The organism is Ercella succinigenes (genome assembly GCF_900002895.1).
Genome location: NZ_CDHP01000023.1, coordinates 1 through 91,679 on the forward strand (window position 1 = coordinate 1; position 91,679 = coordinate 91,679).

The window sequence follows — 91,679 nt, forward strand, 5'->3', positions numbered from 1 at the left end:
ATTACGGCTGTTTTTGCTTTGCCGGAAGCCTATCGCAAACGACTGAGAACCAGTAACAGCATAGAACGACTCAACGAAGAGCTACGTCGTAGGGAACGCGTTATACGGATATTCCCCAATGATGACAGTCTTATCCGACTGATGGGAGCAGTTCTGATGGAGCACCATGAAAAATGGTTGACCGGCAAAAAGTATTTCATAATGGATCGCTACTTTGATGAGAGAGAAACAGCAAGAAAAGAAGCGTTAGCAGAACGAGCAGCATACCTGCATGTTGTCACCTGATTCATGCAGATACCGGAAGACAATTTACACCAACTTTTTGGACTTGACTAAAGACAGGAGGTTAATTATGAGCAGAGCTTTAATTATAGGTGCAGGTGGAGTTGCCGGAGTTGTTGCCCACAAATGCTGTCAGAATCCTGAAGTATTTAGTTCGATTTGTATTGCCAGCCGTACATTAGCCAGATGTGAAGCTCTCAAAAGCAAACTGGAGGGTGGAGCAACAGAGGTTGAAATTGCTCAAGTAGATGCTGATATTACGCAGCAGGTTGTTGATCTCATAAACAGCTACAAACCAGATATTGTTATTAATGTTGCCCTGCCTTATCAGGATCTTACGATAATGGATGCCTGCCTGGAAACTAAGGTTCATTATCTTGATACAGCTAACTATGAACCGCCTGAAATTCCCAAATTTGAATATAAGTGGCAGTGGGCATACCGTGAACGTTTTAAAAAAGCTGGAATCATGGCTTTGCTGGGAAGCGGCTTTGATCCTGGTGTAACAAGTGTTTTCAGCGCCTATGCGCAGAAGCATTACTTTGATGAAATTCACTCAATAGATATAATTGATGCAAATGCAGGAGATCATGGCTATCCATTTGCCACAAATTTTAATCCGGAAATAAATATCAGGGAGATAACTGCTCCCGGAAGTTACTGGGAAAATGGTAAATGGGTCGAAACGGAGCCGCTTGAAATCAAAAGAGTCTATGATTTCCCTGAAATAGGACCTAAAGACATATATCTTCTTCATCATGAGGAAATAGAATCATTGGCGATTAATATAAAGGGGATTAAAAAAATTCGTTTTTGGATGACTTTTTCAGAAAAATATTTAACACATCTACGTGTTCTTGAAAATGTAGGAATGACGTCAATAGAACCTATAGATTTTAATGGTCAGAAAATTGCCCCCCTGCATTTTCTGAAGGCTGTTTTGCCAGATCCGGCTTCTCTTGGACCCAGAACCAAGGGGAAAACCAATATAGGGTGTGTTTTCCAGGGAGCCAAAGAAGGAAAATCTGTAAAATACTATGTTTACAATATTTGTGATCATCAGGAATGTTATCAGGAAGTAGGATCACAGGCTATCTCTTATACAACCGGTGTGCCTGCTATGATAGGAGCAATGATGATGCTGACCGGAAAATGGATGAAACCAGGTGTTTTTAATATTGAAGAGTTTGATCCTGATCCTTTTATGGAGCAGCTTAATATACAAGGATTACCCTGGCAGGAGAGCTTTGATCCTGATTTAATTGATTGAAAGGATTTTATATGCCATTAGATTATACAAAAATTGCAACACCTGCATATGTTGTTGATCAGGATCTTTTAATTAAGAACCTTGAAATTCTTGATTATGTACAGCAACAGACCGGCTGTAAGATACTTCTGGCACTTAAAGGGTTTTCCATGTTTTCGGTTATGCCTCTTATAGGTCAGTATTTACATGGAATAACAGCAAGTTCTCTATATGAAGCCAGGCTGGGTTATGAAGAAATGCAAAAACAGGTGCATATATATTCACCTGCCTATAATGATCGAGATTTCCCGGAGATTGTTAAATATAGTGACCATATTGTGTTTAACACTTTTAGTCAGTGGCGTAAATACCAGTCTCAGGTTAAATCTCTTTCTGATAGGCATATTTCTTGTGGTATACGCATAAATCCTGAATATTCTGAAATAAAAACACCTCTCTATGACCCCTGTTATGCTAACTCTAGACTTGGTAGTACAATAGAAAATTTTAAGGATCAGGATTTGACTGGTATTGAAGGCCTTCATTTTCATGCCATGTGTGAACAAAATTCAGACACCCTTGAACGTATAATCAATGAGGTAGACAAAAAATTCGGTAAATATATCAGCGGAATGAAGTGGATAAATTATGGTGGTGGGCATCATATTACGAGGCCTGATTATGATTTGGAAAAACTAATTTCTTCTATAAAATTCATGCAGAATAAATACGGGGTTGAGATTTATCTTGAACCAGGAGAAGCTATTGCGCTTAATACAGGATTTCTTGTTGCCCAGGTTCTTGATACTCTTAATAATGGTATGGATCTGGCAATTCTGGATACTTCTGCTGCCTGTCATATGCCGGATGTTCTGGAAATGCCTTATAGACCTGAGATAATAGGTGCAGAAAAACCAGGAGTTCATCCCTATACGTATCGTTTAGGCGGCCCTACTTGTCTGGCAGGAGATATTATTGGTGATTACTCTTTTCCTGAACCATTAAAAGCAGGAGATAAATTAGTTTTCTGTGATATGGCTCACTATACGATGGTAAAAAATAATACTTTTAATGGAATAGCTTTGCCTTCAATTATGCTTTACAGTGAAAAAGAAGGTTTAAGGGCTATTAGAGACTTTGCTTATGAAGACTTTAGAAACAGATTGTCATAATTAATTATAATGTTGTTGGTCTTGGCAAAAAAAATTCTATAGCGAATAAGCGGTTTAATTAACCTGAATTCTATAGGTAAAAACATCATTCAGTTAATTCTGGTGATGTTTTATTTTGCTGTTTTTTTAATTTCTCTGTCTATTGTGGCAAAAATAGATGTTTTATAATGAATTTCAAATTTTTTGTATAATTATTACTCTGAAAGAGAGTAAATGCATTAAAATAATAAAATAAGGTAGGTAAGTAATTGGTTTAATTGTCTTTTTTTGAACAGAAAAGAGTTTTTTGTGTTGTCTTTATCCATGGGATATTGATATATTGTAGGAAAACAGAAAAGAAGGTTTTGTTTATGAAAAAGTCTATTGAGGGTAAAGTAGTTATTATTACAGGAGCTGGTGGCGGTATCGGCAGACAAGCTGCTTTAAGTCTTGCTGAGGCTGGTGCCAGAATAGCACTTTGCGGTGGTAATAATTTAAATAAACTTAATGAAACAGTAGAGCTTATAAAATCTGAAAACACAGAATTATTGGTAATTCCAGGAGATTTAACAAATAAAGTTTTTCTTGATAGCTGTATAAAAGAAACGTATGAACATTTTGGTGCTATAGATATTCTGATAAATAATGCCGGTATGGCATTGAACAGTCCTTTTGAACAAACTACAATTGAACAGTTTGATCAAATATACGATATAAATGTGAGAACCCCATTTATACTGTGCCAGCTTGTTTTACCATATTTAAGAAAATCTGATCATGCGACAATTATAAATATTGCCTCAACACTTGGACATAAAGGCTATGCAGGACAAGCTGCTTATGCAGCTTCAAAACATGCTCTTAGAGGCTTTAGTAAATCCTTAGCAAATGAAGTGTATACTGAGGGAATTCGTGTGCATACAGTTTGTCCTGGCGGAGTATTTACAGATATGTTAAAAGTAGCTAGACCCGATCTTTCGCAAGAAGGAATGATAACACCAGAAGACATTGCAGAAATTATTATGTTCTTGCTTGAGCACAGATCACATGCTGTTATTGACGAAATAAATATTCGCCGGGAGGGTAAGCCACCTTATGAAATATAAATTATACTGCCTGCTATTTATTTTGCCAGAATAGAATTATTTGAGTGAAAATAACTTTATTCTATAACTTCATAGCCATGCTCGCTAAAGGTTTGGCGAATCAGGGAGAGATCAATATGCTTCATTGCGGCACCTTTGGGAATAGTCATGAAACGTCCTGCTGTCTGCAGCATGCCGGGTTTTGTAATATCTGTGAAACCTAGTTCGGCTAGAATATCCGCTATAGATGGATTTTCACGGCAAAGCTCATAAACACTTTTAGTTAAATCTATTTTCTGATTGTTCATAATAGAAGCTCCTTTATCTAGAAGATGGCTTTAGCAAGCCGGAGGAAATAATGCAAATCAACAGATTGTTTGAAATAGTATATATTTTGCTTGATAAACAAACAGTAACATCCAGAGAGCTTGCAGCACATTTTGAAGTCTCTCCAAGAACTATTTATCGAGATATTGAAACACTATCATCTGCTGGAATACCTGTTTATATGCGTAAAGGTAAGGGTGGTGGTATTTCCTTGCTTCCAGATTTTGTTTTGAATAAAGCTGTAATTACAGATGAGGAAAAAGAAGATATTCTTTCTTCTCTTAAAGCAGTAAATGCCGTCAATCTTAGCAAAACCAATAATGCACTTAATAAACTTAGTTGCTTATTTGGTGAATCAAATACAGATTGGATAGAAGTAGATTTTTCTTCCTGGATTAACGCACAGAATGAAACAGATATATTTAATATTATAAAAATTGCAATATTAAGAAAAAAAAGACTTTGCTTTACCTATGCAAGTGTAAAAGGGCAACAAACAAGAAGAGAGGTTGAACCTCTAAAACTTTGCTTCAAAAGTGGTGCATGGTATTTATACGGCTATTGTCAATCACGATCTGATTTTCGTTTTTTTAAATTAAGACGAATCAGAGATATTATTGCATCAGAGCAAAGTTTTCAAAGGAAATCACCCCCAAAAGTGTTTTACAAAGAAAATTTATTCCAGGACGAATATGTTAGATTAAAAGTAAAACTAAGCTCAGAGCTTGCTTACAGAGTATACGATGAGTTTGATAAATATGAACGGCAAAGCGACGGTAGTTTTATTGCAGAAATTAATTTCCCAAAAGGAGAATGGATACTGTATTATATTGCAACTTTTGGCAGTCAGTGTGAGGTTTTAGAACCAGTAGATGTGAGAAACAGTATTAAAGCAGAATTACAAAAAATGCTGGAGAAATATATATAATAAGACGGGCTGTTGTCATATTAAGGAGAATATAATATCTCTATCAATGACTTCAAGAAAAAATATAAGGAGTCATGAAAAAATGGAGGTATTTAAGATGAATTACGAAGTAGTAGAATTGGAACAAAAGATTGTTGTGGGAGTTAGTGCAGTGACAAGCAACACAGATCCTGATGCCGGTAAGATTATTGGCGGACTTTGGGAAAAATTATACCAGGGAGGTATAAATGTCTCAATAAAAAACAAAGTAAATGATTATGCAATTGGATTATATTCAGACTATTCAGATGACAAGTTTTGTGTTACTGCAGGCAACGAAGTTTCAAAGCAGGAAAACGATGAATTGGATTTTAAAATTATTCCTGCAGGAAAATACGCAAAATTCTCTATACATGGACACATGGTTACTGCTGTATCGGAGGCATGGGAAGAAATTTGGAAGATGGATCTTGATAGAAGCTTTACCGGAGATTTTGAAGAATATTTAACAAGTGACTGGGAAAATGCTGATATTGACATTTATATAGCATTAAAGAAATAATTATTTATTAAAAGGAAGTGATAAGGTTTGAATTGGGAGCCATGGTCAGGTTGTTATCCTATTAGTGAAGGGTGTAAATATTGTTATTTTTATGGTCCATACTCAAAAAGGTACGGACAAAACAATATAGAAAAAACAAACGATTTTGATAAACCTGTAAAAAAAACTGCTAAAGGTTTGTATAAAGTGGCAAGCGGGAAGATTGTTGCAACTTGTTTTTCTTCGGACTTTTTTTTGCCAGAGGCTGATGAATGGCGGGGAGAAGTCTGGGCAATGATTAAAGAAAGACAGGATTTAGATTTTTTGATACTGACTAAACGTATTGACCGCTTTATCAAAGTCTGCCCCTCTGATTGGGGAGATGGCTATAATAATGTCAATATCGGCTGCACCGTTGAAAATCAACAAACCGCTGATTTTCGCCTGCCCATGTTTTTATCTCAACCAATAAAACGTAGATTTATTGCTTGTTCGCCTCTTTTAGAACCCATTGATCTTTCAAAATATCTTTCCCGGATTGAGCATGTTACTGTTTGCGGAGAAAGTGGACGTGATGCTCGAGCTTGCAATTATGACTGGGTACTTGATATCCGCAAACAGTGTATAGAACAAGGGGTTACTTTTTGGTTCAAAGGAACGGGCTCGCTTTTTGTACACAATGGCAAAACACAAAGAATTAATCCTTATAAACAAGGTAGCATTGCAAAAGAATGTGACATTAATATTCTTGATGGCAAAAAGTTGTTTTAAATATAATATACTTTGTGAATTATTCCTTTTTCAAATTGAAAAAATTGTAAAAACTGCCATTAAGCTGTAAAAGTTCTTTTAAGTTTCCAGATTCAATTATTTTACCATCTTCCATGTAAATTATTTGATCGTACAAACTTAGGATATCGTAGTTCATATTATGAGTTATTGTTATAAGTGTAAGGTCATCGAGTTTAAGCAGGCTGCTTTCAATATCGTAAGCAGTCTGCATATCAATTGCTGCTGTTCCCTCGTCGAGAATCAATAAAGGCTTATTTTGAATAAGTGCGCGGGCAACAGCAATTCTTTGCCTTTGACCTCCTGAAATATTACAACCGTTTTCACCGACTAAAGAAGCAAGGCCGTCAGGCATATTATTAATAAATTTATTTATGCCACTCAATGTTAAAACTCTTGTTAAGTTATTTTCATCATATTCATTGTAAAGGCAGATATTATTTTTTATATTATCATCAAACATGTAAATATTCTGGTGAATAACTGCTATCATTTCATTGATTTTATTTATATCGAGCAGACGCATATTATCGTCATCAAATAATATGTTGCCTTCAAAACCGGCATAACAACCGGTCAGAAGTTTAATTAAAGTAGTCTTGCCGCAGCCACTATGTCCAATTACAGCATATTTATGATTCTTTTTTATTGTCAAACTGATATCATCAATAATTTTCTGATTATTGTTATAACTGAAACTGACATTCTCAGTTTTTATTTGTCGGTTGAATTCTGGTGGTTTTGTACCTGTAAAAGAAGTATCACTGTAATCTGACATATTTTCGATTCTTTTTAGAACTGGTTTTACACCTTGAATTAAAGGCAGGCATTGCATAATTATCATCAGCGGGTTTACAAAAGAACTACTTAACTGTATAAGAGCTAGTAATATTCCTGCAGTAATATTTCCAGTTATAATAAGATAGGCGCCTATGAAAAAACCTGAAAACAAAGTGATATATGCTAATATTTCTGAACTGCTTTCACTTGCTGCGACCATTTTATCAGCATTGAATCTTGCTTTGATTGTTTCCTGATTTTCTTCTTTAAACTGTGAGTGTACATGACTGTTCATTTGATATGATTTAATAACATCATATCCTGCAAAAATATCTTTTATTTTAGAGGTAAGAGCAGATAATTTTTTAGAAACTATATCTTGTCTTTTTTGCAAAGCTTTACCAAAAAGTCCCGGTATAGTTAACATAAGAAAAAGACAGCCTATTAGGAAAAAACCAATAATCGGACTTATGATAAATAATACAACTAATGCAGTTATAAATATAATAATGTTTTGTAAAAGAATAAGCAGAGGATTTATGTAGTTTTCTTCAACCAGTTTAATATCATTTGTAAAGGTCGATATGTACTCTGCTGTGTTTACCTTGAAAAAATCTTCTCTGTTTCTGTTTAGTATGCCTCTAAAAAGTTTTTTTCTAAGTATCAGGATAATTTTGCAGATCAGATATTTGCTGCATAAAGAATAAATGTAATTAAGAATTCCAAGTGTAAGCAAGTACAATACAGATTGTATAACTATATCTCTAAAAGCAGACATGTTCCCGCTAAGAGCAATGTCAGTTACCCGTTGCAGAATTATGGCTATGTACACATAAGCAGCAGAAGATATTACGCTTATGATTACAGTTATTGAAAGTAATAATTTATTTTGTCTCAAAATTGATTTCATTTCTATAATCCTCACTTGTGTATTCTTTTTTATTAGTTGGGCTGATAGATACAAATAAAAATATAAAATAAAAGTAGACGTGTGTCAACTTTGTTAGATGGCTATCTAATTTAATTGCAAATTTCATAGCCTTTACTCTACAAAGGAATTTTTTTTAGAGCAAAGCTTTTTCTAATAATGCAATAAAATCTTTTATAGAATCCTGATTGAGACTATAGTAAACACGACCGTCATGTTTTTCTACATTTACAAAACCACATGAAAGAAGTGCTCCCATGTGATGAGAAACTGTCGCCGCAGTAAGCTCCATCTCAGTTGCAATTTCCAAATTATACTTTGGAGATGTTTTTAAGAGTTTCAATATCATTAGCTTACTTTTATCACTAAGTATTTTCAGACTCTGGAGTAAATCATCTTGAGTTTGTCCTGGTTTTTTAGTTTTACTTAATACAAAAGAACTTAAAAGACCGTAATAGCCTGCTTTTTCAAAAATAATTTGTGATAAAGGTAATGCTAATGTAGGGTATATGTCAGTTTCGCATTCGGTCAATGAAGCTACCATATCTCCGAATTGACCATTTCCCTGATTAGCTACAATATCATAGTAACTATTTAACAATTTTTTTATCTTACTGTTAATACTGCTTTCTGCCTGTCTGAAAGCAGTTATATTACTATTTATTAATTCAACTAAACTTTTTAAATAATATTTTGGATTATTTATGATCATCATTATTTTCCATTTATCACTAGCTTTCAAATCAGATAAATCTAAAAATGTAATGATGTCATCCAGACTGTTATTTGTTTTTTCCGGCAAACAAATATCCAAAAATTCTTTTAAATAATCTAAAATTTCCTGATTTATTTCATCTTTACTATATCTATCAATTTCATTAAGCTTTTCTTTATTTGAGATTAGTAAAGAAATTATAACAGGAGTAAAGTCGGATTCAGTGTCCTTAAAGAAAAAATCATCTATTTTATTTGTTACTCGATTTTTTTGAAAGACATGCAAATATTTATCAAATATTTTAAGATGTTTTGCATAGAACATCTTGCCATCTAAACCAAGGCTATCAAGCGCATCAATAAGGCTGGTGCTTGTTGCTTCAATATCATAGCTTTGAGCAAGTAAACCTATAGTTTCTACTAAAGGATCAAGTTCTTTAAATATTCTACCTTGCATCATATTTCATTCCTAACATTTAGCATAGTATTCAATTAGATCAAGCTCTAATTAAATAGAGTTTAATCCTATATGTTGTTGTTATCAAGTAATATACAACAGCTTAATCGGATTAAAAGTAGATTTTATTACATAGAGATGCTGAAACTTGAAGCTTTCTTCATCTGCTTTGTGTATTTTGGCATCATTTTACCCGCTTATATTTTACCTAAAAGTCTTTTACCTCTAATTTACAAACACATAATCTTGTTATGAATACAAAGAAAAACAATTGCCTTATAGTGTAGCTGTAATAACAAACAAAAGGAGAAAAAAAATGAGAAAAATTACAATTTTACTAGTAATACTGGCTTTGGTTTTCAGCATGGCTGCCTGCAATGGTTCAGGTGGTGATTCTAATGAAACAACAACAGCGGCAACTACTGCTGCTGCAGAAACTACCACTGCGGACAGCACCGATGACAATGGTTCTGAAACAGATGCTAATGATGATCAAACAGCAGAATTATCAGGCGTACTTGAAATAGCCGGCTCAACATCTGTTGCACCTCTTGCACAGGATCTGGCTGATGCTTTTATGGCTATCCACCAGGATGTAACAATTAACATACAGTCAATTGGCTCTAGTGCTGGTGTTCGTGCTCCGGTAGATGGTGCAGCTGAAATAGGTATGTCTTCCAGAAATCTTAAAGATGAAGAAAAAGAATGGGGATTGACAGAGTACATTGTTGCTATAGACGGTATAGCAGTAGTTGTTCACCCAGATAACACAGCAGTTGAAGCTTTGACTCTTGATCAGCTAAAACAGATTTATGTAGGCGAAATCACCAACTGGAGTGAAGTTGGCGGAGATGATGCAGAAATTGTTGTAGTAAGTCGTGAAGAAGGTTCTGGAACACGTGGTGCCTTTGAAGAAATTGTCGGATATGAAGGTGAACTGAGAGTAGACGCTGTTATTGGTGATGGTAACGGTAATGTTAAATCAAATCTTATCACTAATAAAAATGCGATTGCATACCTTTCTCTTGGATATGTTGATGATGAGACAAAACTTTTGAAAATAGATGGTTTCGAAGGAACAGTTGAGAATATTGTTGCAGGAGATTATCCGGTATCCAGACCTTTCATTATGATAGCACTTGAAGATGTAAACGAACTTGGATCAGCTTATTTAGATTTTGTTCTTAGTGAAGCAGGACAGGAAATTGTATCTGAAAAATATATCGCAGTAAGCTAAAAGTAAAATGTATAAAAAATTATAAAAGATTGTCAAAAGTTTCATGCACGGAAGTTTTCTGTGCATGAAACTGACACGTTTAAGAAAAAATGAAAATACTATGTATTAATAAGAGGTCAAAATGATTAGACACATAAGAGAAAAACTCAAATCAGATGCATCTGACAATAAACTAAAACTAAATGGTGCGAATAAAAAAATGGATAAGCTCGTTGAGTATATATTCTTACTTTGTGCATCAGTTGCAGTTTTGTCGATTATTGTTATCAGTGTTTATATTTTCCAAAGCGGATTTCCGGCATTTGGACAAATAGGTCTGTCATCTTTTTTGCTGGGAACGGAATGGAGACCAACAGCTAAGGATTTATATGGAATACTGCCTATGATAATAGGTTCTGTATATGCAACAGTAGGTGCGATTATTATAGGAGTTCCGATTGGTCTTTTAACAGCTGTTTTTCTTTCAGAAATAGCACCAAAGGGAGTAAGTCGTATAGTAAGGCCTGCTGTTGAACTGCTTGCAGGCATACCGTCTGTTGTCTACGGTTTTTTCGGATTAATGGTTTTTGTCCCACTGATTAGAGAGCATATTGCTCAACCTGGTAACAGCCTAATGGCTGTTTGTCTTGTGCTGGGCATAATGATTCTGCCTACTGTAGTCAGTATTTCAGAAGCTTCCATACGAGCTGTACCTGAGTCATACAAGGAAGGATCGCTTGCACTGGGTGCATCTGAAATTCAGACTGTTTTCCGTGTGACCTTGCCAGCAGCAAAGTCAGGTATTATTACAGCAATTATTCTAGGAATAGGACGTGCAGTAGGTGAAACAATGGCTGTAATCCTGGTTGCGGGTAACGCTCCTATGATACCAAAATCATTATTCCAACCAATTCGTACGCTAACCGGTAATGTTGCTTTGGAAATGTCTTATGCTTTCGGTCTGCATAGGGAAGCTCTTTTTGCAACCGGCATAATTCTTTTTATATTTATTATGATATTAAATGTAATTGTAAATATTATTGCCAACAGATCCAGAGAAGTTTAGCTTGGAGAGTTTAAAATGAGTGAATTAGTAAATGACGCAATAGGGAAAAAAGTTTCCAGGGCAAAAACTATGAATAATAGGATTTATATGAGAAAAATCAAAGATATGATTGCAAGAGTCTTGATCTGGTCTGCTGCTTTGATAACTATAGGCATTCTTGCCTGGATAGTTGCATTTGTTTTTTCGCAGGGAATACCACATATTTCATGGGAGTTTTTGACTTCTACACCTAGAAACAACGGTATTGACGGAGGTATTTTGCCAATGGTCGTCAATACGGTATATGTAATAGTTCTGGCTATAGGTATTTCTACACCCATAGGTGTGGGTGCTGCGATATATATGGTAGAATATGCCAAACCTGGGAAAATTATAAGAATAATCAGGTTTTCAACAGAGACGCTTGCCGGAATTCCATCAATAATATATGGATTATTTGGATATGTGTTTTTTGTAATTATACTTAATATGGGCTGGTCTTTAGTATCTGGTGCTTTGACCTTGAGTATTATGGTTTTGCCAACTATTGTCAGGACAACAGAAGAAGCTATCAAAGCCGTTCCTGTTGCTTATCGTGAAGGTTCTCTTGCATTAGGTGCCTCAAAGCTAAGGACTATCATAAAGGTTGTTTTGCCAAGCTCTATCCACGGTATTCTTGCAGCTGTTATTCTTAGTATAGGTAGATCGGTCGGTGAAACGGCGGCTTTGTACTTTACTGCAGGTTCGGCTATGACGCAGCAGGTTCCAACTACAATTACACATTCAGGCAGAACTTTATCCGTCCATCTTTTCCTTCTTGCCAAAGAAGCAATTTCTTTTGAAAAAGCATATGCCACTGCAACTGTTTTGCTTATAACGGTTGCCGTAATCAATTATATTGCGAATAGAATAGGCAAACACTTAATGAGAAAATCATTATCTGATTAAGTTTTTTTTATGCAATGATTATAATAAATAATGACGTATAAGATTTTTATATTTATTAGAAAATAATTATTATAGGAGAATCTAATGAATAAAGAAGATAAAATTATAACAAAAAACCTTGATTTGTTTTACAAAGATTTTCAGGCTCTCAAATCCATAAATATTAGTATTCCTGAAAAACAGATAACTGCTTTTATTGGCCCGTCCGGTTGTGGTAAATCTACCTTTATTAAAACTCTTAATCGTATGAACGATTTAATAGAAGGCTGCAAAATAACAGGAGAGATTCTGCTTGATGGGGAAAATATTTATGAGGATTGTGATACGATAGATCTTCGCAAGAAAGTGGGTATGGTTTTCCAAAAACCCAATCCCTTTCCAATGTCCATATACGATAATATAGCATATGGTCCAAGAACACATGGAATAAAAAAGAAAAATCAGCTGGATGAAATTGTAGAAAAAAGTCTTACTAACGCAGCTATTTGGAATGAGGTAAAAGATCGTTTAAAGAAAAACGCTCTCAGTCTTTCCGGAGGACAACAGCAGAGATTGTGCATAGCCAGAGCGCTTGCGGTTGAACCTGAAGTTCTTCTTATGGATGAACCAACATCTGCACTGGATCCTATGTCAACGCTGAAAATAGAAGATCTTGCAGTAGAATTGAAAGATAAATATTCAATTGTGATTGTTACACATAATATGCAGCAGGCAAGCCGTATATCCAATAAAACCGCTTTCTTTTTATTGGGTGAAATTATTGAATATAATGATACACCGAGCATTTTCAGTAATCCGAAGGATAAACGCACAGAGGATTATATATCAGGACGTTTTGGCTGATACATAATGTTTTTAGAGATGATTTTTATGATCTCCTCTATTTACAGACAGTTGATAACCAATTTTATCCATGCGTCGGCTCATGCACATACGACACTCTGCAGCTTCATCACCAGTGCAAATTTTGTTGTCATAGAGTAGATATTTTTTTCGCACGGAAGTAGGAGAGAGGTTTGGCATTACAACATTGGCTCCGGCTAGTATGCCTTTTTCACGCCCCTTGGGATGAACGGTTCCCAAGGCTGTTGTTGCTGGCAGCAATACATCCGGCAACATAAGCCTAATGATGCCAATAAGAAAAATAGTTAATTCTACAGTCCCCTGATTTTCATTCGCAAAAGGAGTTTGATGGTGAGGAATGAATGGACCTATTCCAACCATATGAGGCTGTAGTTCATTTATGAAAAGTAAATCATCAGCAAGATGTTCTGTTGATTGATAGGGTGAACCTACCATGAACCCGCAACCAACCTGATATCCCAGTTCTTTCAGGTCAAAGAGGCAACGTCTGCGATTAGATAATTTTAGGTTGTCCGGATGCAGTTTAGCATAGTGAACTTCATTAGCGGTTTCATGACGAAGCAGATAACGGTCAGCTCCTGCCAGCCGAAATGCCTTATAACTCTCACGGCTTTTTTCTCCGATGGAAAGAGTTAATGCGCAATCAGGGTATTTGGTTTTAATATTCCGTATAATCTCTACAATACGTTCGTCTGTATAATATGGATCATCTCCACCTTGTAGAACAAAAGTACGAAAGCCTAATTCATAACCGGAATCACAACAATCGAGAATTTGCTCCATTGTCAGCCTGTAACGATCTGCTTTTGTATTGCTTCGCCGAATGCCACAATAAAAACAGTCGTTAATACAGTAATTAGTAAATTCGATAAGACCTCGCATATATATGTCATGATCGTATACAGCATGTGCAACCGCACGTGCTTTTTCAAATAAATACTCAGCGGTTTCCTCCGATCTTCCCTCAATCAACTTAATATATTCATTTTTAGTCAATGATCTGTTTTCGGCCAGTTTATCAATGAGCTTTGCAATATTTTTATCCATTATTGCCTCCTACTTTAGAATAGGCTGCCTTTACATTAACACCGGGCAGCTTACCGATTTTGCCAGACAAAGCACTTATCACATCTTGTGGTGCATCAATAGCTACACTGATAATGGATATACTCTTTTCTCTGTAAGGAACTCCCATACGACTGATAATATATGCCGCATATTCATGCAACAAAGCATTTAACTTTGCAACTGATTCTGTCTCTTCAACGATAATACCAATTACAGCCACTCTGGTTTCCATACTTTAATTACTCCTTACAGGCTCATTAAAAACTTTCAGCATTTTGCTTGAATTCAAAAAAAATGCGCCTGAAAGGCGCATGAATTCAACTACTTATAGTCAATTGCCTTTAACTCAGATTATATCTTCGCATCAGTATTTTTAAAACTTCATTGAAAGAAAATTCTTGCAACTAAGTACAATTAGATAATAGCATATAAAACAGTCAAGTCAAGATTATGCTGCAGACTGATAAAATTTTGATGATAGAGTTACTTGCAAAAAATTATAATGGCATCACGCAAAAATTCTGCACAGCCTTCGGCAATTGTATCATAATATTTTTTAAAACGAGGATCATCCACATAAGTCTGCACCAATCCACGATGTGCTTCTTTTGAGTAGTTATTCCAAAAATATCCTAGCCACTCTTTATGTAAAGCACAGACTTCTTGTGCAAGTTCGCTGGAAGGATCGCCTTGTTCAAATGCCAGCTTTAAGGAATCATTTATTTGACAAGATAATTTCTGTATTTTCTCATATTGTTCGGTTGTCAATCCCATCATTTTAGCATTGCTGTCATCTACGATAGCGCTACCAAATTTTTCGCGGATTTCTTTGCCGTACTGCTTTTCATTATCCTCGATCATCTTTTTTTTGAAACCTTCAAATTTTTGTTTGTCATTCATTACTAAATCTCCTTTTGATGCAGCAATAGTTTGTTCAACATTGGCAATCAATTTTTCTATCTGCTCTTTCTTTGCTTTTAGAGCAGATAGATGACCTTGCAGTGCCACTATGCCATCATAGTCTTTTGACCATACAATCTTTTTAATTTTATCAAGCTGCACACCAAGTTCGCGGTAAAATAAAATCTGCTGCAGCAGGTTGACTTCTTTTTCCCCATAAACACGATAGCCGTTACTGCTTATACGTTCTGGAGACAATAGATTGATTTCGTCATAGTATCGCAAAGTACGGGTACTTACCCCCGCCAGTTTTGCGAGCTTGTTGATACTATATTCCATGGCTGCTCCTCTTAAATTAATATAGTTGGTTTGATAGTCTGTTTAATTCACTTCAAAAAATTTAAGTCACTCATTGGCCACTAAATGATCTCGAATACAATATAAACTATGACGCAGCGTAAAGGTAAAGACTTTTATTTAAATTATTTTGTAACTTCTTTATTTGCTTTAATCACAGCAAATAAACCTTCCCCAAAACCTTCTCTTGTTTCATGAAAGATGTTATCCTTTTGAATCGCTATACTTAATTAACAAAATAGGTATGAGCCTCTTTGACCAATGCATTTTTTCCGGTATTTACGAACTTAACTACATTACAGAAATAGAGAATAGCTCCATCTTCAAATAAAAGCTTCCCTTCGCACATAGCTCCGTTGCCGTGACTCAATGCGTTTTCAACAAATAGTTTTGCCACGGTAGGTCTCTTGGCTAGTTTTTGAGTTAAATCGTGGAATGAAATTACATCTTCCTCACCAACAGTTTTCCAAATAAAATCCTCACGTACATGTGTTTTTACCGAGTTAACATCTTTCTTTGCAAGTGCAATCGTCAATTCAATAACCCGTTCCATTTTTGGCGCGTTTCCACAGTGCGACATGACTTCAGTTTTCATTAAAGACCTCCTGAATTTTTTTCGTTACAATACATTCAAGTTTTCCTGCTTTATGGTCAATTATTCTGCAAAAATAATCTTACTCAATAGAAAAACTATTGTTGTTGGATATTCCTTCAACATCTTCTTTTATCTGTATAGCTATTTGCGTGAACTTTTCAGGTTCTTCAAAATGTGGGAAGTGTGCCGATTCTTCAAACCATATAAAGTCTTTTTGGGGAGCGGTGATATATTCATAATACTGCTCAATTAATATAGAGGGGGTATTGTAATCATATCTGCCTGCGCAAAAGTAAATAGGTACTTTTACTTCAGGAAGGTCTCTAACAAAATCCAAATCTACATTATGTCCCCACATGGCATCTGCAGTAAACTTACTTCCCAAGGCAAATTTTAGACCATCAATACCTGTATACTCTGGAGAAAAAATACTTGAGAGAATAATGTCATTTAAAGTATTCACTTTCCTTTCTACTCCTCCATATTTTTCTAGCCATTTTCTTTGTGTAATTGTATCGTTAACTATGTTTTTGTATGGAGGACGGCCAATTTTATTTAAATCTTCCAGAGCTTTTTTATCATTGTTTTCTTGAGCCTTCTCTAAAACAAAATCGTATGAAACGACTTCATTCTTGATCCCATTGACGACTTGTCCAATGCTTATAAATGCTGCAATTTTTTCCGGGTATTGATCGATCACATATAAGCCTAATTCAGTACCCCAGGAGTGTCCAGCCAAATAGATTTGTTCCTTGCCATATTTCTCACATAGGTAATTAATCAGTTCTTTACTATCTTCTATAAATTGTTCCCTGTTCATAGACTCTTCCGGAATATTAAACGAATACGACTTACCAGATCCTCTTTGATCCCAGTTGACAACAGTGAAGTGATTTTCCAACTCTCCTTGATATTTTCGCGCAAATGAAATCTGCGCATAACCAGGACCACCATGCAAAAAGAGGAGGATTGGATTATTGATGTCTTTACCTCTGATCATTACATACTGATTTATTCCACCAAGTTCAACTTTCTGTATTAAGGACACACTATTATTTCCTTTAATCTTCGGTGTTCTGGAGGGTATAAATAATACAAGTAGTAAGCATATTATTAAAACCACTAAAATTATTTTCAAGATTTTTTTAATTAGTTTCATTAACAATCTCCGTATGAGTCTCTTGGATTTTATTTTTATTTGATACAGTCCATTTTACAGTAAAAACTAAACTGTATGTCTTTTCTTTTTTAATATTTTTGAGAAGCAGATGAATAATGATTCTTGTGGCTATTATCTTTCATATAAGGTAGCCAGATTATGTATTCTACGCTTCATTTCTGTGCGGACATGTAACGGTTCTAAACACTCGCATTTATCCCCAAAACTGAGGAGGATATTATAGTAGTATTCGTTCTCTATGAAAGGAAAGCTAACAATATAATGATCATCACCGCTTGGCAAAAAATATTCATAAGAGCAATAATCAAGTATTCTTTCCATGATAGATTTATGAATGCGAATTTTGATTCTTGTTTGCATGGTTGCCAAAATATCAGTAAAATCCAACTGTGGTTTTTGATAATCCCGTGGCATAAAAAAATCTTTTTGTATTTGTAGGTTTAATGTGCGTGATAATTTAAACAAGCGAAAATCATTTCTTTTATAACAATATCCTTGCCAATACCAATGACTATTTTTCAATACAAGCTGATACGGCTCGGCTGTTCGTGCAGTTGTATTACCGTAGCGATCCGTATATTCAAATGAAAGTAGCTTGCTTTCCTGTAAAGCAGTTTTGATAATTTCTAAATATTTGTGTGTGTGGAGGTTTCCCATCCACGGACTTAAATCTACATATATTTGATTTGCTTTTACTTCAATGTCTTTTGCTCTATCGGCAGGGATAAAACTTTTGACTTTTGCAAGAGCGTTTACCAGTTCATCACCCCGTATCATGTTGGAAAGGCTGGAAAGTCCCATCAAGATCGCAGAAAGGTCGGCAGTCGAAAAAACCTTTCTATCGATCTTGTATTTCTGCATGATTTCAAAGCCACCGCCTACTCCCGATGTTGAGCGAACAGGAATACCTGCCAGGTTGATAGTGTCTATGTCGCGGTAGATTGTTCGGGGTGAAACCTCAAACATATCTGCTAATTCTTGTGCTCCTATACGCTTTTTATCAAGGAGAATCATAATAATGCTAACAAGTCTATCAACTTTCATCTGATGACCACCTTCTCCCAATTACATGTTACTGTTATAGATTGTTGACATACTGTTGTCAACAATAAAAACGTATAATAAAGAAACAAATAAATCAACCTATCAGGAGGAAATACTATGCAGAAAAAAGCTTTAGTAATAATCGATATTCAAAATGATATAACAAAAAATTACAAGGAGATTATTGGCAATATCAATGAAGCTATTGATTGGGCAGTAAATAGCAATATTCATGTTATTTATATAAGGCATGAAAATTTATCTGCCGGCACGAGGACTTTTAAACCCAATACGCGTGGATCTGAGTTAGTTCCAGACTTGAAAATAGTATCAAAAAACATTTTTACAAAATACAAAGGGAACGCATTAAGTTGTGAAGAATTTAGAGCTTTTATTAGTAAAAATGAAATATGTGATTTCTACATAGCGGGAGCAGATGCTATTGCTTGTGTTAAATCAACCTGTTACAACTTACGCAAAACAAATTATAGTGTTAATGTCCTATCTGATTGTGTTACTAGTTATGATAAAAGAAAAATTGAAGAAATGATATTTTATTACGAAAGTAAGGGGAGTAGAATAACTTGTTTGAATGACCTCTTAGTTTAAGTTCTTTCCATAAATGAAACTACAAGAATTTTGACACAGGAGCTTTTCCAACCATGAATTACCCCCCCCCTTTTTCCAGTTATATCCTTAATCGCCAGGTATAGAGATTTTAGTAGGGCCGTATCCGAAGGGTAAGCGGCCTTGGCTTTTGTGACTTTTCTTAAACTACGATGGAAGCTCTCGATCCGATTAGTTGCATAGATCATAGATTTCATCAACTCTCTTAATCAAAAAAGTGCGTCGGTGCCGACCCAGATAACTTCAGCTTCTAGAATTTGTCATAGAGGCACTAGGCAATAAATTTTTTTGCTCTTTGGGAAATGATACTTCATTCAATGCCCTCAGTTTGCCATTCAGATTTTTTATCCAGTATTGATGTGCAATAAGACCGTCGAATATTACCTTACTGATAGCGATTGGATGGGTTATAATAAATTAGACAGAAAACAATCGGTCGGATAAAAAGAAAAGAAAAGGGAAAAAACATGGCAGGAAAACAAAAGAATTATACAGAAGAATTCAAGAAACAAATAGTGGCACTAAAGCAAAATGGAAAATCAACAACAGACATAGCAAAAGAATACCAAATAGCAAAATCAACAATTATAAAATGGGCAAATGATTATTCTAAAACAGGTTCATTTAAGGCAAAGGATAACCGTACAGAAGAAGAAAATGAGCTTTTGAGACTGCGCAAAGAAAACAAGCAACTGCAAATGGAAAATGATATTTTAAAGCAAGCAGCGCTGATAATGGGACGAAAATAGATATTATTTTGGCAAATAAGAATAAGTACAGTATCAGCGCAATGTCCAGAGTATTAAATATACCAAGGAGTCTGGTTTATTATAGAAAAAAGACAAAAGTATGCAATACCGAGCTGGAAAACGAAATAATAACCATATTCAGAGCAAGTAAAAATAATTATGGAACCAGAAAAATCAAAATAGAGCTTAAAAAAAAGAAAATCATAGCATCCAGAAGAAAAATCAAACAGATAATGAATAAATATCGATTGATTTCAAATTATACAGTAAAACAATACAAAACCAGTAAAAGTAGATGTAATGAAGAAAAGACAGAAAATATTGTCAACCGTGAATTTCAAGATAGAGAAGATTTAGAAATAGTAGTAAGCGATTTAACATATGTCAATGTCAAAGGCAAATGGCATTATATATGCCTGTTAATAAACCTGTTTAATAGAGAAATCATAGGATATTCAGCAGGAGAAAAAAGGATGCAAACCTGGTTTATGAAGCTTTCTTGAACTCTAATTAATTTGAGCAAAAAAGGGTGTCCGTATGATAATGCTATTGCAGAAGCAAGCTACAAAATTATCAAGACAGAATTTGCTCTTAATAGAATTTTCTCAAGTTTAGCAGAACTAAAGAATGAATTAAGAGATTATGTTAAGTGGTTTAACAATAAGCGCATACACTCAGCCTTAAATTACATGTCTCCTGTTGAATACCGCTTAAGCAAAGTGACCGAATAATATTTGTCTTATTTTGGGTTGACATTCCAAAGATTCGCGAGCAGCATTACGAAGTACACACAGAAAATCGCGATATCGATAGATGGATGGACACAATCAGTGAGTATATGGATATCAAAGAGCTTGATCGTGCCACGCTGGTTGAATTGATTGATAACATCATTATCGGTGAAGGCAAGAAGATTAACGGCAAACGACATCAGGAAATCACCATCAATTATCGCTTCATCGGAAACCTGCTCGAAGACGCCAAAGAGGACATCATCTAGTTTCCTAAACGATGCCCTCCAAGGCAAAACCTCTTAAGTTTTAAGTTCGCACAACAAAGCAAAAGTATGCGAACGCTGTGGCGGAGAAGGAGGGATTTGAACCCTCGCACCGGTTTAGCCGGTCTACTGCATTTCGAGTGCAGACCCTTCAGCCACTTGGGTACTTCTCCGTGTTATATCTCCAAACATCAGGTCTCAGATATCCCTCGGAAAAAGGAGAGAACTTGGGGTATTAAGTTGTCAAGGCGACTCAGCAAAGCGAGTCATATCAATGGTTTGAAGTTTTAGGCTTCCAGATATCGAACTCGGTTTCGAGTGCGGCTCGTTATGACCACTTCGATACGCTTCCAAATATATATATTGCAGGATTTGGCAAGCAACCAGATAAATCTGAATGCTAAGGCAGATTATATCTGAGACTAAGAGTTAAAGTCAATAATAAGTGTCAGACACTCTATAAAGAAAATCAAGCTAAAAAGCCTTATTGCCAGCGGGTATGAGCAAATATTGTGAAAGGCGTGTCTGACACAAGTGTCAGACACGCATATAAGGACAATCCCTGACTATGACTGCTTTGCAGTCAGAATCAGGGATTTTATCGTAATCTATGTGTGGCACCTGGTGCCACACATTCCTTTTCTTAGTAAAGACTGTAACCTTGTTATACCAGGCGCTACAAGCGTTTTAACTTGATCTTCAGGGTGCCCCATCTCTTCAGAGTGTCTGCCTTCTCACAGGCGGCTCGTATTATTCAGATATGAGTGACAACTACCGCCACATTGCAGCAGCCACCAACTTAGCTGAAAAATTTGCGTTTGATATTATCAAACGCACTACGGTTATTTTGCAGGCAAAAATCCATATAGGCGATTGTGTTTTTTATTTCAAAATGATTATAGTACAGAATTACATTCTGGTTGTTATCATTTTGTCTGATAGCCTGCTCGCAGGTGATATGGGGGACAGATGTACTTGCTGGATCATGAGTTTCATCATCTGCTGCCAGATCGAAGGGGTGTGCACTTGCCGAGGATCTGCCGTAATACATTGCTGAATCCAGATCATTTTTGTTATCTGCTATGACAAAGCCGTCGAAGAATAGCAGAATAGTTTCCTGGTTGAATATTTGTAATCTCTCTATGCTGTCTATATAGCGAAGATAGAACTTTGCTTTGTCGGGAGACTGGCGGCAGTGGCTTCCGATTGTAGCACGGACAACCCAGCGAGAGTAAACTCTTTTTTCTTGTTCTCTTATCTGATTCCAGATAACATGTCCCTGCTCAGGTGTTCCGAATGATTGATAAATAATACGGCAGTATTCGTGGAAAACTACCGGAGACAATTCATTACATGCTGAAAGAAGGCTTTGTACTAGTTCGCCTTGGGTTAGGGCACTGGCAAATTGCAGGGAACTTCTGAACAGTGACTTGTCTTTACTTGTGTAATGCTGCCTGTTCAGGAAACTCTGACTTACAAGATTTGCCGCCAGTGCCGAATTCGGCAGAATTCCGTATTCAGCAAAAAAAGATTTTAACTCGTATCTTCTTTCTGCAAGCACTATACTGAGTCTTTTTATAAATTGCCTGTGTGCGGGCGACGCCAGATTACTTATTAGGGGCAATGTTCCTGTAGACTGTTTTTCAGCGGTATTTTCAACTGGAGTGATAAGGTTGGTTACAGTGAATTCTTTTGGTGTTTCTCTTTTGATTTCCAGAATGCTGCATAACAATGAGAGTGCTTTTTGCAGTGCTGCATTGTCAGGGTTGCTTTGGAAAAATAGCCAGGCATAATTATACATTGAGCTGCAGGCTCTTTCTCTTATGATGAGAAATAATCTATCTTGTAGCCTTTTGCTATTTGTATTTGATTCTTCGCAGGTAAAAGAAGGGAAAATATATTTTAACTCACTGCCACGTAGAGAATGTGCCATTTCAATAACTTCTGCAGAAGTTTCCGGCTCTGAAAGACGAGCTAAAAAAAGTTTGCATTTTTCATCGTCTATATCTGCATTGTATTCAACAGGCAAGGGAAGTAAACCTCTTACCGTTATCAATGCTTTTTCCATTCTGGCATTTGCTTTTACCGCTTTCATTTCCTACCTCATTACTATTGAATAGATTTTATCATTTATAGTAAAACTTTAATTATTAAAATCAGGACTTTGTCTTAATGCGCCAGGCAATGCATCTACGGCATCTTTGATTTCAACTGCTGTGTAGCTAAGTCTTTCAACAAATTCGGCTAGTCCCTGATCAAAGCTTTGCAGAGTCTGTTTAACATACTGATCCGATGATGATGTGAAATTATCAATTTGTTTATGCAGTCCTTCGCTGATTGCTGTCAGATCAGCCTGTTGTCCCTGCAGTTGTTTTAGAATTTCCATAGTTGTCAGTTTTTGCTGTTCTGTTAGATTGTCTGCAAGAGTAAGTGTTTTGGCTGATTCCTGAAGGCTGTTTTGCAGATTTTCACTATGTTGATCCAGCTTGTTTTTTAGCTGTTCCAGTGTTTCAGAAAGAGAGGTTTCATGACCACTTTGGAGTTCTGCAAGCTTGCCGCTGGTTTGTGTAAGCAGCCTGAGCTGTTCGCTGAATACGGCAAAATCATCACTTAAATCTTCTCTTGACTGCGCAACTAAATGCATGGCATCACGTGAATCGTTAAGAACTGTTGTGCTTTGTTCTCTTACAGTTTCGAGAGCTTTCATAGCATAATCAATATAATTTTTGACATCGGTCATCAGGGAAGTCATACGAGTTAACTCCTGGTTGACCGGACCAAGATATATCTGCATATTTTCAACCAGAGACTGAGAAAATTGAGTAGCCAGTTGATGCATTCCCTGCTCTTGCCGTTTAGTAAGCTCTTGTGCAAGATCTGATAAAGTCGCTGCGGATTTTTGAATTGGAGGTGCGACAGACTCCAGGAGAACCTGCTCAACACTGCGCCTTATTCCTTCTGCCATATCACTTTCTGCAAGTCGGCTTACAGTACTGTTAAATTCATTGAGCGTATTTTTCATTTCGAAGTCATGATGCATCATCTGATCAACCATCAGGGCGATTCCGGTCTGATCATTAAAAACGGGTACATGTCTGCCTATGCTCTGACATAAATCCTTAAGCTCTTCACGCAGTATTTTGGCAAAAGTAGTAGACTGTGCTATTAGAAAAATTCCAGATGCCAAACCTGTTATTGGAGGAATCCAGATAAGTCCGAAAGCGAACTGGGCATTATTCACAGGTATTTGTTGCTGCAATAAAGCTGCAATAACGGCACAGAGAAGACCACAGCTAAAAACAGCCGCCGCTGGTCTTGAACTGAGACTGTTTTTACCTGCTCCGGGATAAATTTTTTCGAATCGGAGCTGATTGGACAGATCAGGCAGCCATTTACCTTGATACAGTTCTTCGCTTTCCTTTGTCAACTTATACCAGGCATCTGTTAATCTTGAATCTTCACAATCTTCAAAAACATTATTGAAAAGAATGATATTCTTGATGTTAAAGCCTTCAATATTGTCTATATCAAAAGACAGGGAGTTGAGTGCTGATATCGATTTTTTTACCAGCTTTCTATTAATAAAAATATAAGTAATGCTTGTTATTAGAATGATTGCAGGAATTATTAGCGAAACCAGCCAGTGTAGCAGATGCAAATCAAAAAAATAAAGATTTAATAAAAAAAACATAGATTACCCTCCTATAATTCCGGCATGGTTCAAAGGCTGCAGATTTTCCGGAATAAACAATCCATCTTCGCGAATTAGTTTGCCATCAAAATAAATGGCGCCGCCGCCGTATTCAGGTCTTTGAATCTGAACAAGATCCCAATGAATGGTAGACGTATTGCCGTTAGGAGCTTCGTCATAACTTGATCCCGGTGTAAAATGGAAGGAGCCGTTTATTTTTTCATCAAAAAGAGTATTGCAAAATGGTTCTTTAATCAAAGGATGAAAGCCTAATGAAAATTCTCCTATATAACGTGCGCCTTCGTCACTATCCAGAATCTGATTAAGCTTGTCTGTATCATTACCTGCTTCTGCTTCAATAATTTTGCCCTGCTTGAACTTAAACCGTATGTTTTCAAACCTTGTTCCCCAGTAAATAGAAGGTGTATTAAATTTTATCTCACCTTCTACAGATTCCTTTACAGGAGCAGTAAAACATTCTCCATCAGGCAGATTCGCTTCACCGCAGCAGGGGATAACAGGTATGTTGGTAATATCAAAATGCAAATTAGTTTCAGATCCTGTAATATGAACATGTTTTGTTTTTTCCATCAGCTGCTTTAGTGGTTCTATGTGTTTTCTCATAGCAATATAATCAATAGAAGCAGCTTCTATTACAAAATCATAATAATTGTCAACTGACATTCCCGCGCGTTGAGCCTGAGCAGCGGTAGGATATTCAAAGAGTACCCATTTTCTGTGATTTACGACCAGATCACGAAAAGGCTTAATCATTTTGGACTGCATCTGCATAACTGCGGGAGCTATCCCAGATAATTCCTGATCATTCTGATAAGCTCTTATTATTATTTCTCCCTTTAGATTTTCAAATTCCTTAATTCCCAGATCTGCCCTTGATTTCAAAAAAGCTTCTGTGATTCCTTGATCTTCGGGATCGTACATCTCCATAATATGTCTGTTGATTTCTTGATCAGTAAGCTTGACTGTTGCCAGTGCTCCGCGTTTCCTTGCTTCACGAAGTATTGCCTTGACAAGTGCTACCGAATTAATATCAGCACTGATACAGAAGGATTCTCCTTTTTTGATTTGCAGTGAATGATCCAGCATCAGACAAGCAAGTGTATCCAGCCTTTGATCTCTCATATTCGCCTCCGATAAATAAGAATGTTCTTTTAATTTGAACCTAAAAATACAACTCTTCATATTTTTAGCTTTTTAATCAATAATGCCCGTATATATTTTCTTCAAATATATACAGGCATTATATCACAGAGAATTATAGTTAAGAGAATCTGTTTGCTTACATTATATTGCCGCTTCCAGGGTTTCTTTATCCTGAACAGGCATAACAGTAAGATTCCTGTCGATTTTTTTGACCATACCTGTAAGAACTTTACCATAGCCCATTTCCAGAAATTTGTCATAACCACTATTATTCATATTTGCAATCTCCTGCGTCCATTTTACGGGACTGCAAAGATGCTTGCTTAAGTACTCAGACCAGTCTATATCCTGATCTATGAGTTTGCCGTCAATATTACTGAATACTTTTCCTTTTGCCTTGGCAAAAGTTATCCCGGCAGTATGTTTTTTTAGTTCCTGCGCTGCTGAATTCATAAAAACGGTATGAAAAGCACCACTGACATTTAGTGGCAGGCATCTTTTGGCTCCGGCCGATTTTAAAGCAGAAGCTGCATTTTCGGCCGCTTCCTTTAATCCTGATATTACAAGCTGCCCTGGGCAATTATAGTTCACCGGGAAGACTTGATTTTTAAATTCAGGCTTTTGCAGCAATTCCTCTATTTTTTCAAAATCAAGACCAAGTATTGCATACATTGCTCCTGGATTTTCGGAAGAAGCTTTTTGCATCAATTCTGATCTTATACTTACCAGTTCCAGTAAATCTTTTAGTCCGATAACACCAGCAGCTGCCAGCGCGCTGTATTCTCCCAGAGAAAATCCGGCAAATGCTGATTTCTCTACAGTTAAATCAGTGTTTTCAACATTTAGATTTTCCTGCCAGGCCGACCAAGAAGCCAAACTCATCACTACTATTGCCAGCTGGGCAAAACGTGTTTGCTTGAGCTGTTCTTCGTTTAGGTTCAAAATATCTAAACCGGTAAAATCATGTGCCTGTTCATATATTTTTGCTGCCGCAGAGAAATTATTGTAAATATCAAACCCCATTTTTTCTTTTTGTGAGCCCTGACCGGAAAAAAGATATGCGTTCATAACAAGAACCCTCCTTCTTGACATTAAGATGGTAAAGATTTATCATTAGTATATATTTTGACTATCAAAATATTTGAGTTTCTAAAGATTATAAATAGATTAACTGAATCTGAAAAAAAAATCAATCTCGCTTAATTTTATGTTATGCAGATTTCATTTGGAGGAATAAATGCTTAAAATAAAGACTATTGGTACCGGCACCTATTTACCGGAACTGGTCGTCACAAATAATATGTTATCAGAAATTGTGGATACAAATGACGAATGGATTACATCAAGAACAGGTATTTCGGAGCGGCACTTATCATCAGGTGAACCAACATGGTATATGGCTGCACAAGCTGCTAAAGAGGCGATTGAAGCAGCCGGTATACTAGCGAATGACCTTGATATGATAGTTACTACAACGACGACTCCTGATTATTTTTTTCCTTCGGTTTCTTCAATTGTCCAGGAGGAAATAGGTGCTTCGAGAGCTTTTTGTTTTGATCTTAATGCAGCATGTACTGGGTTTGTCTATGCAATTGATCTTGCTGCCAGGTATCTTAATTCTGATGATATAAATACCGTGATGGTGGTAAGTTCTGAAAATGTAAGTAAAGTTACGGATTATAGTGATCGTGGAACTTGCGTGCTTTTTGGAGATGGCGCAAGTGCAGTTGTTTTAACACGTGGCGATGAAAAAGATAATAGTGCAATGCTGGCTAGCTGCCTTGGCACAAAGGGAGAAGGCGGGAAATATCTTGTCAGTCATGCTTTGCAAATAAAACATCCTTTTATTGCTCAAGATAAGGTATGGCCGGATCGTTTTGGCGATGTTAAAGATCATTATTTAAGTATGGATGGGCATGAGGTATACAGATTTGCCGTATCTGCAATGACGGATTCAATTAATGCAGCTGTGAAAAAAGCAGGGCTGAGTCTTTCGGATCTTAAATATATTATTCCGCATCAGGCGAATTCCAGGATAGTGGATGCATCTGCAAGAAGATTAAAAGCAAAACCTGAACAAATGATTTCTCGTGTTTCTGCTTATGGCAATACCTCATCGGCTAGTATACCGATATGTTTTGACGAACTGGTTAAAGCCAATATAATAAACAGAGGCGATTTATTTGCGATTTGTGGCTTTGGTGCCGGACTTACTTACGGTGCGGCTGTTTTAAGATATTAATATAATTTTTTGTGAGGTATTATATGAAGAATAATAAAATCTGTAATTTGTTTAGTATTGAATATCCTATTATTCAAGGCGGTATGGCTTGGGTAGCGGAAGCGAATCTGGCCGCTGCTGTTTCAAATGGCGGAGGACTTGGCTTGATTGCCGGTGGGTCTATGCCCCCTGACCTTCTACGTGAAGAAATTGAAAAAATTAGAAAACTAACAGATAAGCCTTTTGGTGTAAATATAATGCTGATGAGCCCTTTTGCTGCTGATCTGGCACAGGTTGTTATTGATGAGAAGGTTCCGGTGGTAACAACCGGGGCAGGATCACCTGGTAAATTTATCGATAATTGGAAACAAGCGGGAATTACGGTAGTTCCGGTTGTTGCATCTGTGGCATATGCCAAAAGAATGCAAAATCTGGGAGCAGATGCTGTTGTGGCTGAAGGTACGGAAGCCGGAGGGCATATAGGTGATCTGACTACCATGGTTCTGGTACCACAAATTGTTGATGCAATCGAAATACCTGTAATTGCAGCAGGAGGAATAGCAGATGGACGCGGTATAGCGGCAGCCATGATGCTTGGAGCAGATGCTGTGCAGGTAGGAACCAGATTTCTTGTATCAGATGAGTGTATGATTCATGAGCATTATAAGCAAATGGTTCTTAAGGCAAGAGATATAGATACACAGGTAACCGGAAGAAGCGGTGGACATCCTGTGAGAGCTTTAAAAAACAAATTATCAAGAACATTGATTGAAATGGAGAAAAAAGGCGCATCCTTTGAAGAACTGGAAGAAATTACAGTCGGTTCTTTGAGAAAAGCTGTTCAGGAAGGCTGCAAAGATGAAGGTTCATTTATGGCAGGCCAATCAGCAGGACTTGTTCGTCAAAGCCAGCCGGCGGCTGAAATAATCAGAGAGATGTTTAGTCAGGCAGAGGAATTGCTTGCCGGATCAGGGAGGTTTTGAGATGACACAGACAGCGATAGTAACAGGTGGATCACGTGGAATTGGCGCTGCAATAGCTTTGGCAATGGCAGACGCAGGATACAATGTTGCTTTATCCTATCTAGGGTCTGAGCAAAAGGCTCTGGAAATTGCAGACAAATGTAAATCAAAGGGTGTTAAGGCTATTGCGGTAAAAGCAGATGTTTCAGTAGAAGAAGATTGCCTCAATCTTGTAAAGCAGGCACAGGAAGCCCTGGGATCAATAAATGTTTTAGTTAACAATGCAGGCATTACCAAAGATGGTCTTGCAATGAGAATGAAAACTGAGCAATTCACGCAGGTTATTGACGCAAATTTGACAGGTACATTTATTATGTCAAGAGCAGTTCTTTCGGATATGGTAAAATCAAGAGCCGGCAGAATTATTAATATAACTTCGGTAGCAGGTTTATATGGCAATGCAGGGCAATTGAATTATTCAGCATCGAAAGCAGGCGTTATTGGTTTGACCAAAACTTTGTCTAAAGAAGTTGGCAGCCGTAATATAACGGTCAATGCAATAGCCCCGGGCTTTATTGACACTGATATGACTTCTGTTTTACCTGAAAAGATAAAAGAAAAGGCTTTGGAGAATATCTCCTTAAAGAGATTGGGAACTCCTGAGGATATTGCTTCTGCTGTGGTATTTCTTTCTTCTCCCCAAGCTTCTTATATAACCGGTCAGATTATAGAGATTTCGGGAGGTCTCACTTTATAAATATAATATTTACCCTTTAAATGAGTGAACTGCCTTATATATCAGAAATTTTCTATGCGTTTTTATAGGAGGAAAAATTCCATGACAGATATAAATTCAAAAGAAATCTCATATCGAGGAATGCCCGGCCGCAGGGTGGTTATCACGGGTATGGGGATGATGACTTCGCTTGGTCTTGATTGCAATCAGAACTGGGACGCAGTCAAAGCAGGTAAATGCGGTATTAGCGATATTGAAAACATAGACCTTACAGAGCAGGAAGTCAGCGTGGCGGCTCAGGTTAAAAATTTCGATCCTTTAAATTTTATGGATCGCAAAGAAGCAAGAAGAATGGACAGATATTGTCAGTTTGCTGTTGCCGCTGCTGTTGAAGCAATGGAGCAAAGTGGACTAAAAATGGATATGTATGGTGCGGAACGCATAGGCACTATTATCGGAAGCGGTGTTGGTGGTCTTGAAACTTTATCTGTTGAGTTTGCCAAATTGCATGAGAAGGGACCTAAAAGAATTTCTCCCTTGTTTATTCCGATGATGATATCTAATATGGCTTCCGGCAAAGTTTCTATGATATATGGTACCAAAGGTTCTAATTATTGTGTGACAACTGCTTGCGCATCAGGTACACATGCTATAGGTGAAGCTTTTAGAGCGATAAAATATGGTCATATGGATGCTTGCATAGCAGGTGGTGCCGAAGCCCCGATCACACCAATTGCTTTGGGTGGATTTAATAATATGACAGCTCTGACAAAAGCAACTGACCCTGCTGCTGCATCTTTGCCTTTCGATAAGCGCAGAGGCGGCTTTGTCATAGCTGAAGGTGCAGGGATTGTTGTTCTTGAAGAACTGGATGCTGCTATTGCCCGTAAAGCTAATATAATCTGTGAAATTTCAGGTTATGGTTCTACTGCCGATGCCTATCATATAACCAGTCCTGATCCTGAAGGTAAAGGTGCTGCAATGGCAATGATGCTTGCTATTCAAGAAGCAGGACTTGGTGCAGCCCAGCTGGATTATATTAATGCACATGGAACAGGGACTCCTTTGAATGATAAATATGAAACTTCAGCAATTAAAATAGCTTTGGGTGAGCATGCTCAAAAGGTACTTATAAGCTCTACAAAATCAATGACTGGTCATTTGCTTGGCGCTGCTGGTGCTGTTGAACTCATATATTCGGCATTGGCATTAAGAGATGGTGTGGTTCCGCCTACAATTGGTCTGGAAGAACCTGATCCAGAATGTGATCTCGACTATGTGCCTTTGAAGTCCAGAGCTGCAGATATAAAAACAGCGATTAGCAATTCTCTTGGCTTTGGCGGACATAACGGAACACTATGTATTAAGAAATGGGAGGATTCCTGATGAATTTGCAAGATGTTAAAGAATTAATGGAAACTATGGCTAGAACAGGAGTATCTGTTTTAGATTGGGATAATTGTGGCAGTAAAATTCATCTGGAGCGCAAGGCTGAGATGATTGCAGAGTCGGCTGAAAATATTATGCCGATTGATTATTTGAAAGAAAGTCAAAATAATAAAGCCAGCGAAATCATCAAAAGTCCGACATCAAAAGATACTGCAGGCAAAACTCTGCCTGATTCTTCCGGTGATAATCAGCAGGAAGCAGAGGATGAGGAAGTGGCTGGTGAAATTATTAAATCTCCGGTCGTAGGCGTTTATTACAGTGCCCCCTCTCCTGATAGTGATCCCTTCATTCAGGTTGGAAGTAAGGTAGAGTCAGGAAATACACTGTGCATAATTGAAGCAATGAAGTTGATGAATGAAGTAACGAGCTCCGTTGATGGTGAAGTAGCCGATATTTATGTTGAAAACGGACAACGTGTAGAGTTTGGTCAGCCTCTTTTCAGAATAATCTGATAGTGGTTGTAAATCTGGAGGGAAATATGTCAGAAAAAAAATACCTGCTTGATCGAGAAGAAATAAAAAAAATAATACCACATAGAGATCCTTTTCTTCTGGTTGATGCAGTTGAGTCAATTGATGAAAATAGCATAGTTGCTTATTCTTTTATTACTGGAGAGGAAGATTTTTTTCGCGGTCATTTTCCCCAAAAACCAGTTATGCCTGGAGTTTTGATAATTGAAGCCTTGGCACAGGCAGGTGCGATATGTGTTTTGCAAAGAGAAGAATTCAGAGGCAAAATAGCTTATTTTGCCGGTATAGATAAAGCCAGATTCAAAAAAATCATAAAACCTGGAAATACGTTGAGACTAGAGGCAAAATTAACAAAAATGCGTAGTAATATTGGTTTTGCGACGGTAAAAGCTTTTATGGAAGATGAACTGGCAGTAAGTGCAGATATAATGTTTGCAATAGAAAAATAATTATAAGCGGAGGAACCATGTTCGATAAAATACTGATTGCTAACCGCGGCGAAATTGCTGTAACAATAATAAGAGCATGTAGAGACATGGGTATTAGAACAGTGGCTGTATGTTCTGAGGCTGATAAAACGGCTTTGCACACACAATTGGCTGACGAATGTCTTTGCATAGGTCCGGCAGCTGCAAAAGATAGCTATCTTAATGCCCAGGCAATACTTACTGCCTGTACGATTACAGGTGCCCAGGCAATACATCCGGGATTTGGGTTTTTATCTGAAAATGCTGCCTTTGCAAGGATGTGCAGTAAATGTCAGATCAAATTTATAGGTCCGTCGGATAAAATAATTGAAAAAATGGGTGATAAAGCCCAGGCTCGAAAAACTGCCGTTGAGGCAGGTGTGCCTGTTGTTCCCGGAACACCTGACATAGTGTCTTCATTGCCGGATGCCATGCGTGCAGCTGATGAGATTGGCTATCCCGTTATGATCAAAGCATCTTCAGGCGGTGGTGGCAGAGGTATGAGAATTGCCATGACAGCGGCCGATCTGCCAGGTTCTTTTCAGACTGCAAAAGCTGAAGCCCAGGCTTGTTTTGGGGATGATCGTGTTTACATGGAGAAATTTGTAAGAGATCCTCATCATATTGAGATTCAGTTATTAGCCGATGAACATGGCAATGTGATCCATCTGGGAGAACGTGATTGTTCAATTCAGCGCCGCAATCAGAAAATCCTTGAAGAAGCACAGTCTCCTTTTACCAATGATGAGCTGCGGGAAAAAATGGGTAAAGCTGCCGTTAAACTGGCAAAACATGCGAATTATACAGGTGTGGGAACGATTGAATTTCTGGTTGATGCTGATCATAATTTTTACTTTATGGAAATGAATACCAGAATTCAGGTAGAACATCCGGTTAGTGAGGCAATCACAGGTGTCAATCTTATACAGGAACAAATAAGATCAGCTGCCGGTGAAAAACTCAAACTAAAGCAAAAAGAAATCAAGTTTCAGGGACATTCTATTGAGTGCCGCATAAACGCAGAAGACCCTATGCATAATTTCCGTCCTTGTCCAGGAACAATAAAGAGCCTGCATTTGCCCGGAGGGCCTGGTGTCAGAGTAGACGGATCATTATATCAGGGGTATACAGTGCCTCCATATTATGATTCTTTACTGGCAAAATTAATTGTGCATGCACCGACTCGTACAGAAGCGATAGCAAGAATGCGCAGGGCTCTGATGGAATTTCTGATCAGTGGTATTGAAACTAATATTGATTTTCATCTGGCGATTCTGAGAGATCCTGATTTTATAGCAGGAAAATATAATATTGGATATCTTGGACTTAAAACAGATGCTTTTTTAGGTCAGATGAACCCTTACAAACAGGAGGGATAAAAAATGGTTGTTGAAGTATTAAAACAAATGAGAGACAGATTGGATCAGGACAGCCGGCAAAATGACCTCATCATGCAAAAACAGCAGGAAAAAGATCAAGCAAATGGACAAAAAGATGCCAGTGCGGTGTATACGTATCAGAATCCTGTTCCAGATGATCTATGGCTCCGTTGTCCTGAGTGCAACGGTGTGATGTTTCGTGATGATTTTAAGCGTGCTGCAAGTGTTTGTACCATCTGTGGATATCACTACAGACTTGATAGTAAAGAAAGAATAGATTTAATTTGCGATAAAGACAGTTTTGAACCGTTTGATGAAAATATGACCAGTTTGAATCCGATTGAATTTGCCGGTTACCCGGAAAAATTGGCAGGTCTTAAAGAAAAAACATCTCTAAATGATGCCGTTATAACAGGAAAAGGCAAAATAAATGGCAATAGCTGTTTGCTTGCTGTCATGGACGGAAGGTTCATGATGGGATCAATGGGTTCAGTTGTTGGTGAAAAGATTGCAAGATTGTTTGAGCGTGGTATTGAATTAAAATTGCCTGTAATCTGTTTTACCGTATCAGGTGGAGCACGTATGCAGGAAGGTATTGTTTCGCTGATGCAGATGGCAAAAACATCAGCTGCCGTAGGCAAATTCAATCAGGCGGGATTGTTGTATATTTCTGTACTGACTGATCCGACAACAGGTGGTGTTACAGCCAGTTTTGCAAGCTTAGGTGATATTATTATCTCTGAACCTGGCACTCTTATAGGTTTTGCCGGCAGAAGGGTTATTGAGGGTACTATTGCCGAGGATTTGCCTGAAGGGTTTCAGCGTGCTGAATTTTTGCTGGAGCATGGCTTTCTCGATTTGATTGTTAAAAGAAGTCAGATGAAAGAAAAACTTGCTGAACTTCTTAGTCTTCATAATCCTCGTAAGCTCAAAGTGCATAAAAAGAGTGCTGCTTCTGATAAGTATAAGCAAGATCTGATACCTAATCAGCTTAAAGCTTCTGAACGCTTAAATCTCATCAGGCATAAAAACAGACCTGTTATTACAGATTATTTGCCTCTGATATTTGAAGATGTTATTGAATTGCATGGTGACAGGCTTTTCAAGGATGATCCGGCGATGTGGGCTGGTATAGGGCGGCTTAATGGTCAACCTGTAACAATTGTGGGACACCGTAAAGGTCATACTATTGAAGAAAATTCACATGCTCATTTTGGTATGCCACATCCGGAGGGGTATCGCAAGGCTTTGCGCTTGATGAAGCAAGCTGAAAAATTTGGCCGGCCGGTAATATGTCTGGTAGATACTTCAGGTGCTTATTGTGGTGTAGCTGCCGAGGAAAGAGGTCAGGGAGAAGCTATTGCCCGTAATCTGATGGAAATAATGCAGCTCAATACACCTGTTCTTATCGTTGTTACCGGCGAAGGAGGCAGTGGAGGAGCTTTAGCTATTGGTGTTGGTGATGAATTGGCAATGCTGTCAAATTCCTTGTACTCGGTTATTTCACCACGCGGTTTTGCTTCTTTGCTCTGGAAAGATCCTGCCAGAGAAAGCGAAGCTGCCGATGTACTTAAAATAACGGCTGAGGATCTCATTGAGCTAGGCATTTGTGATGCTATGATTCCAGAACCTGAAGAAGGTGCACATATAAATCACTCGCAGACTGCATCTGCACTTAAGGCTTGGCTTGTGGATTCAGTCGATAGACAACTTGCATTGTCACCTGCCGAGAGACTTGATAATAGATATAAGAAAATCAGGAAAATTGGTAAATTCCAAGAATAAGCTTTGTTTTATTAACTATACACTCGATTCACTATAGTATACAATTACTATAACAAATACAAAAACACAGCCGGCGAAAAGGCTGTGTTTTTTATAAAAAAAGATTATTATATTAATACTTTTACCCAAAAAATAATGAGGTGCATATAAATGAATAATAATTTGCCTACATCTTATTTCAAGAAAAACAGGCAGGAAATATGTGATCTGATGCATGATGGATCTTTGGCTATACTATGTGCCGGGCAACCTCCGGAAAAAACAGCAGATCAGAAATATGATCATTTTGCAGATCGTTCTTTTTTTTATCTGAGCGGAGTTGAGCAGGAAAAATCTATTTTGCTATTGTGCAGAAGCAAGGATAAAAACAGAGCTATTCTTTTTATTTCTCCTGATGATTTAATGTATGAACGATGGAACGGTAAAAGATTAAGTCGGCAGGAAGCGGCAAATCTTTCTGGCGTTGACGAAGTAATTTACCTTGATTCATTAGAAGGTATACTGGCAGATATGTTTGAAACTTTTGCAATACAAAGAGTATGGGTTGATAAAACGGCAAAAAATCAACAGGCTTTATCTTTGCAGAAAAAAATAATCGAATTACTAAGCCGTCAACGCAAAATAAATATATTGTCGGATCTGTCTCCACTTTTGATTCAGCTGAGAATGATAAAAAAACCTGAAGAAATAGAATTAATAAAAGCTGCTGCGGAATTAACAGGTGATGGCATTAAGGCAATGATTAGTCAACTAAGACCAGGGCTTTCTGAATATCATCTCTGGAGCGAGTTTAATCATGTTCTTAGCCAGTCAGGATGTCTTCAACCAGCTTTTCCACCTATTGTCGCTGCAGGTGAAAATGCCTTGTGCCTTCATCATATGCAACCTTATGGAAAAATAAATGACGGTGATCTTGTACAGGTGGATGTCGGAGCCGTAGCGTGTAACCTGTGTGCAGATATCTCGAGAGTTTTCCCGGCAAATGGTAAATTCTCTGAAAAACAGCTTAAAATCTATAATATTGTTAGGGCTTGTCAGGAAACCGCCTTTTCTATGATTAAGCCTGGTATAAAAATAACCGACATAAATCAGGCCTGTCGTAAAACGGCTTATAATGGACTCAGGAAGCTTCATCTGATTGAAGAAGATCCATCAAAAACAGGTGATTATTTCTGGCACAGTGTATCGCATCATCTTGGGCTTGATGTTCATGATATATGCCATAGAGAAGCTGTTTTGCAGCCTGGAATGGTAATTACTGTCGAGCCGGGAGTATATGTGACTCAGTGGGGTATTGGTATCAGAATTGAAGACGATGTACTGGTAACAGAAGATGGCTGCAGTCTTCTGTCTGCAGCCATCCCGAGAGAAGCATATGAAATTGAAAAATTGATGGCAATCTCACAGCCATAGATTACTTAACTGCTTTGCCATATTGCCAAATTTAAAGATGTAAAAGATCAATAATCTGTTTTTTATACTTGAGAAAATTTTCTGAAGTATTGAAATCAAGGTTTCTTGGTCTTTTTTCAATTATTTTTATTTCATGCAGAATACGCCCTGGTATGCCTGTCATAATATAAAGGCGATCCGATAATAATATAGCTTCATCAATATCATGAGTAATAAAAAGTGTAGACATATTGATTTTGTTAATCAGATCAAGATACCATTTATGTATTCTTCTTTTTGTCAAAGCATCAAGGGCACTGAAAGGTTCATCCAGTAATGTGACATGGCTGCCAAAAAGATGTGTTCTCAATAAAGCTGCTCTTTGCCGCATCCCTCCGGACAGTTGCCCAGGGTACTTTTGTCCCGCTTCATCAAGTCCGAACTGAGAAAGAAATTTTTCAGCCTCGGACCGGGCCTGTTTTTTGCCTTTTCCTTTTAATAGCAGAGGCAAAGATACATTATCAATTACAGTCTTGTGCGGCAGCAAAAGATCTTTTTGCTGCATATAACCTAAAAGTCCGGTTTTGCCCGTGATATCCTGATCCTCAAGTATTACACTACCTTCATCAGGAGAGGCAAGACCAGAAATAACATTGAAAAGAGTACTTTTGCCAGAGCCGCTTACTCCCAGAAGGCCTACCAATTCTCCTTCGCAAAGATGAATTGAAATATCCTCAATAACGGGCATGTCCTGATATTTTTTTGTTATATTGACTGTTTTTAATATCGTTTTCAATTTAATCACCTAGATATTCGTTCGTAAAACCTTCGCCTGGTTCAAGCTTACGCCCGATCAGTTCATTTTCAAACATCCAGTCCATAAATGAATCCCATCTTGACTGATCAATATAGCCCCATTGCTGAACTTCTGCCTTATAATGCTCTGTAAGCCATTTCTGACTTGCTGCAACAAGATCAGGGTCAAGCTCAGGAGCCTGTGCCAGCAGATATTCTGCAGCAGCTTCGGGATTTTCGATTGCAAATTCATATCCTTTAGCAGTTGCTTCAAGAAATTTGGCAGCTGTTTCTGAATTTTCTTTAAGATAATCTTCAGAAGATGCCAGAACAGGTGTATAGAAATCAAGTACGCTATCTGTTTTACCAAAATCAATAAAATTAGTCTCAAGTCCTGCCAGCTCGGCAGCTATTCCGTCCCAGCCATAATATATCCAGACCATGTCAATATCTGTCTGCAAAGCTGCAACTACGTCCATAACTGTGTTTGGAATCATTTCCACTTTTCCGTAATCACCACCATCTTGTTCAATAATAGTGCTGAGAATTGCTTTTTCAATTGGGGTATCCCAAGTGGCATATGAATGTCCTTCCATATCTGCAGGCGATGTAATATTTTTATCAGCCAGAGAAATAATCCCTGATGTATTGTGTTGAAGTAATGTCGCCACTGTTATCACTGGAAGAGGATTTTCTGTGCTGAGCGCAGCGGCAATCTCTTCTTGGAAAGTAACACAAAAATCTGCTCGGCCTGATGCAACAAGAGACAGGGCACTGCTTTCTCCTGGCTGAATAATTTCCACATCAAGACCAGCTTCCTCATAATAACCCAGATAACTTGCTGCATATACCCCGGTATGATTTGTATTTGGTGTCCAGTCAAGCAAGAATTTCACTTTGATTAAATCCTGTGTTTCTTCAGTAGACGTTGTTTCGTTGTTTGATGTTGTCTCTGTTGTGGTTTGGGTATTGTTGCATGCCATTAATAATGTAAAGGTAAAAATTAATACCAGAACAATCGTAGTCAATCTAAAAAGTTTTTTCATTTAGTTAAGTCCTCCTTAATGGGTTCAATATCTTCTTCGCGTAATCTTTTCCAGGGAGTAGTAATTTTTTCGAGCCAGACTACCACTCTGATCAAAATAAGACTGATGATCATGATAAGAAAAATAACAGCAAACATACGGTCAAAGGTATATGATCTTTTTACCCTTATCATATAAACCCCCAGACCTTCATTACCACCAAGCCATTCTGCTATTACTGCTCCGACTATGGCATATGAAACCGCTATTTTCAGCCCGGAAAAAAAGCCTGTAATTGCAGCCGGCCATTTTACATGACGGAAAATTTGCCCTGATTTTGCACCCATTGCGCGCATGAGATTGATGAGATCCGGATCGCTTGATTTAAAACTGTCGAGCAGGGCTACTGCAATAGGGAAAAAGCAAACCAAAACAATAAGTGCGATTTTTGGAGCCATTCCATAACCCATCCAAAGAACAAGCAATGGTGCAATTGCTACGGTGGGAATTGTCTGGCTTATAACCATCAGCGGGAAAAAAGCTCGATACAGCCAGCTGTAATGATCCATTGCCGATGCTAGAGCAAATGCTAATATAACTGAAATGCCCAGTCCGGCAAAAGCCTCAGTCAGCGTAACTCTGGCATGAAACATCAGATCAGAAAAATTGTTTTTGAAAGCCAAAACAACATCAACCGGCGAAGGCAGCATGTATTTCGGTACAATTTCCGCTGAAGATAAAAATTGCCAGCCCGCGATGATTAACAGAATTATCAATGCAGGATATACTTTATCATTGATGTTTGCTGATTTTTTCATCAATACTAAGAACACTTCCTCCCGGATTATAATTTATCTTTACGTATGACATGATACTGGGAGCACCTGCTCTTATACATGCCAGCTGGCACTCTTTGATCAGATCCATTAATTGATCAAAATCACCTTCAACCGTTGTCTCAAAAGGACCGACTACTGTCTTGAGACCGGTGGCTTTTATTGTTGCAATGGCTTCATCAACAATTCTAATTAGTTCGGCGCCTTCTGCCTGTGGCAGTACCTGAATTGCAATACTTGTATTTGACATTTTTTCCTCCTCTGGATATTAAAAAAGCTTCCCTGGAACAGGGAAGCTTAAATACGGATACACATGAATCTTGACTTTGTTGCCATGATCATTCCCTCCGCCAGCATTACCTGGTTCAGGTTCAAGGGTTCACTTCGTTTAACGAAATGTCTCAGCCTGCTTTCAGCAAGCTCCCCATAATCTTTTTTTCTATTTTCGACAACATTATGGCAGTACTTTATGTTTATGTCAAATCTTTCTGTTGACACATTTTTATACACTTATTACAATACCCTTTATGCCTAATATGTGTGTATAATATAATAAGTGTGTAAAATGCTGCTTTACATCAAGATAGAGCAGTTAAAATGGAGGGTTCAGATGTCAACAAAGTTTATTTTTATCACCGGAGGTGTTGTATCCGGTATAGGTAAAGGAATAACAGCGGCTGCTCTGGGACGTTTGCTTAAAGCCAGAGGACTTAAAGTACGTAATCAAAAATTCGATCCTTATATCAATGTCGATCCTGGGTTGATGAGTCCTATGCAGCATGGTGAGGTATTTATCACAGAAGATGGTGCTGAAACAGATCTTGACATCGGTCACTACGAAAGATTCACAGATGAGAATCTCACAATAGAAAGTGATATTACTTCTGGAATGATTTACAGAGATGTTATCCAAAGAGAACGCGAAGGCGGATACATGGGAGCGACAGTTCAGGTAGTGCCTCATATCATAAATGAAATTAAAGAGCATATGTTTAATGTTTCTCAGCATGGACATCCTGATGTTGTTTTAACGGAGATCGGTGGTACTGTAGGTGATATGGAAAGCCAGCCATATCTTGAAGCAATCAGACAGGTTCGTAATCAGGTTGGCAGAGATAATGTGCTTTTTATACATGTAACACTTGTGCCTTACTTGCGTAAAGCAGGTGAGATTAAAACCAAACCTACTCAGCATTCAGTTCAAAAACTTCTTGCACTTGGTATACAGCCGGATGTCCTTGTCTGCAGAAGTGAAATGGCACTTGACAAGAGTATTCGCGAAAAAATCGCCTTGTTCTGCAATGTTGATTCTGATTGTGTTATTCCCAATCTTGATATAGATTCAGTTTATCAGCTGCCTCTTGTACTGGAAGAAGAAGGACTTGCTAAAGTTGTTTGCCGAAAATTGGGCGTTGCCCAGTTTGTTGAACCTGATCTTAATGACTGGCAGCAGCTTGTTCACAAACAGAGCTTGATTCGTAAACAGCTTAAAATATCCCTAGTAGGAAAATATGTTTCTTTGCATGATGCTTATTTGAGTGTAGTAGAGGCTTTGCAGCATGCAGGAATTTCTAAAGGCACATCTATTGAACTCGACTGGATAAGCAGTGAGGATATAGAATCCGAAGGTGCTGAAAAATATATTGCAGGTTCAGACGCTGTTATTGTTCCAGGCGGTTTTGGTCCAAGAGGAATGAATGGCATGATTATGGCTGCCGGATATGCCAGAGAACATAATATACCATTCCTTGGTATCGGGCTTGGCATGCAGATGGCTGTGGTCGAGTTTGCGCGTTCTCAGGCAGGTATTAAAGATGCTCATAGTGGAGAAGCTGAGCAAGATGGTCCGGAACTTTTTATATTGCCTGATTATGACGGTACTGCCAGCTGTACGGCCGATTTGCCAATGAGAAGAGGCAGCTTTGATTGCCAATTGCTTGAAGAATCAAAACTGGCAAATATATATGGCAAAGTTGAAATATCAGAAAGACATCATCATAGACGTGAATTTAATGTAGAATACAAAGATCGTCTGGAACAGGCAGGTCTGGTATTCAGCGTATGGGAAAAAACAGAACACCTGATTGAGGCCTTTGAATACAATGAGCATCCATGGTTTGCAGGTGTTATATATCATCCAGAGTTCAAGTCAAGACCGACAAAACCGCATCCATTATTTGAAAGTTTTGTTCGTGCTGCTCTTGATTATCGTCGTAGTCAAAACTAAACCGGAGGTATTACATAATATGGCTAAAATATTTGAACAGGAATCACGTACATTTAGTGAATATCTGCTTATCCCAAATTTAACACAAAAGGATTGTACTCCTGAAAAAGTTGATTTGAGAACTTCTATTGTAAAGTATCGTAAGGGTAAAGAAGAAAGCAGATTAAGTCTAAATGTACCGGTTGTATCAGCTATAATGCAGGCTGTATCGGATGATGGTATGGCAATAGCCCTGGCACGCAGCGGCGGTGTCTCTTTTATCTTTGGTTCGCAGTCTATTGAAAAGCAGGCTGCCATGGTCAGGCGTGTGAAAAAATATAAAGCCGGTTTTGTAACCAGTGACAGTAATTTAACTCCTGAAGCCACTCTTCAGGATATTCTTGCTGTAAAGGAAAGAACCGGTCATTCGACTGTTCCTATTACAGATGATGGAACAGCAAATGGTAAATTATTAGGTATAGTAACAAGCAGAGATTATCGTGTTTCCAGAACAGATCCAGATACCAAGGTTAAAGATTTTATGACACCACTTGATCATCTGATATATGCCAGAGAAGGTATTAATCTTAGTGAAGCCAATGATATTATCTGGGATAATAAAATTAATCAGCTGCCAATAGTAAGTGCTGATGGTAGATTGGTAGGACTTGTTTTCCGCAAGGATTATGATGAGCATAAAGAAAATCCTACTGAATTGCTGGATGATCACAAGCGCCTCATCACCGGTGCTGGTATTAATAGTCGTGATTACAAGGAGAGAGTTCCTGCACTGGTAGAAGCAGGTGCCGACGTTTTGTGCATCGACTCATCTGATGGCTACAGCGAATGGCAGGCAGAGACTTTAAGATGGATAAAGAATGAATATGATGCCAATGTTATGGTTGGAGCAGGAAATGTTGTAGATGCAGAAGGTTTTAGATATCTGGTAGAGGCAGGTGCCGACTTCGTTAAGGTAGGCATTGGCGGCGGATCTATCTGCATTACCCGTGAGCAGAAAGGAATCGGTTGTGGACAGGCATCAGCTGTTCAGATTGTAGCAGCTGCCAGAGATAAATATTTTGAAGAAACAGGTATTTATGTGCCGATATGTTCTGATGGCGGTATCGTATATGATTATCATATGACATTGGCCTTGGCGATGGGTGCTGATTTTATCATGCTGGGACGTTATTTTGCCCGTTTTGATGAAAGTCCTACCCGTAGACTTATGGTCAATGGTACCTATGTAAAAGAATACTGGGGTGAAGGTTCAAACAGAGCACGCAACTGGCAGCGATATGATGATGGCGGTACCGGTGGCAAAATGGCTTTTGAAGAAGGTGTAGACTCATATGTACCTTATGCCGGTAAACTAAAGGACAATCTTGACATCTCTATGGCAAAAATCAAAGCAACAATGTGTGCCTGCGGATCACTATCGATTCAGGAACTGCAGCAAAAAGCAAGAATGGTTGTTGTTTCGGCAACCAGTATAGTTGAAGGCGGAGCACATGATGTCATTCAGAAAGAAAGTGAAAGACGCGGTTAAATGAGCTGTCAAGCCTGTATTTTTCAAATCAGGCTGTTCAGCCAGCTTCTGTACTGATATAATTACAAACTGTGATCAATGAAAGGGGACATATAGTTATGGCTGAGAAGGTATATGAATTAACACAAGCTGGGGTGAATAAACTCCATGAGGAATTAAATAACAGAAAAACAGCTATTGCTGCTGAAATCGCTGAGCGTTTAAAAGAAGCCAGAGCTTTAGGTGACCTTTCTGAAAACTCTGAGTATGATGATGCCAAAGAAGCACAGGCTGAAAATGAAATCCGTATAATGGAAATAGAGGCTATCCTGAAAAACTCACGTGTTATTGATGAAGAAGAAATCAGTAAGACAAAAGTTTCGTTGGGTGCTTTGGTTACAATCAGAGATGAGGGTACGAAAGAGGAAATAGAATATACTCTTGTAGGAGCTAAGGAAGAAAACATTTTTGAGAATAAAATATCAAGTGATTCTCCCGTTGGTGCTGCTATAATGGGGAAGAAAAAAGGTCAGGTTGTAGATGTACATGCTCCTGTAGGCATTCTACGTTATAAAATAATTAAAATAGCCAAACCTTCCTGATTTTTTGAAGGATCCGGTATTAAAACAGGCACCGATACGTTCTGCCGGCTCGGTGCTTTTACTTATTATAAAAGAGGTAAAATCATGAGTGAAAATATTGTAAAAAATGAACAGCAGCCAGAGGAACAAATTATTACTGCCCAGGAAATGCATGAACAGATGAGGGTAAGACTTGCTAAGCTTAAAGAATTAGCAGATTCAGGCAAAGATCCTTTTGAAATTGTAACTTATAATGTTTCAAATCATAGTAGAGATATAACAGATGATTTTGAAAATATGGAAGGGCAGCATGTTTCTCTTGCGGGAAGAATAATGAGCAAAAGGGGCATGGGTAAAGTGAGCTTTTGTGATCTTGTTGATCGTAAAGGACGTATACAGCTTTTTACCAAGATAGATGAGCTTGGAGAAGAATCGTATGCGGAATGGCAAAAGTTGGATATAGGTGATCTTGTAGGTGTAGAAGGCGAAGCTTTCCGTACTAAAAGGGGAGAAATATCAATAAAAACAAAAGCCTGGACATTACTTGCAAAGACATTGCGTCCTCTTCCGGAGAAATATCATGGACTTAAAGATACAGATACAAGATATAGACAAAGATACCTTGATCTGATAATGAATCCTGAAGTCAAAAATACTTTTGAAAAACGCAGTAGAATTATAAGATCTCTTAGAAAGCAGCTTGATCAGCAGGACTTTATTGAGGTTGAAACCCCGATTTTAAATACAATTCCGGGAGGCGCATCTGCCAGACCTTTTGTTACACATCATAATGCTCTTGATATTGATCTTTATTTACGCATAGCACCAGAGCTTTATCTAAAAAGATTGATTGTCGGCGGCTTTGAAAGAGTTTATGAAATCGGAAGAACTTTTAGAAATGAAGGTATGTCGGTTAAGCATAATCCTGAGTTTACATTGCTTGAACTCTATCAGGCATATACAGATTACAAAGGCATGATGGAGCTTACGGAAAATCTCATTGCTGAATGCTCCAGAGAGGTTATGGGAACAACTGTGATTAATTATCAAGGCACAGAAATTGATCTGACTCCACCTTTCTGCCGTCTTTCGATGACTGAAGCGATAAAGCAGTATGCAGATGTTGATTTTGATAAGATTAGTGATACCGCACAGGCAATAGATATTGCCCGCGAACATGATTTGCCAGATATTGATAAAGCTATGAGTAAAGGCGATATTATGAATCTTTTCTTCGAACATTATTGTGAAGACAAACTGATTCAGCCAACTTTCATTTATGACTATCCTTTAGAGATATCACCTTTGACAAAAAAGAAGCCGGGTAAACCTGAACTTACTGAAAGATTTGAGCTCTTCATAAATGGTCGTGAACATGCCAATGCATATTCTGAGCTAAATGATCCTGTGGATCAGAGAGAGCGTTTTGCTATGCAGCTAAAAAAACGTGAGGCCGGAGACGATGAAGCAAATCTGATGGATGAAGATTTTTGTGTTGCATTGGAATATGGACTTCCGCCAACAGGTGGTCTGGGAATCGGTATTGACAGACTTGTTATGCTGCTTACTGATTCATATTCAATCAGAGATGTTCTGTTGTTCCCGACCATGAAACCACAGTGACAAAAAGATGAGACTTTTTATGTGAGGTGACGAATTGCTGACAAAAGAACAGTGCCTGGAAATACTTGAGCTTGATGGCTCGGCTTCCGAATGGGATATTGAAAGCAAATATTCCGTAATGGTGAAAAGATACCGTAATCAGGATAGTGACGAAGCAAGGCAAAAGCTTGAAGATATTGCTTTGGCATATAATATCCTTACCGGAAGATATATTGAGCCAGAACCGGTTAATCCCAGACTCGAAAAAGTTGTGGCAGGCAAAAGTTTAAAACAATGGCAAACTATTTGGCATTATGGCAAATGGCCGTTGCTTATTGTCGTGATTATACTTGTCATTGCTATATCTTTGATAAGTTCTATCATTAAGAATGAACCTTCTGATTATTCGGTTGTTGTAATGGGACATTTTTCTACAGGAAATCATACGACAGATGCTTTGACAGACTATCTGAAAGAACAACCTGCAGTCACTATCAATAATCCTGATATCCATATAATTCCGGTTTTCTTTGACGATGCTGCATTGGATTCTGAGGATTATGATGAAGAATCTTCAGATCAGTTGGATATTGATAATGATTCACAGGATATTGAAGTATCTGAAGAAGGATTCGATACAGTTCCACAGATTGATGCCCAGTCTCAATACGCCTTTACTATGAAATTGGTTACCTTGCTTTTTTCAGATAATATAGATATCTTCTTATCTACTCAAAATGCATTTGACCGCTATGTTTCGCAAGGTGTATTTTTAGATATTGAAGAAGTTTATGAAAATATCCAGGATTTGCCGCAGGAAATACTGGATAAAATCAAACCTGTTTATGGTGTCATAGAAACTGAAAATGATGAACAGACAGAAGGCATCGAGCAAGGTTCTGAATCAAGTGATATAAATGAGCAAGCAAAAATGTATGGTATAGATGTTAGTGAACTGCAGTTGTTTGAAGGTATGGATATCTGGTTTGGCGATGGACAGATTATTTCTGTTGGTGTAAAAGTAAGAGACCCGCAAGATACAATGCAGATTATCGAATATTGGATCAGAGATTATGCGAGGATGGCAGAAAGAGCTGAGTATTATGAGCAGAATCTGCCGCAGTTTTGATTAATAAACCGGTTTAAGATCTACTGCTTTATACAGTTCTTCTACTTCCTTTTTAGTCAATAAACGACACTTGCCTGGAGCTAAATTATTATCTAATATAAGAGGGCCTGTTTGCTGCCGGTGAAGTTGAAGTACTCTTCTGCCGGTGGCTAGCATCATGCGTTTTACCTGATGATACTTACCCTCATGGATTGTAAGAACGGCTTCTTGACTGTTAATAATTTCTAGTTTTGCCGGCTTGCAATTCAAACCATCAGCTAAAATTAAGCCATTTGAAAAAATTGTGATATCATCATTGTCGAAAGGCTTACCTTGGGCTTTAACATAATATGTTTTCCAGATGCCCCAGCGCGGGCCTGTCAGACGGTGACATAAAGTGCCGTCATTAGTCAGAACAAGAAGTCCGGTTGTGTCTCGATCTAAGCGCCCTACCGGAAAAATACCACGGTTTTTCCATTTCTCCGGGATTATATCAGATATTGTTGGTAATCTTTTATCGTCAAGGGCGGTTATCAGACCTGAAGGTTTATTCATCATCAAATGAATATTTTGGTGAATTTCTGCCTTAAAACCTGAAACATGTAAATTAGGAAAATCGTTTTCAGTCACATCAAAACCAGGGTCTGTAAGTTTAATGCCATTTAAACTGACAGATCCTTTTTTAATAAGCGTTTTCACCTCAGTACGTGAACCATAACCGGAATTTGCAAGGCATTTATCTAATCTCATGTACCTATTATAACACCAGCCAAGAAGTTTTTGTTGTACCAGGTATAAGTATCATAGGTAATTATTGATTTGTCTGGCAGGCTCTACTGAATAGTGTTACAATAGAACTAATGCTTTATTTTTTGAAAGGAGGCTGCCTGCCCATGGCAACTCGTGTTATCAATCTGGAAAAAGGCTTACCCAGAGTAGATTCAGCGATGTTAAGACTAAAACTTGAATTAAGTACTTTAAAAAAGTCAGGTGTCAAGAATATTAAAATTATTCATGGCTATGGCTCAGGTGGTACCGGCGGAGCAATTCGTAGTGCAACGCAACAATATTTGAGAGATCAGTTAAGACAAGGCAGAATTAAAGCTTTTTGTCCTGGCGAATCTTTCGGCCCCTTTGAAAATAGTGGTCGTGAAATTGTTAATATGGCACCGGCTTTCCGCCGTGATCCTGATTGGGGAAGACAAAACGATGGGGTGACTATAGTTGTGATTTAAGAAAATTAAAACAATTATTATATTGCTTATATCTTTTGGATTATTCAAAAAAACCGGTTGAAATAGCTTTCAGCCGGTTTTTACATGCATTTTACACAAAAATAATAGTGGTATTAAGTCATACTGATAATATAGTATCGTTAAGGAATATTTTTAATAAGGTTATATTTTGTGCCGGAGAAATACAGGCTGTGGCAAATAAAAATAAAGGATGTATAAAATGGTGACTAGAGTAGGTTTTGAGAAGGAAATGATTTTGCTGCATGAAGAAATAATCAGAATGGGTGCTCAGGTTGAACATGCAATTGAAGAGGCTATCGCTGCTCTGATAGAACAGGACATAAAAAAAGCACAACATGTTATTGATAGTGATGATATTGTCGATAATATGGAAAGAGTTATTGATAGGCACTGTGTAGATATAATAGCCAGACAGCAGCCCGTTGCCAGAGATTTAAGAGATGTTACATCTACACTTAAATTGATAACTGATTTGGAAAGAATTGCAGATCATGCCAGCGATATTTCCGAGAGGGTTATCTCTTTAGCTGGTATGCAAAACAAAATACCTGTGCCCTATGATATAGTTACAATGACCAAGATTGCCAGAAAAATGTTGCATAGCTCGCTTGATGCCTATGTTGAACGCAATCATGAGCTTGCTGTTCAGGTTATAAATATGGATAATAGAGTTGATGAATTGTATTTAAAAATAAAGTCATATCTTGTTCGGCTGATGTCTGTCGATAGAGAAAATGTTCCTCAGCTTGTCGAGATGCTTTTGATCTGTAAATATGTTGAGAGAATAGCAGATCATGCACAAAATGTTTCTGAATGGGTGGTTTTTTTCATAGAAGGCAGACTCAAAGACGAAATAGAGTATTGACAGCAGGAAAGAAGGAGAACAAATGCCTAAGCCTTTTATTGTACTAGTCGAAGATGATGCAGTTATTTCTGAGTTGCTCGTTTTTAATTTGCAAAATGAAGGTTATCAGATTAAAAACTTTCGAGATGGAAAGTCATTGATAACAGCTTTAGAAAATGATCAGGATATTAGTGTTTCACTTTTTATTCTTGATATTATGCTTCCAGGCATGGATGGCTTTCAGATATGTTCACATTTGCGGCAAACTGAACGTTTTTCGTGGGTTCCTGTTTTGATGCTGACAGCAAGAGGGTCAGAAAGTGATAAAGTCAAAGGTCTGGAAACGGGTGCAGATGATTATTTAACAAAACCGTTCGGAATGAGAGAATTCATGGCTAGGGTACAGGTTCTTAACAGAAGATTTAATCAGATCAGCCGATTAAAGCAAGAATTCCCAAACCAGACGGATAAGGATGATTTTATACCTGATAAAGCGAGTGGTGAAGAATATTTAACCGGCGCTGTATTAAATGATGATTTAACCAGACCCGGCATGATATGTTCACATGAAATAACGATTGATGATGTAAGACATCGTGTCTATAAAAAAAATGTGGAGATAGAAATGACCCACAGAGAATATGAGCTCTTAAAATTTCTGATGATTCACCGTGGAGTTGCATACAGCAGAGATGATCTTCTCAATTATGTCTGGGGTTATGAGTATAGTGGTGAAACAAGAACTGTAGATGTACATATTAGACAATTACGGCGCAAATTGGAAAATGATGATTCCAATCCTGTTTTAATTGAGACCGTTAGGGGACGCGGTTATCGCTTTTGTGAAAACAATTTAGATCAATAAATTTTCGTCAGGACTGCCCTGGGAGGATGAAATGCTTAAAAAACTATATGCTCTTGTTATTGCTGTTGTAGTAATGGCTGTATTAGTTACTGCTCTCGTTGCATTTGATATTGTCAATCAATACAATGATGAAGCTGCCCATAGATATCTTTTATCTATGTCTCAACTGATAAAAAATGAAATCAGGGATGGGAAAACAGTTGAAGCTTCTGCTGAAAGTGCTTTAAAAGTTTTCTCAGATGAGGAGGATCATCTTAGAGTAACAATCGTTGATAAAAATGGTAAGGTTATATTCGATAATAAGGCAAATATTGAGCAGATGGATAATCATCTTTATCGTCCCGAGATTGCCTATGCATTCAAAAACAAAGACGTAGGCAGTGCGATTCGTTCTAGTGATACTGTCGGTGAAGATATGCTCTATCTGGCTGTCTATGATGATTCAGAAATTGTTATAAGAACTGCTATGCCAATAATTGCTCATAAATCAGGTATATATAATCTAATGACAACTTCCTTGATTATCTTGTTTATTGTAGCTTTGTTTCTGGCGATAACGGGAAGTTTTATTGTCAGATATGTAACAAAACCGCTTGAAAGTCTTAAACAAGCAGCATTATCTATGACTAAAGGCGATCTTTCTGCAAGGGCAGATGTTATTAACGATAAATCTTCTGAAACGGCTACTTTGTCATTGGCGTTTAATGATATGGCTGCAAAACTTCAGCAGAGTGTTGAGGAACTGGCAGACAGAAATGCAAGACTAGACGCTATTCTTGATGCCATAACAGATCCTGTGCTTGCTGTGGGAGAACGTTGCGCGGTAACGTTTATGAATGCTTATGCCCGTTCTGTTTTCGGCAGAGATCTTGATCCGGATAAAGCCGTATATCCACTTGTTTTGATTACCCACAGTCAGGAAACAGAACAGTTGGCCGAAAAAGCAATGGCGGAGAAAACTATCGTTACAGCAGAAATGGCACTTGATACCGAAACCGGCGAACAAATATATCATATTGTTGCTTCGCCAATTCGTAGCGGGTTAAGGGATGGTGTAATTATTACTTTTCACGATATAAGTCAGGCAAAACGTGTACAAAAAATGAGAAGTGATTTTGTTGCCAATGTAACACATGAATTAAAAACTCCTTTGACATCTATAAGAGGTTTTATCGAAACATTAAAAGACGGTGCTATTGAAAAGCGTGATATTGCAGAGCGTTTTCTTGATATTATTGATATAGAAGCAGAAAGATTACATAAGCTTATCGACGATATTCTTATTTTATCTGAGATAGAATCTGTCAGACTGGATAAGGAAAAAGAACCTTTTGATCTTAACGCTTTGATTGATGATGTAGCTGTGCTGCTTGATGATCAGGCCGTTGAACATCAGGTTTCGCTGGTGCTGTCACAGGAACCTTCGGAGCTAAAAGTTACTGCCAGTAGACATAGACTGAAACAACTTTTGATAAATCTGGTCGATAATGCCATCAAATATAATAATGAGGGCGGTAAGGTTTTTGTCTCGGCTAATAGACTGGAAAATGGTAATGTTGAAATATTGGTTCGTGATACAGGTCCGGGAATAGAAAAAGAACATCAGGAAAGAATTTTTGAGAGATTTTACAGGGTAGATAAAAGCAGGTCACGTGAATTAGGCGGAACTGGTCTTGGTCTTTCTATTGTTAAGCATATTGCCCAGCTTTACAATGGGAAGGCAAGTCTGGATAGTATACCGGGAGAAGGCTCGACATTTAAAGTTATTCTTGATATCTGATTGTTATCTATCTTTGCATTTTTGATCTTATAAATAAAATTCAAGGCATATCTGTATTAATGATTTTACAGGTATGCCTTTTGTCGTGCTATAATGCATTAGTGAAAATATACAGGAGGCAGACAATGACTGTTAACAAAAGTAATTTGATTTTTCCCGATGATAAAGCTAATTTGCCAGAATCATGGCAAAATTTTGTTGATGCTTGCGAAAATTGCAAACAATGTGGCTTACATGCTTCCAGAGAAAATGCTGTAGTCTGCAGAGGTTCTTTGCAGGCTCCACTTATGATTATTGGAGAGGGTCCTGGTGCTGAAGAAGACGAACAGGGATTGCCTTTTGTAGGTGCATCAGGGCGCCTGCTGAATCTGCTATTAGCTGCTTATGGACTGACGCCTGATACTTATCATATCTGTAATATAGTTAAATGCCGTCCACCTGAAAACAGGGTGCCTTCTCCTGAAGAAGCGAAGGCATGCAAAAATCTTCTGGCTGTTCAGTTTAAGCTGGTAAAACCTAAATTGATTGTTTTATTAGGTGCTACTGCTTACAAGTATTTTACGAATGGTCAGGAAGGAATCACGAAAATACGTGGTCAGTGGATAGAAAAAAATGGGTATTTCATAATGCCTACATTTCATCCGGCATACATTCTTAGAAATAATTCCCAGAGAATACATCTCTGGCATGATATTGGCATGGTAAGAGACAAATTGGAAAAGCAGGGATATATTAAACCCCTGCCCGAAATTCCGCAAATGCCTGCCGGCCGCAGATAATGATTCTGCAAAAAGAAGCTTTTTAAATATTCAGCCAAGCAATAGCAGACTAATAGCCATTACCACCATGCCGGCAACTGTTCCGTAAATGGAAAGATGTGGTTCGCCATATTCTCTTGCTGCCGGTAATAGCTCGTCAAGAGAAATAAATACCATTATTCCGGCTACTGAGGCAAAAACCACTCCTAGTAATACATCATTTATAAATGGCATTAATATCAGATAGCCGATTAAGGCTCCAAGGGGTTCTGCAAGTCCTGAGAGAAACGAATATTTAAAGGCTTTGCGTTTGCTGCCTGTCGCATAATAAACAGGCACAGATACTGCAATCCCTTCAGGAATATTATGTATGGCAATAGCGATGGCTATAGGAACTGCTATGGTAGGATTTTGTAAAGCTGCTATAAAAGTAGCCAGTCCTTCTGGGAAATTGTGAATTGCAACAGCCAGTGCTGTGAATACACCCATTCGCATTAGTTTGCTTTTGGCTTTCTCAGAATTAATAGCTATATTGCCAAAAGCATCAGCTTTTTCTTCCTTTATACTTGCTTTAATTTCTTCATCTGACTGATCTTCTTGTATTTCAGGATAAGCTAGTTCGCATATTTTAACTCCATCCTCATTAACATAACAATTTTCAGGTTTCATTTCTTCAATACGATGCATTTCATGAGGGTTTTCTGCACTGGGAACGAATTTGTCAATTAAACCTATAAGAAGCATGCCACCAAAAAATGCGGCAACAGTTAACCATGCTCCTGAACTTTTACCCATTTCCTCTGTAAGTGTTTCATATGCTTCAGGGAATATTTCAATCATTGAAACATATATCATTACCCCGGCCGAAAATCCCAGGCTGATAGAAAGAAATCGTGTATTGGTTTTTTTTGCGAAAAATGCTATTGCGCTTCCTATACCTGTGCTTAATCCGGCAAATAAAGTCAGTCCAAATGCGAAAAGAACATTGCTGTCAAAAAAATCAAGCATAAGCGAATCTCCTTAAACCTTTACAAGTATCATTCTCTGTTCTGAAATTTACAAAGACTTATTTGTATCTTTTGTAAACAGGCTAATGGTTTATGTGACTTAAATTATACCTGATATTCTGTTTTTTGTGCAGTAAAATGCCTTATTTTAATTTGCTTGTATGCCTTAATGATAATATTTTGTCAGAACTTGTATGGACATGTTAAAAATAGTGTAATGAAAGTGCAACAAGTTATAATGCTGCATATTGTACATACAGTCTACAATTAACACATGGATTAATTGTACATGTATCCAAGAGAAATGCGTAGGAGGAATTTTATGATGAAGAAATTGCTTGCTTTTATTTTGATGATCACTTTGGTGATATCTCTTGCTGCCTGTGGTGGAGGTTCAACCGATAGCACTACAGCAGGTGGCGATGATGCTCAAACTACTTCTGCTCCGGAGGCAACAACCGTAGATTCGGGATCAGAAGATGCTGTTGATTTGAATTTCTGGACTTTCCAGGAGCTGCATAATCAGTTTATGATTGATGCAGTTGAAAACTGGAATGAACAGAATCCGGATCGCCCTATCAATTTGACTGTCGATGTTTATTCTTATGATGAACTGCACAGTAAATTACAGATTGCTCTCCAAACCGGTTCCGGTGCTCCTGATTTGGTAGATATTGAAATTAGTAAATATGCAAACTTCCTTATGGGAAATACAGTTCCGCTGGTGCCACTAAATGATGTAATTGAGCCGGAAATTGATAATCTTATAATGGGTCGTTTTGATAACTATGCTAAAGATGGTCAGTATTACGGAATTGATTATCATGTTGGTGCAACTGCTACATATTATAATACAGAAATACTAGACGCTGCCGGTGTCGATATTGATTCTATTAAAACCTGGGACGATTATGTTGAAGCTGGTAAACAGGTCAAAGAAAATACTGGCAAATATATGATGGCAGTAGAAACAACTGAGCACTGGTCGTATTATCCAATGCTTGTACAAAAAGGATCCGACTTCTTCACTGAAACAGGTGATGTGATCATAGATAATGATATCAACATAGAAGTTTTACAGTGGCTGCATGATCGTGTTTATCAGGATGAAATTGCTGTAAAAGCTCCAGGTGGTTTTTATCATGCAGAAGAATTCTGGGCTTATTTCAATGAAGGTGAAGTTGCTTCAATAACAATGCCTCTTTGGTATTTGGGCCGCTTTACAGATTATATGCCTGATCTGGAAGGTAAAATGACAGTACGTCCTATGCCTGTCTGGGAAGAAGGCGGTGCTAATTCAGCCGGTATGGGTGGCACAGGAACTTCTGTAACAATTCAGTGCGAAAATCCTGATCTGGCTAAAGATTTCCTTTTCTTCTCTAAGATATCTAAAGAAGGCGCAATAAAAACATGGTCTGTTCTTGGATTTGATCCTTTAAGAAAAGATCTTTATGATGATCCACAGATGCGTGAACCCAATAAATATACAGAGTACTTTGGCGATAATCTTTTTGACGTCATGCTTGAAACTGCAGATAGTATAGGGAAAATAGTTGTTACTGATGATCGTTTCCCTAATGCTGTATCCACTATTCAGAAAAATGTAATGTTCAGAGTTCTCGAAGAAAACAGTCAGTCACCAGCTGATGCTTTAGCAGAGGCTGCAGATGAAATGAGATCAATGGAATAATATTACTGACAATAAGATGCTGAATCAATGACATAATCAACAAGCAGAAAGCTTCAGCGAATCACTTTTCGCTGGAGCTTTTCTTGAAAAAATTTTCCTGAATAATCGAATAATTAGACCAAGATGATTTCAATTTAGAATTACAAAATAAAATTTTACCGGAAATATTTGCAAGGAGGGTTTCTCATGGCGCAAAAAAATTCGACCATGCGTACCAGAACAATTAAAGGAATCCTAACATCTAAGGAAGTTTTTCCATATGTGTTTATATTGCCTTTTGTACTATCATTTCTGATTTTCTTTCTTTATCCTATTGCCTCTACTATAGAAATGAGTATGCAAAGTATAAAAGGTTTTGATTCTATTACCTTTATAGGTGCTAGGAATTATAAAAATCTTTTGAACAGACAATTTTTTAATGCTATAAGTGTTACAGCAAGGTATACTTTCTGGACAATACTTATACTAATACCGCTGCCGTTGATTTTGGCAAATATACTTAATTCAAAATTAACAAAAGGTGGTAATTTTTATAAATCGGCACTTTTCATGCCTGCACTAACATCTGTTGTTATGGCTGGTATATTTTTTCGCTATGCATTTGCAGAACAGGCGACTGCTTTAATCAATTCGATCATAGTTACTTTTGGCGGAGAACCCTACAGATGGCTTTATACACGAACCGGTGCAATGATAGTACTTGTAATTTTTTGCTGCTGGAAGTGGATGGGTGTAAATCTGATTTATTATTTATCTGCCCTTAAAAGTATTCCCCAGGAGATGTATGAATCAGCCGAAATAGATGGAGCAAATGCTTTGCAGAAATTTCTCAAAATTACGGTGCCTTCCGTAAGGCCAACCATAATATACGTTCTTACAATAAGCATATATGGTGGTTTTGCTATGTTTGCTGAATCATTTACTTTATTTAACGGAGCAAGAAGTCCTGGTGATATTGGTACTACGATGGTGGGATATATCTACAATCAAGGGATTAATCAGAATAATTTCGGTCTTGCTTCAGCAGCCGGGCTTGTGCTTCTGGGAATGGTTCTAATCATTAATGTCATTCAGCTAACATTAACCGGTGCTTTTAAGAAGGAGGCATAATCATGGCAGTACAAGATAAAAACAGGAGTACTGCTTTATCAGCAGTAATCATATTATTTTTTGGAGCGATTTCTATAATGGCTTTAATGCCTTTTATATTCCTGACCCTGTCTTCTTTCAAACCAGGTGTTGAAATGGTACAGAACGGTCTGAATATTAAGTTTGATTTTGAAAATTACAGCCTGACAAATTATGGATATCTTTTTACTCAGCGTGACCGGGTATATCTTTATTGGTATCGTAATAGCGTGCTGATAACTATTCTTCAGACAGCAGGCGGACTTATATTAAGTTCTATGGTTGGCTATGCTTTGGCACTTTATAAATTCAGGCTTAGAAATTTAATATTTGTTTTGGTTTTAATTGTAATGATGGTTCCTATTGAGATTTTGATTTTGCCATTATATAAACTTTCGATAACCTTGAATATTATTAACAGTTATCGTGGAGTTATTTTACCTTTCCTGGTTTCAATGACTGGTGTTTTCTTTTTCCGGCAATATGCTCAGGGATTACCAAAGGAACTTATGGAAGCGGGACGTATAGATGGCTGTACTGAATATGGTATCTATTTCAAAATAATGATGCCTCTGATGAAGCCTGCTTTTGGCGCTATGACCATTTTACTTGCTATGGCAAGCTGGAATTCTTTTGTCTGGCCTTTGATTGTTATGCGTGATAATGTCATGCTTACTTTGCCTGTTGGATTGCAGACAATGCTTACTCCTTATGGCAATAATTATGATATGCTGATGGCTGGGGCGGTTTTAGCTGTTCTGCCTATACTGATTGTTTTCCTTTTTAATCAGAAATCATTTATTGCTGGTATGACCGCAGGTTCGGTAAAAGGCTGAGATATTTATATTAATGTAAATAAAAAAGGTAAAAGGTGATCAAATGAAAAAAGCAAAAATTATAGTTGACAAGGATTATCAGATTGCTGATATAGATCCGAGATTATTCGGCTCATTTATAGAGCATTTAGGAAGAGCAGTTTACAGTGGTATTTATGAACCTGATCATCCACTGGCAGACGAGCAGGGTTTTAGGAAAGATGTATTAGATCTTGTAAAAGAATTAAATGTGCCGATTATAAGATATCCGGGAGGCAACTTTGTTTCTGGGTACAATTGGACAGATGGTATAGGTCCGAAAGATCAGAGACCGGTGAGGCTTGATTATGCCTGGAAATCGATAGAACCTAATCAATTTGGAATAAATGAATTTGCCGACTGGTGCAAAAAGGCAGATAGTCAGGTTATGGCGGCTGTAAATCTGGGAACAGGTACTGAACAGGAAGCAGGATATATGATTGAGTACTGTAACTATCCCGGCGGTACATCCTGGAGTGATTTGAGAATAAAGCATGGCTATGATAAACCTCATGACATTAAAGTATGGTGCCTTGGCAATGAAATGGATGGGGATTGGCAGACTTGTCAGATGGATGCAAATGCATATGGTCAAAAAGCCCGGCAAACAGCCAAAATTTTGAAATGGGTAGATTCTTCTATTGAGCTTGTAGCTTGTGGAAGTTCCTCCACTTTGCAAAAAACATATCCTGAATGGGATAGGATTGTTTTAGAACATGTTTTTAATGAAGTGGATTACTTGTCCTTGCATAGATATTATGAAAATGAAGGTAATCTGAATGACTTTCTTGCATCTGCAACAGATATGTCTGATTTCATAAAAACTATTGCCTCAATCTGTGATTATGTTAAGGCCAAAAATCGCAGCAAGAAGCAGATAATGCTATCTTTTGACGAATGGAATGTCTGGTATCAGAAAGCCCAGACAGATCATGAATGGGAAAAAGCACCTGCCCTGATTGAAGATCAATATTCGATGCTGGATGCATTGGTTTTTGCTTCTATGATGTGCACTTTGGTAAACCATTCCGACAGGGTGAAAATGGCATGTCTGGCTCAGCTTGTTAATGTAATAGCACCTATTATGACACAGCCGGGAGGTTCAGCCATCAGACAGACTACCTTTTATCCGTTCAGGGATGTCTCTAATCTGGCAAAAGGCAAGGCACTGCATCTTTTGACTGCTTGCGATGTTTTTGAGTCAGAGAAATACGGTACATCAAAAACTCTTCAGACTGCTGCTTCATATGATGAAGAAAATCAGGAGATTCAATTATTTATAGTAAATTGTGATCAAAATAGTAGTCAGGAAATAACAATCGATTTAAGATCATTCGGTGAACTGGAAATGACAAAAAGAACCGTATTGCAACATGATGATATATATGCTAAAAATACTTTTGATAATCCGAACGAGGTTGTTCCGAAAGATGTCTCGGTTACACAGCCTGATGAAAAGCAGTCATTTAATATCAATGTGCCTGCTATGTCATGGAATGTATTGAGTTTTAAATGTCAAAAATAGTATTTGGAAAAATCAGAAATAAGCTTGCAAAAATTCCGGTGAATTTTGTAGGACAGGGTCAGAAACGAATAAGCATACGTTCGCTTCTGACCTTGCTTTTTCTTGTTGTTTCAATAGTTCCTACTATGGTAGTAGGCCTTAGTTTTTACCGGCAGTCTGCAACAACTATGAAAAACAGAATTTCTAGCTATTCTGATCAAATTACTGAGCTTTCAGCCGAAAGCATCGGTGTAAAAATGTCAGATATAGAAATCTATAGTATAGAAACCGCATATTCAGACAGGGTGCAGGAGTATATGACTGCAGATTTTGATCGTAATGGTTGGGAAAAAAGTCGCATTCTCACAAGCATAAGACAAAATTCCGGTATAAAAGTTGCCAGAAGCAGTGAAGATTTTGTAGTTGCAATTATTCACCCCGATCAAGAGCAGACGATAATATATGGCAATTATGGCGTGCCTTTTATGCTAACACCCGAAACCCAAAATAATTTATATCAGGAAACCTTTAAAAAAGAAGGTGCTACTTTTATAATGCCGGTTGCTGAATCTGACCATCAGCATAACAGATGGTATTATCAAAGAGAACCAACCGGCAATACAAGAGCCATCATGCTTTCCCGCACGATCAAAACTTTGTATAAGGGCGAAGAGGTTGGCGTATTAATGATTCGAATAAGTGAGCAATATATAAATCAGATTTATAGAAATGTAGATTTAGGCACTGGATCTCATTGCTTTATTATAAATAGCAAAGGAGACATATTTACTTCGATAGACGATTATCAGAAAGTTGCTTCCAGAGCAGATTCTGCTCTTGTCGAGAAAGTATTGTATGAACAAAATGATGAAGAAATAATTACATATAATGATGGCAAAACACAGTTTATGCTCCATTCTCACCAATTGCCGGGTTTTGATCTGTACTTCGTAGGCTTGATTCCGTTAGAATACATTAATTCCGAACTAAACAGCACTACAATGAGAATATTTTTTATTATGATAGTAATAATAGTAATTATGATTCTTTTATCTTATTTTTTGGCATACTTGATTGCTAATCCTCTGAAAAAGGTAATTTTTGGTATGCATGAAGCCAGGAAAGGCAATCTTTCTATTGAGGTTAAATTAAATGCACTAAAAGAGGTAGAAGAAGTTTCAAATAATTTTAATGAAATGATCGACCAGATAAATCAATTAGTAATAAATGTAAAAGATAAGGAAAAACAAAAAAGAGTTGCTGAGCTTAAAGCTCTTCAGGCTCAAATTAATCCTCATTTCCTCTCAAACACTCTTGATACAGCCAGATGGATGGCGTCTATTCAGGGTAATAGTAATGTTGAAGATTTAATAAGCTCACTTATACAGCTTATCAATACAACCATAGGCAATAAAAATGATATGATAAAAATAGAAGAAGAGCTTAATAATATAAAGTGTTTCCTGCGCATTCAGGAATACAGGCACTATGATAAATTCAAAGTGCAGTATGATATAGAAGATAAAATTCTTGGATATTATATTCCAAGGCTATTGCTGCAACCTATTGTAGAGAATGCTATTGTTCATGGCATTGCGATGATGGAAGGGCAAGGTACAATTGTAATCAGAGGAATGATAGATAATGATATCATCAGATTGCAAGTAACAGATAATGGTGTAGGAATAGATGAAGCGAAATTAGATCAGATTCATAAAGGCAATATTATAAGCGCCTTTAATGGAATAGGAATTAGCAATGTTCGTGAACGGATAGTTTTAAATTTTGGAGAAAATTATGGGCTCAAGATAAAAAGTATACCTGAGCTTTATACTACATGTGAGATTTATATGCCCAAAATTGAAATGTCTCAGGAAGAGGCTGAAAAAAATGATTAAAGTTATGCTTGTAGATGATGAAATACCTTTCAGAACAAGAACCAAAGAGATAATTGACTGGAAGAGTATGGGTTTTGAAATAACTGCCGAAGCCTCAAATGGTGAGGCTGCTCTTGAGATTTTAGAAGAAAAGCAGATAGATATTATTCTTGTTGATATGAACATGCCTGTTATGAATGGTTCTGATTTTATTGAGACCTTATCTCGCCGTTATCCTCGTATAAAAGCTATAGGTCTTAGCGGGTATGATGATTATGATTATTTGAGAAAGACCATGAAATTTGGTGCAGTTGATTATCTTCTTAAATATCAGCTTGATAAAAACACCCTTTCTGCAGCCTTGGAAGCTGCTGTCATGCAAATAGAAAAAGAAAATAAAGTAGTAGCAAGAAATGCAATTATAGAAGATCAGTTGGAAGAAAATCGTACAATTTTGCAAAGAAAAATGGTTCAGAAACTTTTTTCTGGTCAGGTTGAAAAAAATGACGATCTGACCGAGCAGATGAAGTATCTTGGAATGACTATTGTTTTATCCAATGGATTGATTATTCTTTTTAGCATAGATCAATTATGGAAAATAAGACAAAAAGATAATCAGGATTCATTGCAGGTATTGATTAACTCAACTGTAAATATAGCTGCGGAAATTCTCAAGGAATATAACCGATCTTCAGTTTTTCATCTTGAAGAAAAAACATTTGTGATTTTTCTGGATCTTTTTAACCGTCGTAGCATGCTTGCTGCAATGGAATATCAACATACTATAATAAATAGAATTCAAGCCAGTGTAAAAAGATATCTTAACCTCTCTTTGAGCTTTTTTGCAGGTACACCTTACTATAATGTTTCGGAAATCAGTTCTAGTTATCATCAGGCTCTTTCATTAATGAACAATCATTTTTATGATGGAATTGGCAGTATTAGATTTTCTGGGGATTGTAATACTGATAAATGGCAGAACAATGATAATAATATAACTATGGATATTGAAATAGAGAAAAAATTGTCCGTTGCAGTAACATCTGCAGACGAATTGAGTACAAAACAAATTTTAGGTGGTTATTTTGAAACTTTGATGGACAAAAGAGTTGGAGATAAGTCTTTTAAAATTATTTGTATTGAATTAATCCATCTTTTAAGCAGAATCGCAAGAGATCTTGGTATAGTCAAAGAATCAAACAAGTATGATCCTTTAGACGCATATGAGAGAATAAACAAATTCGATACATCTGACGATTTATGCAAATGGATTCAAGAAAAATATCAGGAAACAATATCTTTTATCCGCTTATATTGCCTGCATGAAAGATATAGTCCTGTAATTACAAAAGCTTTACAGTTTGTGCAGCTGAATTTTAGTGAGCAGATATCTCTTGGTGATGCTGCCGAGTTTGCAGGTGTAAGCAACTCATATCTGAGTAGATCTTTCAAAGAAGAAACAGGTAAAGGTTTTGCTGAACACGTTACTGCCTGCCGCATACAAAGTGCCTGTCAGAAAATTGAAGCAGGCGGAAACAGGATAAAGGATGTAGCAGTAGCCTGTGGTTTTCAGAATTATACTTATTTTTTCAAGGTTTTTAAACAGATTACCGGAATGACCCCTAATGAATATGAAGTTATGAGCAAAAAGAAAAATACTCCTTAGAAAAATAATTATCTGTAATCCGCAATGATCAGAGGAACAATCATTTCCTCGTGGCAAAGACCTGCGTGATGACCTTTGAAATAATATCTTTCACGCTCATGCATGCCATTAAATCTTAATAACATATTGCCTGTGCCGCATGCCATAAAATCACCAATAAAATCATCTACTTTATAATGTTTTTGGCCAGGGCCTAAAAGTTGCAGATCAAAAAACTTCTGCCGAGTTAAAAGCAGATAATTATTTTGGAAAATCTCTTCAAATACATTGCAGAAATTTTCTTTCTGATCTTCTTTCACAAAAAAAGAAGCTGCTCTTGATTCTATTGTCGGTGGCAGTATAAGGCAATGCATCAACTCAGGAATATCATCAAGGAATACTTCCTGCTTGATTTCGATTTGGCCATGATCTGCTGTTATTATCAGTAATGTATCTTCCAATTTAGACAAGTGCTGCTGAATTAGAAGATCAATATTATGCATCTCATTTTTAACTTTACTGCTTAACGGTCCGTATTTATGCATAAGCGTGTCCGGTTCATACCAGTATGCTATTATCAACTGAGAACCCGGCTGCTTACAGTAATAATTAATTTTTTCTGCCATTAATGCAAAACTGTTAACACCATTTTTTTCAAACGGCGGCATTACACTTTGGCAGTTTACAGACAAAGTCGACTGTTTCTGTATCAAAGAAATAATATCCTCATAAGCAAGAAGTTTTCCGGCAGGAGAAGGTGTAATTAAATCACCTGATAGACTGTTTCTATCAAGAAAAAGATCATCTATACAGCCATATTCCTTAAACCAGGCATTCCAACCCAACCAGCCATGCTCGCTTGGTGTCAAGCCTGTTTTCATGGTTGTCGTCGCAGCGGTTGTGGTACATGGATAAACAGAAGAAATATCTGTAAGATGAAATGTTCTTAAAAAGCTCTCTTTTGGAAGTAATTGTTTTAATAAATCACTACCCAGTCCATCAAGTGTTAACACGACGATATTCTTATAATCATTTGACAGCAATTTATCAAGTACATCTAGTCCCTGATGTTGCGATTTCAAACCATACTTTTTCATTATTGATATTGTCAGATTCAGGATGCTGTTATTGTAATCAGGCAAAACAATGGCCATAACAAACCTCCGATAAACAAATGACTTTGACATAAATCAACAAAATCTGATCAACACTGAAAAAATAGATTTTTAAAATGCTTATTAAAGTAATTTTTTTATAACGCTAATTATACCAAAATTCACTGCTTTTGCATAAAGAGAAAAATAGTAATATCAAGCCTTTTACAGCTTTGTATATAAAAAGCAATAGCTAAATATAATGAAAATGCATAAGATGAGCGACTGGTGGTTGTAAAAAAGTACAAAAAAATGTTGACACAAAGAAAAAAATGTAGTAATTTGATGTAAAGAGTTTGATAAAGAGATAAGCAAAGGGTTTTACAAAAACAATTAATAAATAATTTTAGAAAATAGATTATTATTCTGGTTTGCTAATTTTGCAAATTATGTAGTATAAGATCATAATTTAGAAAAGAGGAAAATATTAATGAAACATGACATTTTTTCGCTTAAGGGCAAAGTTTGTGTTGTAACGGGCGGCTATCAGGGTATTGGAGAAGTTGTCGCTGAGTACATTGCCGATGCTGGTGCAGATATAGCTATTTTTGACCTTCAGGATGCGAGTGAAGTCGCTGAGAGAATTGCTTCTGAATACGGTGTGAGATCCAAAGCTTATATTTGCGATGTAACTAGTCCCGAGAATGTACAGTCTTGTATGGATGAAGCTGCAAAAGACATGGGAACTTTGGATTTGCTGTTTAATAATGCCGGAATATGCTTGCATAAACCTGCATTAGAGTGTGAGCCATCCGATTGGCAAAAAGTCATAGATGTAAATCTTAACGGTGTATACTATGTGGCTCAGACATTCGGCAGATATCTGGTAGACAATAATAAAAAGGGAAACATTGTGAATGTTGCTTCAATGTCTGCAACAATTGTAAATATCCCGCAGCATCAAGCTTCTTATAATGCTTCCAAAGCTGCTGTTAAGCACTTGTCAAAAACACTTGCTGTTGAATGGGTTGACAAAGGAATAAGAGTAAACTCTCTTAGCCCCGGGTATATTCGTACTGCTATAACAGCAAAATCAGATCCTGAATATCAGAGACAATGGATTGCTTCTATTCCTTTTAAGAGAATGGGAACTCCTGAGGAACTTGCAGGTGCGGTTATATATCTTTTGTCTGATGCATCTTCATATACATCAGGAAGTGATCTGATAATAGACGGTTGTTTTACAGTAGTGTAAAACAGTGCAATTTTAAGTTAATAAACAGCAAAAGGCTGTTTATATAAAAACATTGGAAGGAAAGAAAATGAAAAAAAGAATTTTATCATTGATCCTTGCAGCTATCTTGGCAGTGGCTTTACTGGCAGGTTGTGGAGGAAACGGCGATCAAGACACCACTACAACTACAGCGGCTCCAGCTCAGACTACAGCAGGAGACGATGACAATGGTGGAGATGAAACTGATGCTCCCTCAGGAGATTCAGATTTCAAAGTTGGTATTACGATTCAGTCACTGGAAAACAGTTACTGGGCAGGCGTTTTTGGTGAAGTTGAAAATCTTATAAAAGCAAAAGGCTGGGAGTACACAATCCTGTCATGTAATGATAATTCAGCTACACAGATTCAGCAGATTGAAAACTTCATTACCAATGAAGTTGATCTGATAATGGTTCATCCTGCAGATCCTAATGCTATCGAAGATTATTTGAAAGCAGCTCAGGATGCCGGCATTAAAGTCATGGTATGGGATGATATCATGGTAAACACAGATCTTAACTGGGTTCTTGACAATACAGAGCTAGGTTATACAATCGGAACAGCAGCAGCAGAATTTATCAATGAGCATTACTCAGAAGATAATAAGGCTCAAGTAGCTGTTATGAATTATCCACAGCTTCCTATATTGCTTGAAAGAGAAAATGGTATTTTATCAGCTCTTGAAGACAAAGCAGCAGGAAAATATGAAGTAGTTGCACAACAGCCAGCTATCGATGCTCAGAGTGCTTTGTCAAACATGGAAACAATTTTACAGGCTAACCCTGATGTTAAAGTTGTTTGTTCAATCGGTGCAGGTGGAGATATCGGTGCTAACGAAGCTTTCATGACCAAATTTGGTGGTGAAATTCCTGATGATGTTGGTATCTTCTCAGCTGACGCAACACAGCAGCAGCTTGAAGCTATTGTAAACGGCGAAGCCAGCAGAGCTTCTGTTGGATTTGAAGGTTCAAACAAAAAGACAGCTGAAGCAGTTGTTGATCTTTATGAGAAATTGCTTAAAGGTGAGTCTTTTGATGATCAGAACCTCTTCAGACCACTTCTGACAATCAATGCTGATAATGCGGCAGAATACCTGGCTGACTATTAATTACAGTAGTGATACTATACAATAAAAATGGTATTATTAAGACGTAGAATTGTTTAATAGGTAAATGGTGTGGAGCTGTTAGCGGTAACAGCTCCACATTTCATGGAACGAGGGTGCTAGTATATGAATGATGAATATGTTTTGCAATTACAGCATATAAAAAAGAAATATCCTGGTGTCGTTGCGCTTAAGGATGTTTCTCTTGAAGTCAAGAAGGGTGAAATTCTTGCTTTGATCGGAGAAAATGGAGCAGGTAAATCAACTCTGATCAAAACATGTTCGGGAGCTGTTATACCTACATCCGGTAAAATAGTTATAAACGGCAAGGAATTTACCAGTATGACACCACAACTTGCTGCCGAGAACGGAATTGCTATTATCTACCAGGAATTTAATAATGTTAAAGGCCTTTCTGCAGCGGAAAATCTGTTTTTAGGTAATCCCATCAAAAAAGCAGGTTTTTTGATAGACAAAAAAGCAATGGAAAAAGAAGCTGAGAAAGCCTTTAAGCAATTGAATATCAAGATCAATCCAAAAACTTTGGTTGGAGATCTTACTGTAGGCTATCAGCAGATGGTAGAAATTGCTAAGGCCATCAAACAAGATGCAAAAGTTCTTATTATGGATGAGCCGTCAGCGCCCTTAACAAGCTCAGAGGTTGAGAGTATGTTCAAGGTGTGCGAACTGTTAAAGGCCAAAGGCGTTTCTATAATATATATTTCTCACAGACTTGAAGAAATATTCAGATTGTCTGACAGAGTAGTAGTACTAAGAGACGGTGAATATATTAAGACTTTGATAACAAAAGAATCTCATGTAGATGAATTAATACATTTGATGGTAGGACGCGATCTTACAGAATCTTATCCTGAACGCAAAGCGTGTATAAAAGAAGATGAAGTTGTTCTTGAACTTCAAAATCTGACTGGAAATGGTAATACAGATATAAATTTGAAAATTAGAAAAGGCGAAGTGCTTGGTTTAGGCGGCCTGGTTGGTGCTGGCAGGACAGAGCTGGCAGAGGTGATTTTTGGCGCCAAACATAAAACTTCAGGTAAAATAATATTTAATGGCAAAGAGATTAATCCTAAAGACCCAAGGCAGGCGATAGATCATGGTATAGCCCTTGTACCGGAAGACAGAAAAAGACATGGTGCTCTGTTGGAAGTCTCTATAAAAAATAATATTAATATGCCTATTTATAATAGAATATCCAAAGCTTCCGTGATCAATTCTAAAATTGAGCTGGAAACTGCAAATAAATACAAAAAAGATTTACTGATCAAAACACCTTCACTGAATCAATTAGTTAAAAATCTCAGTGGCGGTAATCAGCAAAAAGTAATTTTAGGAAAATGGCTTGCTGCTAATTCGGAACTGATAATTTTTGATGAACCAACAAGGGGAATTGACGTTGGTGCTAAATTCGAGATTTACAAATTAATTAATTCATTGGTTGAAGCTGGTAAGACAATTCTCTTAATCTCTTCGGAAATGGAAGAATTAATGGGCATGTCTGACAGGATTATTGTTTTGGCTGAAGGTCGTATGACTGGGGAATTGAATAAAGATTCATTTGACCAGCAAACAATTATGAAGATGGCATCTGCTGTTATAGGAGGTTAAGGATGAAAAGTAATGTTGTCTACCAGATCAAGGACAAAGCTATTTGGCTGGTTTTTATTATTTTAGTGGTTTTCTTTGCGTTGGCTAATCCAAGATTTTTATCATCATCTAATTTATTTACCATCGCACGTCAGGTTTCTATGTACGGTATTGCTGCAGTAGGTATGACCTTTGTTATTCTGATAGGGGGAATAGATCTTTCTGCTGGTTCCGTAATCACTGTAGTTAATGTTGTTTGTGCTTATCTGATGGTAAACATGGGCTTTAGCATACCCATGGCAATTATTTGTTCACTGGCACTTGCTGCTTTAATAGGTTCTCTTAATGGTTTTCTTGTTGCCAGAATCGGAATGCCTGCAATTATAGCAACTTTTGCAGCACAAATTATATTTGAAGGTGCAGCTTATCTGCTTTCAGGTGGTACGCCTATTTTTGGATTTGACGAAAGTTTTAAAGTTATAGGCCAGGGTTATGTAGGGCCTGTTCCAGTTCCGGTTATTATAATGGCTGTTTGTTTTGCTATTGGTGGTTTTATTCTTAATAAAACATATTTCGGCAGATACTTTTATGCTGTTGGGGGTAATGAAGAAGCATCAAAACTTTCAGGTGTAAGAGTAAAGTCAATCAAATTCCTGATTTATGTTTTAGCTGGCTTCTTCTCAGGCCTTGCAGGTATAGTAATGCTTTCCAGAACTAATTCTGCTCAGCCTACAGCAGGTAAGGGCTTTGAATTCGATGTTATTACCTGTGTTGTTCTTGGTGGTGTTTCAGTAAGTGGTGGATACGGTAAAATAACAAATGTTATTGCCGGTGTTTTGATTATTGGTATTCTTACAAATGGTATGGTTTTGATGAATGTCAGCACATACATGCAGATGGTTGTTAAGGGTATTGTTTTGATTCTGGCAGTAGGATTTGACAGTATACAAAATAGAAGTATAACAGCCAAAGCTTAATGCCAAAATTATAGTAGAGGGAGATTTAGCAATGAAAACAAAGATGATACAGCAAATTATGACATCTCCTCATAATATTGAGTTTAAGGAAATTCCTGTACCGGAAATAGGGGAAGAACAGGTATTGGTCAAAATGAAACGTATAGGCATCTGTGGTAGTGACATACATGTATTTCACGGACAGCATCCTTATGTTAAATATCCACTGACCCAAGGGCATGAGGTTTCCGGACAGATTGTAAAAGTTGGAGAAAAAGTAGCTGCACTCAAAGAAGGACAAAAAGTTACTATTGAGCCACAGGTTTATTGTGGAGAATGTTACCCTTGTACGCATGGTAAATATAACTTGTGTGAAAATCTTAAAGTTATGGGATTTCAGACAACAGGTGCTGCAAGCGAATATTTTGCCGTTGATGCTTCAAAAGTAACTCCTTTTCCTGATAATGTAACCTATGACGAAGGTGCTATGTTAGAGCCTTTGGCTGTTACTGTTCATGCTTGCAAAAGAGCAGGTGAAGTTAAAGGTAAGAAAGTTGTAGTTATGGGTGCCGGTCCGATAGGGATTCTGTTATGCCAGACTTTGAAGGCATATGGCGCGGACAAGGTTATGGTTACAGATATTTCTGATTACCGTTTGAAGCTTGCAGCTGAGTGTGGCGCGGATTATACATTTAACACTGCAGAGAATGAATTTGGCAAGGTTCTTGTTGATAGCTTCGGCAAAGATAAGGCAGATATCATATATGATTGTGCAGGCAATAATATTACTATGGATCAGGCTATTCAGAATGCCAGAAAAGGCAGCATGATTATTCTGGTTGCAGTTTTTGCCGAAACAGCCAAAGTTGATCTGGCAAAATTAAATGATTCGGAATTAGACCTGAATACGTCTATGATGTACAGGCATGAAGATTATGTTGAATCAATTAATTTCTTGAGAGATGGTAAAGTTTCACTCAAGCCTTTGATGAGTAAGCATTTTGCTTTTAAAGATTATCTTGCGGCCTACGACTATATTGAGAATAATAAAGAGACAACAATGAAAATTCTAGTTGATATAGATTCTCAAGATGATTAATTCGACATACTCCCTGCACATTACAAAAATATTTGTGCAGGGAGTGTATAGAAAAAATTTCTATAACTGAACATAATGAACATATGCGCACTATTTGATATTACTATTTGTTTGAAAAATTTTTGTTTGCAGTGAGAAAACAAATATTATTTTTTGCAAATTTTGTAAACGTGTACGAGGATCTGAATGAATATATTTGACATTAAGCATAATAATAGAAAGCTAATTTACTTTTATTTGCGTGAGAATAAAACGGCAACTCGTCAGGACATTGCTTATAAGCTAAGGCTTAGTTTACCTACTGTTACACAAAATCTGGAACAGCTTATTGAACAAGGGTTGATCAGTAGTGAAAAAAAAGTAAGCAATAAATCTGGAGGTCGTAATCCTTTGGCATATAAGTATGTTTCAGATGCCAAAGTAGCGATTGGACTGGATATTACGCGTAATCATATAAAAAGTATAATAGTTGATCTGGATGGCAATGTAATCAAATATATTTACAGAAGAAAAGCATATCATAGAAATGACGATTATCTCAAAATGCTTGGACAGGAAGTTGAAAATATTATTAACAGCGCCCATGTAGATAGAGATAAGATTCTTGGCGTTGGAATTGCCGTCCCCGGCCTTATTGATCATCAGAAGGAACTTGTTGTTGATGGTAGAGTAATTGATAATCAAGGAATGAGACGTCAAGATTTTGCAAAGTATATACCCTTTCCAACTAAGCTTATTCACGATTCAGATGCCTCTGGATTTTCCGAAATATGGACGTCTACAGATGTTAAAGATGCTTTTTATATAAGTCTTTGTAACAGTGTAGGTGGATCAATATTTATAGATGACAAAGTTTTCCTTGGGCAGGGTTTATTTAGTGGAGAAATAGGACATCTGAATATTATTCCCGAAGGCAGATCCTGTTATTGTGGCAGGAAAGGTTGCCTTGATCCATACTGCAATGCCGAGGTTCTATCAAGCTATACAGGTGGAGATCTACATCTGTTTTTTGAAAAACTTGAAAGTGGAGATGAAGATCTGGCAAAGGTGTGGGATGAATATCTTGATCATTTGGCTTTTGCGATAAATGATATAAGGATGCTTTTTGGTTGTACGATTATTATAGGTGGTTATGTTGGTTCATATATGAAGGAGTATATGGATCGTCTTCACGAGATAATAGACTCAAGAAGCCCTTTTGGTGAAAAATCCCAAAATTTTGTGATTCCCTGTCGGAATAAAATTGAATCAGTTGCAACGGGTTCTGCGTTGTATTTTGTTCAGGATTTCATTAATACGGCTCTGATTGGTAAATAAAAACTAAACCTTAATAAGATTTATACCTGAAATTTTCAGATTATCGCTTATAGAATCGCATAATTCTAAATCAGATATAACAGTATCAATATCAGAGAACTCGGCAATTTTTATTGCTGAAATATGCCCGAATTTTGTGTGGTCGGCAACCAGAATTACTTCCTTGGCAGAATTAATCATTGTCTGTTGCAAAATATGATCAGATAAATTGAAAGAGGTCAGACCGGTTTTAAGGTCAGCGCCTGTTGTGCCAAGAAAAAATTTATCTATATTTAAGGTTTTAAGTGCATCAAGAGCAAATGTTCCGAATACAGATCCATTATCGGGTGCGTATTCACCACCAAGAAAAATAATTCTTGCTTCAATGTTCGATAATCTGGAATACAGACAAATTGAATTTGTAATTATAATAATATTCTTTTTTTTACATAATTTCTCAGCTATCAGAGCACAGGTTGAACCTGAACCAATTAAAACAACATCTTTGTCTTCAACCATATCAAAAGCTACCTGAGCAATTTTTTGTTTTATACTGTAATTTTTTTTGATTTCTTCCTGTAGATCATAATACTGGGAAGTTTTTTCTTTATGTCTTGCTTTTCCATGCTTTCTTTCCAGAGCACCGTTAAGCTCAAGGAAGGATAAATCCTTCCTTATAGTAACTTCACTCACACTTAATTTACTGCTCAGATCTTTTACACTTATTTCTAAAGTTGTTTCAAGAATTTCCAGTATTTTATTTTGTCGCTCGACAGTTGTCATATTCAATACCTTCTGTTTTAAGATTAAGAGCATCAAATAGTTATAGTTAAATACAGATACTCAATATTTAGATATTCTACCACAATCAGGATAATCTAAATGAGTATTATATATTCAGAGGATATTGCCCGTATTCCTTGGCTTTTTCAAGATAATACAAGACATTCTGAATAGGTGTATCATCTTGTATATTACTGGTTGGCCCAATAATATATCCACCATTTGGAGCCAGTGCCTTGATTCTTGTTCTTAATTCCAGATCAATGGCTTCCAGAGAAACCGGTAAAGCTCTTTGCTCGTCTATTCCGCCATGAAAACAGATTCTATCTCCATATTTTGCTTTAAGGGCAAAAGAATCCATACCTGTAGCATACGGCTGTACAGGATTAAGAATATCAATGCCTATTTCAATAAAATCATCAATTAACTCAGATACTGCACCACAAGTATGATGAAATATTTTAGCTTCAGGAGCGTATTTCTTTATAACATCATTAAGCTTTTTTCTTCTTGGTTTTATATGATTACACCACATCTCACGAGACATCATTAAGCCATTTTGTGTTCCATAATCGTCAGCTGTCTGAACCACATTTACATACTTACCGCATTCTTTCAGATAATTAGTGTACATTCTGATCTGCAGATCTGTAATTTTATCCAGCAATACAAAAGCAAGATCATCTTCAAGCGCCAGATCAACCAGAAAGTCTTCCATTCCTCTTGTTTCCCATGAGAGTTCAAAAATACCGTGTGCTATAGCTCTGGCAGCAATAGCCGCGTCAGTTGTTTCATAAAGCATTTGGGCTCTTTCACCAATACCTTCATATCTTGATTCATCATCTGGATCAGGCCAGTTATAATTCAAAATATCAGCAGCTGTTTCAGCATCTGCCAAAGGATAGCCTGATTGCTGCCGCATACCCTTAACTTCTTTTTTCGGGATGCCCCAGTCATTTCTGGTGATGCCACTTGAATCAGGACTATAATCATGGTTTTTGGCAGGATTAATAAAAAGATGTCTGAAATCACTACCCAGCTTTTCAACCAGATCATCATTATAATAAGGAGCAGTTTCATCAGGTCTTGGCACAAAATTAGCCGAAGTGATATTAAAATGCTGCTTTAATTTTTCAAATAAGTCTTTACTGAAATTGTTCGCACTTGAACCAATATCTATTGGTACTCTATCTGCTTCTTGATGATTCAGTGTCCTAATTACTCTTTCTCTTGATTTCATAATTCTCTCCTAGCTAAAGATGATTAATTCAAAACGAAACTAAAACGAAAGTTAAAGTTTCAAATGAAGTCAAAAACATAATACTATCAAAAGCTAAAATAATCAAGATAGATTTTGGTTTATTTTACAGTCAGCGGATTTCAACCCTGATCATTAAATGCATTTTTTAATTGCTCAAGGTCAAATTTTTTCATTTGTAAAAATGATTTTGTCACACGGTTAAGCTGCTCTCTTGTACCATTCTCTAACATCTCTTCCAATAATGCAGGAGCAATCTGCCAAGAAAGACCGTATTTATCTTTTAACCAGCCACATTGTTCTGCCTGCGGATCAGCAGAAAGTTTTTCCCAGTAATAATCAATTTCTTCCTGACTTTGGCATCTTACTAAAAAGGAAATAGCTTCATTAAATTTTGAATCATCATACTGTTGAGCACTGTCAGCAGCTGTAAACCATTGACTTTCCAACATAAATTCAGAAAACATGATCGTGCCTTCAATATCAGGTTCCATGCCTGAAGGATAACGGGCGATCAGTCCTTCTTGAGATTCCTTGAATACAGAAAGATAAAATTTGCCAGCTTCTTCTGCTCTCCCGCACACATCATCAACAAACAATAAAGATGGAATAATGAAAGGTCTCTCGTCTCCTTCTGGATCTGTCAAAATAAGCTGCCAGGAAAGACCATATTTATCCTGAATCCAGCCGTATCGCCTACTGAATGAATACTCTTGCAGTGGCATGAGCACATTCCCTCCCATAGCCAGTTTCTCCCAAATCTGATCTAATTCTTCTCTAGCATAATTATTTCTGGAAGGATCAAAATTGATCATAAATGACACAGATGGATTAAATGCCAAATCTGGTCTTCCTGTAAAAGCCATAAAAGTTAATCCACTCAAAGAAAACGTAATTACCTGTGTATCACCCGGGGGAGTATCATTTAATATAACATTGCTAATGATTTTTGAATTAGGGAAAATGCTAGTGTAAAATTCAACGGCTTCTTTAGCATTTTGGTCAAACCATAAATTAGGAACTATTTTTTGCATATTCATAAAAATCACCACCTCAAAATTAATGTGAAAACAACAATCTACAAAATTTAAGTTTATAAAACAATTGTAGCACTGCTGCTTTTTTGAGATGTGTATTATGTTACATAAGTATTTTGTAAGAAAACCCGGTAATTTCTTTTCTTTTTATTCGACCGATTATTTACCGTCTAATTAATTATAACTCATCCAATCCTGAACTAATCATATGAGACTCCTTTCCTTGCAGCGCCTAGAACTGTGATAAAAAAATAATTGTTGTAAAAACATAGGTAGCTATCGTTAATGCTGCAATCATTGCAACAAATATCCATGCGATCGACCGCGCATAATTAAAACCTGCATTGGTTCCAAATCGATCTTCTACAAAGAGTGTCGGATCTTCTTTGTTGTAATAGAACATACCCAAGATCCAAAATCGATCGTCTTGAAACGACGCCTTTGCTCTTGGCTGAGATACAAACGTTTTTTCATATCCCAATGCCTCTTCCTTCATCATTTTGGGTTTAAGCTTATTTCCGGCCTGTCCCACTTTTATATAAAAAACGGTCGGCAATGCAATCATGAAAATTGTTGCTATAATCATGCCTCCCCATAACTGTGTGCTGTTAGGCAAGAATATTTCTAATACCATCCCATACATAAACAGCATCATCAGCACAATAATCACCGTAACGATGCCGAGCACGTGACTAAACAATCGTCGATAAATTCGATGCTGAGCATAGGACAACGCCGGATCCTCTTGATTCACCTGAAGCTTCATCCGCCAAGCAAACATGTTGGACAAAAGCACAACTGCTACCGTGCCTAATGTGATCAAAGGCAATGACAACACTGTCATTATGCTTTTTTCTGACCATCCATCCGGCTCCATCGCTGCATTCCAATGTGTGACCAATACATCGGGTAATTGATCGTATAACATGATACCGATGACAGTGGCAATGATGACCAAAACCGCACTGCCGATATACCATCCCCACGGTAACTCGGAGAACGTCTGCCTGGATCGAGCCAGTTTCGTATCGGCGCTGCCGATATCCGCGACAAACCACTGTTTATCATTTTTCAAAACTTTTGCTTTCTTCCATAGCGGTATATATACGGCAAACTGAAACGCAATGATAATCAGCGGCGCATATAGCGAACTTAGCACCGTCAACTCAGGTTTTATAATGTATTGAACAATCGCTCCGATGAGTATCAGCAAAGATAATACGCCCATTAATACGCAATATTTTCGCTTCATGGCCAACACTTCCGGCGCCGTTTTTTGCTCATCAGGAATACGCACACCAAACAAGAGTGATTTGCGGGTAAAATAGGGCGTCAGCATAAGCATCAAACCGACAGTTATAATGATAATGATATTTATAATTAGAAATGTTATGTTGAGTTCATTCATTTTGTTCACCCTCCTTTGTTCTCAAGACGACTGTAAATATCTTGCGCCATTTTGCACATATCATCAGATGTGAAACCGTGGCAAATCGCCTCCGCCATAACAGGGTATAGTTTATGAAATAAAACGTCTTTATAGCCGGAGTCCTTCTTCATTTTCGGAGCGATTCGCGCGCCGGAGCGCCGATCCATCTCCACATACCTTTCGTCACGCAAAAGCGCGTATGCTTTGTTGACGGTGTGCAAATTCACACCAATATCCGCTGCGAGCCGGCGTACCGATGGCAACTCTTCTCCGGCGCGAAGTAAGCCAGATGCGATGCCAATAACGATTTGATCTCGTATTTGCGAATAGATCGGCACTTCACCGGCAAAATTGACTTCAATTAACATGGTCTGTCCTCCTTGTTTCAGTTTGTCATAGTGTCAGTATTTCCTTGTTTCAGGGACTCTTTGCTTCAGTGTACTATGCGACTGTGTTACTGTGCTGAGAAAAAAACGATCACTTGTTATATATCATATATAACAAGTGCAACAGATTTTGTCAAGTCTTTTCATAAAAAACTCCATGCCGGCGCATTTTGTCTGTTAACTTAAACCTAAAAAAGAGACTTGAAACACCTCTTGGACAATGGTTTCACTAAAAAGCCATTACCTCCCGGAAAGGACGGAATCAAGTCTCATGGAAATTGTAGTATCAATTGTATATTTTGTAATGGAACAATGGAACAAAAAAGTTCCATTGTTCTAGTTGTTCCGCTGTTCGCAGAATAAATGCTCCTGAAAATTTGATGAAAATTACCCCGAAAAATAAAGCAGAACGGGTCGAAATTTAGAAAACCATTCCTTTTTAATCCCTTTTTTCGAATGAAAAAGCCAAGAATGATATTATCATAAAAAATAAAAACCACCAAAACGCCTTGTTTTCAGTGGTTTTACTGGCTGCCGGACTAGGATTTGAACCCAGACAGACTGAGTCAGAGTCAGTAGTGCTACCATTACACAATCCGGCAATATTAAGTTTTTATCTGCTATAAACAGATTTACCGAGACAATGTTTTCTCTCAGCAGACAAAATATTAACATAAAGTGTCTTCAGATGCAAGTATATTTGTTCAATATCTAAAAAAATTTAATTTCATTATACTGAAATGTACAAATATCAGACTGCTTAAGGTATAATAATCTGGCATACTATTTTTTTAATGCTATAGCAAAATATAACAGGGTGTGAATATGAAAGATTTGGCAGAACTAACTCAGGGCTTGCGAATGGAGCTTATCTTACTTAATGAAGAAGGCGAATGGGCTGGTGGTCCCTATGTAACCCAGCTTTTGGAGCCGATTGTAAATTATACTACATTAATAGCTGCACCAATTCACAGATCAAATCTTATTATGTTGCCTCCCAAGTCTAGTATTCATTTGTCTTTTGTTGATGATAAAAGCGGACTAATGGGTTTTCAGGCAGAAATAATTAATCTGGAAATGCAAAATGAAATTCAAATGTTCCGTATTTTAGCTACCGGTGAGTTGATTGCAAGACAAAGAAGAACTCATTATAGGCTTCCTGTTTGCCTACCTTTTGCCTATCGTTATTATGATGAGGAAATGAGTAGGGAGGATGTAGAACCTTTTACGACTGCTTTTACCAAAAATGTTAGTGGATCCGGTTTTGGTGTTGTTCTTAACGAAACTTTGAGAGTTAGTGAAATCCTGGAATTTCATCTTGTTCTTGATGAAGGACGACCCTTGCGTGGTCTTGCCAAAGTTGTAAGGGTTGTCCCGGTACAGATTAATGGTATGGAGAAATATCAAACTGGTCTTTTCACTACTCAGATGAGTCAGCGTGATGATGACAGGTTATATAAATTTATATTTAAGCAACAAAGATTACTTTTGAAAAAGGAAGTGCCAGGTGTCTGAAAAAATTTTCTGTTTATGCAATAAGAATTCAAATAAATATATACTTTTTATAAAAGTAATAACTTTCGTTTTGATATTAGTTTTGATGCTTGCTTTTCTTGGCAGCAGCATTTTTGTAAAGGCAGATTCGAAGTGGCCTAATTCTGTTGAAGATGCCAATAGCAGCGGTATATGGCCGTCAATAGAAAATATACCTGCTAAAGCATGGCTGGTAGTTGATATGGAAAGCGGAGATGAAATTCTGAAATTTAATGAGAATGAGAAGCTGTATCCTGCAAGTACTACAAAAATTATGACTGCTTATGTTGCATTAAAAGATCCTGATTATAATCCGGATCAGATATTGATTGCTTCAGAGGAAGCCGTTGATCTTGGCTGGGATTCATCTAAGATATATCTTCAGGCGGATGAAACAATTAAAATGCGTGATGCTTTGGCCGGATTAATGCTTGCATCAGGTAATGATGCTGCAAATGTAATTGCTGAAGGTATTGCTGGTTCTGCTTCCGAATTTGCAAGACGGATGACTATTGAAGCCGTTAGCCTTGGGACTGTTCAGACTAGTTTTATGAATTCCCATGGATTGCATGATGAAGATCACTATACTACGGCTTCCGATCTTGCTGTTATTACCAGGGCTGCAATGCAGCTTCCTGAATTTAGAGAACTTGTGGCGACTACAAGCTATTCTTTACCTGCAAGTAATAAGCATGTCTATAATGGCTGGAATACCATACTGAATACAAACAGGCTTTTGCATTTTGACCAGTCATATCTTTATTCAGAATATATAAAAGAAATAACGGGAATAAAGACTGGAACAACCAGCGCTGCTGGTTTTTGCTTAGTTTCCTCTGCTATAACACATGATGGCAGGGAACTTTTGTGTGTGCTTATGGGTATACCTTATAGTGAAATCCAGGGTAATACCTGGATATATAGCCGTACCTTGCTTGAAGAAGCGGCAATAGCAATAGATTCTCCCGCGATTGCTTTATCAGAAAATGATATGGCAGAGGACTTGATTGATGAACAGACAGAGACAGTAATACATGATGATAGTGAAGGGCAGGAGGCAGATCATGTTGATGAGGCATCTTCCGGGGAAGAGGACGAGGAAGCTTCTGAAAGTAATGAGGAAAAAACTTTTTGGGAAAGTAATAGTAAATTACTTTTGACTTCTTTTTTGTTGGGCTTTTCTACGCTGATATTGTTTTTTATAGTAATTAGACAAAGATCTTATATCAGAAAAGTTAGAAAGAATCGTGCTCATGTCAGAAACAATCCACGTTTTAGGCAATAGTTTCTTATTATACGCATGAGTGAATTCTTTACCTATGCAGGTGGATTTCTATTTTGTCATATATAGTTTTGAGGAATCGGGTAGGATCACGGTCATTATTTGACCGGGAGACCTCCCACATCACCGTACGTACCGTTCGGTATACGGCGGCTCCAAAGGTTACAGTTCGCGAATTAGAATAAATTTCCATTAAACTGAGATATCCGGCTCGTTTGAAAAAAACAGCTTGCCTGCTGCCTTCCACTTGGTGCCAGACAACGTTATCGCTTTAAATCGTCAAATGTGCTGATATAAAGACACTTCAAAGGATTATTATGATATCCTTGCTTGGCACTAATATAAGCCTGCAAATAATGCGTTTACAGACTTGAATTAAATTATATAAAGTGTACCGCTAACCTGTTGCCATTAACTTTATTCACTGCTATGCACAGGGCAATCCAAGATTAATTGATAATATCATGAGTTATGCTTTAGATCCCGGAACTTTGCCTCAATGAACCCATCGGGTTCTATGCTTCCTTCAGATTCCACCTCGCGATGGACATCCTTGCCTTTAGCTAATGGTTGGTCGCTACATACCCCCATAACGGACTCTCACCGTCAAGTGAAGTGCCATGTATGGCACACATAATAAAAGACTGTCGCAATAATGCGGCAGTCTTTCAGGTAATATTGCTTAAATACTTTAATCCTGTTTTGCAGATGGCATTTTCGGTATCGGCATATTGTTTTTATTCCAGTAGGCGTTTACACAATCTGCGCATATTCTTTCTGCTTTACTCCAGTTTGAAACTTCAGTGACATGGTCACGGCTTATTCTTCCCTCAGCAGCATAAGTGATATTCACACAGAGCTCATCAATAATATCTTTGCTTAGCAGGGGACAATAATATACTTCATGTGTCATTCCGGGGTCACCTCCGATTTGATCTGATGTATCTGTTTTTGTTCCTGTAACCTTATTATAGCAGTCTTCCCACAATGCTGACAATCTGTCTTCTTTTTCCAAAGCTCTTGCTTCCTCAACGATTTTTATTGTTGAGGAGGTTCCTATTCTGTTTGCCCCGCTGGCTATCATGATTAAGGTTTTATCCAGATCTCTTATACCACCGGAGGCTTTAATACCTACATATGGCAAACATTGTTTTCGCATAAGAAGAACATCTTCAGATCTTGCACCGCTTTCTGCAAAACCAGTGGAAGTTTTTACAAAATCTACACCCATCTCTTGACAGATATGGCAAGCTTCAATTATCTGACGTGAAGTAAGGTAAGCATTTTCAAAAATGATTTTTATTTTCATTCCAGACTGGTGAGCCTGCTGTGTACATGATCCTATTTCTGCACGCACATATGCCAGATCACCAGAAAGAAGTCTGGCAATATTCAATACCATATCTACTTCTTTGCATCCATCCTGAGCTGCCTGACGTATTTCTGCTAATTTACCGGCAGTGCTGCTTGTTCCATGCGGAAAGCCAATAACCGTACTGACTGCTACCTGGCTTTTGGCTAATAATTCGGCAGCAATGCTGACATCAGAAGGTCTCACGCAAACACTTGCGGTTTTCCACATTTTGGCTGTTTCACAGGCTTGTTTGACCTGTTCCAGAGTTGCATCAGGCTTTAATATTGCATGATCCAGCATGCCAGCAATATCTGATGCTGTAATATTAGGAATAGTTGCCATGTTTTCACCTCCGACAATTTGACTTGATATCAATATTGTACACTTTTTTAACGTTATTATCATTTAAAAGTCAATATCTTAGAATAGAACTTAATTGACTTATACCAAAATCTTTGTGCGGTAGGGAAAAATATTCTGAAACAGTAGCTGCAACAGCACCAAAACCCTTTATAGTTCCTAAGGAAATGTTTTTTTTGATTGATTTGCCATAAAGTAGGAGAGGAACATATTCACGAGTATGGTCTGTGCCTGGCATTGTTGGATCACAGCCGTGATCTGCTGTAATAATAAGGATATCATCGTCTTTGAGATTGTTAATGATTTCAGGCATATACGTATCAAATTCCATTAAGGCCTTGGCATAACCGTCAACATCATTTCGATGTCCAAACAACATATCAAAATCAACGAGATTAGTAAAAAGCAAACCTTCAAAATTTTCTTTTAATTGTTCAAGTGTTTTTTTAATGCCATCCTTGTTATTTTTGGTAGGCAAGCTCAGTGTAGTTCCTCGCCCTGCAAAAATATCATGTATTTTACCAACTGATCTGACTTCTAATTTGTTTTCTTTAACTCGATCAAGTAGAGTTTCTCCAATAGGTTGAAGAGAGTAATCGTGACGATTGGCTGTGCGTCTGAAATTGCCTGGTTCACCTGTAAAGGGGCGTGCTATAACTCTGCCAACAGCATGTTCGTCTTTTAATATCTCTCTGGCTTTCTGGCAGATAAAGTATAGCTCATCAAGAGGAATGACTTCTTCATGAGCTGCTATTTGGAAAACACTGTCTGCTGATGTATAAACAATTGGTGTTCCTCTTCTAACATGTTCATCCCCTAGAAGATCAATGATTTCAGTTCCTGAAGCTACTATATTACCAATTGTTTTTCTACCGATTTCTCTTTCAAGCTGATCTATTAGTTGATCTGGAAATCCAGAAGGGTAGACGGGAAAAGGTTTATCAAGAACTATTCCTGCGAGCTCCCAGTGTCCGGTGGTGGTATCTTTGCCTGCTGAAATTTCCATCATTCTGCCAAAGGCGCCTGAAGCTTCTTCAACGCTATTTATATTATCGAGATCTTCAATATTGCCTAATCCTAATTTCTGAAGATTAGGCAATCTTAAATCAAAATAATCTCTGGCGATATGGTTAAGTGTATTTGCCCCCTCGTCTCCATATATATGTGAATCAGGGCAGGTTCCGCAGCCTACACTGTCTAATACAATAATAATGGCTCTTTTCATTTTGATTACCTCCAGCCTTGGCTAAATTTTTTTGCACTCAATGGAACCTTATTTCTACTTAAAATCAAATGCCTATTTTATCGAGAATAACCGGCTCCGACTTACCTGCAGTTTGACCTATACTTATTGCTTCAGACAAAATGGCAAGAGATTTTTCTGCTTTTAATTTATCGTTTGATCTGATTTTGGCAATAGTATCACCTTGCTCTACTTTTTCATGCAATCTTTTTTGCAAAATGATACCAGCTGCATAGTCGATACTATCTTCCTTGTTTTGCCTGCCTCCTCCGGAAACCACAAAAGCTTTTCCGATTTCTGCCGTATTCATTTCTGAAATGAACCCATTGCTGCTGGCTTTGAATTCTATTTCGAATTTGGCTGTAGGGAATAGACTGTAGTTTTCAATTACAGAAGAATTTCCGCTTTGTGATTCGATTAATTGGCGCAACTTGTCAAGAGCTTCTCCAGAATCTAATGCTCTAATCAGTTTGTTCTGAGCATCTTTTATATTTTTTGCCTTGCCGCCTAGAATAAGCATTTGAGCTGCCAGCTCAATTGAAACATCGAGCAAATCACCTTTGATATTACCTTTTAGAACCTCTATTGCTTCAATAACTTCAAGGCTGTTACCAATGTATTGTCCCAGAGGTTGATCCATGCTGCTTATGATTGCTACCGTACGACGATTAACCAATGCTCCTATATCAGTCATCATATTTGCAAGTTCTCTGGCTCTGTCCAAGTCCTTCATAAATGCACCACTGCCGCATTTAACATCTAGAACTATAGAATCCGCACCTCCGGCAATTTTTTTGCTCATTATACTTGCAGCAATAAGAGGTATATTATCCACTGTTGCTGTTACATCGCGCAAGGCATAGAATTTTTTGTCTGCAGGTGTAAGGGTATCTGTCTGAGCCATGATTGCTATCCCAATATTTCTCACTTGTGCATAAGCCTGATTTTTGCTTAAACCAACATTAAATCCTGGTATTGACTCTAATTTATCAATTGTTCCACCGGTGAAACCAAGACCCTTGCCTGATAATTTGAAAACATTTACACCACAGGCACAAGCAAGCGGAGCCGCTATCAGTGTTGTTGTATCAGCAACACCACCTGTACTGTGTTTATCTACGGTATGACCACCAAATTCAGAAAGGTCATACTGATCACCGGATTTTGCCATTGCAAGTGTAAGATGGGCTGTTTCTTCTGCATTTAAGCCACGAATAAACATTGCCATAAGCATTGCGGCAATCTGATAATCTTTCCATGTTCCGTCGCATGAACCAATAGTAAAGGCCTCAATTTCAGTTTTTGTAAGAACACCATTATCACGTTTTTTTTCAATTAAATCCGCAATCGTATACCCTGACATAAGTAGCCTCCAATCATAATCGGAAAATATATTGAACATGTTTTTAAAATTTCATTCCAGAATAGTCCTGGATTTCTTAATCTACTAATTAAAACTTTCTTTCAATTCTGTTAGGAAAAGCCATCTCTCGGTCATTTGTTCATATTTTTCATGGCAAATATCCAGTTCTTTTTGTATTTCCTGCAATTTGACAAAGTCAGTTGAATAGATATTATAATCTTGTTTTAATTTGGTTATTTTGGCTTCTATTTTGCTTATTTCATCTTCAAGAGAATCCCATTCCTTTTGTTCCCGATATGTAAATTTAGTTTTTTCTCTTTTTTGCAAAGGTTTGGCTGTGTTTTTACCGGCAATATCCACCACTGGACTTGTTACATCAGATGTAGTCTCTGTTTGCATCTCAAGTATTTTATTTACATGATCACTGTAATTTCCTTCAACTTGTAATAATTCTTTTTCCGGTGTAAAAATCATTAGTCTGTCTACTGTACGATCAATAAAATAACGGTCATGTGAAACGATAATTACTGCACCTGAAAAATCATCGAGATATTCTTCTAAAACGGTAAGTGTCTGAGTATCAAGATCATTAGTTGGTTCGTCTAATATGAGAACATTTGGCGCCTGCATCAGAACAAGTAATAACTGCAGTCGTCTTTTTTCACCCCCGGACAGTTTGCTGATAGGCTGCCACTGCTGAGCTGCGGGGAAAAGAAATCTTTCGAGCATTTGACTTGCCGTTAGTACACCTGCCTGCGTTTCCAGAATTTCAGCCGTGTCTCTGACAGCTTCTATTACACGTTTATTTTCGTCAAATGACAGAGGTATCTGACTAAAGGTGGCTGTTTTGATGGTGCTTCCCTGTGTGATATTTCCAATATCAGGTTTAATCTCACCTGTAAGAACCTTAAGCAAAGTTGTTTTACCACAACCATTTTTGCCGATTATTCCTAATCTTTCGTCTCGACGAATGATATAGGTGAAATTCTGAAACAATAATTTATCGTCAATTATTTTGCTTATGTTTTCGGCTACTATCGTCTCTTTTCCCATACGAGAAGATGCACTTATCAGATCGATCTGATCATTTGCCTTAATTCCGGATTGGTTTTTCAATTTATCGAATCTGTCTAATCTGGCTTTTTGCTTAGTTGATCTGGCTTTAGCCCCACGTCTAACCCAGGCGAGTTCTTGACGGAGAAGATTTTGCCGCTTCTGTTCTTGTGAATGAGCGATTTCTTCTCTTTCGGCTTTTCTTTCAAGGTACGCACTGTAATTTGCTTCATATCTGAAAAGATTACCATTTTCTAGTTCAAACATTGTTTTTGCAACTTTATCAAGAAAGTATCTATCATGGGTTACCATTAAAACGGCTCCACTATATTGGCTAAGGTACTGTTCCAGCCAATCAAGTGCCTTATGATCAAGATGGTTGGTAGGTTCATCCAGGATTAGTAGATCTGCCTCTTGGACAAGTGCTGCGGCAAGTGCAACTCTTTTTTGCTGTCCTCCAGATAAAGATACGGCTTTTTGCCGAAAGTTATCAATACCTAATTTTGTGAGCATAATTCTGGCATTTTGTTCCAGTTTCCAGGCATTTGCCGAATCCATATTTTGAATAGCCGTCATCATGGCTTTTTGTGCATTTTCATTATCAGGGTCAGTTGTTGCCTCCAAAAGTGCTTCTTCGTATTTTCTTAATACCTGGATTGCAGCAGATGGTTGATTAAACACTGCTTGCAGTACCGTTTGTGAATTCTTAAATTTAGGAATCTGCGGAAGATATTCTATGCTGGAATCTTTTTGTCTTATAAACTTGCCTGCACTTGCATTCTCAATTCCGGCAATTAATTTGAGCAAAGTAGATTTACCAGTACCGTTGATACCTACTACTCCTATTCTGTCTCCTTTTTCAATTGAAAAATTCAGACCGGCGAATAATTCCCTGTCTGCATACGACTTACTGATATTTTCTGCTGTAATAATGGGCATATACTAACCTTCTATCATTATTTATAGTTTAATTTGTGTGAGCTCTAATTATTGTATCATATAGCATATGATACTTATGATACATAAGCATAAGTATCATAAAAGATATTGACAAGCAGAATTTTTGAATATAGAATAAATACATAAATTCCCATAAAAATACTAGGAATAACGCAGGAGGTTAATTTCATGGCTAATATCGCAAAAAACATGACAGACTTGATTGGAAACACGCCGTTGGTGGAACTTGGAAATTTTGGCAAAAAAAATCAGCATCAGGCAGAACTGGTTGCAAAGGTTGAATACTTTAATCCTTCAGGAAGTGTAAAGTGCAGAATTGGTCATGCAATGATTACTGCAGCAGAAAAAGAAGGCCTGATAAATCAGGATACAGTAATAATTGAACCGACCAGTGGCAATACAGGCATCGCCCTTGCTTTTGCATCTGCCGCCAAGGGCTACAGATTGATTTTGGTTATGCCCGATACGATGAGCATTGAAAGACGTAGCTTGCTAAAAGCTTATGGTGCGGAGCTTGTTCTTACTCCCGGAGCCCAAGGTATGAATGGTGCAATCAGTAAAGCTGAGGAAATTGCTAAAGAGCATGAAAACTCTTTTATTCCGCAACAGTTCAATAATCCGGCTAATCCGGAGATTCATCGCAAAACTACAGCAGAAGAGATATGGCGTGACACTGATGGCAAAATAGATATTTTTGTTGGTGGTGTAGGAACCGGAGGCACAGTTAGTGGAGTTGGTGAAGTTCTGAAAAAGAAAAATCCTGCAATTAAGATTGTTGCTGTTGAACCTGTTGATTCTCCTGTTTTGTCCGGTGGTAATAAAGGACCGCATAAAATACAGGGAATAGGGGCTGGTTTTGTTCCTCAAAACTTTAAAAGTGAATTTGTGGATGAAATCCTGCAGGTTTCAAATGATGAGGCTTTTGAAACAGCAAGACAACTTGCTAGAACAGAAGGGTTGCTGGTTGGTATATCATCTGGAGCTGCAGCAGCTGCTGCATCAAGATTGGCAAAGCTGGAAGAAAATAAAGGCAAAAGAATAGTAGTTGTTTTACCTGATAATGGTGAGAGATATCTTTCAACTGCTTTATTTCAGGAATTGTAAAAATTAAAATAGAAATCCTTCATTCATAAATTGCTGCTGGTTTAAATAAAACCGGCAGCTTTTTTGTTGAAAGTTATGACGCTTATTGTATACTGATATTAAGTTTTAATACTAAATACCTTTAACACTTATAATATTTTGGAGGCATACAATGGACAATGTAAAAGCAGCCGAATTTGATCCTGTAAAAGAAAATGAGCGTAAGCATAGGATAATATATGCAATTATTGTTTTTATTTTACTTGGAACTTTCACTATTGTTGAACGATTTGTCTTTTTTTACAAGGATAATCTGGGAGTGGTTTTAGGGCTGACTTGTATTGATACATTGGAACATGAGTGGTTCTCTATAGCTTCAGGCATTGTTTTAGGTATTCTTTTTATTGTTGCAGCTGTTTTTCTTGGTTTTCACAGAATCTGGTTGCCGGCAGCGGCTGTTGTTTGGCTGATAATAGATTTGGTAATTCCTGTAATTCAGCTCCTTAATACTATGGTAAAGGACAGCTTGCCGCTTATCGTAATTATTGCTATAAGGATAGCTTGCGTAAAATGGCTTTCTCAAGGCGTCATGGCAGTCTATCAGAGGCAGCAAAATGCCAAAAAGGCTATGAATAATTCTGAGCAGACTAATGATTCCAAAGAAGATGTCATTGTAAAAAATAATGAACATTCTACAAATATTATTGATTCTTATCCAAATGAAACAGAAAGATAATTTAATTGTGAATACCTTTTTTCTGCTTTAAGGATTGTGTTGCCTTTTTCCATAATTCTTCTGAATTCTGACCGTTTTTTGGATAGATTGCTGTTCCTATGCTGACTTCCAATTTGATTTTGTTATCACTTAGATTTATCGCTGAGATTAAGCTTGTTTTTATCTTATCAACGTATTCCATTAATTGAAGACGGTCTTTACCTTTTCTGGTAATTATTGCAAATTCTGCTCCAATTATTCTCCCTATCATATCTTCATGATCTGCTGCGTTTTTTATATTTTGGGCAATAAATTTAATAATGTTGTCACCTTGTTCATAACCAAAACTCTCATTTACTTTTTTGAATCCCTCTATATCAATCAAAATAAGTGAAAAATAAATTTCTTTGGAGTCAATGCCCTCAGGATTTGAAATTTTAATTTGTCTTGTCAAATGCTCAAGCAACATGCTTCTGTTGGCAAATCCTGTTAATTCATCATAATAAGCAAGTTTATGCAGTTTTTTTTCATTTGCCTTGATAGTTTTATTAATTTTTATTAATTTTAAATTCTGATTTTTTAATTTTTCTTGAGAATCACTAAGCTCAGCAAATAATCCTTGCATCTTTTCGTTTTGTAACCTTAGCTGTTCAAATTGTATTTTCTGCTTTTTGAATAAAGAGGTGACTAACAATATAATAAAAAGGCTTACCATTGATACTATTATGCCGGTCAAAGCTTCGGGAACTTTTACAAAGAAAAAACCATAAGCTACCCAAAGCACAGATATGCTATTTAAGCATATGGCTGTTATGGTTCCAAAACGACCGAATTTCAGTACCATAATTATGGACACAAGAAGGAGAAGCTGTGCAGAAATGCCTCTTAATACCACTGATGCATCTGGTCTTAATAAGGAAATGGCTATTAAAAGATAAACCAGAGTAAGAAATATAACACTTATTCTTCTGATCATCGGTATAACAAAAAAATTATCGAATCCAGTCTTTAATATATTCATAAAAAACCCCTTAATAACTTGTATGCTACACGCTATTAATAGTTTAACTAAAAAAGCTTTATCTATATTTGATAGTATCAGAGTAAAGCTGTAATATCTAATAAATATTTCAAACTGTCAAATAGTGTCACGTAGGTATCAAACTAACGATTGTGCTGCTGTTTTTAATGCACTATAATAAAAGCAGACATTATTATATGCCAAAGCATGACAGACTGTTTTGTTGTTAGAATAACAGAGCTTTTTGGTCAGGATTCGTAAGTCAAGGAGAGGATAAGATGTTTTGTTCTCAATGCGGAAATAAAATTCCTGAAGAAGCAATTTTTTGCCCTGCTTGTGGAGGGAAAGTGGAAACAGATAATCAAATATCTGGAACATTATCACCTGACCAGTCAAACTGGCAGCATGGAACTGGATTGAATCTCCCTCAATCACCGCCCCCTCAAGAAAATACTGTATTACCTCAAAAAGAATGGGAGCATAATATTCAGCCGGTCAGCCGGCCTGATATGCAACCATTAGTGGATAAAAGCAGAATTTACCCGACAATGCAAAAGCCGGATCATTCCAAAAACAAAAAAGTGCTTCTACTTATAGTTTTGATTGTAGCGGTATTAGTCATTTCTGCTGTGGCAGCAACATTTTTTTTCTTTAAGCAGCGCGATAAAGATAATTTGAAATTATCTTCTGAAACAACAACACTTGAAACTACTACTGTATCTACAAGTGATCAAGGTGCTATAACAGAAACAAAAGAACCGACTACTACAAAAGCTGCAACAACAGAAACTAGTAAAGATCCTCAAGAGCAAACAGAAACAACAGAAAAGAAAAATGAAATAGGAAATGAAGATTCAGTTTTGACTATTTTACCAGATTCAGTTTTACTAGCTTTGAATAAGTCTGCAGATATTGATGATTATATAGGTGATTATGCAGGAACTATTGTTATAAGAGTACTGGATATTGAACAGATACCTGCATTTCAAACAGAAGCTTTTTCTGATAGTATAAGCAATTTTTTGCTTGGCGACGGTATAGAATATGAGACTAGTATGCAGATAGGCGCAGATTATCTTGATTGTTACACAGATCATCCTACGAGTCAAAGTGATGGGTATTTCTTATCGGTGTACCCATTGACCATTGATCAAGGGACATATTTTGAAGAGTACAGTGATGATCAATTTATTGAAGATGAAGTGTCATTAGATGGTTTTCTTCAAGTTGCCTTTTATGAAACTGATGATGGGATTAAAGGTGTTTACATAATCAATTATGAGGAATTTGTTTCTGAAGAAATTACCGGAATAATTGAAGCCAGATTAAATTATCAGATGATAAGCTGACCTAGAAGCCTTTTAATTGCATCTTCATAGCTTGCTGGGTCAGTGCAGACAGCCTCAGTATGTCTGGCATTAGGAATTAATAAAAGATCACGATAACCTTGTTTGGCTTCATAAAGAAGTCTACTGTTTTCAGGCTGTATATAGGTATCAGCTTCACCGTGGACAAATAAAGCCGGTATGTCTTTGAGCCCTCCGCAATCTTGGATTGCTTTTACAGGAGATACATCCTGCCAGTTAAAACCTGCAAATTTCTTAACCAAGAAATTACTAATATTAAAAAGAGGGAATTTTTTTAAATTGCGGCTGTATTTTAGCATATATACTAGTTGTTCTGATAAATCTGCATAAGAACAGTCGGCTATTATAAAATCTGGTCGGCTATCATGACAAGCTTCCATTATTATAGTAGCTGCTCCCATAGATTCTCCTACTAAGCCAAGTAAAGAAGGTGTTTCCTCATTTTCATAAATAGAATCGATTATAGTGCGCAGATCTGAAGATTCCTGCAAGCCCATTGTAGTGACATTTCCTTCGCTTATCCCGCTGTTTATCTGATCATAAATAAGTACACGAAAACCTCTATCCAGAAATAATTTTAAGAATTTTACTGCACCCATTCTGTTATGACCATGGCCATGAACAAATATTATTATTTTGTTGTTGGTTGATTTGCTTGTATTTGCTTCATCATATTCGATCCATTCACCAGACAGCGTATATCCTTGGCGATTCTTTATTTCCCAAGGGCTTTTTTTCAAGTTTTGATAAAAATTGCTGTCAATGCCGTTGTTGTTAATATGATAGTCTAAAGCTTTTTGCAGGCTGCGGCGGGGAGGATAGACAACTGCACGTATAAATATATATGCGATGATAAATAAAACTGCTATTAGCAGCACCATCGAAATAATTACTACTATTAAAATAATTTGCCATAATTCCATATTTGCTTTTCAAGCGATTTTCTCTACCGCCTTTACTCCTTTAATTAAATACGGCTGTCGGCTGCACAGAGCTGACTTTAAATCCCTTATTTCTCAATGAACCAATAATTGAATCCTTGTGATCATGCCCGAAAGCCTCCAAGGTAACTCTTAATTCAACTGCCATATTTCTGTTAATAGTAACAAATTGATTATGTTCTAATTTTATTATATTACCTTTTTGCTTTGCGATAATATGAGCTATTTTTTCCAGTTCGCCCGGTCTGTCCGGTAAAAGAACAGAAAATGTAAAAACCCTGCCTCTGTTAATCAAACCATGCTGAACCAAAGAGGCCATGGTAATTACATCCATATTTCCTCCAGATAAAATACTAACGATGTTTTTGTTTTCTTTAGGCAGATGAGCTAAAGCAGCAACACTTAAAAGTCCGGCATTTTCTACTATCAGTTTATGTTTCTCCATAATATCAAGAAAAGCATCAATCAGCTCACGATCTTCGATTCTCAGAATTTTATCGACGTTTTTATAAACAAAAGGAAAAACTTCCGACCCTGGTGTTTTCACAGCAACACCGTCTGCAATAGTGCTAACAGCTTCAAGACTGCATATTTCTCCTTGTTCACAAGACTTGAACATAGAATCTGCCCCTGCTGGTTCTATGCCGATTATCTGAATTTCCGGTTTAAGATATTTGGCTAGAGTAGCTACCCCTGCTGCAAGTCCTCCGCCTCCAATGGGAAGAAGAATTATATCAGTATCGGGCAGTTCGTCTAAAATTTCAAAAGCAATGGTGCCTTGTCCTGCTGAAACATCAAGATCATTAAAAGGATGTATAAATGTATATCCTTTTTCTTCTTCCAATTTACGCGCATAAGCATAGGCATCATCATAACTTTCACCATGAAGTATTACTTGCGCACCATATGCTTTTGTATTATTTACTTTAACCAGAGGTGTGGTTGTTGGCATAACAATTACAGCCTTCAGCTTATGCATTTGAGCCGCCAGAGCAACACCTTGAGCATGATTGCCTGCCGAGGCAGTCACCAGACCTTCCTTACGCTGTTTCTTATCCAATGTTTCAACCTTAAAGTACGCACCTCTAACTTTATATGCCCCTGTCATTTGCAAATTTTCTGGTTTAAAATATATATTATTTCCGGTTAGGGAAGAATAGTAACTGCTATGTATTAAATTAGTACGCAAAATAACAGATTCAAGGGATTTTTTTGCCTGTTCAAAATGTTCCAGTGATAATTTCTCCATTTTAGTTGCTCCTTACGAGATCTGGATATTGTCCATTATCTACCAATGCAGTTAGGGATTTTGCAACTTTTTCAGTATCTTCCTTATATGTTACACCAAACCAGCTGTCAGGAGATGCAAGTACTTTAACAGTTGCTTTTTTTGACTTCAATAGCATATCAACGGCTCCAGGCAGATAGTATTCGGCTTTTAAGGGATTCACGAGCAGATCGTTTTTTATAAATTCCGGAAAGCCTGCCTCCAGTTCCTTCATCATATCTGCTTGGAAGCCCCAGAAATTCATTGAAACTTGTGTGTCATGGGCAAGTTTGTGCCAGCTTTTTCCATCATTATCAGTGTATGATATTTGGCCTGATTTCTGCTCAATTCGTGTTTTTTCTGATATACCTTGAAGAAAAGAATCATTATTTACATCACAAACTCCACGAGCTACATGACCATGCTCTGTAACTGTTCTATCAAGCCTATAACTGACCATTGCATAATTGTAGGGTTTGGGATTATTTATCAAATATTTGAAAATCATAGAAAAAGCCTGACTGCCGTAATAGTCATCTGCATTAATAACTACAAAAGGTGAATTTATCAGATGGCGGCAGGCAAGAACTGCATGTCCTGTGCCATATGGTTTTATTCTGCCGTCAGGTGCTGAGAAACCCTCTGGTAAATCTTCTAAATCCTGATAAGCAAAAAGAACTTTGATTTTGGTTTCAATTCTTTTACTTATTTTTTCTCTGAACAGGTCTTCCAATTCACGTTTGATAATAAATATAACAGTTTCAAAACCTGCTTTAACAGCATCATGTATAGAAAAATCAATTATTAAATCTCCATAAGGTGTAATTGGAGCAATTTGTTTTAAGCCACCAAAACGACTGCCCATTCCTGCAGCCATTACTATAAGAACCGGTTTTACTGACATTTTGCAAGCCTCCTGTAATATAAAGTGAAAAAATATTATTGAACTATATTTATATCTTTTAATGAACATTGTATCTATTATAAGCGATAACTATATTAAATTCAGCACGAACTGAAAAACTGTTACAGCTGCATTAAATACAAAGAAATTATATGCAGTCTTTCTATAAAAATTACTGATTTTTCTGACTTCTTTTTTACTCATCATTATTTTCATCCTCCCATTATATTTGTTTTGCATGGATGGGTGACATTTTCCTTGATGAGTTATACCATGTCATTATCACTGATTAATAATAAACACTAAAAATAGGTGTTGACAAAAATAGGTTTTCTGATTACAATATCCCTTGTCGCTAACGCCTGTGTAGCTCAGTTGGTAGAGCAGCTGATTTGTAATCAGCAGGTCGGGGGTTCAAATCCGTCCGCAGGCTCCAAAGTAAAACCCCGTAACCGCAATGGTTACGGGGTTTTACTTTGGAGCATTTATAAAATTTAAATTCAA

The 91,679-nt window shown here is 37.3% G+C and carries 82 protein-coding genes, 3 tRNA genes, 2 pseudogenes and 1 riboswitch; of the genes and pseudogenes, 51 read left to right on the plus strand and 36 right to left on the minus strand.

The annotated features are described in order from the left end of the window. The 4 genes from AC0KSB_RS06315 to AC0KSB_RS06330 form a co-directional block, all read left to right on the plus strand. Positions 1-285, plus strand: a 285-nt coding sequence (locus tag AC0KSB_RS06315; RefSeq protein WP_472307438.1) for a transposase, incomplete at its 5' end; no start/stop codon positions are given. A 67-nt stretch (positions 286-352) separates the two neighbouring features. Further along, entirely contained in the window at positions 353-1,552 is a 1,200-nt protein-coding gene (locus AC0KSB_RS06320; RefSeq protein WP_472307440.1) for a saccharopine dehydrogenase family protein, read from the plus strand. Between the two features lie 11 nt (positions 1,553-1,563). Further along, entirely contained in the window at positions 1,564-2,703 is a 1,140-nt protein-coding gene (gene nspC / locus AC0KSB_RS06325; protein WP_472307442.1) for a carboxynorspermidine decarboxylase, read from the plus strand. A gap of 350 nt (positions 2,704-3,053) precedes the next feature. After that, the gene (locus AC0KSB_RS06330; RefSeq protein ID WP_472307444.1) at positions 3,054-3,788 is read left to right on the plus strand and encodes an SDR family oxidoreductase; all 735 of its coding nucleotides are present in this window, start codon (positions 3,054-3,056) and stop codon (positions 3,786-3,788) included. 56 nt (positions 3,789-3,844) lie between these two features. Here AC0KSB_RS06330 and AC0KSB_RS06335 read toward each other — a convergent pair whose 3' ends face one another. Then, positions 3,845-4,075, minus strand: coding sequence for a DUF1858 domain-containing protein (locus AC0KSB_RS06335; RefSeq protein WP_472307446.1), 231 nt, complete (start codon positions 4,073-4,075; stop codon positions 3,845-3,847). A gap of 50 nt (positions 4,076-4,125) precedes the next feature. On the opposite strand from AC0KSB_RS06335, the gene AC0KSB_RS06340 reads away from it, so the two are divergent. The 3 genes from AC0KSB_RS06340 (at position 4,126) to AC0KSB_RS06350 (ending at position 6,313) form a co-directional block, all read left to right on the plus strand. Further along, complete coding sequence (locus AC0KSB_RS06340; RefSeq protein WP_472307448.1) at positions 4,126-5,022, plus strand: helix-turn-helix transcriptional regulator; 897 nt, start codon at positions 4,126-4,128, stop codon at positions 5,020-5,022. A gap of 97 nt (positions 5,023-5,119) precedes the next feature. Beyond that, positions 5,120-5,563, plus strand: a complete 444-nt coding sequence (locus tag AC0KSB_RS06345) for a GyrI-like domain-containing protein (RefSeq protein WP_472307450.1) — start codon at positions 5,120-5,122, stop codon at positions 5,561-5,563. Positions 5,564-5,590: 27 nt separating this feature from the next. Continuing rightward, complete coding sequence (locus AC0KSB_RS06350) at positions 5,591-6,313, plus strand: DUF5131 family protein (RefSeq protein WP_472307452.1); 723 nt, start codon at positions 5,591-5,593, stop codon at positions 6,311-6,313. Positions 6,314-6,332: 19 nt separating this feature from the next. Here AC0KSB_RS06350 and AC0KSB_RS06355 read toward each other — a convergent pair whose 3' ends face one another. Next, positions 6,333-8,021, minus strand: a complete 1,689-nt coding sequence (locus AC0KSB_RS06355; RefSeq protein ID WP_472307454.1) for an ABC transporter ATP-binding protein — start codon at positions 8,019-8,021, stop codon at positions 6,333-6,335. A 154-nt stretch (positions 8,022-8,175) separates the two neighbouring features. Beyond that, on the minus strand, positions 8,176-9,213 hold the full coding sequence (locus AC0KSB_RS06360) for an ArsR/SmtB family transcription factor (RefSeq protein ID WP_472307456.1): 1,038 nt from the start codon (positions 9,211-9,213) through the stop codon (positions 8,176-8,178). Between the two features lie 313 nt (positions 9,214-9,526). On the opposite strand from AC0KSB_RS06360, the gene AC0KSB_RS06365 reads away from it, so the two are divergent. The 4 genes from AC0KSB_RS06365 (at position 9,527) to pstB (ending at position 13,262) form a co-directional block, all read left to right on the plus strand. Continuing rightward, a complete protein-coding gene (locus AC0KSB_RS06365) occupies positions 9,527-10,447 on the plus strand; it encodes a phosphate ABC transporter substrate-binding protein (RefSeq protein ID WP_472307458.1) in 921 nt (306 codons plus the stop codon). Between the two features lie 121 nt (positions 10,448-10,568). Then, the gene (gene pstC, locus AC0KSB_RS06370; RefSeq protein WP_472307460.1) at positions 10,569-11,492 is read left to right on the plus strand and encodes a phosphate ABC transporter permease subunit PstC; all 924 of its coding nucleotides are present in this window, start codon (positions 10,569-10,571) and stop codon (positions 11,490-11,492) included. Between the two features lie 87 nt (positions 11,493-11,579). Next, complete coding sequence (gene pstA / locus AC0KSB_RS06375) at positions 11,580-12,419, plus strand: phosphate ABC transporter permease PstA (RefSeq protein ID WP_472307590.1); 840 nt, start codon at positions 11,580-11,582, stop codon at positions 12,417-12,419. Positions 12,420-12,503: 84 nt separating this feature from the next. Then, positions 12,504-13,262, plus strand: a complete 759-nt coding sequence (pstB, locus tag AC0KSB_RS06380) for a phosphate ABC transporter ATP-binding protein PstB (protein WP_472307462.1) — start codon at positions 12,504-12,506, stop codon at positions 13,260-13,262. Between the two features lie 12 nt (positions 13,263-13,274). Here the strand turns inward: pstB and hydE are convergent, their stop codons facing one another. From hydE to AC0KSB_RS06410, 6 genes are all read right to left on the minus strand, one after another. Then, entirely contained in the window at positions 13,275-14,318 is a 1,044-nt protein-coding gene (hydE, locus tag AC0KSB_RS06385) for a [FeFe] hydrogenase H-cluster radical SAM maturase HydE (protein ID WP_472307592.1), read from the minus strand. Positions 14,319-14,322: 4 nt separating this feature from the next. Continuing rightward, positions 14,323-14,583, minus strand: coding sequence for a TM1266 family iron-only hydrogenase system putative regulator (locus AC0KSB_RS06390; RefSeq protein WP_472307464.1), 261 nt, complete (start codon positions 14,581-14,583; stop codon positions 14,323-14,325). Positions 14,584-14,834: 251 nt separating this feature from the next. Beyond that, positions 14,835-15,590, minus strand: a complete 756-nt coding sequence (locus AC0KSB_RS06395; protein ID WP_472307466.1) for a MerR family transcriptional regulator — start codon at positions 15,588-15,590, stop codon at positions 14,835-14,837. A gap of 244 nt (positions 15,591-15,834) precedes the next feature. Next, positions 15,835-16,203: a hypothetical protein gene (locus AC0KSB_RS06400; protein WP_472307468.1), complete on the minus strand. Its 369-nt coding sequence runs from the start codon at positions 16,201-16,203 to the stop codon at positions 15,835-15,837. Positions 16,204-16,282: 79 nt separating this feature from the next. After that, the gene (locus tag AC0KSB_RS06405) at positions 16,283-17,362 is read right to left on the minus strand and encodes an alpha/beta fold hydrolase (protein WP_472307470.1); all 1,080 of its coding nucleotides are present in this window, start codon (positions 17,360-17,362) and stop codon (positions 16,283-16,285) included. Between the two features lie 132 nt (positions 17,363-17,494). Then, positions 17,495-18,427 carry a helix-turn-helix transcriptional regulator gene (locus AC0KSB_RS06410; protein ID WP_472307472.1) on the minus strand — a complete coding sequence of 311 codons (933 nt, stop codon included), beginning with the start codon at positions 18,425-18,427 and terminating at the stop codon, positions 17,495-17,497. Positions 18,428-18,544: 117 nt separating this feature from the next. On the opposite strand from AC0KSB_RS06410, the gene AC0KSB_RS06415 reads away from it, so the two are divergent. Next, positions 18,545-19,036: a cysteine hydrolase family protein gene (locus AC0KSB_RS06415; protein ID WP_472307474.1), complete on the plus strand. Its 492-nt coding sequence runs from the start codon at positions 18,545-18,547 to the stop codon at positions 19,034-19,036. On the opposite strand, the pseudogene AC0KSB_RS06420 reads toward AC0KSB_RS06415, so the two are convergent. Beyond that, a pseudogene (locus tag AC0KSB_RS06420) lies at positions 19,033-19,251 on the minus strand (IS256 family transposase); the annotation flags it as partial. The gene AC0KSB_RS06415 and the pseudogene AC0KSB_RS06420 sit on opposite strands and share 4 nt — an antisense overlap. Before the next feature lie 270 nt (positions 19,252-19,521). Between AC0KSB_RS06420 and AC0KSB_RS06425 the strand changes: the two are divergent. Together AC0KSB_RS06425 and AC0KSB_RS06430 are read left to right on the plus strand one after the other, a co-directional pair. Then, positions 19,522-20,534 (plus strand): annotated as a pseudogene (locus AC0KSB_RS06425) (IS3 family transposase). A gap of 32 nt (positions 20,535-20,566) precedes the next feature. Then, positions 20,567-20,803, plus strand: coding sequence for a DUF4368 domain-containing protein (locus tag AC0KSB_RS06430; RefSeq protein ID WP_472307594.1), 237 nt, complete (start codon positions 20,567-20,569; stop codon positions 20,801-20,803). A gap of 78 nt (positions 20,804-20,881) precedes the next feature. Here the strand turns inward: AC0KSB_RS06430 and AC0KSB_RS06435 are convergent. The 5 genes from AC0KSB_RS06435 to fabD all read right to left on the minus strand — a co-directional run bounded on the left by AC0KSB_RS06435 (position 20,882) and on the right by fabD (position 26,723). After that, positions 20,882-20,973: transfer RNA gene (locus AC0KSB_RS06435), tRNA-Ser, on the minus strand. Between the two features lie 626 nt (positions 20,974-21,599). After that, a complete protein-coding gene (locus AC0KSB_RS06440; protein WP_472307476.1) occupies positions 21,600-22,895 on the minus strand; it encodes a hypothetical protein in 1,296 nt (431 codons plus the stop codon). Between the two features lie 48 nt (positions 22,896-22,943). Next, positions 22,944-24,491 (minus strand): hypothetical protein, encoded by a 1,548-nt coding sequence (locus tag AC0KSB_RS06445; protein ID WP_472307478.1) that lies wholly within the window; start codon positions 24,489-24,491, stop codon positions 22,944-22,946. Between the two features lie 3 nt (positions 24,492-24,494). After that, positions 24,495-25,634 carry an aminopeptidase gene (locus AC0KSB_RS06450; RefSeq protein WP_472307480.1) on the minus strand — a complete coding sequence of 380 codons (1,140 nt, stop codon included), beginning with the start codon at positions 25,632-25,634 and terminating at the stop codon, positions 24,495-24,497. A gap of 162 nt (positions 25,635-25,796) precedes the next feature. Continuing rightward, positions 25,797-26,723 (minus strand): ACP S-malonyltransferase, encoded by a 927-nt coding sequence (fabD, locus tag AC0KSB_RS06455; protein ID WP_472307482.1) that lies wholly within the window; start codon positions 26,721-26,723, stop codon positions 25,797-25,799. Between the two features lie 169 nt (positions 26,724-26,892). Between fabD and AC0KSB_RS06460 the strand changes: the two genes are divergently transcribed. The 9 genes from AC0KSB_RS06460 (at position 26,893) to AC0KSB_RS06500 (ending at position 36,537) form a co-directional block, all read left to right on the plus strand. Continuing rightward, positions 26,893-27,897 carry a beta-ketoacyl-ACP synthase III gene (locus tag AC0KSB_RS06460; RefSeq protein ID WP_472307484.1) on the plus strand — a complete coding sequence of 335 codons (1,005 nt, stop codon included), beginning with the start codon at positions 26,893-26,895 and terminating at the stop codon, positions 27,895-27,897. Between the two features lie 23 nt (positions 27,898-27,920). Beyond that, positions 27,921-28,859, plus strand: coding sequence for an enoyl-[acyl-carrier-protein] reductase FabK (fabK, locus tag AC0KSB_RS06465; protein WP_472307486.1), 939 nt, complete (start codon positions 27,921-27,923; stop codon positions 28,857-28,859). Position 28,860: 1 nt separating this feature from the next. After that, positions 28,861-29,595: a 3-oxoacyl-[acyl-carrier-protein] reductase gene (fabG, locus tag AC0KSB_RS06470; protein WP_472307488.1), complete on the plus strand. Its 735-nt coding sequence runs from the start codon at positions 28,861-28,863 to the stop codon at positions 29,593-29,595. An 81-nt stretch (positions 29,596-29,676) separates the two neighbouring features. Continuing rightward, positions 29,677-30,960 carry a beta-ketoacyl-ACP synthase II gene (gene fabF / locus AC0KSB_RS06475; protein ID WP_472307490.1) on the plus strand — a complete coding sequence of 428 codons (1,284 nt, stop codon included), beginning with the start codon at positions 29,677-29,679 and terminating at the stop codon, positions 30,958-30,960. Continuing rightward, a complete protein-coding gene (gene accB / locus AC0KSB_RS06480; RefSeq protein ID WP_472307492.1) occupies positions 30,960-31,475 on the plus strand; it encodes an acetyl-CoA carboxylase biotin carboxyl carrier protein in 516 nt (171 codons plus the stop codon). Before fabF ends, accB begins: the two co-directional genes overlap by 1 nt. Before the next feature lie 44 nt (positions 31,476-31,519). Further along, positions 31,520-31,942 (plus strand): 3-hydroxyacyl-ACP dehydratase FabZ, encoded by a 423-nt coding sequence (fabZ, locus tag AC0KSB_RS06485; RefSeq protein ID WP_472307596.1) that lies wholly within the window; start codon positions 31,520-31,522, stop codon positions 31,940-31,942. Positions 31,943-31,959: 17 nt separating this feature from the next. After that, a complete protein-coding gene (locus AC0KSB_RS06490; protein WP_472307494.1) occupies positions 31,960-33,339 on the plus strand; it encodes an acetyl-CoA carboxylase biotin carboxylase subunit in 1,380 nt (459 codons plus the stop codon). A gap of 3 nt (positions 33,340-33,342) precedes the next feature. Further along, positions 33,343-35,124 carry an acetyl-CoA carboxylase carboxyltransferase subunit alpha gene (locus tag AC0KSB_RS06495; RefSeq protein ID WP_472307496.1) on the plus strand — a complete coding sequence of 594 codons (1,782 nt, stop codon included), beginning with the start codon at positions 33,343-33,345 and terminating at the stop codon, positions 35,122-35,124. 150 nt (positions 35,125-35,274) lie between these two features. Then, a complete protein-coding gene (locus AC0KSB_RS06500) occupies positions 35,275-36,537 on the plus strand; it encodes an aminopeptidase P N-terminal domain-containing protein (RefSeq protein ID WP_472307498.1) in 1,263 nt (420 codons plus the stop codon). 31 nt (positions 36,538-36,568) lie between these two features. Here the strand turns inward: AC0KSB_RS06500 and AC0KSB_RS06505 are convergent, their stop codons facing one another. Genes AC0KSB_RS06505 through AC0KSB_RS06520 form a run of 4 tightly spaced genes read right to left on the minus strand, consistent with a single transcriptional unit; the run spans position 36,569 to position 39,422 of the window. Next, positions 36,569-37,264, minus strand: a complete 696-nt coding sequence (locus AC0KSB_RS06505) for an ABC transporter ATP-binding protein (protein WP_472307598.1) — start codon at positions 37,262-37,264, stop codon at positions 36,569-36,571. A 49-nt stretch (positions 37,265-37,313) separates the two neighbouring features. Then, positions 37,314-38,357: an ABC transporter substrate-binding protein gene (locus AC0KSB_RS06510; protein WP_472307500.1), complete on the minus strand. Its 1,044-nt coding sequence runs from the start codon at positions 38,355-38,357 to the stop codon at positions 37,314-37,316. Further along, entirely contained in the window at positions 38,354-39,157 is an 804-nt protein-coding gene (locus tag AC0KSB_RS06515) for an ABC transporter permease (protein ID WP_472307502.1), read from the minus strand. The genes AC0KSB_RS06510 and AC0KSB_RS06515 overlap by 4 nt, the downstream gene beginning before the upstream one ends. Then, complete coding sequence (locus tag AC0KSB_RS06520) at positions 39,129-39,422, minus strand: thiamine-binding protein (protein WP_472307504.1); 294 nt, start codon at positions 39,420-39,422, stop codon at positions 39,129-39,131. Before AC0KSB_RS06520 ends, AC0KSB_RS06515 begins: the two co-directional genes overlap by 29 nt. 74 nt (positions 39,423-39,496) lie before the next feature. Beyond that, positions 39,497-39,609, minus strand: a riboswitch (TPP riboswitch). A 173-nt stretch (positions 39,610-39,782) separates the two neighbouring features. Here AC0KSB_RS06520 and AC0KSB_RS06525 point away from each other — a divergent pair. The 5 genes from AC0KSB_RS06525 (at position 39,783) to AC0KSB_RS06545 (ending at position 46,218) form a co-directional block, all read left to right on the plus strand. Beyond that, positions 39,783-41,399 (plus strand): CTP synthase, encoded by a 1,617-nt coding sequence (locus tag AC0KSB_RS06525; protein ID WP_472307506.1) that lies wholly within the window; start codon positions 39,783-39,785, stop codon positions 41,397-41,399. A gap of 19 nt (positions 41,400-41,418) precedes the next feature. Further along, entirely contained in the window at positions 41,419-42,927 is a 1,509-nt protein-coding gene (locus AC0KSB_RS06530) for an IMP dehydrogenase (protein ID WP_472307508.1), read from the plus strand. Positions 42,928-43,025: 98 nt separating this feature from the next. Continuing rightward, positions 43,026-43,508, plus strand: a complete 483-nt coding sequence (greA, locus tag AC0KSB_RS06535; protein WP_472307510.1) for a transcription elongation factor GreA — start codon at positions 43,026-43,028, stop codon at positions 43,506-43,508. 84 nt (positions 43,509-43,592) lie between these two features. Next, entirely contained in the window at positions 43,593-45,110 is a 1,518-nt protein-coding gene (gene lysS, locus AC0KSB_RS06540; RefSeq protein WP_472307512.1) for a lysine--tRNA ligase, read from the plus strand. A 34-nt stretch (positions 45,111-45,144) separates the two neighbouring features. Further along, on the plus strand, positions 45,145-46,218 hold the full coding sequence (locus AC0KSB_RS06545) for a hypothetical protein (protein WP_472307514.1): 1,074 nt from the start codon (positions 45,145-45,147) through the stop codon (positions 46,216-46,218). Here the strand turns inward: AC0KSB_RS06545 and AC0KSB_RS06550 are convergent, their stop codons facing one another. Next, positions 46,219-46,947 carry a pseudouridine synthase gene (locus AC0KSB_RS06550; RefSeq protein ID WP_472307516.1) on the minus strand — a complete coding sequence of 243 codons (729 nt, stop codon included), beginning with the start codon at positions 46,945-46,947 and terminating at the stop codon, positions 46,219-46,221. 143 nt (positions 46,948-47,090) lie between these two features. Between AC0KSB_RS06550 and AC0KSB_RS06555 the strand changes: the two genes are divergently transcribed. From AC0KSB_RS06555 to AC0KSB_RS06575, 5 genes are all read left to right on the plus strand, one after another. Beyond that, positions 47,091-47,432: a Smr/MutS family protein gene (locus AC0KSB_RS06555; RefSeq protein ID WP_472307518.1), complete on the plus strand. Its 342-nt coding sequence runs from the start codon at positions 47,091-47,093 to the stop codon at positions 47,430-47,432. Positions 47,433-47,652: 220 nt separating this feature from the next. After that, positions 47,653-48,318 (plus strand): phosphate signaling complex protein PhoU, encoded by a 666-nt coding sequence (gene phoU, locus AC0KSB_RS06560; RefSeq protein WP_472307520.1) that lies wholly within the window; start codon positions 47,653-47,655, stop codon positions 48,316-48,318. 22 nt (positions 48,319-48,340) lie between these two features. Further along, on the plus strand, positions 48,341-49,162 hold the full coding sequence (locus AC0KSB_RS06565; RefSeq protein ID WP_472307522.1) for a winged helix-turn-helix domain-containing protein: 822 nt from the start codon (positions 48,341-48,343) through the stop codon (positions 49,160-49,162). 31 nt (positions 49,163-49,193) lie between these two features. Next, entirely contained in the window at positions 49,194-50,942 is a 1,749-nt protein-coding gene (locus AC0KSB_RS06570; protein ID WP_472307524.1) for an ATP-binding protein, read from the plus strand. Positions 50,943-51,067: 125 nt separating this feature from the next. Continuing rightward, positions 51,068-51,721 carry a uracil-DNA glycosylase gene (locus AC0KSB_RS06575; RefSeq protein WP_472307526.1) on the plus strand — a complete coding sequence of 218 codons (654 nt, stop codon included), beginning with the start codon at positions 51,068-51,070 and terminating at the stop codon, positions 51,719-51,721. Positions 51,722-51,751: 30 nt separating this feature from the next. Here AC0KSB_RS06575 and zupT read toward each other — a convergent pair whose 3' ends face one another. Further along, the gene (gene zupT, locus AC0KSB_RS06580) at positions 51,752-52,708 is read right to left on the minus strand and encodes a zinc transporter ZupT (RefSeq protein ID WP_472307528.1); all 957 of its coding nucleotides are present in this window, start codon (positions 52,706-52,708) and stop codon (positions 51,752-51,754) included. A 321-nt stretch (positions 52,709-53,029) separates the two neighbouring features. On the opposite strand from zupT, the gene AC0KSB_RS06585 reads away from it, so the two are divergent. The 6 genes from AC0KSB_RS06585 (at position 53,030) to AC0KSB_RS06610 (ending at position 61,426) form a co-directional block, all read left to right on the plus strand. Continuing rightward, positions 53,030-54,397 (plus strand): ABC transporter substrate-binding protein, encoded by a 1,368-nt coding sequence (locus AC0KSB_RS06585; RefSeq protein ID WP_472307530.1) that lies wholly within the window; start codon positions 53,030-53,032, stop codon positions 54,395-54,397. Positions 54,398-54,583: 186 nt separating this feature from the next. Then, positions 54,584-55,507: a carbohydrate ABC transporter permease gene (locus AC0KSB_RS06590; RefSeq protein WP_472307532.1), complete on the plus strand. Its 924-nt coding sequence runs from the start codon at positions 54,584-54,586 to the stop codon at positions 55,505-55,507. A 2-nt stretch (positions 55,508-55,509) separates the two neighbouring features. Continuing rightward, complete coding sequence (locus AC0KSB_RS06595) at positions 55,510-56,361, plus strand: carbohydrate ABC transporter permease (RefSeq protein WP_472307534.1); 852 nt, start codon at positions 55,510-55,512, stop codon at positions 56,359-56,361. Positions 56,362-56,404: 43 nt separating this feature from the next. Beyond that, positions 56,405-57,904 (plus strand): arabinosylfuranosidase ArfA, encoded by a 1,500-nt coding sequence (gene arfA / locus AC0KSB_RS06600; protein ID WP_472307536.1) that lies wholly within the window; start codon positions 56,405-56,407, stop codon positions 57,902-57,904. Then, positions 57,892-59,781, plus strand: a complete 1,890-nt coding sequence (locus AC0KSB_RS06605; protein WP_472307538.1) for a cache domain-containing sensor histidine kinase — start codon at positions 57,892-57,894, stop codon at positions 59,779-59,781. The genes arfA and AC0KSB_RS06605 overlap by 13 nt, the downstream gene beginning before the upstream one ends. After that, positions 59,774-61,426 carry a response regulator transcription factor gene (locus AC0KSB_RS06610; RefSeq protein WP_472307540.1) on the plus strand — a complete coding sequence of 551 codons (1,653 nt, stop codon included), beginning with the start codon at positions 59,774-59,776 and terminating at the stop codon, positions 61,424-61,426. Before AC0KSB_RS06605 ends, AC0KSB_RS06610 begins: the two co-directional genes overlap by 8 nt. An 8-nt stretch (positions 61,427-61,434) precedes the next feature. Here AC0KSB_RS06610 and AC0KSB_RS06615 read toward each other — a convergent pair whose 3' ends face one another. Continuing rightward, positions 61,435-62,559, minus strand: coding sequence for an alkaline phosphatase family protein (locus AC0KSB_RS06615; RefSeq protein ID WP_472307542.1), 1,125 nt, complete (start codon positions 62,557-62,559; stop codon positions 61,435-61,437). A gap of 430 nt (positions 62,560-62,989) precedes the next feature. Here AC0KSB_RS06615 and AC0KSB_RS06620 point away from each other — a divergent pair, with 430 nt between their 5' ends. The 6 genes from AC0KSB_RS06620 (at position 62,990) to AC0KSB_RS06645 (ending at position 69,857) form a co-directional block, all read left to right on the plus strand. Then, positions 62,990-63,754, plus strand: a complete 765-nt coding sequence (locus AC0KSB_RS06620; RefSeq protein WP_472307544.1) for an SDR family oxidoreductase — start codon at positions 62,990-62,992, stop codon at positions 63,752-63,754. A gap of 67 nt (positions 63,755-63,821) precedes the next feature. Further along, a complete protein-coding gene (locus AC0KSB_RS06625; RefSeq protein WP_472307546.1) occupies positions 63,822-64,880 on the plus strand; it encodes a sugar ABC transporter substrate-binding protein in 1,059 nt (352 codons plus the stop codon). A 123-nt stretch (positions 64,881-65,003) separates the two neighbouring features. Next, positions 65,004-66,506, plus strand: a complete 1,503-nt coding sequence (locus AC0KSB_RS06630; RefSeq protein WP_472307548.1) for a sugar ABC transporter ATP-binding protein — start codon at positions 65,004-65,006, stop codon at positions 66,504-66,506. Positions 66,507-66,508: 2 nt separating this feature from the next. Continuing rightward, a complete protein-coding gene (locus AC0KSB_RS06635) occupies positions 66,509-67,462 on the plus strand; it encodes an ABC transporter permease (RefSeq protein WP_472307550.1) in 954 nt (317 codons plus the stop codon). A gap of 43 nt (positions 67,463-67,505) precedes the next feature. Continuing rightward, on the plus strand, positions 67,506-68,540 hold the full coding sequence (locus AC0KSB_RS06640) for a zinc-dependent alcohol dehydrogenase (protein ID WP_472307600.1): 1,035 nt from the start codon (positions 67,506-67,508) through the stop codon (positions 68,538-68,540). Positions 68,541-68,726: 186 nt separating this feature from the next. Continuing rightward, complete coding sequence (locus AC0KSB_RS06645) at positions 68,727-69,857, plus strand: ROK family protein (protein WP_472307552.1); 1,131 nt, start codon at positions 68,727-68,729, stop codon at positions 69,855-69,857. 3 nt (positions 69,858-69,860) lie between these two features. Here AC0KSB_RS06645 and AC0KSB_RS06650 read toward each other — a convergent pair whose 3' ends face one another. The 6 genes from AC0KSB_RS06650 to AC0KSB_RS06675 form a co-directional block, all read right to left on the minus strand. Then, entirely contained in the window at positions 69,861-70,619 is a 759-nt protein-coding gene (locus AC0KSB_RS06650) for a DeoR/GlpR family DNA-binding transcription regulator (protein ID WP_472307554.1), read from the minus strand. A gap of 106 nt (positions 70,620-70,725) precedes the next feature. After that, positions 70,726-71,859 (minus strand): uroporphyrinogen decarboxylase family protein, encoded by a 1,134-nt coding sequence (locus AC0KSB_RS06655; protein ID WP_472307556.1) that lies wholly within the window; start codon positions 71,857-71,859, stop codon positions 70,726-70,728. A gap of 140 nt (positions 71,860-71,999) precedes the next feature. Beyond that, on the minus strand, positions 72,000-72,917 hold the full coding sequence (locus AC0KSB_RS06660; RefSeq protein WP_472307558.1) for a VOC family protein: 918 nt from the start codon (positions 72,915-72,917) through the stop codon (positions 72,000-72,002). Positions 72,918-73,146: 229 nt separating this feature from the next. Beyond that, positions 73,147-74,322 (minus strand): DUF1648 domain-containing protein, encoded by a 1,176-nt coding sequence (locus AC0KSB_RS06665; protein ID WP_472307560.1) that lies wholly within the window; start codon positions 74,320-74,322, stop codon positions 73,147-73,149. A 5-nt stretch (positions 74,323-74,327) separates the two neighbouring features. Continuing rightward, positions 74,328-74,711 (minus strand): GntR family transcriptional regulator, encoded by a 384-nt coding sequence (locus AC0KSB_RS06670; protein WP_472307562.1) that lies wholly within the window; start codon positions 74,709-74,711, stop codon positions 74,328-74,330. Positions 74,712-75,257: 546 nt separating this feature from the next. After that, positions 75,258-75,331 (minus strand) — tRNA-Gln (locus AC0KSB_RS06675). Positions 75,332-75,554: 223 nt separating this feature from the next. Here AC0KSB_RS06675 and AC0KSB_RS06680 point away from each other — a divergent pair. Together AC0KSB_RS06680 and AC0KSB_RS06685 are read left to right on the plus strand one after the other, a co-directional pair. Then, on the plus strand, positions 75,555-76,244 hold the full coding sequence (locus AC0KSB_RS06680; protein ID WP_472307564.1) for a flagellar brake protein: 690 nt from the start codon (positions 75,555-75,557) through the stop codon (positions 76,242-76,244). Further along, a complete protein-coding gene (locus AC0KSB_RS06685) occupies positions 76,237-77,547 on the plus strand; it encodes a D-alanyl-D-alanine carboxypeptidase family protein (RefSeq protein WP_472307566.1) in 1,311 nt (436 codons plus the stop codon). Before AC0KSB_RS06680 ends, AC0KSB_RS06685 begins: the two co-directional genes overlap by 8 nt. 688 nt (positions 77,548-78,235) lie before the next feature. Here AC0KSB_RS06685 and deoC read toward each other — a convergent pair. The 4 genes from deoC to AC0KSB_RS06705 all read right to left on the minus strand — a co-directional run bounded on the left by deoC (position 78,236) and on the right by AC0KSB_RS06705 (position 83,856). Then, positions 78,236-79,240 carry a deoxyribose-phosphate aldolase gene (gene deoC, locus AC0KSB_RS06690; RefSeq protein WP_472307568.1) on the minus strand — a complete coding sequence of 335 codons (1,005 nt, stop codon included), beginning with the start codon at positions 79,238-79,240 and terminating at the stop codon, positions 78,236-78,238. Positions 79,241-79,310: 70 nt separating this feature from the next. Next, positions 79,311-80,483 (minus strand): phosphopentomutase, encoded by a 1,173-nt coding sequence (locus tag AC0KSB_RS06695; RefSeq protein WP_472307570.1) that lies wholly within the window; start codon positions 80,481-80,483, stop codon positions 79,311-79,313. A 64-nt stretch (positions 80,484-80,547) separates the two neighbouring features. Next, on the minus strand, positions 80,548-81,864 hold the full coding sequence (locus tag AC0KSB_RS06700; protein WP_472307572.1) for a thymidine phosphorylase: 1,317 nt from the start codon (positions 81,862-81,864) through the stop codon (positions 80,548-80,550). Positions 81,865-81,948: 84 nt separating this feature from the next. Further along, positions 81,949-83,856, minus strand: coding sequence for an ABC-F family ATP-binding cassette domain-containing protein (locus AC0KSB_RS06705; protein ID WP_472307574.1), 1,908 nt, complete (start codon positions 83,854-83,856; stop codon positions 81,949-81,951). Positions 83,857-84,045: 189 nt separating this feature from the next. Between AC0KSB_RS06705 and cysK the strand changes: the two genes are divergently transcribed. Next, positions 84,046-84,981: a cysteine synthase A gene (cysK, locus tag AC0KSB_RS06710; protein WP_472307576.1), complete on the plus strand. Its 936-nt coding sequence runs from the start codon at positions 84,046-84,048 to the stop codon at positions 84,979-84,981. Between the two features lie 151 nt (positions 84,982-85,132). Continuing rightward, positions 85,133-85,696, plus strand: coding sequence for a hypothetical protein (locus AC0KSB_RS06715; protein WP_472307578.1), 564 nt, complete (start codon positions 85,133-85,135; stop codon positions 85,694-85,696). A gap of 1 nt (position 85,697) precedes the next feature. On the opposite strand, the gene AC0KSB_RS06720 is transcribed toward AC0KSB_RS06715, so the two are convergent. Continuing rightward, a complete protein-coding gene (locus AC0KSB_RS06720; protein WP_472307580.1) occupies positions 85,698-86,696 on the minus strand; it encodes a GGDEF domain-containing protein in 999 nt (332 codons plus the stop codon). Positions 86,697-86,974: 278 nt separating this feature from the next. Between AC0KSB_RS06720 and AC0KSB_RS06725 the strand changes: the two genes are divergently transcribed. Next, on the plus strand, positions 86,975-88,045 hold the full coding sequence (locus tag AC0KSB_RS06725; protein WP_472307582.1) for a zinc ribbon domain-containing protein: 1,071 nt from the start codon (positions 86,975-86,977) through the stop codon (positions 88,043-88,045). On the opposite strand, the gene AC0KSB_RS06730 is transcribed toward AC0KSB_RS06725, so the two are convergent. Genes AC0KSB_RS06730 through AC0KSB_RS06740 form a run of 3 tightly spaced genes read right to left on the minus strand, consistent with a single transcriptional unit; the run spans position 88,030 to position 91,175 of the window. Beyond that, positions 88,030-88,986, minus strand: a complete 957-nt coding sequence (locus AC0KSB_RS06730) for an alpha/beta hydrolase (protein ID WP_472307584.1) — start codon at positions 88,984-88,986, stop codon at positions 88,030-88,032. The genes AC0KSB_RS06725 and AC0KSB_RS06730 overlap by 16 nt on opposite strands. 40 nt (positions 88,987-89,026) lie before the next feature. Next, on the minus strand, positions 89,027-90,253 hold the full coding sequence (gene ilvA, locus AC0KSB_RS06735) for a threonine ammonia-lyase (RefSeq protein ID WP_472307586.1): 1,227 nt from the start codon (positions 90,251-90,253) through the stop codon (positions 89,027-89,029). Between the two features lies 1 nt (position 90,254). Then, a complete protein-coding gene (locus AC0KSB_RS06740) occupies positions 90,255-91,175 on the minus strand; it encodes a sugar phosphate nucleotidyltransferase (RefSeq protein ID WP_472307588.1) in 921 nt (306 codons plus the stop codon). 360 nt (positions 91,176-91,535) lie between these two features. On the opposite strand from AC0KSB_RS06740, the gene AC0KSB_RS06745 reads away from it, so the two are divergent. Next, positions 91,536-91,611, plus strand: a tRNA-Thr gene (locus AC0KSB_RS06745). Positions 91,612-91,679 lie beyond the last annotated feature (68 nt).

What these genes read in the sequence shown, in the direction of transcription:
- fabD (WP_472307482.1), bottom strand. Translation starts at nt 26,723, where the DNA reads ATGAACGCATATCTTTTTTCCGGTCAGGGCTCACAAAAAGAAAAAATG.
- AC0KSB_RS06720 (WP_472307580.1), bottom strand. Translation starts at nt 86,696, where the DNA reads ATGAATATATTAAAGACTGGATTCGATAATTTTTTTGTTATACCGATG.
- AC0KSB_RS06660 (WP_472307558.1), bottom strand. Translation starts at nt 72,917, where the DNA reads ATGAATATGCAAAAAATAGTTCCTAATTTATGGTTTGACCAAAATGCT.
- AC0KSB_RS06365 (WP_472307458.1), top strand. Translation starts at nt 9,527, where the DNA reads ATGAGAAAAATTACAATTTTACTAGTAATACTGGCTTTGGTTTTCAGC.
- AC0KSB_RS06700 (WP_472307572.1), bottom strand. Translation starts at nt 81,864, where the DNA reads ATGTCAGGGTATACGATTGCGGATTTAATTGAAAAAAAACGTGATAAT.
- AC0KSB_RS06525 (WP_472307506.1), top strand. Translation starts at nt 39,783, where the DNA reads ATGTCAACAAAGTTTATTTTTATCACCGGAGGTGTTGTATCCGGTATA.
- AC0KSB_RS06705 (WP_472307574.1), bottom strand. Translation starts at nt 83,856, where the DNA reads ATGCCCATTATTACAGCAGAAAATATCAGTAAGTCGTATGCAGACAGG.
- AC0KSB_RS06570 (WP_472307524.1), top strand. Translation starts at nt 49,194, where the DNA reads ATGCTTAAAAAACTATATGCTCTTGTTATTGCTGTTGTAGTAATGGCT.
- AC0KSB_RS06655 (WP_472307556.1), bottom strand. Translation starts at nt 71,859, where the DNA reads ATGAAATCAAGAGAAAGAGTAATTAGGACACTGAATCATCAAGAAGCA.
- AC0KSB_RS06645 (WP_472307552.1), top strand. Translation starts at nt 68,727, where the DNA reads ATGAATATATTTGACATTAAGCATAATAATAGAAAGCTAATTTACTTT.
- AC0KSB_RS06445 (WP_472307478.1), bottom strand. Translation starts at nt 24,491, where the DNA reads ATGTTTTTTTTATTAAATCTTTATTTTTTTGATTTGCATCTGCTACAC.
- fabG (WP_472307488.1), top strand. Translation starts at nt 28,861, where the DNA reads ATGACACAGACAGCGATAGTAACAGGTGGATCACGTGGAATTGGCGCT.
- cysK (WP_472307576.1), top strand. Translation starts at nt 84,046, where the DNA reads ATGGCTAATATCGCAAAAAACATGACAGACTTGATTGGAAACACGCCG.
- AC0KSB_RS06460 (WP_472307484.1), top strand. Translation starts at nt 26,893, where the DNA reads ATGCTTAAAATAAAGACTATTGGTACCGGCACCTATTTACCGGAACTG.
- AC0KSB_RS06415 (WP_472307474.1), top strand. Translation starts at nt 18,545, where the DNA reads ATGCAGAAAAAAGCTTTAGTAATAATCGATATTCAAAATGATATAACA.
- pstA (WP_472307590.1), top strand. Translation starts at nt 11,580, where the DNA reads ATGAGAAAAATCAAAGATATGATTGCAAGAGTCTTGATCTGGTCTGCT.
- AC0KSB_RS06330 (WP_472307444.1), top strand. Translation starts at nt 3,054, where the DNA reads ATGAAAAAGTCTATTGAGGGTAAAGTAGTTATTATTACAGGAGCTGGT.
- AC0KSB_RS06585 (WP_472307530.1), top strand. Translation starts at nt 53,030, where the DNA reads ATGATGAAGAAATTGCTTGCTTTTATTTTGATGATCACTTTGGTGATA.
- AC0KSB_RS06505 (WP_472307598.1), bottom strand. Translation starts at nt 37,264, where the DNA reads ATGCCCGTTATTGAGGATATTTCAATTCATCTTTGCGAAGGAGAATTG.
- AC0KSB_RS06680 (WP_472307564.1), top strand. Translation starts at nt 75,555, where the DNA reads ATGAAAGATTTGGCAGAACTAACTCAGGGCTTGCGAATGGAGCTTATC.
- AC0KSB_RS06410 (WP_472307472.1), bottom strand. Translation starts at nt 18,427, where the DNA reads ATGAAAGTTGATAGACTTGTTAGCATTATTATGATTCTCCTTGATAAA.
- AC0KSB_RS06320 (WP_472307440.1), top strand. Translation starts at nt 353, where the DNA reads ATGAGCAGAGCTTTAATTATAGGTGCAGGTGGAGTTGCCGGAGTTGTT.
- AC0KSB_RS06335 (WP_472307446.1), bottom strand. Translation starts at nt 4,075, where the DNA reads ATGAACAATCAGAAAATAGATTTAACTAAAAGTGTTTATGAGCTTTGC.
- AC0KSB_RS06355 (WP_472307454.1), bottom strand. Translation starts at nt 8,021, where the DNA reads ATGAAATCAATTTTGAGACAAAATAAATTATTACTTTCAATAACTGTA.
- AC0KSB_RS06360 (WP_472307456.1), bottom strand. Translation starts at nt 9,213, where the DNA reads ATGATGCAAGGTAGAATATTTAAAGAACTTGATCCTTTAGTAGAAACT.
- AC0KSB_RS06555 (WP_472307518.1), top strand. Translation starts at nt 47,091, where the DNA reads ATGGCAACTCGTGTTATCAATCTGGAAAAAGGCTTACCCAGAGTAGAT.
- ilvA (WP_472307586.1), bottom strand. Translation starts at nt 90,253, where the DNA reads ATGGAGAAATTATCACTGGAACATTTTGAACAGGCAAAAAAATCCCTT.
- AC0KSB_RS06640 (WP_472307600.1), top strand. Translation starts at nt 67,506, where the DNA reads ATGATACAGCAAATTATGACATCTCCTCATAATATTGAGTTTAAGGAA.
- fabF (WP_472307490.1), top strand. Translation starts at nt 29,677, where the DNA reads ATGACAGATATAAATTCAAAAGAAATCTCATATCGAGGAATGCCCGGC.
- phoU (WP_472307520.1), top strand. Translation starts at nt 47,653, where the DNA reads ATGGTGACTAGAGTAGGTTTTGAGAAGGAAATGATTTTGCTGCATGAA.
- AC0KSB_RS06565 (WP_472307522.1), top strand. Translation starts at nt 48,341, where the DNA reads ATGCCTAAGCCTTTTATTGTACTAGTCGAAGATGATGCAGTTATTTCT.
- AC0KSB_RS06625 (WP_472307546.1), top strand. Translation starts at nt 63,822, where the DNA reads ATGAAAAAAAGAATTTTATCATTGATCCTTGCAGCTATCTTGGCAGTG.
- AC0KSB_RS06405 (WP_472307470.1), bottom strand. Translation starts at nt 17,362, where the DNA reads ATGAAACTAATTAAAAAAATCTTGAAAATAATTTTAGTGGTTTTAATA.
- AC0KSB_RS06510 (WP_472307500.1), bottom strand. Translation starts at nt 38,357, where the DNA reads ATGAAAAAACTTTTTAGATTGACTACGATTGTTCTGGTATTAATTTTT.
- AC0KSB_RS06340 (WP_472307448.1), top strand. Translation starts at nt 4,126, where the DNA reads ATGCAAATCAACAGATTGTTTGAAATAGTATATATTTTGCTTGATAAA.
- arfA (WP_472307536.1), top strand. Translation starts at nt 56,405, where the DNA reads ATGAAAAAAGCAAAAATTATAGTTGACAAGGATTATCAGATTGCTGAT.
- AC0KSB_RS06550 (WP_472307516.1), bottom strand. Translation starts at nt 46,947, where the DNA reads ATGAGATTAGATAAATGCCTTGCAAATTCCGGTTATGGTTCACGTACT.
- AC0KSB_RS06695 (WP_472307570.1), bottom strand. Translation starts at nt 80,483, where the DNA reads ATGAAAAGAGCCATTATTATTGTATTAGACAGTGTAGGCTGCGGAACC.
- AC0KSB_RS06495 (WP_472307496.1), top strand. Translation starts at nt 33,343, where the DNA reads ATGGTTGTTGAAGTATTAAAACAAATGAGAGACAGATTGGATCAGGAC.
- AC0KSB_RS06650 (WP_472307554.1), bottom strand. Translation starts at nt 70,619, where the DNA reads ATGACAACTGTCGAGCGACAAAATAAAATACTGGAAATTCTTGAAACA.
- AC0KSB_RS06595 (WP_472307534.1), top strand. Translation starts at nt 55,510, where the DNA reads ATGGCAGTACAAGATAAAAACAGGAGTACTGCTTTATCAGCAGTAATC.
- accB (WP_472307492.1), top strand. Translation starts at nt 30,960, where the DNA reads ATGAATTTGCAAGATGTTAAAGAATTAATGGAAACTATGGCTAGAACA.
- AC0KSB_RS06725 (WP_472307582.1), top strand. Translation starts at nt 86,975, where the DNA reads ATGTTTTGTTCTCAATGCGGAAATAAAATTCCTGAAGAAGCAATTTTT.
- AC0KSB_RS06670 (WP_472307562.1), bottom strand. Translation starts at nt 74,711, where the DNA reads ATGTTAATTGAAGTCAATTTTGCCGGTGAAGTGCCGATCTATTCGCAA.
- AC0KSB_RS06590 (WP_472307532.1), top strand. Translation starts at nt 54,584, where the DNA reads ATGGCGCAAAAAAATTCGACCATGCGTACCAGAACAATTAAAGGAATC.
- AC0KSB_RS06730 (WP_472307584.1), bottom strand. Translation starts at nt 88,986, where the DNA reads ATGGAATTATGGCAAATTATTTTAATAGTAGTAATTATTTCGATGGTG.
- AC0KSB_RS06575 (WP_472307526.1), top strand. Translation starts at nt 51,068, where the DNA reads ATGACTGTTAACAAAAGTAATTTGATTTTTCCCGATGATAAAGCTAAT.
- AC0KSB_RS06345 (WP_472307450.1), top strand. Translation starts at nt 5,120, where the DNA reads ATGAATTACGAAGTAGTAGAATTGGAACAAAAGATTGTTGTGGGAGTT.
- greA (WP_472307510.1), top strand. Translation starts at nt 43,026, where the DNA reads ATGGCTGAGAAGGTATATGAATTAACACAAGCTGGGGTGAATAAACTC.
- AC0KSB_RS06630 (WP_472307548.1), top strand. Translation starts at nt 65,004, where the DNA reads ATGAATGATGAATATGTTTTGCAATTACAGCATATAAAAAAGAAATAT.
- lysS (WP_472307512.1), top strand. Translation starts at nt 43,593, where the DNA reads ATGAGTGAAAATATTGTAAAAAATGAACAGCAGCCAGAGGAACAAATT.
- AC0KSB_RS06440 (WP_472307476.1), bottom strand. Translation starts at nt 22,895, where the DNA reads ATGAAAGCGGTAAAAGCAAATGCCAGAATGGAAAAAGCATTGATAACG.
- AC0KSB_RS06450 (WP_472307480.1), bottom strand. Translation starts at nt 25,634, where the DNA reads ATGAGAGATCAAAGGCTGGATACACTTGCTTGTCTGATGCTGGATCAT.
- zupT (WP_472307528.1), bottom strand. Translation starts at nt 52,708, where the DNA reads ATGCTTGATTTTTTTGACAGCAATGTTCTTTTCGCATTTGGACTGACT.
- AC0KSB_RS06740 (WP_472307588.1), bottom strand. Translation starts at nt 91,175, where the DNA reads ATGTCAGTAAAACCGGTTCTTATAGTAATGGCTGCAGGAATGGGCAGT.
- AC0KSB_RS06620 (WP_472307544.1), top strand. Translation starts at nt 62,990, where the DNA reads ATGAAACATGACATTTTTTCGCTTAAGGGCAAAGTTTGTGTTGTAACG.
- AC0KSB_RS06490 (WP_472307494.1), top strand. Translation starts at nt 31,960, where the DNA reads ATGTTCGATAAAATACTGATTGCTAACCGCGGCGAAATTGCTGTAACA.
- AC0KSB_RS06520 (WP_472307504.1), bottom strand. Translation starts at nt 39,422, where the DNA reads ATGTCAAATACAAGTATTGCAATTCAGGTACTGCCACAGGCAGAAGGC.
- AC0KSB_RS06635 (WP_472307550.1), top strand. Translation starts at nt 66,509, where the DNA reads ATGAAAAGTAATGTTGTCTACCAGATCAAGGACAAAGCTATTTGGCTG.
- fabK (WP_472307486.1), top strand. Translation starts at nt 27,921, where the DNA reads ATGAAGAATAATAAAATCTGTAATTTGTTTAGTATTGAATATCCTATT.
- AC0KSB_RS06395 (WP_472307466.1), bottom strand. Translation starts at nt 15,590, where the DNA reads ATGGAATATAGTATCAACAAGCTCGCAAAACTGGCGGGGGTAAGTACC.
- AC0KSB_RS06665 (WP_472307560.1), bottom strand. Translation starts at nt 74,322, where the DNA reads ATGAATGAACTCAACATAACATTTCTAATTATAAATATCATTATCATT.
- AC0KSB_RS06605 (WP_472307538.1), top strand. Translation starts at nt 57,892, where the DNA reads ATGTCAAAAATAGTATTTGGAAAAATCAGAAATAAGCTTGCAAAAATT.
- pstC (WP_472307460.1), top strand. Translation starts at nt 10,569, where the DNA reads ATGATTAGACACATAAGAGAAAAACTCAAATCAGATGCATCTGACAAT.
- AC0KSB_RS06715 (WP_472307578.1), top strand. Translation starts at nt 85,133, where the DNA reads ATGGACAATGTAAAAGCAGCCGAATTTGATCCTGTAAAAGAAAATGAG.
- pstB (WP_472307462.1), top strand. Translation starts at nt 12,504, where the DNA reads ATGAATAAAGAAGATAAAATTATAACAAAAAACCTTGATTTGTTTTAC.
- deoC (WP_472307568.1), bottom strand. Translation starts at nt 79,240, where the DNA reads ATGGCAACTATTCCTAATATTACAGCATCAGATATTGCTGGCATGCTG.
- AC0KSB_RS06500 (WP_472307498.1), top strand. Translation starts at nt 35,275, where the DNA reads ATGAATAATAATTTGCCTACATCTTATTTCAAGAAAAACAGGCAGGAA.
- AC0KSB_RS06530 (WP_472307508.1), top strand. Translation starts at nt 41,419, where the DNA reads ATGGCTAAAATATTTGAACAGGAATCACGTACATTTAGTGAATATCTG.
- nspC (WP_472307442.1), top strand. Translation starts at nt 1,564, where the DNA reads ATGCCATTAGATTATACAAAAATTGCAACACCTGCATATGTTGTTGAT.
- AC0KSB_RS06615 (WP_472307542.1), bottom strand. Translation starts at nt 62,559, where the DNA reads ATGGCCATTGTTTTGCCTGATTACAATAACAGCATCCTGAATCTGACA.
- AC0KSB_RS06400 (WP_472307468.1), bottom strand. Translation starts at nt 16,203, where the DNA reads ATGAAAACTGAAGTCATGTCGCACTGTGGAAACGCGCCAAAAATGGAA.
- AC0KSB_RS06390 (WP_472307464.1), bottom strand. Translation starts at nt 14,583, where the DNA reads ATGGAAACCAGAGTGGCTGTAATTGGTATTATCGTTGAAGAGACAGAA.
- AC0KSB_RS06610 (WP_472307540.1), top strand. Translation starts at nt 59,774, where the DNA reads ATGATTAAAGTTATGCTTGTAGATGATGAAATACCTTTCAGAACAAGA.